This window comes from Mesorhizobium sp. LNHC221B00, assembly GCF_000502935.1.
Taxonomy (GTDB): Bacteria; Pseudomonadota; Alphaproteobacteria; order Rhizobiales; family Rhizobiaceae; genus Mesorhizobium; species Mesorhizobium opportunistum.
On sequence record NZ_AYWR01000011.1, the window covers coordinates 57,672 to 173,014 of the forward strand.

The 115,343-nt window shown below is 60.5% G+C and carries 82 protein-coding genes and 25 pseudogenes (2 of these 107 cut by a window edge); 54 read left to right on the plus strand and 53 right to left on the minus strand.

What is annotated here, in order from left to right; translation table 11 throughout:
• The 15 genes from X741_RS151635 to X741_RS151565 all read right to left on the minus strand — a co-directional run.
• Positions 1-267, minus strand: partial view of an ABC transporter ATP-binding protein gene (locus X741_RS151635; protein WP_023778140.1) — the 5' portion only. It extends 1,602 nt beyond the left edge of the window; only the first 267 of its 1,869 coding nucleotides appear in the window; the start codon lies at positions 265-267; the stop codon falls past the left edge of the window.
• Between the two features lie 85 nt (positions 268-352).
• Complete coding sequence (locus tag X741_RS151630) at positions 353-1,246, minus strand: SIR2 family protein (protein ID WP_023778141.1); 894 nt, start codon at positions 1,244-1,246, stop codon at positions 353-355.
• A 33-nt stretch (positions 1,247-1,279) separates the two neighbouring features.
• The gene (gene nifT, locus X741_RS151625) at positions 1,280-1,492 is read right to left on the minus strand and encodes a putative nitrogen fixation protein NifT (RefSeq protein WP_023678250.1); all 213 of its coding nucleotides are present in this window, start codon (positions 1,490-1,492) and stop codon (positions 1,280-1,282) included.
• Complete coding sequence (locus tag X741_RS151620; protein ID WP_023778142.1) at positions 1,489-1,809, minus strand: nitrogen fixation protein NifZ; 321 nt, start codon at positions 1,807-1,809, stop codon at positions 1,489-1,491. The genes nifT and X741_RS151620 overlap by 4 nt, the downstream gene beginning before the upstream one ends.
• 96 nt (positions 1,810-1,905) lie before the next feature.
• Positions 1,906-2,100: a 4Fe-4S dicluster domain-containing protein gene (locus X741_RS151615; RefSeq protein ID WP_023672218.1), complete on the minus strand. Its 195-nt coding sequence runs from the start codon at positions 2,098-2,100 to the stop codon at positions 1,906-1,908.
• 31 nt (positions 2,101-2,131) lie between these two features.
• Complete coding sequence (nifB, locus tag X741_RS151610; RefSeq protein ID WP_023778143.1) at positions 2,132-3,610, minus strand: nitrogenase cofactor biosynthesis protein NifB; 1,479 nt, start codon at positions 3,608-3,610, stop codon at positions 2,132-2,134.
• Positions 3,611-3,849: 239 nt separating this feature from the next.
• Positions 3,850-5,538: a nif-specific transcriptional activator NifA gene (gene nifA / locus X741_RS0134705; RefSeq protein WP_245272730.1), complete on the minus strand. Its 1,689-nt coding sequence runs from the start codon at positions 5,536-5,538 to the stop codon at positions 3,850-3,852.
• Positions 5,539-5,792: 254 nt separating this feature from the next.
• A complete protein-coding gene (locus X741_RS151605; RefSeq protein ID WP_023678245.1) occupies positions 5,793-6,092 on the minus strand; it encodes a ferredoxin family protein in 300 nt (99 codons plus the stop codon).
• Positions 6,093-6,103: 11 nt separating this feature from the next.
• The gene (locus X741_RS151600) at positions 6,104-7,411 is read right to left on the minus strand and encodes an FAD-binding protein (RefSeq protein WP_023766901.1); all 1,308 of its coding nucleotides are present in this window, start codon (positions 7,409-7,411) and stop codon (positions 6,104-6,106) included.
• 9 nt (positions 7,412-7,420) lie between these two features.
• Positions 7,421-8,530, minus strand: coding sequence for an electron transfer flavoprotein subunit alpha/FixB family protein (locus X741_RS151595; protein ID WP_023778146.1), 1,110 nt, complete (start codon positions 8,528-8,530; stop codon positions 7,421-7,423).
• Between the two features lie 17 nt (positions 8,531-8,547).
• Positions 8,548-9,399 carry an electron transfer flavoprotein subunit beta/FixA family protein gene (locus X741_RS151590; protein WP_023778147.1) on the minus strand — a complete coding sequence of 284 codons (852 nt, stop codon included), beginning with the start codon at positions 9,397-9,399 and terminating at the stop codon, positions 8,548-8,550.
• A 188-nt stretch (positions 9,400-9,587) separates the two neighbouring features.
• Positions 9,588-9,968 carry a nitrogenase stabilizing/protective protein NifW gene (gene nifW / locus X741_RS151585; RefSeq protein WP_023778148.1) on the minus strand — a complete coding sequence of 127 codons (381 nt, stop codon included), beginning with the start codon at positions 9,966-9,968 and terminating at the stop codon, positions 9,588-9,590.
• On the minus strand, positions 9,965-11,173 hold the full coding sequence (gene nifV / locus X741_RS151580) for a homocitrate synthase (RefSeq protein ID WP_023778149.1): 1,209 nt from the start codon (positions 11,171-11,173) through the stop codon (positions 9,965-9,967). The genes nifW and nifV overlap by 4 nt, the downstream gene beginning before the upstream one ends.
• 25 nt (positions 11,174-11,198) lie before the next feature.
• Positions 11,199-12,365, minus strand: coding sequence for a cysteine desulfurase NifS (gene nifS, locus X741_RS151575; RefSeq protein ID WP_023778150.1), 1,167 nt, complete (start codon positions 12,363-12,365; stop codon positions 11,199-11,201).
• A 443-nt stretch (positions 12,366-12,808) separates the two neighbouring features.
• Positions 12,809-13,129, minus strand: a complete 321-nt coding sequence (locus X741_RS151565; protein ID WP_023778152.1) for an iron-sulfur cluster assembly accessory protein — start codon at positions 13,127-13,129, stop codon at positions 12,809-12,811.
• Between the two features lie 685 nt (positions 13,130-13,814).
• Between X741_RS151565 and X741_RS151560 the strand changes: the two genes are divergently transcribed.
• Positions 13,815-14,882, plus strand: coding sequence for a hemin-degrading factor (locus X741_RS151560; protein WP_023778153.1), 1,068 nt, complete (start codon positions 13,815-13,817; stop codon positions 14,880-14,882).
• 99 nt (positions 14,883-14,981) lie between these two features.
• Here X741_RS151560 and X741_RS1000000170890 read toward each other — a convergent pair.
• Positions 14,982-15,315 (minus strand): annotated as a pseudogene (locus X741_RS1000000170890) (hypothetical protein); the annotation flags it as partial.
• 427 nt (positions 15,316-15,742) lie between these two features.
• On the opposite strand from X741_RS1000000170890, the gene X741_RS151555 reads away from it, so the two are divergent.
• From X741_RS151555 to X741_RS151550, 3 genes are all read left to right on the plus strand, one after another.
• The gene (locus tag X741_RS151555) at positions 15,743-16,960 is read left to right on the plus strand and encodes a cytochrome P450 (RefSeq protein WP_023778155.1); all 1,218 of its coding nucleotides are present in this window, start codon (positions 15,743-15,745) and stop codon (positions 16,958-16,960) included.
• Between the two features lie 39 nt (positions 16,961-16,999).
• Positions 17,000-17,200, plus strand: coding sequence for a ferredoxin (locus X741_RS0134710; RefSeq protein WP_023770879.1), 201 nt, complete (start codon positions 17,000-17,002; stop codon positions 17,198-17,200).
• A 331-nt stretch (positions 17,201-17,531) separates the two neighbouring features.
• Positions 17,532-18,152: a nitrogen fixation protein NifQ gene (locus X741_RS151550; protein WP_023778156.1), complete on the plus strand. Its 621-nt coding sequence runs from the start codon at positions 17,532-17,534 to the stop codon at positions 18,150-18,152.
• A gap of 169 nt (positions 18,153-18,321) precedes the next feature.
• Here the strand turns inward: X741_RS151550 and X741_RS1000000168360 are convergent.
• Positions 18,322-18,616: pseudogene (locus X741_RS1000000168360) on the minus strand (IS481 family transposase); the annotation flags it as partial.
• Between X741_RS1000000168360 and X741_RS151545 the strand changes: the two are divergent.
• Positions 18,586-19,599 carry a hypothetical protein gene (locus X741_RS151545; protein ID WP_023778157.1) on the plus strand — a complete coding sequence of 338 codons (1,014 nt, stop codon included), beginning with the start codon at positions 18,586-18,588 and terminating at the stop codon, positions 19,597-19,599. The pseudogene X741_RS1000000168360 and the gene X741_RS151545 overlap by 31 nt on opposite strands.
• A gap of 103 nt (positions 19,600-19,702) precedes the next feature.
• Here X741_RS151545 and dpdD read toward each other — a convergent pair whose 3' ends face one another.
• The 16 genes from dpdD to X741_RS1000000167505 form a co-directional block, all read right to left on the minus strand.
• Positions 19,703-21,973: a protein DpdD gene (dpdD, locus tag X741_RS151540; RefSeq protein WP_023778158.1), complete on the minus strand. Its 2,271-nt coding sequence runs from the start codon at positions 21,971-21,973 to the stop codon at positions 19,703-19,705.
• On the minus strand, positions 21,970-22,509 hold the full coding sequence (gene dpdK / locus X741_RS151535) for a phospholipase D-like domain-containing protein DpdK (RefSeq protein WP_023778159.1): 540 nt from the start codon (positions 22,507-22,509) through the stop codon (positions 21,970-21,972). Before dpdK ends, dpdD begins: the two co-directional genes overlap by 4 nt.
• Positions 22,506-27,065 carry a protein DpdJ gene (gene dpdJ / locus X741_RS151530; RefSeq protein ID WP_023778160.1) on the minus strand — a complete coding sequence of 1,520 codons (4,560 nt, stop codon included), beginning with the start codon at positions 27,063-27,065 and terminating at the stop codon, positions 22,506-22,508. The genes dpdK and dpdJ overlap by 4 nt, the downstream gene beginning before the upstream one ends.
• Positions 27,062-27,787, minus strand: coding sequence for a hypothetical protein (locus X741_RS151525; RefSeq protein WP_023778161.1), 726 nt, complete (start codon positions 27,785-27,787; stop codon positions 27,062-27,064). Before X741_RS151525 ends, dpdJ begins: the two co-directional genes overlap by 4 nt.
• Positions 27,784-30,888: a protein DpdH gene (dpdH, locus tag X741_RS151520; protein WP_023778162.1), complete on the minus strand. Its 3,105-nt coding sequence runs from the start codon at positions 30,886-30,888 to the stop codon at positions 27,784-27,786. The genes X741_RS151525 and dpdH overlap by 4 nt, the downstream gene beginning before the upstream one ends.
• Positions 30,888-31,793, minus strand: coding sequence for a protein DpdG (gene dpdG, locus X741_RS151515; RefSeq protein WP_023778163.1), 906 nt, complete (start codon positions 31,791-31,793; stop codon positions 30,888-30,890). The genes dpdH and dpdG overlap by 1 nt, the downstream gene beginning before the upstream one ends.
• A complete protein-coding gene (dpdF, locus tag X741_RS151510) occupies positions 31,790-34,375 on the minus strand; it encodes a protein DpdF (RefSeq protein ID WP_023778164.1) in 2,586 nt (861 codons plus the stop codon). Before dpdF ends, dpdG begins: the two co-directional genes overlap by 4 nt.
• A complete protein-coding gene (dpdE, locus tag X741_RS151505; protein WP_023778165.1) occupies positions 34,372-37,605 on the minus strand; it encodes a protein DpdE in 3,234 nt (1,077 codons plus the stop codon). The genes dpdF and dpdE overlap by 4 nt, the downstream gene beginning before the upstream one ends.
• A gap of 250 nt (positions 37,606-37,855) precedes the next feature.
• Positions 37,856-38,422, minus strand: a complete 567-nt coding sequence (locus tag X741_RS151500) for a VUT family protein (protein ID WP_031250082.1) — start codon at positions 38,420-38,422, stop codon at positions 37,856-37,858.
• Complete coding sequence (queC, locus tag X741_RS151495; protein WP_031250083.1) at positions 38,415-39,134, minus strand: 7-cyano-7-deazaguanine synthase QueC; 720 nt, start codon at positions 39,132-39,134, stop codon at positions 38,415-38,417. Before queC ends, X741_RS151500 begins: the two co-directional genes overlap by 8 nt.
• Positions 39,134-39,505: a 6-carboxytetrahydropterin synthase gene (locus X741_RS151490; protein WP_023778168.1), complete on the minus strand. Its 372-nt coding sequence runs from the start codon at positions 39,503-39,505 to the stop codon at positions 39,134-39,136. The genes queC and X741_RS151490 overlap by 1 nt, the downstream gene beginning before the upstream one ends.
• The gene (gene queE, locus X741_RS151485; RefSeq protein ID WP_023778169.1) at positions 39,505-40,137 is read right to left on the minus strand and encodes a 7-carboxy-7-deazaguanine synthase; all 633 of its coding nucleotides are present in this window, start codon (positions 40,135-40,137) and stop codon (positions 39,505-39,507) included. Before queE ends, X741_RS151490 begins: the two co-directional genes overlap by 1 nt.
• 5 nt (positions 40,138-40,142) lie before the next feature.
• Positions 40,143-41,231 carry a DGQHR domain-containing protein DpdB gene (dbpB, locus tag X741_RS151480; RefSeq protein WP_023778170.1) on the minus strand — a complete coding sequence of 363 codons (1,089 nt, stop codon included), beginning with the start codon at positions 41,229-41,231 and terminating at the stop codon, positions 40,143-40,145.
• Positions 41,228-42,517 (minus strand): tRNA-guanine transglycosylase DpdA, encoded by a 1,290-nt coding sequence (dpdA, locus tag X741_RS151475; protein WP_023778171.1) that lies wholly within the window; start codon positions 42,515-42,517, stop codon positions 41,228-41,230. Before dpdA ends, dbpB (X741_RS151480) begins: the two co-directional genes overlap by 4 nt.
• Complete coding sequence (gene dbpB, locus X741_RS151470; protein WP_031250085.1) at positions 42,517-43,656, minus strand: DGQHR domain-containing protein DpdB; 1,140 nt, start codon at positions 43,654-43,656, stop codon at positions 42,517-42,519. Before dbpB (X741_RS151470) ends, dpdA begins: the two co-directional genes overlap by 1 nt.
• Entirely contained in the window at positions 43,653-44,618 is a 966-nt protein-coding gene (locus X741_RS1000000167505) for a hypothetical protein (RefSeq protein WP_156937886.1), read from the minus strand. The genes dbpB (X741_RS151470) and X741_RS1000000167505 overlap by 4 nt, the downstream gene beginning before the upstream one ends.
• A gap of 538 nt (positions 44,619-45,156) precedes the next feature.
• On the opposite strand from X741_RS1000000167505, the gene X741_RS1000000169745 reads away from it, so the two are divergent.
• On the plus strand, positions 45,157-45,468 hold the full coding sequence (locus X741_RS1000000169745; protein WP_023778174.1) for a hypothetical protein: 312 nt from the start codon (positions 45,157-45,159) through the stop codon (positions 45,466-45,468).
• Between the two features lie 644 nt (positions 45,469-46,112).
• On the opposite strand, the gene X741_RS151460 is transcribed toward X741_RS1000000169745, so the two are convergent.
• The 3 genes from X741_RS151460 to X741_RS151450 form a co-directional block, all read right to left on the minus strand.
• Positions 46,113-47,336, minus strand: coding sequence for an MFS transporter (locus X741_RS151460; RefSeq protein WP_023778176.1), 1,224 nt, complete (start codon positions 47,334-47,336; stop codon positions 46,113-46,115).
• 57 nt (positions 47,337-47,393) lie between these two features.
• On the minus strand, positions 47,394-48,830 hold the full coding sequence (gene rpoN / locus X741_RS151455) for an RNA polymerase factor sigma-54 (RefSeq protein ID WP_023778177.1): 1,437 nt from the start codon (positions 48,828-48,830) through the stop codon (positions 47,394-47,396).
• A gap of 69 nt (positions 48,831-48,899) precedes the next feature.
• Positions 48,900-49,433, minus strand: coding sequence for a peroxiredoxin (locus X741_RS151450; protein ID WP_023778178.1), 534 nt, complete (start codon positions 49,431-49,433; stop codon positions 48,900-48,902).
• A 1,631-nt stretch (positions 49,434-51,064) separates the two neighbouring features.
• On the opposite strand from X741_RS151450, the gene X741_RS151445 reads away from it, so the two are divergent.
• The 16 genes and pseudogenes from X741_RS151445 (at position 51,065) to X741_RS1000000167525 (ending at position 68,750) form a co-directional block, all read left to right on the plus strand.
• Positions 51,065-52,267, plus strand: coding sequence for a cytochrome P450 (locus tag X741_RS151445; RefSeq protein WP_023778179.1), 1,203 nt, complete (start codon positions 51,065-51,067; stop codon positions 52,265-52,267).
• 91 nt (positions 52,268-52,358) lie between these two features.
• Positions 52,359-53,648 (plus strand): cytochrome P450, encoded by a 1,290-nt coding sequence (locus X741_RS151440; RefSeq protein WP_023778180.1) that lies wholly within the window; start codon positions 52,359-52,361, stop codon positions 53,646-53,648.
• Position 53,649: 1 nt separating this feature from the next.
• A pseudogene (locus X741_RS1000000171650) lies at positions 53,650-53,775 on the plus strand (ferredoxin); the annotation flags it as partial.
• A 168-nt stretch (positions 53,776-53,943) separates the two neighbouring features.
• Positions 53,944-54,786 (plus strand): SDR family oxidoreductase, encoded by an 843-nt coding sequence (locus X741_RS151435; protein ID WP_023778181.1) that lies wholly within the window; start codon positions 53,944-53,946, stop codon positions 54,784-54,786.
• On the plus strand, positions 54,786-56,129 hold the full coding sequence (locus X741_RS151430; protein ID WP_023778182.1) for a cytochrome P450: 1,344 nt from the start codon (positions 54,786-54,788) through the stop codon (positions 56,127-56,129). The genes X741_RS151435 and X741_RS151430 overlap by 1 nt, the downstream gene beginning before the upstream one ends.
• 147 nt (positions 56,130-56,276) lie before the next feature.
• The gene (locus tag X741_RS151425; RefSeq protein ID WP_023778183.1) at positions 56,277-57,266 is read left to right on the plus strand and encodes a polyprenyl synthetase family protein; all 990 of its coding nucleotides are present in this window, start codon (positions 56,277-56,279) and stop codon (positions 57,264-57,266) included.
• 146 nt (positions 57,267-57,412) lie between these two features.
• Complete coding sequence (locus X741_RS151420) at positions 57,413-58,963, plus strand: hypothetical protein (protein WP_023778184.1); 1,551 nt, start codon at positions 57,413-57,415, stop codon at positions 58,961-58,963.
• Complete coding sequence (locus tag X741_RS151415) at positions 58,960-59,862, plus strand: hypothetical protein (RefSeq protein WP_023778185.1); 903 nt, start codon at positions 58,960-58,962, stop codon at positions 59,860-59,862. The genes X741_RS151420 and X741_RS151415 overlap by 4 nt, the downstream gene beginning before the upstream one ends.
• A gap of 100 nt (positions 59,863-59,962) precedes the next feature.
• On the plus strand, positions 59,963-60,994 hold the full coding sequence (gene fni / locus X741_RS151410; protein ID WP_198023970.1) for a type 2 isopentenyl-diphosphate Delta-isomerase: 1,032 nt from the start codon (positions 59,963-59,965) through the stop codon (positions 60,992-60,994).
• Positions 60,995-61,046: 52 nt separating this feature from the next.
• Positions 61,047-62,211 (plus strand): annotated as a pseudogene (locus tag X741_RS01000000166590) (FAD-binding oxidoreductase).
• Between the two features lie 131 nt (positions 62,212-62,342).
• Positions 62,343-62,742, plus strand: a pseudogene (locus tag X741_RS1000000170895) (IS5/IS1182 family transposase); the annotation flags it as partial.
• A 306-nt stretch (positions 62,743-63,048) separates the two neighbouring features.
• Positions 63,049-63,378, plus strand: coding sequence for a helix-turn-helix transcriptional regulator (locus X741_RS1000000168375; RefSeq protein WP_245272711.1), 330 nt, complete (start codon positions 63,049-63,051; stop codon positions 63,376-63,378).
• Positions 63,353-64,601, plus strand: a pseudogene (locus tag X741_RS01000000166600) (HipA domain-containing protein). The gene X741_RS1000000168375 and the pseudogene X741_RS01000000166600 overlap by 26 nt, the downstream one beginning before the upstream one ends.
• 324 nt (positions 64,602-64,925) lie before the next feature.
• The gene (locus X741_RS1000000170900) at positions 64,926-65,231 is read left to right on the plus strand and encodes a hypothetical protein (protein WP_245272736.1); all 306 of its coding nucleotides are present in this window, start codon (positions 64,926-64,928) and stop codon (positions 65,229-65,231) included.
• A gap of 865 nt (positions 65,232-66,096) precedes the next feature.
• Positions 66,097-67,047, plus strand: coding sequence for a methyltransferase domain-containing protein (locus X741_RS1000000167520; RefSeq protein WP_051410457.1), 951 nt, complete (start codon positions 66,097-66,099; stop codon positions 67,045-67,047).
• Positions 67,048-67,265: 218 nt separating this feature from the next.
• The gene (locus X741_RS1000000167525; protein WP_051410458.1) at positions 67,266-68,750 is read left to right on the plus strand and encodes an aminotransferase class V-fold PLP-dependent enzyme; all 1,485 of its coding nucleotides are present in this window, start codon (positions 67,266-67,268) and stop codon (positions 68,748-68,750) included.
• Between the two features lie 290 nt (positions 68,751-69,040).
• Here the strand turns inward: X741_RS1000000167525 and X741_RS1000000169755 are convergent.
• Positions 69,041-69,178: pseudogene (locus tag X741_RS1000000169755) on the minus strand (IS110 family transposase); the annotation flags it as partial.
• A gap of 108 nt (positions 69,179-69,286) precedes the next feature.
• Between X741_RS1000000169755 and X741_RS01000000166610 the strand changes: the two are divergent.
• Positions 69,287-70,371, plus strand: a pseudogene (locus tag X741_RS01000000166610) (integrase core domain-containing protein).
• Here the strand turns inward: X741_RS01000000166610 and X741_RS151400 are convergent.
• Both X741_RS151400 and X741_RS1000000168380 read right to left on the minus strand, forming a co-directional pair.
• Complete coding sequence (locus X741_RS151400) at positions 70,368-71,537, minus strand: hypothetical protein (protein WP_031250092.1); 1,170 nt, start codon at positions 71,535-71,537, stop codon at positions 70,368-70,370. The pseudogene X741_RS01000000166610 and the gene X741_RS151400 sit on opposite strands and share 4 nt — an antisense overlap.
• An 808-nt stretch (positions 71,538-72,345) precedes the next feature.
• Positions 72,346-72,700, minus strand: a pseudogene (locus tag X741_RS1000000168380) (helix-turn-helix domain-containing protein); the annotation flags it as partial.
• 292 nt (positions 72,701-72,992) lie between these two features.
• On the opposite strand from X741_RS1000000168380, the gene X741_RS151390 reads away from it, so the two are divergent.
• Entirely contained in the window at positions 72,993-74,210 is a 1,218-nt protein-coding gene (locus X741_RS151390) for an acetyl-CoA carboxylase biotin carboxylase subunit family protein (protein WP_023778198.1), read from the plus strand.
• 9 nt (positions 74,211-74,219) lie between these two features.
• Here X741_RS151390 and X741_RS1000000170910 read toward each other — a convergent pair.
• Positions 74,220-74,395, minus strand: a pseudogene (locus X741_RS1000000170910) (IS5/IS1182 family transposase); the annotation flags it as partial.
• Between the two features lie 87 nt (positions 74,396-74,482).
• Here X741_RS1000000170910 and X741_RS1000000170915 point away from each other — a divergent pair.
• Positions 74,483-74,705, plus strand: a pseudogene (locus tag X741_RS1000000170915) (transposase); the annotation flags it as partial.
• Between the two features lie 103 nt (positions 74,706-74,808).
• On the opposite strand, the pseudogene X741_RS1000000171655 reads toward X741_RS1000000170915, so the two are convergent.
• Positions 74,809-74,880, minus strand: a pseudogene (locus tag X741_RS1000000171655) (transposase); the annotation flags it as partial.
• Between the two features lie 178 nt (positions 74,881-75,058).
• On the opposite strand from X741_RS1000000171655, the gene X741_RS151385 reads away from it, so the two are divergent.
• The 17 genes and pseudogenes from X741_RS151385 (at position 75,059) to X741_RS01000000166625 (ending at position 93,016) form a co-directional block, all read left to right on the plus strand.
• Positions 75,059-76,219 carry an IS110 family transposase gene (locus X741_RS151385; protein WP_023778199.1) on the plus strand — a complete coding sequence of 387 codons (1,161 nt, stop codon included), beginning with the start codon at positions 75,059-75,061 and terminating at the stop codon, positions 76,217-76,219.
• A gap of 300 nt (positions 76,220-76,519) precedes the next feature.
• A pseudogene (locus X741_RS1000000168390) lies at positions 76,520-76,612 on the plus strand (transposase); the annotation flags it as partial.
• Positions 76,613-77,601: 989 nt separating this feature from the next.
• Positions 77,602-78,495: a nitrogenase iron protein gene (gene nifH, locus X741_RS151380; RefSeq protein WP_023763052.1), complete on the plus strand. Its 894-nt coding sequence runs from the start codon at positions 77,602-77,604 to the stop codon at positions 78,493-78,495.
• A 98-nt stretch (positions 78,496-78,593) separates the two neighbouring features.
• A complete protein-coding gene (nifD, locus tag X741_RS151375; protein WP_023778201.1) occupies positions 78,594-80,096 on the plus strand; it encodes a nitrogenase molybdenum-iron protein alpha chain in 1,503 nt (500 codons plus the stop codon).
• A gap of 124 nt (positions 80,097-80,220) precedes the next feature.
• Positions 80,221-81,762, plus strand: a complete 1,542-nt coding sequence (gene nifK, locus X741_RS151370) for a nitrogenase molybdenum-iron protein subunit beta (protein ID WP_023778202.1) — start codon at positions 80,221-80,223, stop codon at positions 81,760-81,762.
• Positions 81,763-81,825: 63 nt separating this feature from the next.
• Entirely contained in the window at positions 81,826-83,316 is a 1,491-nt protein-coding gene (gene nifE / locus X741_RS151365; RefSeq protein ID WP_023778203.1) for a nitrogenase iron-molybdenum cofactor biosynthesis protein NifE, read from the plus strand.
• A 9-nt stretch (positions 83,317-83,325) separates the two neighbouring features.
• Entirely contained in the window at positions 83,326-84,708 is a 1,383-nt protein-coding gene (nifN, locus tag X741_RS151360) for a nitrogenase iron-molybdenum cofactor biosynthesis protein NifN (protein WP_023778204.1), read from the plus strand.
• Entirely contained in the window at positions 84,674-85,171 is a 498-nt protein-coding gene (gene nifX / locus X741_RS151355; protein WP_023778205.1) for a nitrogen fixation protein NifX, read from the plus strand. Before nifN ends, nifX begins: the two co-directional genes overlap by 35 nt.
• A gap of 17 nt (positions 85,172-85,188) precedes the next feature.
• Positions 85,189-85,668, plus strand: a complete 480-nt coding sequence (locus tag X741_RS151350; protein WP_023778206.1) for a NifX-associated nitrogen fixation protein — start codon at positions 85,189-85,191, stop codon at positions 85,666-85,668.
• Positions 85,669-85,695: 27 nt separating this feature from the next.
• Positions 85,696-86,481 carry a response regulator transcription factor gene (locus X741_RS151345; protein ID WP_031250093.1) on the plus strand — a complete coding sequence of 262 codons (786 nt, stop codon included), beginning with the start codon at positions 85,696-85,698 and terminating at the stop codon, positions 86,479-86,481.
• Between the two features lie 105 nt (positions 86,482-86,586).
• On the plus strand, positions 86,587-87,474 hold the full coding sequence (locus X741_RS151340) for a universal stress protein (protein WP_023778208.1): 888 nt from the start codon (positions 86,587-86,589) through the stop codon (positions 87,472-87,474).
• A 1,341-nt stretch (positions 87,475-88,815) separates the two neighbouring features.
• Positions 88,816-89,976, plus strand: a complete 1,161-nt coding sequence (locus X741_RS151330) for a TlpA disulfide reductase family protein (RefSeq protein WP_023778210.1) — start codon at positions 88,816-88,818, stop codon at positions 89,974-89,976.
• Positions 89,977-90,320: 344 nt separating this feature from the next.
• Entirely contained in the window at positions 90,321-90,776 is a 456-nt protein-coding gene (locus tag X741_RS01000000166620; RefSeq protein ID WP_032927909.1) for a NifX-associated nitrogen fixation protein, read from the plus strand.
• A gap of 25 nt (positions 90,777-90,801) precedes the next feature.
• Entirely contained in the window at positions 90,802-91,005 is a 204-nt protein-coding gene (locus tag X741_RS151325; RefSeq protein ID WP_023778211.1) for a CCE_0567 family metalloprotein, read from the plus strand.
• Positions 91,002-91,319: a ferredoxin III, nif-specific gene (fdxB, locus tag X741_RS151320; protein WP_023778212.1), complete on the plus strand. Its 318-nt coding sequence runs from the start codon at positions 91,002-91,004 to the stop codon at positions 91,317-91,319. Before X741_RS151325 ends, fdxB begins: the two co-directional genes overlap by 4 nt.
• Before the next feature lie 27 nt (positions 91,320-91,346).
• Positions 91,347-91,667 (plus strand): exopolysaccharide production repressor protein, encoded by a 321-nt coding sequence (locus X741_RS151315; RefSeq protein ID WP_023778213.1) that lies wholly within the window; start codon positions 91,347-91,349, stop codon positions 91,665-91,667.
• Between the two features lie 289 nt (positions 91,668-91,956).
• Positions 91,957-93,016, plus strand: a pseudogene (locus X741_RS01000000166625) (1-aminocyclopropane-1-carboxylate deaminase).
• A 535-nt stretch (positions 93,017-93,551) separates the two neighbouring features.
• Here X741_RS01000000166625 and X741_RS1000000170920 read toward each other — a convergent pair.
• Positions 93,552-93,944 (minus strand): annotated as a pseudogene (locus tag X741_RS1000000170920) (leucine zipper domain-containing protein); the annotation flags it as partial.
• Between the two features lie 1,032 nt (positions 93,945-94,976).
• Here X741_RS1000000170920 and X741_RS1000000170925 point away from each other — a divergent pair.
• A pseudogene (locus tag X741_RS1000000170925) lies at positions 94,977-95,126 on the plus strand (IS3 family transposase); the annotation flags it as partial.
• A gap of 164 nt (positions 95,127-95,290) precedes the next feature.
• Here X741_RS1000000170925 and X741_RS1000000171470 read toward each other — a convergent pair.
• Genes X741_RS1000000171470 through X741_RS1000000170385 form a run of 3 tightly spaced genes read right to left on the minus strand, consistent with a single transcriptional unit; the run spans position 95,291 to position 95,945 of the window.
• Complete coding sequence (locus X741_RS1000000171470) at positions 95,291-95,419, minus strand: hypothetical protein (RefSeq protein WP_023778216.1); 129 nt, start codon at positions 95,417-95,419, stop codon at positions 95,291-95,293.
• 60 nt (positions 95,420-95,479) lie between these two features.
• Positions 95,480-95,749: a hypothetical protein gene (locus X741_RS1000000169780; protein ID WP_156937893.1), complete on the minus strand. Its 270-nt coding sequence runs from the start codon at positions 95,747-95,749 to the stop codon at positions 95,480-95,482.
• On the minus strand, positions 95,709-95,945 hold the full coding sequence (locus tag X741_RS1000000170385; RefSeq protein ID WP_023778218.1) for a zinc ribbon domain-containing protein: 237 nt from the start codon (positions 95,943-95,945) through the stop codon (positions 95,709-95,711). Before X741_RS1000000170385 ends, X741_RS1000000169780 begins: the two co-directional genes overlap by 41 nt.
• A 1,218-nt stretch (positions 95,946-97,163) precedes the next feature.
• On the opposite strand from X741_RS1000000170385, the gene X741_RS1000000168410 reads away from it, so the two are divergent.
• Entirely contained in the window at positions 97,164-98,486 is a 1,323-nt protein-coding gene (locus X741_RS1000000168410; protein WP_084018601.1) for an acetyl-CoA carboxylase biotin carboxylase subunit family protein, read from the plus strand.
• Between the two features lie 382 nt (positions 98,487-98,868).
• Here the strand turns inward: X741_RS1000000168410 and X741_RS1000000169785 are convergent.
• From X741_RS1000000169785 to X741_RS151305, 3 pseudogenes are all read right to left on the minus strand, one after another.
• A pseudogene (locus X741_RS1000000169785) lies at positions 98,869-99,025 on the minus strand (ISNCY family transposase); the annotation flags it as partial.
• 594 nt (positions 99,026-99,619) lie between these two features.
• Positions 99,620-100,638: pseudogene (locus X741_RS0134810) on the minus strand (transposase); the annotation flags it as partial.
• Positions 100,639-100,751: 113 nt separating this feature from the next.
• Positions 100,752-101,090 (minus strand): annotated as a pseudogene (locus tag X741_RS151305) (transposase); the annotation flags it as partial.
• Between X741_RS151305 and X741_RS1000000169790 the strand changes: the two are divergent.
• The 4 genes and pseudogenes from X741_RS1000000169790 to X741_RS151300 form a co-directional block, all read left to right on the plus strand.
• Positions 101,091-101,209 (plus strand): annotated as a pseudogene (locus tag X741_RS1000000169790) (transposase); the annotation flags it as partial.
• A gap of 367 nt (positions 101,210-101,576) precedes the next feature.
• The gene (locus X741_RS1000000168420; RefSeq protein WP_084018604.1) at positions 101,577-104,255 is read left to right on the plus strand and encodes a condensation domain-containing protein; all 2,679 of its coding nucleotides are present in this window, start codon (positions 101,577-101,579) and stop codon (positions 104,253-104,255) included.
• A gap of 847 nt (positions 104,256-105,102) precedes the next feature.
• A complete protein-coding gene (locus tag X741_RS0134830; RefSeq protein ID WP_051410459.1) occupies positions 105,103-105,675 on the plus strand; it encodes an N-acetyltransferase in 573 nt (190 codons plus the stop codon).
• 102 nt (positions 105,676-105,777) lie between these two features.
• Positions 105,778-106,092 (plus strand): hypothetical protein, encoded by a 315-nt coding sequence (locus tag X741_RS151300; protein WP_023778227.1) that lies wholly within the window; start codon positions 105,778-105,780, stop codon positions 106,090-106,092.
• Here X741_RS151300 and X741_RS151295 read toward each other — a convergent pair.
• Positions 106,053-106,943, minus strand: coding sequence for a MurR/RpiR family transcriptional regulator (locus X741_RS151295; RefSeq protein ID WP_023778228.1), 891 nt, complete (start codon positions 106,941-106,943; stop codon positions 106,053-106,055). The two genes, X741_RS151300 and X741_RS151295, sit on opposite strands and share 40 nt — an antisense overlap.
• A 53-nt stretch (positions 106,944-106,996) precedes the next feature.
• Between X741_RS151295 and X741_RS151290 the strand changes: the two genes are divergently transcribed.
• Positions 106,997-107,221 carry a hypothetical protein gene (locus tag X741_RS151290; protein ID WP_023778229.1) on the plus strand — a complete coding sequence of 75 codons (225 nt, stop codon included), beginning with the start codon at positions 106,997-106,999 and terminating at the stop codon, positions 107,219-107,221.
• A 572-nt stretch (positions 107,222-107,793) separates the two neighbouring features.
• Here X741_RS151290 and X741_RS1000000169800 read toward each other — a convergent pair.
• Positions 107,794-107,991 (minus strand): annotated as a pseudogene (locus tag X741_RS1000000169800) (transposase); the annotation flags it as partial.
• A gap of 110 nt (positions 107,992-108,101) precedes the next feature.
• Here X741_RS1000000169800 and X741_RS01000000166650 point away from each other — a divergent pair.
• Together X741_RS01000000166650 and istA are read left to right on the plus strand one after the other, a co-directional pair.
• Positions 108,102-108,899, plus strand: a pseudogene (locus X741_RS01000000166650) (IS110 family transposase); the annotation flags it as partial.
• Between the two features lie 181 nt (positions 108,900-109,080).
• Positions 109,081-110,226: pseudogene (gene istA / locus X741_RS01000000166660) on the plus strand (IS21 family transposase); the annotation flags it as partial.
• A 65-nt stretch (positions 110,227-110,291) separates the two neighbouring features.
• On the opposite strand, the gene X741_RS151285 reads toward istA, so the two are convergent.
• Positions 110,292-111,326 carry an IS481 family transposase gene (locus X741_RS151285; protein WP_023778233.1) on the minus strand — a complete coding sequence of 345 codons (1,035 nt, stop codon included), beginning with the start codon at positions 111,324-111,326 and terminating at the stop codon, positions 110,292-110,294.
• A gap of 94 nt (positions 111,327-111,420) precedes the next feature.
• A complete protein-coding gene (locus X741_RS1000000170940) occupies positions 111,421-111,762 on the minus strand; it encodes a hypothetical protein (protein ID WP_245272713.1) in 342 nt (113 codons plus the stop codon).
• On the opposite strand from X741_RS1000000170940, the gene X741_RS1000000170945 reads away from it, so the two are divergent.
• Both X741_RS1000000170945 and X741_RS1000000168425 read left to right on the plus strand, forming a co-directional pair.
• Positions 111,742-112,041, plus strand: coding sequence for a hypothetical protein (locus tag X741_RS1000000170945; protein WP_245272714.1), 300 nt, complete (start codon positions 111,742-111,744; stop codon positions 112,039-112,041). The two genes, X741_RS1000000170940 and X741_RS1000000170945, sit on opposite strands and share 21 nt — an antisense overlap.
• A 1,256-nt stretch (positions 112,042-113,297) precedes the next feature.
• Positions 113,298-113,554 (plus strand): annotated as a pseudogene (locus X741_RS1000000168425) (acetoacetate decarboxylase family protein); the annotation flags it as partial.
• 60 nt (positions 113,555-113,614) lie between these two features.
• Here X741_RS1000000168425 and X741_RS151280 read toward each other — a convergent pair.
• On the minus strand, positions 113,615-114,745 hold the full coding sequence (locus X741_RS151280) for an IS481 family transposase (protein WP_023778236.1): 1,131 nt from the start codon (positions 114,743-114,745) through the stop codon (positions 113,615-113,617).
• Positions 114,746-114,832: 87 nt separating this feature from the next.
• Between X741_RS151280 and X741_RS01000000166665 the strand changes: the two are divergent.
• A pseudogene (locus X741_RS01000000166665) lies at positions 114,833-115,343 on the plus strand (acetoacetate decarboxylase); its annotated part runs 88 nt beyond the window's last position; the annotation flags it as partial.

Here is a 115,343-nt window from a genome sequence, read left to right on the forward strand (position 1 = left end):
CGCTTGTCCTGCCGCGCTCCCGGCGACACCGCCCCCGATGGCTGTCTGGGCCTGGTCGACAGCCCGGCCGAGAAGCTGGGGAATGAGCAACTGGAGGATTGCCGCCATGATCGTCGAGCCCATAGCGAAGGCGACCTGCCAGGGATGCCGAAAATTCATACGCGTTATGCGCAACAGCGTACTCAAATCCCGGCCCCAGCGCGCCGCTTCAACATGGGTCAACGAATTCAGAGCGTTCGTTGCGCTGCCGACAGCATCACTGTTCACGGGTGTATTCCCGACTGCATTTTGCGCCTTCGTGGAAAGCCGAAGGACGCATCATCAAAGGCATCCGCCATTGTTAATCCCGTCCTCAACCTGCAGCCGTGCCCGTTCCCAGAAGCCGAGCCGCCGCTTCACCTACTGGCATGTCGATCACAGTGATTCCGCTCGCCGCAAGGAAACGCGCTTCGTTTCTGGTCAGGGTTTCCGCGTCCATTACGGTGCAATAGGGACCGCGGGAGCGCTTCATGATCTGTCTGGCGTAGGTGCGCAGCATCTGATCGTTGAAGCGGCAGCCAACGAAGAAAAATCCACGGGTGATGCGCCGTTCCTTCACCACGTCAGGGATCGGTGTCTGGATATCAATTTCGGTCAGGACTTCGACATAGTCGGAATCTGCGACGAGAAAGTTTTGCGCGGGCCTACTACTCCCGTGAGGTGCATAGAGGACCGTCTTTGCCCCCGATCGGGCGTCGAGCTCCCTCCCGGACAAATCGTAGGTTTTTGTCCAAATGTTGCCGATTTCGTTCGCCCGCGTGACGCCTTGTATCTCAACGACGTCCGTTCGGCCGGTCTCCACGAGAGCCGTGCGCATCGCGCTGTCATACCAGCTGTCGATGATGAGGGAGAGCGGCAGCCTTGCGAGCCAGGCGTGGAGGAGGGTTGGCCTCACCGGCGCTGCGAATATCTCGGTCATCCAAGCTTGAAGCGTCCGGCGATGCCGGCGCTGTTCGATGAACTGCGCAACCGACCACATATTGGTGCGGATCCTGGAAGGGGCGGGCGCCCGTGCATTGAGTGCCGCGGCAACGACCTCCGGAGTATGCGGCACAGGCGGTTCCGCACAGTTCAACCCAAGAAGACCCGGACCGAGATAAGGGATCACCTCATCGGCGGCGAGCGCTTCCTTCGCCAAGTCAAGCAGCTTATCGGCAAAACTGTCCCGCACTATGACGAGGTGGTCCGATGTCAGGATCGTATTCATGCTAGTTTCCTCGCGACGCACCTAGGGGCAGCATCAGTCCTCTTCGGAAACCTTCCTTGCCTCGACAGTGATCGGCAGACGCGTATCCCGTGGAAGATCGGGTAGGAGGAGCCGCCACCCGTTCCTGAGCGTGACCGTTCCGCCCCACAACTCTTCCTTCTCGAGCTTGATGATCGGCTCTTCGAGGTCTTTTTTGGGGACATACGCCGACAAGCCAGCATCGGTCCTGCGGATCATGACTTTCATCTGGCCGTCCCTTCATTGGAATTGCTTTCAGCACTGCAGGACGCCTCGGCTTTGTCGAGGCTCATCAGTTCACGCGCTCGCATGCCGACGACGGTGCCACGGTCGATCCACTCGACCGCATAGATGAAGAACTGCTGGAGAAAGGTGCCAATGTCGCGCACATATCCCTCGTCGCCCTTCCGCACGAGATTTTCCCCGATTTCCCTGCCGGGATACGTGCCGTCATTCTTTATGTGGCGAGTGGCACGTACCCGCTCTCCCGGCATGAATCCTGGAGGCCTGCGGATTTCGATCTCCTCTTCGCGTCCGAGCGACATGTCCGTTCCCTGATTTCTCTTGCGGCTGCAGATTGTGAACAAGGCGTTCCAGGCGTCCTGCGTAGGCAGCCCCAACCATGTCGGCAGCCCATGTGGTCACGCAGGAACGCAGGTCTTCGGCACCGGACATACCGAGGCACATTGCTGCGCATCGAAGACCCCCTCGCATTCGGTGCACTTCTGTGACTCGATCACGTAGCTCTCGCCTTTGAACTTGATCGCGCCGGAAGGACATTCGAATTCGCAGGCGCCGCATTGGGTGCATTGGGATGCGATGATCTTGAAAGCCATTTTAACTCCTGGTCCGAATGAATGAGACAGCTCAGGCCGTCGCCGCGAGTGCGGGGGCCCCTGACGCGGCGGTGTAAATCGCGCTGATTGCCGTCTCGATATAATCATGGGCGCAAGCGTCGGTGGCTCTGATTCCAGCCTCCGCGAGCTGATCCTGCGGGCAATTTCCAATCCTGGCGCACAGCACGATATCTATGCCTTCCAGCGCTGCGATGACGCCATCGAGGGTGGCCTCTGCGCTCCAGCCGCCGAGACAATACTGCTCGACCTTGCGATGGCCGACAAAGCTGATGCCTCTCGGCGAGGCTTCGTAAACCTGGAATTCCTTCGCATGGCCGAAATGTTCGTTGACGCGGCCGCCGCCCTTGGTCGCCACCGCGAAGAGGACGGATTTGCCGGGCCTCGCTGCCTTGACCAATCCGATCGCTTCACTTCTGGCCGCCACGTGATCACGGCGCTCCTGCGCGACCAGCGCCCGATAGGCGTTACGCTTGCTGGCATCGTAGGTGACCTCGCCGGGAATCCGGTCGGCCGTGAATTCCTGGCCACGATCCTCGCCAAGCATGCCGACGGCATCTGCCCGGCACTGCCGGCAGTGGCGCATCAACTGGGCGCCGCCTTCGAGACGATCCTGAAGAGCCTTCAGCTCCTTTGCGTTTGGGCCGCGCTGCCCACTCAGTCCGTAGTGCGTGCCGTGCGCCGGGTCCGAAATCAGCGGCATGAGGTTGTGCAGGAACGCGCCTCGCTCCTTGACCCATCTATTCACCTCGATCAGATGCTCATCGTTCACGCCAGGAACCATCACCGAGTTGATTTTGGTGAGGATGCCGCGCGCGGTCAGCATCTCCAGGCCCAACATCTGCCGCTCGTGCAGGATCCGGGCGGCTTCGATGCCGACGTAGCGGCGATGGTCGTAAAAGATCCAAGGATAGATCTTTGCACCAATCTCAGGGTCGACCATGTTGATGGTGATCGTCACGTGATCGACATTCATGTCGGCAAGCTCATCGACACGGTCCGGCAGCGCCAGCCCATTCGTGGAGATGCAAAACTTGATGTCTGGGATTTCCCTGGCGACCCGCGCGAAGGTTGCCTTCGTCTTCTTCCAGTCGTAACAGGCATCGCCCGGTCCGGCGATGCCGAGCACGGAAAGCTGCGGCACCTCGTTGGCGACCGCGATCGCCTTGCGTAGCGCCTGGTCGGGCGTCAGCTTTTCAGAGGCCACCCCAGGCCGGCTTTCGTTGGCGCAGTCATATTTGCGATTGCAGTAGTTGCACTGGATGTTGCAGCCCGGCGCGACCGCGACGTGCATGCGCGCGAAATAGTGATGCGCCTCTTCTGAAAAGCAGGGGTGATCCTTGATCTTCTCCCAGACAGCCGGATCCGTGTCGTCGGGCTTTGTCGACGAGCCGCAGGACGAAGACGCGCAGCCACCGGGTTTCATGGTGCCAAGCAACTGGTCACCGAATGTCGTGCTGAGGCTCTCAAGCGAAATTGCCGGTGCAGACATGAACGGCTCCGTTGCTGCGTGATGTCGCAGTCCAAAGCGCAAGAGCTATGCCAGCTCAAAGAGCTGTTTCGGTTCACGAATAGGCTTGTCGTGTCAGATTCCTTCGGATTGCTCCGACAAACCTTTGTCGGGCTTACGACAGTGGACAAGCAAATAGGGTCGCGAGGCTAGCAGCCTCGGGCGCGCAGAGTGTGAGCGAGACCACTCCGGGCTGCTTACGGTTGACGTCATCACGACGTCTAGAATTTCTTCACCACGATACCATGCCGGCGCAGGGCGTAGCCGACTTGCCGCGGCGTGAGGCCGAGGATACGAGCCGCCCTGGCCTGAACCCAACCGGCCTTGTCCATCGCGTCGATCACCCGGTCGCGTTCCGCCAGACGCGGGGGACAAGCGGGATCGTTCGGATCGCCGGCCGTAAGGGGAGATATCTTGCCTGCGGAGGCACCGATGCAACTGGCCGGCAGCCGCAATCCGACCGGCACTGCGTTGACCCGTGCGAGATCGTCGATGGCATTGCCGCCATTCGAGCGGTCGGCTCGCTTCCAGAGGAGCCAGGAAAGGCACTGGCCCTTCTTACAGGCGAAATCGGATGGAGTGATCGTCCTTGAGCGCGCAAGTGTGGCCGTCCTTTGGACGCAGTTCTCCAGCTCGCGGACGTTACCAGGGAAGTAACATTGCGAGATCAGGTCAAGCGCCGGCGCCGCGAAGGCGAGTGCGCGATCGTTCTCCTTGTTGAACCGGTTGAGGAAGGCGTTCGCAAGGCGTGGAATATCGCCGGGTCGCTCTCTGAGCGGCGGCAGGATAATTGGCACGACATTGATGCGGTAATAAAGGTCGGCCCTGAACTCCCCTTTTATGACGGCCGTCTCGAGGTCCTTGTTGGTGGCGCATATGAGGCGCACGTCGACCTGTAGCGTTTTGGTGCCGCCGACTCGCTCCAACTCGCCTTCCTGCAAGACACGCAACAGCTTGGCTTGAAAGGCCGGCGAAATCTCGCCGATTTCATCAAGTAGCAGCGTTCCCTCATTTGCCAATTCAAAACGACCGGCGCGCTGGGAGATAGCACCCGTGAAAGCGCCCTTCTCATGCCCAAACAGTTCTGACTCCAGAACGCTTTCAGACAGTGCGGCGCAGTTCAATTTGACGAAAGACTTCTTCCTCCGACGTGAGAGCTTATGGATGGCCTGCGCAAAGAATTCCTTGCCGGTGCCGCTTTCACCCCGCAGAAGCACGGTGGAATTGGTCCCTGCTACGACCGAGACGGTTTCGAGCACCTGCTTGAGTGCGGGGCTTTCCCCGATGATCCCGTCGATTTTGGCATCCGCATGCCGGGCAGGGCCGTAGGTCCTCCCCTCGTTGGGCGATTTCTCCGGTCCCGATTGCTCATGGCCACACCGCTGACGATCTGTACTCAGGGCGCGATGGAGGCGGATGGTCCGGCCGACAAGGTTGGCGACCATCGTCAGGAAATAAATGTCCTCGTCGTCGCGAAAGTCGGTGGCGCCGTCTCCGGCGCGGTCGATCGACAATGTCCCAAGGATATCATGATCAGCCTTTAGCGGGATACCGATAAAGGCAATTGGGATGGTTCCGATGCTCGAAGACGTTTGAAGGTCAGCCTGAAATAGTTGGGACTTGCGCACGTCCGGTATGAAGAGCAGCGTCCCCGTAGCGACGATTTGATCTGTTACGGCCTGTGGTATGACGCGGCGAGTGCCTGATTGACGTACGTGGGTATTGCCGGCAGTCGCGGCAATCTCCAGCTCTCCTTCAGCGTCCAGGACGACGATTGCTCCGTGACGCATCTGCAGAAATGAAGGCAGGACGTTCACGACATTGGCGAGCGTAATCTCCAGCTCGCTGGGGGCGGTCAGCACCTTCGATATCTCGTAGAGTCCTCTGAGCGCGATATCTGATTGGGGCATGCTTTTGATGGGCGGTTCAGGGCGGGTCTCCCGAGGTCCAACCTCGTCGACCCGATCTTGCGGTCCGTGGGTCATGGAAACACCTCAAGGGTTGTGGTCCAGAGTGCTCCTCCTTTTTTATCTGAATTCTGAAAGCACAGTATTCACGAGCTTCTCTTCGTCAAAGCGACGATCGAAGCAACGAAGATAGACTTGGCGTTGGGCGAGACCTAAACTGTATCAAGATCAACCCTCTTAATACGTGCGTGCGTCGGTCATCCGAATTTGAAGAGGACTCCGAAACCGCCGCGTGGATAGTTCCACTCGATCTCGCCACTGGTCTCACACAAAATCCGGCAGGTGCCGCACTCCATGCAGCCGTCAGCAGTGATCTCCACTTGACCTTTGTCGTTCAACTCATAACATTTCGCCGGGCAGACGTGGGTAAGCGCGAGCAAGTTCGCGCTTGGCCTCTCGTGCGGTCGCACTTTGATATGCGGGCGGCCGGAATCCACCAAGTAGCGGTTCTGGTAAAGCTTGTCCTCGACACGTGACTTTGTCACTGCGATCGTCATTTCGTCTCCCTTCAGCGCCACGCCAATGCAAGGCGGACCGCGTCGCTGAGCAGCCCCCAACGCGAGCGCGCCTTGATGAAGGCCGCCGTGGTCGCCTTTTCCTTCTCGATCTTCGGGGTGCCGTCGACACGCATGAAGTTCTGCGCGGCTTGCGACATCAACCGCGGATAAGTTGTGAAGTAATTGCAGGAATTGGTGTGGAGCAAGGCCGGCATATCTTTGTATTTCTTTAGGTCCTTGACCACGAAGGACTTGTCCAGCATGGCTTTGTAAAGAGCGAGATTTCGTTTGGTCATAGGAGCGTTGCGGCTGTTGACCTCGATGATTGCCTCAGCCGCGATGCGGCCGGAGGTCATGGCGAGGTTCGAACCCTCGCGGTGAATGGCGTTGTTCAGTTGCGCGGCATCGCCGACCACGACCCAACCATCGCCAAAGAGCTGCGGAATAGCCTTGTAGCCGCCTTCGGGAATGAGGTGTGCGGAATATTCTTTCACTTCCGAGCCGGCGATCAGCGGCCGGATCGAAGGATGGCTCTTTAAGGCGTCGAGGAGAACGTAGGGGCTCTCGACCATCGCGGCGAAATCGGAGACGAGGCAGCCAATGCCCAGTGAGATCGACTCCTTGTTGGTGTAGAGGAAGCCGAGCCCGGCCATGCTGCGGGAGGTCGTGCCCACCGCCTCGATCACGCAGCCTTCATCGCCCTTGACGCCGAACCGCTGCTCAATGACCTCTTCGGGCAGGAAATGCATTTCCTTAACGGCGAGCGCCACGGTTTGTGGCTTCGGCATCTGCCGCAGGCCGGCTCGCGTGCCAAGCAGTCCGCAGACACCTTCTGCGAGAACGACCACGTCCGCGTAGATGGCTCCGCCGGCCCGGTCTGTGCGCACGCCAATCACCCTGTCCTTGGCGTCACGGATGAGCTCCGTCACGGTCGTCTCGCACAGAACCGTCGCGCCGGCCTCGCGCACCTTACGCGAAAACCATTTGTCGAACTGGGCACGGATGATTGTGTATCGGTTGGGCTTGGCCTCATTGAAGTCGTCCGACCGATAGTGAATCCCGGTATGGGATGTGTCGTCCATCACCCAAAGCCGCTGTTCAACCAAATGCCGCTCGAGAGGCGCATCGTCCCTGAAATCCGGGATGATCTTCTCCAGCATGTTCGCGTACATGATGGCACCTTGGACATTCTTGGAGCCCGGATATTCACCGCGCTCCAACTGCAGCACCTTTAGGCCATGGCTGGCCATGGTGTAAGCAGCTGCGTTTCCGGACATGCCTGCCCCAACAACAATGGCGTCGAAGTTTTCCTCGATCATGTCCGTCCCTTAGCTCGCAAGCTTATCGCGACTGTGGGGCGACAGCCGCCGGGTGAAGGCTTCCGTCAGTGCGGGCAGGAAGCGGATCGCGTCGGTGACGATTCCGAGGTGAGCGAAATCGAAAATCGGCGCGTTCGGGTCGGTATTGATGGCCACGATGAGATCCGCCCCCTCGACGCCAACCCGATGCTGGACGGCGCCGGAAATCCCGGCCGCTATGTAAAGCTTCGGCCGGATGGTCTTGCCAGTTTGGCCGATCTGCCGATCAGCTGGCATCCAGCTCTTCTGGACCAACGGGCGCGAACAGCCATGCTCGGCGCCGATTGCTCGCGCGAGGTTCTTCACAAGCTGCAGGTTCTCCGCCGCGCCAAGACCAAGGCCTCCCGCAACCACGACGTCGGCATAGGCAAGGTTTGCCTTTTCCGACTGATTGTCCGGCAGGAAGCCGAGGACTTTGGTAGCGATCTCGTCCTCGGCAAGCGAGAGCTTGTGCCGGATGACACGCCCGACCGGTTTATCCGTCCGCTGCGGCATGGGCATGACCCTTGGCCGCACTGTCGCCATCTGAGGGCGGAAATTGAGCGTATAGATCGTGCACAACAAGGAACCGCCGAAAGTCGGACGCGTGGCGGCGAGCGAACTGTCGGTATCCACATCGAGTTCGGTGCAGTCGGCCGTGAGCCCTGTCTGCAAGGTCGTCGCCACGGAGCCGGCAAGATCCCTGCCGAGTGTGGTGGCACCGAGAAGAAGGATTTCGGGTTTGTGGGTATCGACCAGATCCGTCATCGCCTTGGTGAAAGGCTCGTTCCGATAGTCGGCGAGCAGGGGCGCCTCGGCGATGTAGACAAGGTCAGCACCATAGGCGAATGCTTCGGCAACGGCGTTCCCGACGGCCTCTCCCGGCGGTCCGAGCACGACGCCTGCAAGCTGGACCTGAAGCTTGTCTGCTAATTTGCGGCCTTCGCCGAGCAACTCGAATGATACGGGGTGGACCTGGCCGCGTTCGAGCTCGATGAAGACCCAGACGTGCCGGTAGTCCTTGAAATGGGCGGGCAGCTCCTTCTTTATGCCGGCGCGGCCGGCGGCAGGGCGAGGGGTTTCTCGGTTCGCGGTCGACATCGTTTTGCTCCTTGCCGTCACGCGCCGCCGTTGAAGGCGAGCTCATGTTCCAGCGCCGGCTGGCGGGTGAAGATTGCGGTGATGAGTTCGTCAGCGACATCGCGCAAGGGCATCTCGGCGGTGTCGATTAGTGCCGCCTTTTCAGACCGCGCGGGGGGGGCGAAAACACGCTTGACGACGGTCGGTGAGCCGCGCAGGCCGCATTTGGTGAGATCCTCAATGCCGGCGTCGGCCGCACTCCATTTCAAGACCTGGCTGCGCGCGGCGCACAAGGCGTCGTGGATCGAGCCCCGGCGGATCTCGTTTGTGCCTTCCAGCATGGTGATGAGGCAAGGCAGCCTGCTCTTCAGCATCTGTGTGCCGCCTTCGGAGCGGCGCTCGACCTTGATCTCGCCTGCAGCAAGGTCAATAGAGGGGATCTTCGCAACATAGGTCAGTTGCAGGAGTCCGAGGCGCTTGGCGATGCCGGGCCCGACCTGGGCGGTGTCGCCATCGATCGTCTGCTTGCCGGTGAAGACGAGGTCTGGCGTGCCGAACGTTTCGCCGACCTTCGCGATTGCCTGTGAAAGGGCGAACGAGGTCGCCAGCGTGTCGGAGCCGGCAAAATAGCGGTCGGTCAAGAGCACCGCTCGGTCGGCGCCGTAGCCGAGCGCCTTGCGCAGCGCGTCCTCTGCCATGGGCGGACCCATGGTGAGCACAGTGACTTCGCCGCCATACGCATCGCGCAGTCTGAGCGCTTCTTCGAGGGCGAACAGGTCGTAAGGGTTGATGATGGTCGGAACACCCTGGCGCATGATTGTGTTCGTCACCGGATGGACCCTTATCTGTGCCGAGTCCGGCACCTGCTTGATGCAGATTACGATGTGCATTGGCGGTTTCTCTAGGCTCCTGTCCGGGTGCGGGCATTGCGGTTATCTCCTTGATCCGCATAATTCGTGCCAAGTCTCTTGCGCTGCCCCCTTTCCTACAACTTGGGCTGGTTGCTTCTGACGGCGCTGTGGTGATGACCGGATTTGTCGGCTGCTCGACATTGTCGCGTCGCAACCCTTGTCGCCGCTCATTCCCGTCCGAACCGCTTCAGTACCGAGTCGAACGGGACAAAGGTGTGACCCGGCGCGGCAGGTTTGTTCGGATCGTGGTCTTTGAGCACCTTGAAGACCCGATGCGTGAGCGGCGAGGAAATCGCAAAGTCCTCGTAAGCGCGTTCGAGCGTCGCGCGCACCCTCGCGGCAATCACCTGGTCGGGCAGACCGGAGAAATCTTCGTCGGCAAGGTATTGGCCCACGCGTTTCATTATATGGAGCCGCGAGACATTCAGCACCTTCGGGTCATAGGAGACGCCAAGGACTGAGAAGAACTCCTCCGCGGCCGACAGGCGCTTCAGTCGTGCGAGGATGTCTGTGACATCGATGGGGCGGCTGTCAGCGGAACAATTCATTGCATTCTCCCTGGTCGCAAAACTGTGGCCTTTGCGCGCGCGCGCACGGCTGACCTGGACCCGCACAGCTCGAAGAGGGACGCCTCGCTGCACATTTTATCGTAGAGCTCGACCAGTTGAGTTGCAGTGAGCGTCGATTTGGTCTCGGCCGCCTCGCGCCGGACGCGGGCCACCATCGCGGCTGCCAGATCCGGGTCGAGATCGCGACCGCTTTCGCTCAGCACATGGGCAATCGCAGTGGCGCCGGAATGCTTGCCGATGACGATCCGCCGGCAGCGGCCCACGAGAGCCGGATCAAGCCCCTGATAAGTACGCGAATCCTTCAGCAGCCCTGCGACGTGAATGCCGGATTCGTGGGTGAAAACATCGGCGCCGACGACCGGCTTAGTGGCCGCGGTCTGCCGGCGGGCGGCCCAGGCCACCTCGGCGGCGAGGCCGGGCAATGCGGTCAGCTCGATGCCGGTATCCGCGCCGCCGAAGACCGCCATCGCGGCGGCCACCTCTTCCAGCGCGGCATTGCCCGCACGCTCGCCGAGCCCCAGGACGGTGACGGAGGCATGGCGCGCGCCTGCGCGGATCGCGGCTAGCGTGTTGGCGCCAGCAAGTCCGAGATCGTTGTGCGCATGAAATTCAAGGTCGATTGGAGACTGCGCGACGAGCTGGGCGACAAGTTCAAAGGTCGAAAACGGGTCGAGAACACCGACCGTGTCGGCTAGCCTGACGCGGCTTGCGCCAGCGCGTGCAGCCGTCTCGATGACGCGGGCGAGATGATCCCGATTGGCCCGCGAGGCATCCTCGCAGCCCACCGCGACAAAGAAGCCGGCGGCGGCGGCGCGCCTGACCATATGATCGATGACCTGGAGCGCTCCCGCCTTGTCGAGGCCGAGCTTGGCGGCAAGTTGGATGTCCGACGCTGGCAGCGATAGATTGACGGCGTGGACACCGCTCTCGATCGCTGCATCGAGATCCAGCGACGTCATCCGGCACCAAGCCATGAGCCGAACCGGGAGACGCCGCGCGACCACGGCGCGAATTGTTTCGATCTCGTCGGCGCCCATGACCGGCGTGCCGATCTCGATCTCTGTGACGCCGGCCGCCGCAAGAGACTCAGCGATCTCCAGCTTTTCCGTCGTGGTAAAGGCTACGCCCGGCGCCTGCTCGCCATCGCGCAAGGTCGTATCGTTGAGAGAGACATGACGGGTCATGACCGGTAGCCTGTTCTTCTGCCGCTCACGCATAGACCGGATTACCCGGCCCAGAACCGAAAAAGCTGCGCAGCTTCCCCACGATTGCCGGCATGGCCTCGAGCACCCGGTCGATGTCCTCTTCGCTGTTGTCCCGCGCCAAGGAGAAGCGGACTGCCGCGTGCGGCGTTTTCATCGCGCTTAGGACATGGCTTGGTTCCAGAGAGCCGGAGGTGCAGGCTGAGCCAGAAGAACACGCGATGCCAATGCGGCTGAGGAGAAGTGGAATTCCATCACTGTCGACATGTTCGAAGGAGATGTTTGCGGTGTTGGGCAACCGTTGCAGGGGATCACCAGTGACACAGGTGCTTGGGATGCGCTGGAGGATCCCGCCCTCCAGGCGATCGCGGAGCGACTTTACCCGTGTGGTCTCGTCGTCCATGAATTTCAAGGCGAGTTCGGCCGCCGTGCCGAGCCCGGCTATGCCGGGCGTATTCTCGGTGCCAGCACGCCGGTTGTGTTCTTGGTGACCCCCCTTGATCAGCGAATGGAAATTGACGCCACGTTTTACGAAAAGCGCGCCGATCCCTTTCGGCCCGTGCAGCTTGTGGCCGGAGAGCGACAGCATGTCGATTGCGGTCGACTTCAGGTCCATCGGAAGCTTTCCGACCGCCTGCACAGCATCCGTATGGAAAAGGGCGCCCACTTGCTTGGCCAACTCGGCAAGCCTGGCCACGGGGAAGATCACACCAGTCTCGTTGTTCGCCCACATTATGGAAACGATTGCCACCCTTGGGGTCAGGGCGGCCATATAGGCGTCGAGGTCGAGCCGGCCACGGCAATCCACCGGGATCCTATGCACCTTGACGCGGCGGGTCTTCTCAAGATGCGCGCAAAGCGTCAGCACGGCGGGATGCTCGACCGCGGACGTAACGATCTCGGTTCGGTTGGGCGCCGCCTCGAGCGCTGAAAGAAGCGCTGCATTGTCGCTTTCTGTCCCACCCGAGGTGAAGGTGATCTCATCGTCGAACTCCGCGCCGATCAGCGCTTGCAACTGCCTCCGCGCCTTTCTCACCGCCGCACTGACTGAGGCGCCAAGAGCGTGCGCCGACGAAGGGTTGGCGAATTGATCCCTAAAGAACGGCAACATCGCTTGCAGGACCGCAGGATCGACCCGTGTGGTTGCGTTGTTGTCGAGATAGACAGGCTTCATAGGTGCGATCCTCAGTTAACCAGAATGACGCGAGCGCGGACCGACTCGTTGAGCCTCTGGCGCATGCCGTTGATGATCATGGGGCTGAACTGGCAGCCCGCGCAGACGCCCGGAGTGTTTGACGCAGACCGGATCTCCGTCGAGATGGACATGTTCGCAGTGGCCGCCGTCAGCCCGCAGGTAAGGACGCCCGAACGCGACAACGTTATCGATGAGCCGAATTTGGCACAGCAGCGCGATTTGTCCGCAAGCAGCTCGGGTGACACCAGGACCCGAGCTGTTTCGGGAGGCAACGTTCTTTGCATCCTAGGGAAGCGAATGGCTGTCCCGAAATCGGCTTTGACCTTACCTTGTTCTTTAGGACGGGGACATCTGTCGTGCCGGCCATATAAGTCTCCTCTGCCGCAAAATGAGTCCGACGGCCGCATAGGCGCTTCGGGCGTTTAACTGAAGGACTTGCCGCAACCGCACTTCTCGCGCGCATTGGGGTTATGGAAGACAAAGCCGGAAGATTCGAGCCCGGTGAGGAAGTCGACGGTCATGCCGGCTACATGGGGTTGGGAGCCCGCGTCCACGAACAGCTTGATCCCATCTGTGTCAGTGATCGCGTCGCCCTCGCGCGGCACGCTCTCCAGGCCCATTAAGTATTTGAAGCCGGCGCAGCCGCCGGCCTCGACCACAATGCGAAAGCCTTCCGCCGGCTCGCTGGCGCGGGAAAGAGCAGTCTTGAAGGCGGCAACAGCGTTGTCGGTGAGCGTAATCATGGCTCCATTCTCCTCAGTCCGGGACCTGCTTGCGCATCACGTCGCATGCACCGTGCCAAAGCGAAAAAAAACGTTTCAACACAGCGCGGCATCTCTGACACTGCCGTGCTTCTTGTGAGTGCATTGCTGCGAAGCTGTCGGCCAACCGACACGTACTGTCGGGTTTGTCGGGATCGCCACGAGGGATGTTGGGCCTGAGTTCTTGGTTGAACTCACATCAGCAAATACAGAACGTCTTCTGAGCTTGCTTCGGCGCAATTGGCACGGTTTTTGAAGCTCCGTTTAGGCGAGGCGGCAAGAGTATGCCGATCCACAATCATGCCGTGGGTGCCCTCGCGATGGATGGGGCGAAGCAAGGGGGCAACATGTCAGGACCGGGTCAGATACGCCTTGTTTGGCAAAGCAGCGCCGCCCGTGGCATCCGAATGCCCGCCTGGCCGATTGCGACAACACCCATACTCGCTCACCACCGCCCAGTAGCGGCCGACCGGCTCGATGGGATGCCATCGGCATGTGCCTGCTCGCCGGTTTTCGCGCGGGTGCGACGCCGTGTGCACGCTGTCCAGCGACACTTTGTTCATGGGCCAGCAGCAGATCAGGGGCGAGCATTACGGCCGCCCTATCGGCTGAAGATTCCCCGGCAGGGCAGCTGATCCTTACACGTAGGTAGAATCAGGGGTAAGACATGGACCAGCGCGAGAAACCGTCGCCGGACGAAATACGGTGGGCGTGCGAAGACAATCCGAAAATCCGGGAGCATGATCTCGCCGCTCGATTGGGCATTTCGGAAGCCGAATTGGTCGCGGCGCATTGTGGTCACGGCGCGGTGCGCATCGAGCCGCGCGTCGATGATCTGCTGACTGGCCTCGAAGCGGTCGGCGAGGTGATGGCGCTCACCCGCAACGAAAGTGCCGTGCACCAAAAGATCGGCGTCTACGACAAAGTGGTCACCGGCAACCAGCATGCCATGGTGCTCGGCGACGACATCGACCTGCGCATCTTCCCGAAAGCGTGGGCGTATGGCTTCGCCGTCGAGAAGCGCGAGGGAGCCGAGATCCGCCGCAGCCTGCAATTCTTTGATGCCGCCGGCGAGGCGATGCACAAAGTACATCTCAGGCCCGCCTCGAACCTGCAGGCCTATCAGAATCTGGCGGCACAGCTCGTATCCTCCGACCAGGAGCCGATCATATCGGTCGAAGCGGGCCGTGCGCGCGATAACGCAGTGAGTCCAGACCAAGCCGCCACGGCCGACGACCTACGCGAGCACTGGAGCCGGCTGAGCGACGTGCATCAGTTCTACCATATGTTGAAGACACTGAAGCTCAGCCGCTGCCAGGCAATGCGTATGGCCGACGAAGATTACGCTTGGCTGCTCGACAATGATGCCGTTGGCGCCCTGTTCCAACAGGCGGCCGAAGACGAGATGCCTATCATGTGCTTTGTCGGCAATCGTGGTTGCATCCAGATCCATTCCGGCCCGATCAAGTCGGTCAAGCAGATCGGGCCGCGGATCAATGTGCTCGACGAAACCTTCCATCTGCATCTGAGGACCCATCACATCCGCGAGGTCTGGGCCGTGCGCAAGCCGACGAGGGACGGTCACGTCACGTCCATTGAAGCCTATGGCGCCGACGGCAAGATGATCATCCAGTTCTTCGGCACGCGCAAGGAAGGCGAACGCGAGCGCAGCGACTGGCGGTTTCTGGCCGAGAGTCTGCCACGCATTCCCGGTCCGAGCGACAGGGATGTATAGAGTGCCGACAGGCCCTCGGATTGAACCGGCCGCCATAGGACTCGGCACCACGTTCCGACAGCGGCTCGCGAGGTCGTAGCGCATACGCGCGGTCAGGTGATGCACGCCGGAACGGACCGCATCGATACAGTCAAGGTCGTCGCCGGCCGGACTGCTGCGCACGAGTGCATCGCCGTCTGACCGGAAATCCTTGCAGCGGCTGCGAGCGATACCACGCATAAGTTATCAGCGCCGAACCGAAGCGCGGCTCGACCTTGTTGATATTCCGATCATCGCGCGCAAGCGCCGTCGGGTCTTGTCGGACCGCAGCCGATCCTTGCGCTGGATCGCGTCGTTGCTCAATCCGGGCCGTGCGAGCGATCTCCTCGCTTGTCGACCGGAACGCTGTGCAGCAGCAGCCAGGCCGAACAGCTTGATGTCGCGGACTCGACAAAACCGATCACGGATGTCGGTTGTCGGACGTTGTCCTAAGAATGATGGACAGGTGATCCCAGCGGCGGGCCCAGTGCAGGCTGGCATCGCTTGGTGCAGCGCCATCGGTACGCCTATCCGGCACGCGACTTGCTTCGACAATTTGGTCAGCGGGGCGTCAGCAGTGCGTCACGGAGCTCAGCGGTGATTGACCACCTCTCAACCCTATCGGGGATAAGCGGCGGCTTTGCTTCATGACCGCAGAGCGGCGGAGATGCCCCTTCTGATCGACTTCGCAACCGATCTCATCCGCGCTGGTGCAGGTGGGCTGTATCAGGCGACAGAATCTAGAAGGCGCCCGACAAGAGACGTGCCCATGCTGGAAATCGACTTTATGAACAGCCGTGCAATCTCAATCGAGCCATGAACGCCAATGTAGAGAAAACAAAATGGCGACCAACCCCGTTCCAGATCATGTCCCACCCGAAATGGTGAGGGATTTCAGCCTGTTTACATCGCCAGGGATGCCACCAACACTCAACGGGGATCCACACGCAGCTGTCGCTCGCGTACATGACGGGCCTCCGATCTTTTACTCCCGCTACAACACGCAAGATGGCCGGGGTACCTGGGTCGTCACCCGTGCCGCGGACCAGCGGAAGGTGCTGCAGGACGCAGAGACTTTTTCCAGCCATCGCAGCATCTTCTCCTCCATACTGGGTGAAAACTGGCCGACGATCCCGCTTGAGCTCGATCCACCGGCCCATGGCGTTTTTCGCTCACTGCTCAGTCCGCTGCTTTCGCCAAAGCGGGTGAGGGTGTTGGAGCCGGCTGTCCGCGAACGGGCGGTCGAGCTGATCGAAAGGATCGCCGCATCGGGCATAAGCTGCGACGCGATGAAGGATTTTGCCTTTCCTTTCGCGGTGAGCACCTTTCTTCGCTTTCTGGGGTTGCCCGATGACCGGCTCGATACATTCGTCGGCTGGGGAAAAGATCTGCTCCACGGCGACGATAAGGAACGACCTATGGCTGCCCGGACGATCGTGGCATTCATCGACGAACTTGCAGCCATGCGCCGCCAGGAGGCGGTTGACGATTTCATGACCTTCATCGTGCAGGCACAGGTCGAGGGCCGCCGGCTGACGGACACCCAAGTCCGCGGCATCGGCGTGCTTGTCTTCGTCGCTGGGCTCGACACGGTCGCAGCAGCTATAGGCTTTGACTTGGCGTACCTCGCGCGCAACCTCAAAGATCAGCAATTGCTGCGGAGCGAACCGGACCGCATCCCGCTCGCAACCGAAGAATTGCTGCGGGCCTATTCGCCCATTCAGTTGATCCGCGTGGCTACGAAAGATATCGACTTCGAAGGCGCGCCGATCCGGAAGGGGGACTATGTTTCCTGCGCCACCATGATTGCCAATCGTGACCCGGCGGAATTCGAATGCCCCAACGCTATCGATTTGGAGCGGGAGGACAACCGCCACGCAGCGTTTGGCTATGGTCCCCACCGTTGCCTTGGCTCACACCTTGCCCGGCGGGAGATTGTTATTGGCCTGGAGGAGTGGCTGGCGCGCATCCCGGCTTTCAGGATCAAGCAGGGTACGGCGCCGATAACTTCTGGCGGCCATGTGTTCGGGATCGAAAATTTGATCCTGGACTGGTCTTAGGCCCGCCCCGAGCCGGGCACAAACAATGGAGGCAGTGCCATGCGCATCATCGTCCAAAAGGCCAAATGCCAGGGCCACGCGCGATGCGCGGCGCAAGCGCCTGACATCTTCAAACTCGATGATGACGGTTACATCCTGCTTGGTGACATTGAAGTTGCGGAAGGGGAGGAACTGCCTGCATCACGAGGCGTGCGATCCTGTCCTGAACGTGCGCTGGAACTCACCCGCTGCGCGCTTTGAGGACTCATTCAACCGAGAGTCTGGCGGGCTTGAACCATGTGGCCGCACTCAGCACGCGACCTCTGTCCCGCACGGTTCACGTCCAAACTCTGCAGGGGCATTTCCGGCGCCTGTGTTCCCCGTGAGGCGCAAACGGCAGGGCCGCGGTTCGCGAAACGCCTCCTTCCAATCACAGAATTTGCGACAGAGCCGAGTGGACCAGACGAGAATTGCCGAACTACTCGACCGCGAGGCGATTCGCGACTGCGTACACCCGAAGAACTGCCCGACCCATGTTGCGGCAGGCCGGGTCTCTGCATGAATTGATAGGACGAAACCAGGAGAACGCACCATATTTGCCCAACATTATGCCCGGCTCAGCACCGGCCAATGGCCGCACATTGAGCTGGAGAGGAGGTTCGACCAGCATGTGCTTGCCTGTGTGCTTTCACGTGCGCTCGAGGAGATCGAGGCCGGCGAGGCAACGGCGACGGAGGCAACCGGACTTTCGCGCGCCGAGCTGCGCGATGTCCTGGTCCGCTGTTTCCCTGCTTTTCCTATCAACGCGTTTGCCTTGAAAGAGGTGAGCGAGCCCGAGCCGGATCTGGAAGAAGAACTTCTGCATGGACTGCTGCTGGCGCATGCCCGACATGGCGACCCGGCGAGCGCCCGCTTCGCCAAGATCATCGCCCGGCGTGCCATGCGCAATGACCACCTCTGGCAGGACCTTGGCCTTTTCAATCGAACCGACCTCGGCCGCCTGCTCGCCTGGCATTTTCCGACGCTGGCGGCCGGCAACACCCAAAACATGAAATGGAAAAAATACTTTTATCGAAAGCTCTGCGAGGCCGAAGGCTTTTCGCTGTGCAGCTCCCCCAGTTGCCGGGACTGCGATGATTTCGAAAGCTGCTTCGGCCCGGAGGAAGGCGAAAGCCGCCTCACACGGATCAAGGACGGCATCGCCTCGGATTGAGAGCCGCTTCGTAGATTGTACAGCGCCAGCGCTCGCGCCGCGCCATGTGTCTCTTGTCGAATGTCGACGGACACCTTCGGGGATTGAATGCTGTGCCTGCTGTCCGAACTCGCCATGCTCGCTTCGGCGGGCGCCGTCATGATGGCGGTGCAGGACCCGACCCGCACCATGCCGCGATCAGATCCCGAAGGAACTGGACCATCGTCATCTTGTGCGCGGTCGCGTGCAACTGCGCATAAGCGAACTTGGACGTCCGATCGATGGCAACGAACAGGCGCAGCTTGCCCTCGGCGGTCTGCCTGGGCGATATCGACGTGGAAATAGCCGATCAGATAGGCCTTGAACTTCTGCTTGGCCGGCTAGTCGGCGCCCGATCTGCGGCAACCGCGAAATGCCATGGCGCTGAAGGCAGAGCGCGTCAGATGCGGGATCGTTGGCTGAAGGGCATAGAGACAACCATCGAGCAGCGCGCGCTTCGGACATCGTCCAAACAGACAATGAAGGTCGGGACTGTCGGGAAGCGACCGCCCGCGGCAAGAAGCTCGGCTTCCGCAGCCGATCGATTGTCAAAGGCGGGACGGGTGCCATCACCCGCACTCTCGGTCTGCTTGGGGCGATTTTCGCCTGGGGCATCGAGAATGACCGCGTCACTGCGAACCCGGTACGGGCGTACGCGCTTTGCCGATGCTCAGAAGAAGGCGCTGCTGACTGCAACCAGTATCGCCTCCTCGCAGATAGCCTGAGGGTGCTCGAGTGCAAGCGCGACCGCAACGACCAGCCACTTCACAGGCTGATTGGTATCGCCGGCATCCGCTTCATCGCCATGAGCGGCGTGAGGAAGGGAGAGTGCGAGCATCTCCCGTGGGACGAGGTTGATGCGAACGGAACCTGCATCGCTCTCGAAGAGACAAAGACAGGTTTCTCGCTCCGTCCGCTTGGTCGCGCTGCGTTCGCCACCATCGATGAGCTGGATGCGATTTCCGATTTCGTTTTCGCCGCCGAGGCAGATGGCGCCGGGTACAAGGGATTGCCCGGTCTGTGGCGCACGGTCCAGAAGACAGCGCGGCAACTGGCGGCGGTCGCCGCGGCAGACCCGGGGGAAGTTTCTCAGCAGCCTGCAGCGCTTGATGGAATCACCTTGCACAGCCTGCACAGTTTCGCTGGCATTGCCGAAGAGCTGGGCGCTTCAATGCCCACGATTGCGGCGCTGCTTGGTCATCGGCTTGGCGGCGTTACTGGTGGCTACATCCTCAAGCGTGTCGACGTGCTTCTCGTCGATGCCGCCAATCGCGTCGGTGATCACATCGCCATGCTCATGCGCGGCGAGGTGCCGACCGCCCATATCGTACAGTTTCAGCCGCGCAGACGAGCTACAGAGATGCGGGTCGCGACGAAGCGACGCAAGGACGCGGGAACCTCTAGTGAATTCAAGTCGCGAGCCGCATAACTGTCACGCACGATGTCCTGCCGAAGGGTCACCGACTTGCTCAATCCCGCGGGGCGGCACACGGCAAACACGCGTGGACGTCGGGACGAACCCGTCGCGCAGATTACCTAATAGCATCGCGCACCGCGTTCACCAGGCTCGCCGTTCCCTTGCCTGCCGCGTAGATGGGATCGCGACCGCCTAGAGCATCCTTGACGCAGAAGAAGGCCTGGTGACTGCTACTTCGCCACGCGAACACGAAGATGTCCGCTGTCCTCGCGAGGTTCTTAAGGCTCGAGGTGCACACCGTGTCAGAGTTCACCTCGACGGCGCAGGATGGGAAGAGCTCCCTTAGCGCTGACTTGGCGCGCGCGCCTGCCGCCTCCGTTAGGGTGTAAATTCCGATCGTCTTGCCCGCGAGCATCTCGCCTGTTTCGGCATCGTCGGCCGCCATAAGGGCCGGGCGGAGGTCCGCAATGGCGGAAGGATCCACGCCGTAGTCACGGGCCAAAAGCTCGATCGGCAAGAAGTCGTGGGAGCCGAGCCGATGCGCAAAGCCATGCGATTGACTGACGACTTTGAGAAAAAATCGCAATCTCGCTTCGTTCGCTTCACTAGAGGGCGCTGGCGAAATCGCCAGAGCTTCGCATACGTCCAAGGACCACGCCAAATTGGCATATGACGCCACTCGATCTTGGATAGCCTCAAGGTCGGCGACTGTCGTCACATAGTCTTGGGTGCTGAGCCCAAACTCGAGCAGCGCGGCGAGGATCGTGCTCAGGATCTCAAGATCTCCGCGGGCCACGGCTTCGTCCATTGCGATCAGGAGCAGGATCACAGTCGCCAAAGGCTTAGTTGATTGCGTGGCAGACTCACCCTCCGGGAAAAAGGCGGGCACGATAAGTGATAGGGAACGGCGCGCGACGTCGGCCGCGCCGTCGCTCAGATTCCCGATCAGGTCGGAAAATTCTCTGCAGAGCTGGACGTTGGACCGCAACGGAACGGCGTCCCACATTGCCCGGTCGTTAAGGACCTCGGCTTCTGCGGTCTCGGGAAGATATCCGGCAGCTAGACGCCGGGCCCAGCGCATCCAACCCGCAGGTTCAATAGGCCCCTCAGTCTCCGACTCTTCCGAAGGATCCCCATCACGCAGGCTCTGTAGGCGCAGAACCAGGGCGCTGGGCAGATCCGCATGAACTGATGGTTGGGCGTCGAATGTGTCCAGCAGCCGGCGTCGGGCTTCCGCCGTGCCGATGAATTGGACGCATGACAGGAGCACGCTGAGCGATTTCCGGTGAAGCGGCTTGGCTAAGTAGAGTTCATATGCCCGATCGTACTGGCCGTCTTCGAATGCGGCTTCGGCCTCGTCCGGCAACTGAGCGACTGGCCCACCCTGCGCCTTGTCCACGGCATCGGACTCGAGTTTGTTCGACGCGCCGATGAATGCATCCGCCCAGGTTGCGTCCTCCGCGGGAAGTAGACTTAGCAGCCCTTCTAGAATGTTGTGGTCCGGCCTTGTCTGGACGCTTTCATAGAGAAGGAAGGCCTTTACCACGCGGCGTGTTCGGACGCCGTGGCGCGACGCGAACAGCCTCGGAAAGGGCTTGGCGACCCGCTCTTCGAACGCAAGGCGAACCGCTCGGGCGTCGCCGGCCACCTCAGCTTCATCGACATAGATTCGATAAAGAGCCTCGATGAGGTCCGACAGGGTCTGTGGCGGGAGTGGAAGGTCAGCGAGAGTTTTGATCGTCCAGTAGTCGCGGGCGATCTGCTCCCATTGGCCGAGCCCGGCCATCAGCCGGATATCGAGAAATCTGAGATTCTCCTCGTTCAATCTGCCAGAGCCACGCAGCTCAGCGATGAGTGCTAGTGCGCTCACTTCATCCCGAGAGAGCAACGCACGTTCCAGATCGGATCGCACCCGGCCTACGGGTCGCGGTTCGGTTCGGTCTAGATGAGGGCGTTGGGCGTCCAACTTTGCCAGCAGCGCGAGGCGCTCGCCTATTTTGGACCTGTCGGACCCCTTGAAAGCCAGGACTTGCTTGCCGAAGCGGGTCCGCATTGCCTCGGCACTGGGGTTGGCGGGATCGGCGACCTGCAGGTGGGAAAGGTATGATGGTCCGAACCAAGCGCGGAGAGTTGCTCGAAGTCGCTGCTCGCCTTCGTTTGTTGGGGCCGTGGCATACCAGCCGGCCACGGTCCCATTGCGGTACAACGGTAGGATAATCGGCGCGTCGGACGCCCCATCCTTCAGCCTCAACAACCACGGCAGGACGGCGTCGAGCCTATCCGCGGGGGCAGCGCTTGTTTCGATGTCGGCCCAGATCAATTCGTTCGGCGCTCCGAAGAACCGCTCCAGCCACGGGCGCTCGGTTTCGGGAAGGCCGGCGATCATCCCTCTGACCTTCCATAGGATTCGAAATTCAGTCGTGCCTCAGCGATCCTCTGGAGGGCCGTGTCGTAGACGACGGTCTCATCGTTCAACTCAAGGCCGCGATACGTGAGGTTCATTGATCCCGTCAGGAGCCCACGTTTCAGCAGAATGCCTTTGACGTGCAGATGTTTGCGCCTAACGATTTTCAACTTTTCTGATAGCCCACCCTCCTCAGCGCCAACCGTTAGCGCGTCCAAGAACACGTCATTGTGATCGTCGAAATTGGTGGCGATGCCAACGCTCGTCCCGCGTGACATAAGATAGAGCGCAATCTCAATAAGACGCACCTCGCGCGCGCCCCACTCCGGATTGACGGCACTAAAGCCCCCGGCGCGGTTGTCGAATAACACCACATTGCTGATCCAAGGGCTGACCAGCCACGCGCGTTGTCCTCCAGGAGAAATCAGTTCGCCCAAAAACATCATCTGAAGCAGTTCGCGAACCACGTTCTGGCTGGTGGCGACGCTCTTGAAGATGCGTCGACTTTCAAACCTCATTGCACCGCCTCCGCGATATCGAGGTCGATCTCGAAGGCGTCCTGTACACGCCGCACCGCCTGAACACGGGCGTAAACAGAGAGATAGTCGGCTTGTACGGGGTTCGTGGCTAGAAAGCTGAGGGCGTCCGCTAGATCGGATGCCGCGTTCATAGGGCAGACTAGGGTCGCGGCACCTTCGGTTGCCAATCGTGCGAGGCACCGTTCTTCCCAGCCCTCAGTGTGGATGGCGATGACTTCAAGCCCGCGACCCAGGTGGGGTTTCAGCAACAGTGGCTCTGCGGCCGGCAAATCGCGGAAAGCTGAATACAGAGCGAGGCCAGATCGGCGGATGTAGGCGCCGCGAGGCCAGAGAAGGCTGTAGATGACGGAAAAGCGCCACTGATCGGGGTTGATAGTAGGCACCTCAATGCCAGCGTCGACGAGCGCTGTGTCAATGTCAGCGCGGCGTGCGAGGCGATAGGCGATGACGCGCGCATCCAACTCTAGGCCGAGCCGTACCTCCTCCAAAGACCATCGAGTCAGTGCCTCGAGCAGGAAGCTATCGCTCGCGGGCCCGGACCCGGGGCGCAGTATCCTATTTGCGATGGCGACAATAAACGCGTGGAAGGTGACATACCCTTCTGCCGCCAAGGTGTGCCGCAGTTCGGTGAAGCGAACATGGCTCTGCTTAGCGCCATATGCTGACCGATATCGGGCCGTCGCGTCAGCAATATCGCCACCCGGATGCGTCTCCAACTCCTCAAGAAAGCGAACCATTTGGAAATCGCTAAGCAGAAAATCATTGTCCCGCAGAGCAGCGGTCATGAGGCTGAAGAACCGGCGAGGATCATCAGCATACTGCTTCAGAACATCTTCGATCAGGCCATTGCCTCCTGGCGAAAGTTCACTGATCCAGACTTCGCGCGACGATGATTCGAAGACATCATCTGGCTCGCGCGGCCCGGGGTCGATGTCGGCGACCAGGCTGTCGACGTCAATATCCGGGCATAGGCTCGCGATGGCGTTCATCGCCGCCGCCGCGACCGTGACCGACAAGCGTTCTTGCAGCCATGGCTCCCAGGATTGACTGACCGGGGTCCAGAGGATCGCCGCCAGACTGTGGAGGTCGGCGACGACGGCGGGGTTTGCCAGGTGGATCGAAAGGGACTGACGCAGCTTGTCTTGCGTGTTGCCATGGGCTTCGGCGTCGTCGACGACGGCCGACTGGAAAAGGATTGTCAGCGTCGCACCGAGCGAAAGGTCGGCGACGCCGGTTGCGAGATTTTCCGCCGCCTCTCGCAGCGAGATCGACTTGGCGATGGCTTCGTTCGACAGGGCGGCGAGCAGAAGGTGAGCCAGCCATTCCCGCGCGAAGACGTTATCAACGCTCGCCAAGTACGGCCCGCGGGTCGCCTGGTGATGGAAGCGAGCCGTGCGCATCGCGCGATAGAGGGCACTGCCTTCACCCCCAAGCGATGACCAAAGCGCCTCGGGGTGAGCGAGCTTCAGGCACAGCGCATCGGTGTTGATGCTGTATCCGATGGCCGCTGGATTGCCGTCGGCCTCGAAAGTAAAAGTCTTTTGAGCAGTGCTACCGTTTTTGTACTTTATCTCGGCGGCGCTAGCGACCGCAAAACGCCGAACCTCCACTGGCGCGAGGTTTTGGTGCGTGAAGAATCGGACCTCAGAGACCAGGCTCGACCAAGGGTCCCGTTGAGGCATCTCAAGGACGAGACCGCTCGCTCGCGCAACGATCTGAGTGCGCCACTCCAGTCGAGCCTGGGAGGTGTCGAGGATGTTATGCGGCGTTTGCTCCGTGATGATCCGCAGAGGTCGATGGACGGGGTAGCGGAATATGCCTGTGTCCGTCGTCACCGCCCACTCGCCGAGCGGATCTGCCTCCAAGATCGACGCCAGGACAACGCTTTGGCGAGTACTAGTGTCCAAGTTGGGACACACCCAATGCCGCTCTGCAGCGTGGTTCAAGGCGAACCGGCGAGAGACCCGGCCCGGCGCGAAATCGCGCATCGCCTGCAAGATCGGCATCACCTGAGGAGCGGGGGTCTGTCCGCCCCTGGCAGGCAGAGCGATGAGGACTTCCGGCAAGTTCAGATCGCTGAACAGATTCGCGGGCGCGAACTCCGGCAACGGGGAGTTATTGATCACGGTCTCGGGGCTGGAGCCCTCGGTCCGCCACGCGGTTTCTAGCCGCCGGAGGGCTGTCGGCAGGACCTCTGTCAGAAGGGGTCGGGGATAGTCCCAAAGGAGAAGCGCGACCTCCTTGTCGTCAAGCCGGAGTGCGCGGCCGAGAAAGGCTGCGTAACGATCACGCTCAGAGGGTTCACTAAGGATGCGTGTGATGGCGCGTGCCATCCGGGCTTGGCGGTCGGTATCGGCTCGCCAAGTGGTCGGACCGCTGAGGTTTCGCCACACGCTACCGTCTGACGCCGCGTCGAGTTGTTGGCCTAAATAGTCGAGCGTCGCGTAAACCGACTGGATCCGCCGGACGTAGCGGTTCCCCGTCGGCAGAGTTCGCACCGCCAACTCGGGATCGAAAAGAAGATCGTAGCCCTGGTAGGCGATGCGATCGCGCCCGTAATCCGACAGGACCACAATTGTCCAAGGCCGCATCCGGCGGGGCCGGCCGGCCCGGCCTTTCCTTTGCAGAAACTGAGCGACATCCCGCGGAGCCTTGTGCTGAATGACGGCGCCAACGAGGGGGTCGTTGTATCCAACTTCCAGGGCGGCGGTGGCCACGACAATGTCAAGGTTCTGACCGACGCCCGGATCCAACGACATGACACGTCCGACGGCCTTACGGTCGCCGCCATTCAATTCGTGCCCGATATCGAGCGGCGCCTGCCAATCCTGGCCGTGGCGCTTGCGCAACAGACTTGCCGCCGGGCGTCTCAAAATGGCCAAGCCGCCCTGAGGGTGGTTCTGGGTGTCGAAGTTCCCCCATGAGTTTCGGCCCTCTGCATCCAGCATTGCATAATACATGCGGTTCGTGACATCGAGGTCGTCGGTGAACAAGAACAGGCGCTCGCCGAAGATACCGTGGCTCTTTCGCTCGCGAGGGTTATCCAGAATCCTCGAGATAAGCATCGCGGCCTGGATTGTGGTCGACATAAGGGCGGCCTGAGACACGGGGTCGCCTCTAAGCGCGAGCATGTACTCGGCGCCCTCGTCGGTCATGTCCGATGCGATCGTCGTAATCTCGACCGACGCCTGCTCTGGAAGGCCCGTCAACTGGGCCAGGAACTTGGCACCATCACGCAGCGTCGCCGACAACCCGACAAAGCTCACGGGCTTTCGTAGCAGCGTACGCCAGCGGCGCAAAAGGAACGCGACCTGCGCGCCGGAGCGGCCCGAGTAGGTGTGGACCTCATCCAGCAGCATCATTTCGACGGGGCGCTCTGCTTTAGCACCCAGCCCAAAAAGGTGATGTGTCTCGGAGTCCGCCATCCGTTGGTTCAGCATTTCCGTTGTGGTGAAGAGGATGTCCGGGCTCTCTGAATTCAGACGCTCGCGGGTCAGGATGATCTCGTCCTCCCGGATGCGATGGCCACACGCATCGCAACGGAGGTTCTCCAAATTCCGGTTCCGGTCCTCGTTGAGCCAAACCAAGTTGCCCTGACAGCCTTCTGTTGGGCACCGCATCGATTCACAGATAATGCCATCCCGATGATCGGGCCACTTCCCGCGTTTCTCATCGCCGTACCCGTGCTCGGCTGCCTTCATATTCGCCGGCGTAGGGCCAAAGAAGGTAGCGATCAGGACCTTTCGCTTTCCCTGAGCGGCCAAAGTAGCGTCGAGAGCGCGTGCTTGGGAGTAGACCTCGGCGAATTGGTCTTTCAGCAGCTCGTTGCGGGGGTATAGAGCGAGAACCTTAACCCAGCGAGTGCCCGACCTATCACGCCGAATATGTGCGGCGATCTGCGCCATGGCTGGCAGGTAAAAGGCCAGCGTCTTGCCACTACCGGTTCCCGCACTCACCAGGGTGGCCTGCGACGATGGGCTGTCGAGGCCAGAGAGAATGCGTTTGGTGGCAGCCACCTGGAACTTCGACAGCGTAAAATCAGAACCGTAGCCCCGTACGAGGGCGTCGAGTGCGCTGCGGGCCTCGTGATCACCAACTGCTTCGGCTATCTCGGCAATCGCGGCGTCGGCCGAGATTTTTCGCTTGGGATATCGCCGGCGTCTCCAAATGAAACGGAAGTCGGCGACCAGCGTCGGCGCCTCCTGCCAACCGATCGGGCCGGAGTGCTTCGGAAAGAGCTGTCGTAGCCGAAACATTAGCCTGACGCCCTCGGCCATCCTCGATCGAAAGCGCTCTCCGGGTTCCTCCCCGACGTCGAAAACCAGAGTCCGCTGGAGGAGCTTCTCAAGCACATCCGAGGCGTGGAGAATTGTTAGACCATCAAACGAGGGAAGCGCGTTCAACACATCATCGATGATCTCTCGAAGCTCTTGGCCGGTTAGGAACGCGTCGACTAAGCCCCATGAAAGCAAACGAGCCTCTTGCTGCTCCATCTGGTCCAGGACGGCGATCAGCAGTGCATCGTCGGAGGTCATGGCTGGCGCGAGGCCCGGATCAGATAACCTTCCGTAGCTTTGTTGTCGGCGAGCCACTTCAACACTTCGGCGGTCAACAGGGCTAGCGGAGCTCCGCCGCTCTGAACCGCAGCCAGAAATCGCTTCACTTCGGTGCCAACCGCGAAATCAAAATTCTCTGAGATTCGTACCAGGTCGCTCGCAAGTTTCTTGGAGGTCTCAACGGTCGCGGCGCTCGTAGGCACTATCTGGAAAAGAGCCGAGAACCGGCTGTAAACCTGCTCGTACTCGTTAAGAGCCTGCACATTTTGCGGCGTGCGGGCGATCCGTTTGTCGATGACGCTTGGCATGTCGCCAGAGTAGACAGCCGTGCGAAAATCTCTCCAACCGTCCAGGAGAGCTCGCTCAATGTCGCTGATCGCCGTGTCTCCGTCGCTCAATAGCGACGTCCATCCCGTTCCCTTCTTTAGGGTTGCGGACTTTTTCTCGGTCCGAAACTTTTCCCTGACTGTGGCGGCTCTCTTTCGAACATTGCCAAGACTTGTCGGCGGCTGGATCTTGACGCCCAAACCAGAGAGCATTGTCTGCTGCCTGACTAAGTTCGCAACGGCCTGCGCTGACGTCGCCAGCTCTTTTCGCAATACCGCCAGATCGCTGGCCTCCTTCGCGTTCGCCGTGAGACCTTGAAGGCGAGTCAGCTTCTGCCGAAGCGCTGAAACGCGAAATGGGAGTGCGTCTTTCATTGGAATTCACTTGCGCTGTCGTTGGCGAGTAGGGTCAAGAGCGCGTCAATCTCGTCTGCGATTTTGGCTGGATTGGCCTGTTCGTGAGTGGAATAAACACGGTCGACGGTCTGCTCGGCGCCGGTGACGATGACATCCACGATGTTTAAGAACGAGACGGTGCGGTCTACCGATGAGATATCCAGTGAACCGAGAGCGTTGAGCACCTTGGGCAATTGCTCGGCGTTGGCTTCATCAACGAGCGTCGCCTTGTTGACGAGGTCCACGATTGGGGTGCTTCGGAACTCTATAAGGCGCCGCTCGAAGTCCTTCAGACTAATGTCGTTGCGGGTCCAGTTCGACGTCGACATCAGCAAAGACGCCACCTGTTCAAGCTCTTCGATGAAGGCGCTCTTGTCGAAATCGACATCGATGTACCCGCTCAATTGTGCTCGGAAGTCGCGTAACTTCCGAATGACGCTCTGCAACTGAGCCCACAATCGCTTCGCGTTTAACGGGCTCAGATAGGCTCGCGTCTCCGGGTTCAGGTCCTCTGGCAAAGCGGTTTCCGCCTCGATATCCTTTTCGCCGGCCGCCAAGCTGTCTAGAAGACGCACGCCATCTAGACCAAAGAGCACCGAGCCAGTTCCCTGGAATGTGCCCAGGAGATCAAGCAAGTCCTTCTGAAGAGTTTTTCGGGCCGGTGCGCCGTTCACGTCGCCCCAAACGGAAGTTCGAACCTTCTCCCAGCCGTCGTCGAAGGCCTGGGGCACCATGGGTGGCAGCTGTTCGAATGTTGCGGCGAGGAGGGCCGGCACGTTGTTCAGCTTCACTGGCGGCGTGAGCCCGGCAACGCGAGCCTGCATGATGAGGCCCCTCGTGATCGCGTTGATTTGGCGACTTGCCTCATCCAAGAGCATGGGCCCAAGTTGCGCGGCTAGCTTGTCAACGAGGTTGCACGTTGCAACGTAATCATCGTCTGCACCCTCGTAAGACCATCGCTGTTGGTTTCGCGTGTACCTCAATGCTCCGAGCATAGCGGCGCGGATCCGGCCGTCTTCATCCTCGAAACGCTGACAGACATGAAGGACCCGCTTGGCAGGAGCGTTGCCCTTGGCATTGGCGATGTGGATTGAGCCTGGACGGATCGACTGCGGTCGTAAACGCAGAGCCGGCCAATTGATCGCGTCCTTGATCATTCCTGCCAACGCCGATCGGATAGCGTTGGCCTCGGCCTGCCCCAATGGGGTTCCGGCCGACCAAGCATCGACTTTGGCTTGGAGGTCGCTGAACCAAGGGTCAGGACCTGTTGCGGCGCGGGAGGGGGCAGGTGTACTGCGCGCTGGCGTTGATGTGACGGCAGTCGGAGTGGCTTCAACGGGTTCTTCCGGCGCCAAAAAAGTGATGCCGTCCAACTCCGCCGGCGTAGGAAGCCCAAACCCCTTAAAGATGCCAGGCGGCACGCCTGCGATGCCTTCAGACGTCGTCGGGTTTCCACCCCAAATGGCCAACAATGGGCCAAGGCGTTTGCGGTTCGCCTCCGTCTGGCCCGCCCGTCTGACCCAGCCGACGAGCCAGGAGTTCGGGAGGACGGCCTTCTGGTCTGCGGAAGGAAAGGCCTTTGCCTTGAACTCGCTGCGTAACAGCAGCGTGTTGCGCAGGATGAAGTTGATAACCTTGCGGGGGTTAAGGACCAGCTGCCCGTTTTTGACCAAGTGTGCGTCAACTAAGGCTGTGATGGCCTGTCGATTGAAAGGGAATAAGGGATGGCCAGCACGCGATGCCCCGAAGGCGCCAAGAAGGTCCTGGGCGGCATCGTCATCTTCGTCGCGCCACGTGCCAAGCCAAGAGCCTGCGGTCTGCCCATCAGAGTCGGCGAACTTCCGCCGAAGAGAGTCCTCGCCCCATCGCGCAGCGTTCAGATAGGCGCCAACGAGTTCCACAGCGGATGCTCTGATCTCCTCGTCGGACAGATCGCGACCGCCAACCACCCATTCGCGCTGGGCTCGCGTGTAAATTGTCTCGCGAAATGCGAGCACGCCGTCGGTCAGGGCGATTGCAGTCCGCATCGTCGCGCGTACTGTTTTCCCGTCCCGTTCGCCTTCCTGGATAGAAACTTTCAAAAGAACGTCTTGGATGCCTGAAAGGGCTGCGAAATCCTCCACGAGCAGAACGAGTTCCTTTCCCTCATCGAGAAGGGTCTTCCGAACTGCAAGAATGATATCTTGTAACGTGATTCCGCCCATAGACTGTTGGAGTTGAAACACGTTCCCGATTGCAGGGTCGATAGCCTCGTTCAGCAGATCTACCGCAACACCTGCACGGGCCGGGTCGGCGCTGGCCACGATCGTCTTGTAGTACTGACGAACTGGAAAAGAGGCATCACCCAGGTTGACACTATTCGGCAGGACGAGATCTGCAGGAGTGAACTGCGTCTGATCGACTGCCTCGTCGTCGGCTTCGTTGCGGCCCCGAAGGGAACGGGAGACCACTCGCGACAACACGTTTTCTACGAAATGCTGCGAGAGGGCCGGATCGGAAAAGAGCTTCGGCAGGTCCCTCGCGTGACCGATCTTGGGTCGAAGGTCTGTCCGTTCTGGATGTCGCTGGGCCTCGGCCTCCAGCTTCCTTCGAATATCGGCCAGCGCGTTCTCTAGATGCGCCCGAAAAGTGACGGCAGCGGTCGCGACGTCGACCTCGGCGACTGCCCGCTTGAGGTCCTCACTAGCGTCCTTGTACCGGGCGTTGTCCTTGAGGGGCTCGAGGATCAATTCCACAACGTTCCGAAGGCTCGCGCTCTTTGGGATACGGATTACATGAAGCTTGTCGCGCTTCGGTGATCGCTGGAGCTGCGCGTCAAGCCAACGAATGATATGAGATTTCCCCGCACCCGAGGCGCCGGTGATGGGAAACAAGAGAGTCCCGCCCGGCACGTTATCCGTCAGAAAGGCGTCGAGCAGATCCTGCTCGCTGACAACTGTGTGCGTGCCGTTGCCAACGTCGATCGTCACCAACGATGAGGGCTGGTGGACTGCCAAAAGAACGGCGACATCCGCGGTCTCGGCCTCGTTCTTGATGCAGGCGTTGACCTGGGATTCCAGTGGCCAGTAGTTGTCCAGCATTACGCAACTCCGGTACGGGCGGGGCCGCGACGAATGTATGGGAAGGCGCGCCAGCGGCGGCCTCCGAAACCTGTCATCTGAAGGCCTTCTTCGTTGTCGTCTCGTTGTTCGAATTCGAGTTCGCCCGCATCTACGAGGCGTTCGATTGCCCTGGACAGCGAAGTCGACAACACGCCCTCGGCGGCAGGCTCCCAGGAGGAGTCCTTGAGGGTTTCCTCGACCCGGGCGCGGTACAGGCCGGTATCGAGCACCGGCAGAACGTCCGCTATTTTGGCAAGGAAGGCGCGGGCGGGCAGCGGCGCATTGCTGTCAAACACGTCGTCGAGGACCCCTCTGAGGGCCTCAGTAGGATCGACAACGAAGAGCGGGCCTTCGCGGCCGAAGCCAAGATATGTCATCCAGGACTTCAGCGTGTTGTAGCGGGTGTCGTTCTGGAGCATCCGCTTTTGCGGGTCCTTCACCTGAACCGCTTCCAAGGCCTGGATTGCGGCATGGTTCGAGGTGTCGAGCGTGTAAACGTCCTGCGCCAGCATCCAAGACAGACCACGGCTCAAGTCTGCGCTTCTAGAGCCCTCTTGCTCCCAGAATCGAGCATTGTTTTCGGTGAGCAACGCGATCTCGCGCGCGACGGCTGGCAGCAGCGTCTCCACTTTAGACATATTACTTCCGAGGCGAGATCGATAGGGTTCCCTCAGCGCCGTGAGATCGTCGACCGTCTCGAACAGACCCAGTTCTAACCATCGCAGAAATGACCCGTTCAGCTTCGACTTTTCAACAATCTCGAGATCACTCCCGCACATCGCGAGGAGATCTCCGCGCGACCGGGGTCCGAAGCGAACCGACGCTCTGACGAGAGTGATCAGCGTGTTCACCTGGCCGTCACTGGCTTGGTTCAGCACCGTCATTGGCGTGCTCCCGAACGGAACTGCTCTAAGGTCAGCGTATTGGCTCCGACCTCACCCAGACGCCGACCGGGATGATATGGATCGGCAAGTGACGCCGAGGCAACGATAAGGTGCAGCGCCCGCGATATCTCAAAAACATGGTGTGGCGGCGGACTCTGCTCCGAAAGAATGCTCACTCGGATCAGTGGGGCCGTGGACGGGCTTCTGACCTCGTCCTCAAGCGTTTCCAGCAGCACCATTCCGCTGGGGGATCGTCTGTGCAGCGTCTTGAGCGCCTGAGCCGCCGACCTAAAGCGGCGCGACACTGCAACCTCGCGTGCGTTGAAAACGGCGACCGCATCCGACGCAATGGATACTGCAGTTGCGTCGTCCCAAGGGTCGGGAAGGGTCAAAATGATCGGGGCGGCAGCTGAAAGATGCGGAAATTTAGTCATCCACGCCGAGATGTCCTGCCTTACTATCCGCTCGATGCCTGAGACTGCCGGTTCAGCGTAATCCATATTGGTGAAGTCATCGCGCCGGTGGCTGGGACAGCCGCCACACGCGCTTGAGACAATAACGGCTCGGCCGGGCGCGTAACTCTGGTAGAGGCCGTGCAACAGTTCCCCGATCTCGTAGTTGCCGCTGATCAACGAGCTGAGCAGTCGGCCATTATCCTCCGCGGCGACAAACGCGCGGGACCGCTCTGAAGCGATCAGCGAGGAGAAACCTGCCTTGTCAAGGTGGTTGCCGAAGTTCACCTCGATGATACAGCGCGTGTAGTAGGACGCCCAATGATCCTCAGTGCGACGATCAAAGTCAGCGTCAGTCTCTTCAGTGCTCTGCTCTAGGACTTCTGGGGCCATCGCGTCCAGGTCCAACAGACCCGCTCGAGCCATCATGATTAGGGTTCGCATGTTCCAGGCCTGATTGTAGTCGGTCTGGCGGCGAAGTTTGGGTGGCACGGTCGAGATATCGAGCAAGAACCGGCGCCCCACATTGTTCAATTTCTTGGCGTTTCGATACATTGCTTCCCAGCGATCGAACGCGAGTTCGTCACTGATCAGCGATGGCGAGGCGATTCGTTCTGCGACTTCGACGTCCGCCTTGCCGTATATCATCAACGATCCTGCGGGGGCACCGTCACGACCACCTCGACCGACCTCCTGGTAGAACCGATCGACCATTTCGGGCACGGCGGCATGTATCACGGCCCTTACATCGCTCTTGTCGATGCCCACACCGAACGCCGAGGTTGCGACGATGATGTCTATCAGATTTTGAGACCAATCTTCGATGATCTTCAGCCGTTCGGAGTCCGGTGTCTTGCCGTGGAACGTGGCGACGCGGCCGAATCCTTCCGCCTGAAGGCGCCGGCGCCAAGATCCAGCGTCAGCGCGCTTTGTGACGTAGAGGATGAGTGGGCGAGGAGCGTGGCGGACCGCCTCGAGTATTTTCGCTTCTTTGGCGGCGGAGTCGTCCTCTCGGTGTATCCAGTATTGCGGCTCGGGGCGAAGGTGGACGGACGCGACCATCTGCACGAACTCCGCCGGTCCAAACAGCGCGTCGATTGTCCCGATGGCATCCGGCGTGAGGGTGGCGGACATCAAAATCGTCCGGAACGGTTCGTTCCGGCACTCTCGTAGCAGGCCGCGACGAATGCCCGCGATCATCTGGAATGCGGGTCGAAAGCCATCGCCCCACTGACTGAGCAAATGTGCTTCATCAACGATGAAGTAGTCGAGCAGACCGGCCTTTGCAGCGTCGTATAAGGCCGGGAGCAAGGCACCCGTCACGGCTTCCGGCGAACAGTAGAGCACCCCCTGGCGTCCTTGCCGAATAGCCGCTTTGATAAGATTCTTCCTCTCGACAGAGAGGCCCGCATGCCAGGCGAGGTGGAGCTCCCCTGCGCCGGTACGAGCCCTTGCTGCCAGCCTTTCTGACATCTGCCGAGCTTGATCTAGGGCGAGCGCTGTCGTCGGCACGACGCAGAGCGTCAGACCGCCCTCGAGGCCTCTTACCAAGACCGGCGCTTGCGCGACGAGGCTTTTCCCTGAACCGGTGGGCAGGCAGACGATGAGAGTGTCGCCGGGGCGCATCAAAAATACGCTTCGCACTGCCTCGCGTTGGCCCGGCGAAACGTAGGAAGCAAAACCGCTGGGCTCCGCCAGGAAGGGGTCTATTGGGGTGGTCCAATCCTTGCGCACGATCGCTTGCCGAAAGACATCCTCGAACACGGGGACGTCTGATCTCGACAGCCAGGTCGGCGCCCATGGCAGAGCTTCGATCAGCAGGTCGCGATCTGTCTGGCTATGGGCACTGACCCCGAACCGGGCCCATTCCGATTCGCTGGGCCAAGGATTCGTCAGTGGCACTCTAAATTGCGCATTCGCGCCGGCCTGCAGCGACTCCCGCCGCAAGATGTGCTTGAGGATCGGAACAAGGTCAGCAATCGGCAACGAGCCACAGCTAACGCTCGCTGCCAGAAGGATGTGCCGCGCCCTTTCGAAGAGGCCGTCTCGCGCGCTCGCTGGAATAGGGACAGCAGGCCAGCCTGCGAGGACTTCGTAGAGGTGTTCGAAATCAAGAACTGGCCCAGTCATGCACGTGCCAACGCTGCAGCGACCGCCAAGTTCTTGCCGATGAACGATGCGGTGACCGCGTCGAGCGAGACCCGTGGCGACCGGATCCCGACGATCAATTGCTCAGACAAGCCTCGCTCAAGTTCGAGATCACGCAGGTCACCGACTTCCGAAAGATGCGCGCGAGCTTGCAGCAGACCGAGGCGCGCTGCATCGGCCATTTCAGCGCGCCGGGCCGCCTGATCTAACCCCTCGTTCAAGAGTGGAAGGGCCCTCAGGCATTCCTCCGCTCGCACTCGGGCTCGACGACAAACTTCCGGCCATTCCTCTATATGGGGAAGCCCCATTTCCCTTAGGATGCGCCAACGCCTGGGATTCAAGTTGAAGTCCCGCCCGCCTTGGTCGCCGGCCTCGACCGCATAAGGTTTTGACAAAGCGGCGATCAATGCCGCATCGCTCACTTCTAGCAAATCGGCGTCAAGCCAGACGGTATGGAAGAAGGGTGCCAAGGCCATGTCGCCCCTGCGGCCGACGGATGAGAGCGCCGACGACGTGAGATGACCAGCCAGGTCTAGCACCTCCACTGCAGGCCTAACATCCGTTTCGACGACGAAGTCAAATCGAAAAAAGAGAGGGCCGGCCCCATCCGGGGTTCCTAACGCGTGCCGCCACATCCCTGTTGAACGACCTCGTTCGTCCCGCTGAGTGATATCGGTGAGACCCGTGAGGAGCGGATCACCATACCTCAGGACCCGAGCGCGAGCGGAACGCCCCTGCCGCGAAAGAGCCGAAAGGCGTCGATAGGTATACGGGGTGGTCCAAACATCGCCACCGACGACCCTCAGCTCAGTGTCGATCGCCGGTCGGCACCGTTGCACGAACGCTTCGAGCGGAATGAGCGTGTGGCGATCGCCCGTCAAATACCGGTATCGGAAAACGCCTCCAGGCGCTGATGAAGCTCCCCTCTCGTCCCGCGCATAAGTATCCTGTCCACGGTCAAACTGCAGCGTTGTTTGCACCCACCCGCTAATGTCAGCTTCGATTTGACGCCATTGATCGTCGAGGTCCGAGAGTGCGTCGAGAGTTTCGGCCCGCGGGGCACCAAGCGCGTCCAATGCGTCCTGTTCGTCGATGCTCTGGATCTCACGCTCGATACGTCCGTCGTCACCGCCGTCTCGTCGGAGAAGTTCCTCGACTCCCTCTATGCCCTCCGCGAGCAACAGCTTGGGCAGGTCTTTGACCACTTCCTCAGTCAGATACTGAAGGCTCGCGATCGATCGATCGAAGACCTTGAGCCCGTCATCCAGATAGCGTGTCCAAGCGACCTCGAGAGGATCACTGTCGCAGCAAAGCGCGAGTGATTTGACGGCGCGACCGGATCCATAGCGGTCTACTCGCCCCAGACGTTGCTCGACGCGGTTGGGATTCAAGGGCAGATCGAAATGGACGACGACCTTTTCGCCGCCCTGGAGGTTGAGCCCTTCCTCGGCGCGATAGTCGCAGACGAGTACCGGTCGGCTCGGGTCGTCGCAAAACGCCCGCCAAGCCTCGCCCTTGGGATCGTGTCGATCTACAACGACCCCAAGGCTCGTAGAAAGGCTAGCCGCCAGCGCGTCAGCGGTCTCCGGATCAGAACAGAAAACGATAAACTGCACCTTCGGCAATGATCGCGCGTCAATCGCCCGCGCAAGCGCCTCAAATCTGTCAGCTGACCGTAGGGAATCCGTCAGCGCGGTCGCGGCTCGCTGATGTATCTCGGAGGCTCCCAGGTCTGACGGCGACCATCGTTGGCGGACGCCATCGCTGGCGGACAACTTATATCCCAATCTTTGTTCAGCGAGGTCGAGCGCTGCCGTGAGGCGAACTGACCCTGGATCGCTGAGATTTTGTTCCGACATCTCTGCAAGACGCCAGTCTTCGGCGAGATCGGCCGCCCGCGATGTGGCGACAGAGGTGTAGTGGACCTCCTCCAGGCCCGCCCGATCGGGCGTCACACCGCTGACGCTCCGCCGTCGATGACGCAGGATCCGTCGATGCAGTCGATAGACCTCGCTCAGGTGGTCTCGAACCTTGGCGATAGCTTCGACGAGTTTGGGGTCGTCCTCAGCGGGCATTTTCGTGAGAAGCTCCCGCAACCGACCGGTCTCCTGCCCTAGACGCAGGTCGTCCGGGAACAATTCCGAGAGCTGGTCCAAAGTATAGTCGAGGTAGAGGGCGTTCTCAGGAGTGAGGGTGGCGACCATCTCGGCCAAGGCCTTCCGGCTTTCAATGCGGCGCCGGAACGCTTCCTCGCTATCGAGCGGATAGCCCTGGGGGTCCAACAGATGCAGCATGCGGAGAAAGCCACGTTCGTTGTGCAGGGCAGGCGTCGCGGAGAGGAGCAGGACGCGTTCGATTCGCGGGGCCGCTTTCACTAGAAGGTCGTAGACCGACACCGATTCCTTAGCTCCGTCAGCAGCGACGTGATGCGCTTCATCAATTACCAGCATCGTCGCTTTCGCGACGTGCGAGGCGATGCGTTCACGGCCAGAGAACGGCTTCACAAAGATCGCCTTATCAAGCAGATCCCCGAGGAAAAACTTCGCCGACAGCTCCATCCGCCATTGGGAGACCAACGCGTCCGGTACAATCACAACGATGTAAGCCGTCTCGCGATCGTCGAGAATGCATTGGCGGATCAATACGCCCGCTTCAATCGTCTTACCCAGCCCAACCTCGTCCGCGAGTAGGTACCGCTGGACCGGATCCTGCAATACCTTCCGCACCACCTCGATTTGATGAGCCTCCAGATCGATTGCCGATGAAGGGAGCGCGGACATACCTAGCGCGGCCGAACGCTGTTGCAAGAGCGTGCGCACGAAAGGGCCCCGTCCATCAGCGAAGCGCGGCGTCTCGCTGATTCCAGCACCCAAAAATGACGTTGGATCCTTGATCGAGCGATCCCAGCGGACAAAGACCTTAGAGATCGGTAGGTAGAGCGTCTTGCCGTTCGGGAATCTGACCAACTGGCTGTCGCCGTGGTCATCAAGAACCCGGCCTACTTCCCAAGAGCCGACAGTAGCGTCGGCGGCATAAACTCGAGTTTGAGCGGCTATCGAGACGGAGCGGAGTTCCGACGACGAGCACTGCCTAAGTACGGGCTCCAACATCGGCGCATCAAAATATTCAACCGTGCATGTCGGTCCGTCCTGCGACAGCAGCTTGCCGATCCCCCAACCGGCTAATTCACCAGAGATCGCTTTTACGAACACGCAAGATCGCTCGCCGGTGCGCGTAGGGTGATCGAGCCTGCTCGCCTTGCGAAATCAACCCGCTTTAGAATCATTGTGGTCCACCCCCTAAGTGGACTAAATCATTCACGGTCCAGCTAAGCAACTTTCATTATCGCCCTCCAACGTTACTTGGAGGCGTTATGGCGTTCGGAACATCCTGTCGAACGTCGACGCTTGGCCGCAGGCGGCCATAGACGCGTTGTCCAGACGCGTTGATCAACGCTCTCGACTAAGGCGTCAATATGCCAAGCCGGCGATCCCGCGACCTAATCCAGACCAATACCGGTAGTGCCGCAGCGACCATCCATAACTTACCAAGGATCTGCCCTGGGAGAAGATCGAGACTTCCGAACGCGAGGGTGAGAAACACGATGCTGTCGATGATCAGGCCCACAACACTGCTGGCAGTCGCTGCTAGCACCAAGCCGCGACGCTGAAGCGGCGTGTACACTAGAAGATCCGCCGTTTCCGACAGGGCGAAGGCGACCGTTGAGGCGATGACCAATGCAGGAGGCGCAAAGAAGGCCGAAAGAACCGCACCCACAGCAATGGCGGCAAAGGACCAGATGAGGCCGAGCCGTCGCTGGACAAGATCGCGGAGAACCAATGCTGCGCCGATCGCGAGAACGCCGCTGGGTGCGACAATGCCCGGCGCGACCGGGATGAGGCACGGTCCATCTGGTACACAGACAGTGCCCACATTTCCGATGAGCCAGTTGGCAAGTGGGATTGTGCAGGCGAAGGCGACGAGGAATACCGCGCCTTCGATCCTGCGTCTGGTATCCAGATCAGACATCGGCTGTCTCCTGAACCACTGAGCGGAACTTTTGATATCCTCCGGCGCGCAGTTCACAAGCCGGGCACCCGCCACAGCCACGACCCCATTCGTGGGTATGCTCGATGTCGCCGTTGTAGCAGGTCAACGTGCGGTCCCGGATTAGATCTAACAGGGGAATCCCCCCTAGACGCTCCGCAAGGGACCAAGTCTGCGCCTTGTCGACCCACATCAGTGGCGTCTCTAGAACGAAGCGGCTCTGCATGCCGAGATTGAGGGCAACTTGAAGCGCCTTGATCGTGTCGTCTCGACAGTCCGGATATCCTGAGAAATCGGTTTCGCAGACGCCTGTCACCACACGCTTCAGACCTCGGCGGTAGGCCACTGCGGCGGCGAAGGTGAGGAAAACGATATTACGACCGGGCACGAAAGTGTTCGGTAGACCGGAAGACGTTGTGGCAATTTCAACTTCCCGCGTCAGCGCAGTGTCGCTGATTTCGCCCAGTACCGACAGGTCGAGCACACGATCCTCACCGAGCTTTGCGGCCCAGGCCGGAAAGGCTGTCGTCAAGCCAGCACGGAACTCGATGCGCGCATCGAGTTCTACGCGATGCCGCTGACCGTAGTCGAAGCCGATCGTCTCTACTCGCTCAAACCGATCGAGAGCCCACGCCAAACATGTAGCGGAATCTTGACCGCCGGAAAAAAGTACGAGCGCGGTTGCATCTGACATTATTGAGTGTCCGTGCCGTAAAAACTACAAACTCCCGTGTCGCTATCGCGTCTTACGGTCACTCGCCATAAGTTCGGACAGATCGGCGCGACTTTGCGCCAGATCCACGACGAAAGGTTTTCCATTGTCGCGGGTCCAAGGTCATTAATCTCGTCCAGAAAGCGGTGGTCGAGACCATCGCGAGCCTCTTCGAGGGCCTGATCGAGCAGTCCTAGATCGATGACCATGCCACTCTCCGGATCAGGACGGCCGCGAACGACTACTTCTGCGCGGTAGGAATGGCCATGAATCCTGCGGCTCGGCTCGACTTCAACCTGACGTTGGAGCGTGTGCGCCGCGTCGAAGCGAAACTCCTTGCTCAGTTCGTACATTATCGGATCCCCATGAATTTGTGAGTTTGGAGAGATAGGTGCCAGTGCGGATGCTGCAGGCAATAGGCTATCGCCGCCGCGGTATTTGTTTCGACCATAGGACCATCGAGAGGCTGCAGAAGGAAATGGTCAAATGCGAGATTCTCAAAGATAGCAGGATCCAGGCCGACTTGCGGAAACACCAGTTTCAGTTCATTTCCCGTTGTTTGCGCCAAGGTTGTCGCACCCTTGGGGCTAACGGTTATCCAATCAATCTTATTTGGTGCCGCGAGCGTTCCATTGGTCTCTAAGGCAATTTCGAACCCGCGACCGTGGAGTGCCGACACAACCTCATCCCCAACCTGTAGAAGCGGTTCGCCGCCCGTGAGAACGACAAATCGCTCGGACGTCCCGGCGCCCCACATGTTCTCGATGGCGACTGCCAAACAAGACGCATCGTTGAACCGCCTACCACCAATGCCGTTGACGCCGACAAAATCGGTGTCACAAAAATTGCAGACAGCCTTTGCTCGGTCGCGCTCCCGGCCACTCCATAGATTACAACCCGCAAACCGGCAGAAAACGGCCGGCCGCCCGGTGTGACGACCTTCGCCCTGCAGCGAATAGAACATTTCTTTTACTGCGTAACTCATGGCTTTCAGGCTGCCTTTGCGGATTCGGCCAGGCGTCGCTTGAGGACTTGGACGAGGTAAAGTGATAATTGGCGGACATCAGACGGAACGTTCTGAAGCCCGTTCCAACGTCGGCGCTCGGCGCCGAACTCCCACTCGCCCTCGCTCCAAGCAGTCTTTCCGTTTAGCAGCCGCAAGCCACTCGCGAATTCGTCGCGTGTGGCAGCACCGGTGACGCTGTTGAGAAAGTCCATGACATATCCAAGCGCGACAATGCCCGTGCCATGGATCAACCGAGAGGTCTTGGGTGTCTTGTCGGCCCAATCGTCTGCAAAGACGTGTTGCACAGCATGATAGAACTCGCTCATCATCGTGACGCCTTGATCTAGCAGAAGCTCATCCTCGCCGGCATAAAGGCGCAGGGCTCCATCACTTAGAGAATTCATGATTACGCGCTGCAGAACCGTGTCTCGGATGACTCCCTTTGGATTGGTTTGCTGCTTGATCAAACCTCTCAGCGACGACCCCTTGCGATAATTGAGCGCCTCAGTAGCAAGTGCCGCTTGTGATCGACTCGACATGCGGTGCGGCAGGTCTCCCACTTTGGGGAGGAGTTCGTAAACCAGGGCCTTTGGTAGCGGGCGGGTGTTGTTCACTAGGATGAACTGCTTTTGCAACTCCTCCTCGGTCTCACAGATAAAGCCCGACACGAGCACTTCAAAATCACGGCTTCGAAGTTCAGACAGGGCTGTAAAGCGCTGTTGCCCATCAACGATCCAACCGGGTGGGCCGTCGGATGTGTCGATCACCAGTTGGCAGAGTCGGCTTTCTGGACTCGCTGCCGGCTCGAGCCGAGCATGACCCATGAAAGCTACGACGATAGCGTTGGGCAAGATCGCGTTCGGCTTTTCGAGATAGTCACGGATTTCGCGAATGTGCCCCGCGATCTGCGGTCGCTGAAAACCTTGGAGGGCGCCGCCATCATCGCGACCCGCCCGCTCGATTCGAGCAATGCGTGCAACCTGCGCAGCATTCGCAATGAAGGTGAAGACCGTGAGTTTCTCGCTCTGAACCGGCGCCAGTGCATCAAACCGAAGAAAATGTTCCTTGTTCATAGGCTCTCCCGTCGAAATTCGCTCAAATGGGTGTGAAAGACGTGGAGGTTGTGGATGCCGCGTCGCTTGTTGCGATTTGAGGTGCGGAAGATCACGGCCTCGACGCCGCTCTCCCTACAAACTCGGCAGCTACATCGCTCCCAGGGACGATCGCCAAGGGTGTGGGCGTAGACCTTGCGCTGTCGAGTTGCGGCAATGGCACGACGGCTTGGCGACGCCTCATCGTGCCAGTTAAGGGCGGCCCAATAGTCCATCACGGCATCAAGGCTTTGGTCCAGGGTCGCGCCACCGTCGGCGTAAGCGCGTACGCCGCGAAGCGCGGCGTCTTCAAGACGCCTCGCGTCTTCTTGGTTGAGGCTGCCTTCCAGCGCCTTATGCTTGAGCTTGTTGTTCTGGGTGGCCTGCGGAATACGAATTGCGGTGTAGTACGAGAGGTCGCCGTTGGGCGTCCGCACCCAGTAATTTTTTCGGGCATCCTTGAAGGCGCGCAAGAGCGGTGACGTCGTATCGAAACTGGTTACGCGGTACTGCTCAAGTACGGCCAACTCCTCGATTTTCCCGAAACCGAGAAGATGCAGTCGAACCCGGTCGGGGAGAGCATCACGCAGAGCTTGTAAGACTCGGCGAATCTGATCGATCCTCAACGGCACGGTGCCGCCGATCGCTAAATAGTCGTATCCCATGCTGGCCAGGTTGCGGGCAGCTTGCGCCATACTCTCAGCCGACCAACCCTGTATGACCCCCATCGGCGTGAAGCCTGGGCCTATGCTCTTGGCAGATTTGTAGAACTCAGTAGCGTTCTGCAGCGTGATCTCGTAGCGACGGCGCACATCATCTGGCACGTCGTCCAGGGTTCGCGTCACCCCAAGGTCGTCAAAGTCGAAGATAAGGTGGTCGGGCGAACATCCATGCGTGAAACCGGCATCAGCATAGAATTCCGCGGTGTCGTCGGCCTTGTAGGGCGGTTCCGGCAGGTTCCGATAGGTGAAGGCGCCGCAGTCGCCTATCAACAAGCTTCCCGGAAATCGATCGATCGGATAGCGCAGAAAGCGTCGAGCGCCCTCGCGACGAAAGCGCATCAACTGGGCTTCTGAATATTTTCCTGGCTGGCGAGCATCGCCGACGATGCCGCGGGAAACCAGGATACCGTCATACGGTGCTTGTTCTAGGAACTCGTGTGGGTACTGGTCATCGCGGTGAACCGATCGACCCGTGCCGTTGCGATCAGCAACAAAGTCGTACTCTGGATCGATCGTATCAACGCTGTCAGCGAAAACGAATTGCATTACGCGACCTTTGCAAAGGCATGCATGTGGTCAAGGCGCGCTAGATGCCCAGACAACAATTTAATGTCGCGCCCGACGTTCTGAATCTCGTTCCAGTCGCGCTGCAACTCCGCCCATCTGCCGCTCGTCCAGCGACAGTATGGAGCGATGCGCGCCAACGACGCGGTCGCATGGAGCAGCAGGTCGGTACCAGGAGCCGCACGAGACATCATGCGGTCCATCAATAGGCTCATCGCTTCGATGCCGGCTGAATGCATAAGCCGGCTTTCGGTCGGTGGACGACCCCACGCCTCAGGAAAGACGCGGCGCACAGCAGTCCAGTAAGCGACAAGTGTGCGGTACATTGCATCGACATCGGCGGGATATTCGAGTGTCGCCTTGTACGGAGCGAGAGCGCCAAGAGCGCTGTTGATGCTATTACGAATTGCCTTGATCAATGCTGAGTCCGTGATCACGGCGATCCCAGAATCTTCAGAAAGCCTTTTGATCAGGCCTTGGAAGGGAGAATCGGGAGAAGTCTGAAGGAGATTGACGAGTTCGCTCGGGATCTTCCGAGACGACAAGTCACGCGGAAAGGCGGTGTCCACTTCTGGGAGCAATTCGTTGATTAGCCGAGGATCGAGCGGTTTGGCTTTGTTGACCAAGATGAACTGTTCGCGATGAACGGACAGTTCCTCCGACACAAAGGCGACGACGGGAACCGGAAAGCTCTTGTTCTGAGCTTGCGATAGTGCAATCGAACGCTGCTGGCCGTCGACGATCCAAGCCGCTTTTGGTCCGTCGTTTGGAAGCGGGATTCTGAGTGTTCCGGCCTCGCATGACTTTACGTCGCCGCCCGGCTTTTCGCCCCGCGTCTGGGTAAAACGCGCGCGCGGCGAAAGCGCTAGAATGATCGCGTTTGGGAATAGAACAGGCCCCTGATCAAGGAACTCCGTGATCGCTTGAACGTGGCTCTTAATCCCTTTGCGCTGAAATCCCTGCAAGGAGCCTTCGCTGTCGCGGTGGACGCGGCTGATCTCCGCAAACTTGAGAAGATCGGCACCGGCTACGAAGAATGCATAGACAGCCTTGTCTGCCTGTTCGGTACGAACGGCACGAACAGCCAGCATTGCTTCGGGGGTCCTTCGCGGACGGGTCATGCTGCTTCCCTTAGCTCCATAGCAGTCCGGTAAAGACGACTGAATCGCGATTGCTCGCACGCGACCCCATCTTCATCTCGGAGCGCACGGAGGATTCGTGCAATACCTGATTGTGTGTGAAGCCGTGCCAAAATTAGCTGGAGAATCTCCGCGTCATTGCGGCGCGGCCGCAGCACGCGTTCGGGGGCCCTCACCGAGTTCATAGCCGCCTCCACGGCTGCATAGTCGGTATCCCGGTCATATGAGCCGCCGTTGAAGGTCACCAACCGAGCAAAGTGGAGCAAGGCTCGTTGAGGAAAGTCGGATCGAGTACCCGGTAGGATCGTATCCAACCGCTCATCATACGGCACAAGCGATGGGCGGAGTGCGGCCGGCAAGGCAGATGCAAGGGACGCGCCGAAGATTCGCAATCGCGCTATGGCTTGAGGTTCCAGTTCGCTGAGGCTATTGCCCACCATCTCGGCATAAGGACGGGTCAGTGCTATCAGCACCCGTCCTGAACTTTGGCCTAACACATCGGTCCACTGATCCGAATGCGGACCTGACAGCAGGTTGGAAAACCAAGCGCCGACATCGAATTCATTTGATATCCGGGAGGCGACAGACTCTGCGTATCCGTTGGACACGGTGAGCCCATAGACGGGGACTTGCCGGTCGGCGGCCACCAGGCCCAATCCGGCAGAAATAATGTAGAGTCTGCCCTCAGCGATCTCTGCTGCCTGGGTCGCCAGTCCAAACCCGCGACCAGCATAGAGTGCTCCAGCAAGGAGTTCGGGTCGAAGGGCGCGTAGCTTTTCCATCCAAGCAGTTTGGACGGCATGCTGCGGACCAATTGGCAAAGAAATCGGCGTTGCAGCGAAAGGTGGTCGCTTCTTCTTTCGAAGGGTGCAGGTGGTGATGACCACGGCGTCGGGTGCGCTCCCGACATAGCTAGCCGACGCGATATTCGTTGTCGATTTCATCGATAACTGCGCCTCAAATGCCCTTGGTTGATTTCGCGCAATGGATATTGTTGCTGCATCTAGCGTATCGTGGCATGGCAAGACACAACATACAGACAGTATCACAATTGTGGAAAAACAGCTACAGGAAATTGCACGGTTTTCAATTTGAAGGACGAACAACTGCTGGCCTCAAGACGGGTGGTGTTTGAGGGCTGCAGTTATTGGGGCATTTGTGCGCTACTTCGATGGCGGAAATGTCAGCCAACGATCTGTGCGGTCAGCCGTCTTGGCGCCTCTACCAAATCAAGGGATATTCGATGACGGCCTGTTCCGCGATAAGGGTGAGCGCCGCTCGTAGACATTTTCCCGAGGCAAAGACAGCTTTTGAGGACACGGTGTCGCTTGGCGCTTCTAGGGGGTTCCGCCATCAAAATCGTGACCTTTGCCGCCACCTCTTCAAGGGTGGCGGTAAGGCGGCCCATTTGCGAGGCAGTTGCCGCCAGTTCAGGGCCGTAACGGTAACGAGATACTCCCGTTTTTGGCTTAAAGACTGAAGATGCGTAGCGGTTTTCGTGCGAAGGCGCAGCCCGGCTTCCAGCGCGTGTTCTGTTCGCGCCGACAGGTCATGCTGCCTTTTGCGGATCTGATTGGGATTCTGCCCGCGCTGGAGCAAAAGCGCGGTCAGATAAAGTTCGATCGCATGGATCGCCGACAATCTGAACGGCGCGCGTGTCAACGGCTTGCCGGGTCGGCCTTGTTGAAGGAGCAAGTTTGCCGCCTTGCGGTATTCTTCCGCCAGTTCGTGAGGCTGCTGCGGGGATGCAAGCCGGGCTACTTTCGTTCTTCGATCGTCATTTGCGCCATGTGACGAATCTAAGAGAAGCAATTCGTTGAGCAGAAATCATGGCGCTGTCGTATATCGCTTCCAGCGACGTTCGCTGCAGCCAGGCTGTCGGTCAGAAAGCCGTCGGCCGACTTAGTATAGCGACGGCTCGTTGAGATGCGTTAATCGGACCGGACCGCACTGGATCGAGTCGGTCAGCCTCTGCGAGTGCCCAACATTGCCATGCTTCCAGTGCGAGGCATCGATATCAGCCGAACCTTCATTGATCGCGCGACGGACGCGCTCAAGAAGCGCGCGAATGTCTGCAGCTTGACGTAGTAGTTCGCCACTGGTCCGCAGGTTTTGGAGGCGCTGTTAGTTGAGTTGTGCCAACCGTTCTTGGCGCTGTTTTTCGCTATCCGCTCTTGCTCTGCACGCTCCTCAGCTTCTCGCAGGCTAAGACCGAACTTTTTCTCTCCCGCCACGATGCTGAAGTAGGCGGGACGGACATCGCTGCGCGAAGGCGCTCCGGCAGATCCGTTCAAGGCGGGTCCGTCTGGCAAGTCCCGGCAATCTGCTCGACCGCCTGCTCAAATCCGGCAAGGTCGAAATCCGCTTGTCGCGCCTGAAAGTAATCCGAACCGCCAGGAAAGTGAGCTGCGCTGCTGAGGCCTCTTCTGTCAGGCGGTCTAGGTTTCGCGCTTCGGGCCGAGCAGGAACACTATCAGGGCGGCGACGAACGTGGCAACAGCACTGTAGGCAATGGCGCTGGTAATCCCCGCATTCTCCACCAATAGTCCGCCGAAAATCGCGCCGGCTGCGATTGCCACTTGGAATACTGTGACCAGCAGCACACCGGCGCTTTGGGCCTGCTCGGGAACAGCCCTCCGTACCATCCACGTCTGCAATCCCACTGGCACCGCGCCGAAGGCAAACCCCCACGCGGCAACAGCAATCGCCGAGGCCAAGGCCGATGCCCCAGCCGTCAGCAGCGAAACAGCGGCTATCGCTATGAGCAGCGGTGCAAGGGCCGCGACTGCCTTGAGATTGTACTCGGCCAGAAGCCCGCCGGCCAAATTGCCGAAGAATCCACCGATGCCAAAAGCCAGCAACACAAGCGAGATCGTCTCGACATCCAGCGCGGGAATCTTCTCGAGGAAGGCGCGGATATAGGTGATTCCGGCGAAGTGGCCGGAAGCGACCAGCAGGACGACCAAAAGCGCAATTTTGACCATCGGAATCTTGGCTACATCCAGCAGGTTGCGGAAGCTAGCCACTCCAATCGGAGGCAGTCTCGGAATGGTTAGGAGCTGCACGAGCAGTGTAGCGACGCCGCCGGCTGCGGCGAGCATGAAGGCGCTTCGCCATCCCCAGACATCGCCGACATAAGCGCCGATTGGAGCTGCGCAGACGGTAGCCACGGAAACGCCGGTGAGGATGATCGACATGGCGCGCGGAAGGAGGTGGCTTGGAACGAGCCGCATCGCCAGTGCTGCCGACATCGACCAGAAGCCTCCGAGCGCTATGCCGAGCACGACGCGTGCAGTCAGGAGAACCGCCAGCGACCACGCGCCGGCCGCCAGAACGTCCGACAGGATCAGCAGCAGCGTCATGGTCCACATGACGGTCCTGCGGTCCAGGCGCTTTGTGATGATGGCCACCGTCGGCGCCGAGATCGCCCCGACGATAGCTGTCGCCGTCATCGCCTGTCCAGCCGCTCCCTCNCCCTCGCTGATACCGAGATCATGCGCGAGGGGCGTGAGCAGGCTGACAGGCAGAAACTCTGCCGTGACCAGCCCGAAGGTGCCCAAGGAAAGCGAAATGACGGCACCCCATGCCGGACCAGACGGTGGGACCGGCTTTTCTGGGTCGTGCAGAACAGCGTCCATGACGCCTGCTGCGGATCGGGTCATGAACGAAGTCTCCACTTTGATGCAATGCAACACGATTTTGGCTGCCTTGACCCAAATCTAAAAACACAAGCGCATTTCCCGGCGGCGTTGAACGGAGGAGGGGATGTTCATTGCTTCGCGATATTTTGTGACGGTGCGGCGCGCAACATCGATGCCGGTTTCCTTCAGCCGGACAGCGATGTCCTCATCGGAAAGCACGTCGCCGGGAGATTCTGCGGCAATGATCGCTTTGATCCGATGCCGGACAGCTTCGGCGGAGTGCGCATCGCCGCCTTGGCAGGACGCGATCGCGACGGTGAAAAAATACTTCAGTTCAAAAACTCCGCGCGGGGTAAGCATGTACTTGTTCGAGGTCACCCGGCTTACCGTCGACTCGTGCACGCCGATCGCGTCAGCGACGGTTCTAAGATTGAGAGGCCGCAGGTGGGCGACGCCGTGTTCCAAAAAGGCATCCTGCTGACGCACGATTTCAGCCGCAACCTTAACAATCGTCTTGGCGCGCTGATCGAGGCTGCGGATTAGCCAGTTCGCGTTTTGCAAGCATTCGTCGAGAAATGCTTGATCTTTCGAATTTTGGGCAGTTTGACGCGTGACTTCGGCATAATAGGTTTGGTTGATCAGCAGCTTTGGCAGCGTGGCGGGATCAAGTTCGATCTGCCACCCGCCTTGCGGCGAGGGCGTGACCCAGACGTCGGGTATGATTGATTCAGACGCACCGGATTGGAATCTGTTCCCAGGCTTGGGATCGAGCGCCCGAATCTCATGCATCATGTCGAGAAGGTCTTCTTCATCGACGCCGCAATGCTGCTTCAGTGCCTCAAAATCCCGTCGCGCAAGCTTTTCAAGATGGGCAACCAAAGCTGCCATTGCCGGGTCGAGCCGATTTCGCTGGCGCAACTGAATCTCGAGGCATTCTCTGAGACTTCGCGCAAAAACTCCCGGTGGATCAAATTGCTGCAAGGTTCCGAGAACCCGTTCCACAACAGCCTCATGGACATTCAGGCTCTCGGCCAGCTCCAAAAGGTTTGCCCGAAGATAGCCAGTGTCTTCCAGATCGGCGGCAAGCTGGCCAGCGATCAGCCGCTCCTGTGGTGTGAACGCAGTGAGGGCGATCTGACGAGCGACATGGTCGTGCAATGTTTCGGCGAGGGTGGCATACTCGTCGAGGGAAGGGCCATTGCCGGGCGGGTTGTTGGTCGTGTTGCGAAGTGATTTCCATTGCCCGAGCCGTTCAGGCGAACCTGCCCCGGTCGGTCCTTCAACGGCGTTTGCCCCAGGGCCGACAGGCTGATCCGCTCCCGAAATCGAAACGTCGTCAAAAGGCCCGCCATCGCTTGATGCAGATTCCAAGAGCGGGTTCTTCTCAATTTCCCGCTCCACGAACTGATGCAGTTCAGTATGCGCCAGTTGCAGCAAGCGAATCGACTCAATGAGTTGAGGCGATGCCACCATGGATTGCTTCTGGCGTTGAAGCAGGCTTGCTGAGGATTGCATGGTGAGCGCGATAATCCTGTCGAGGAGCCTCTTGGGGCCGGCACTGGCACCAGTGAGACGTTTTCTAGGTCAAGCGGCGGCTTTCAGCGTTTCGAGAACGTTTTGCGGGGATGAGACGCCATAGGGGTCGGCCTCGCAGTTGTCGGAGAAACCTTCCTCCTCGAACCAGTGCTCCACCACGCCATTGTTGATCAGGGCGGCGTAGCGCCAAGAGCGCATCCCGAAGCCGAGATTGTCCTTGGCGACCAGCATGCCCATTTTGCGTGTGAACTCGCCTGAGCCATCGGGGATGAGCTCGACCTGCTTCAGGCCCAAGGACTTCCCCCACGCATTCATGACGAAGGCGTCGTTGACAGAGAGGCAGTAAATCGCGTCAATTCCCTCCTTCTCAAACTCATCATAGAGCTCTTCGAACTGGGGCAATTGGTAGGTCGAGCAGGTTGGTGTGAAGGCGCCAGGCAGCGAGAACAGGATGACCCGCTTGCCGGCAAAGTAGTCGTCAGATGTCTTTTCTTCCCAGCGATATGGATTTGGCCCCTGGACTGACTTATCGTGAACGCGCGTGAGAAAGGTGACGAAGGGAACTTTCTTTTCAACTGTCATCAAGTTGCTCCTAAAGAAGAAAACTGCCGTTGAATTCTGGCATAGGCTGGCGCAATTCCGAGCAAAGGCTCGTATGCTCGGGCACGGAATGAGGGCCTCGGCGCCTCGCAACTTCCTTTTCCATCCCGACGTATGGGAACGTCTTGGCGGCTGGTCTTGGCCACGCGAACGCAATCGATCTGAGCGAGCTGGAGACCGTCGTGCCGCTTGCTTTCCACGGCTATGGCGCCGGAAGCGGGATCGGTCACCCGCGATCGTGCCCGGGGAAAAGGGATAGCGGCCGGAAGTAGCCAATATCGCAAGCATGTGGCGACCTGAAATGTCACTTCACGCAGACTCGGGTCACTGGACTGGTTCAGCGTGTTGTCGATATGTGGCAGTGACCCGCCGGCCTTGGCTTGGGTGACCCTTTGACGGGGTCCTTGGGCACTCCCATGCTGAACAGAACCGGTAAACGGCATTTGCGCGAGCGGCCCGTGTTGGCGTGCCGGCATCGGACCAGCCATGCGCAAAGCGGCCACCGAGAACGGCCTTCCGGAGGAGACGATGTCCCGATGTTCAGCGGGAACGGGCACCGTCTCCTCAGGCCACTGTCTAGAGCTTCGCGCGTCGGGCATGGTGCAAGTCGCTTTCATCGTAATTTGATGGTGCTCTAACCAGGAGCAGCAAGCGGCGTGCCATTTCAAATAGAGGTGCTGTTGCACCGCCCCCTTCTTCTCGGAGGCCGTGTCTTAGAAGACCGGGAGCGCGCTATGCCGCCTCGTCACATAGCCAACAACGATGCTGTATGGTGCGGATATTCGGCGCTTCAGCCCCGGCTGGGCAAAGAAGAACCGGAAGCCGAGCCGATGCACTACCTGAGGCTGGCGGGCACTCCAGTCGTAGCGTGTGCCGCTAGCGTTCATGGGTGCGCAGCACGGCTATCGCGAACACGCGCCTCTCGCAGCAACATGAGCGCGCGCTCTTGGGCAAGCGCCTTGGCGCCGTGAGGATCGAATTTCCCAATCGTGTCTGTTTGCCGCCCTCTTATGTTCGAAACTGGACCAGAATGTCGCAGGCCCGACCTAAAGGTCGCCCGAGGCGTTCTGTCCGACACTGTTCCGTCGCCTTTGTTGGCCCGCGACACCGGCTTATTTCGCCTAGTTCTTCTCTGGCCTCAGGCTAAGCCGCTGAGAAGCTGCCACGATTTTTTCTGCTGCGGCCAAATTGGCACGAGATTTGAAGCACCTTCGTTGCGGGCCGGGAGCCGCCGACCGACTTTCATTTCGTGGATGACACGAATGGAACGAAGAAAGAAAAGCAAAATGTCAAATCCGCGTCGGATAGCGTCTATGGGCAGGGGGGCCTCGGCGAAAGCCCTTACCCAACAGCTCGCCGCCCTTGTCGACGCTTGCGCAGGAAATCTTGGCCGGCGGCGAGTCAAAGGCCCACCACACGGACTTTATCCTGACCTCGAAGGTACAGGATAATGTTCTGCATATCGCCGCGCGATGTGCCTAGACAGTTACGCGTTAGCCGATCTTGATAATCGGTCTGCCTCCGGACGACGTCGTCTACATGCCGTCTTTTCGCTGCCGCAGCGTCCGCCGGTCACCTTCCGCCCTTCCATCGCTACCGAGTGAAGTGCCATCATGCCCGAACAACCTTTGCCGACGCTGCCGATGTGGCGCGTCGATCACATTGAGCCCTCGACCGAGATGTTGGCGCTGCGGGCCAACGGCCCGATCCACCGCGTGCGCTTCCCGTCCGGGCACGAAGGCTGGTGGGTCACAGGCTATGAAGAGGCCAAGGCGGTGTTGTCCGACGCGGCGTTCCGGCCCGCGGGAATGCCGCCGGCCGCATTCACCCCGGATTCGGTGATTCTCGGTTCGCCAGGATGGCTGGTCTCGCACGAGGGGGGCGAGCATACGCGGCTACGCACGATCGTGGCGCCGGCCTTCAGCAACGGCAGGGTGAAGCAGCTCGCGCAGCAGGTCGAGGCGATCGCCGCGCAGTTGTTTGAGACGCTGGCGGCCCAGCCCCAGCCCGCCGATCTGCGGCGCCACCTCTCCTTTCCGCTTCCAGCCATGGTCATTGGCGCGCTGATGGGCGTGCTCTACGAGGACCACGCCTTTTTCGCCGGGCTGTCCGACGAGGTGATGACGCACCAGCATGAAAGCGGCCCGCGAAGCGCGTCGCGCTTGGCCTGGGAAGAACTCCGCGCCTACATTCGCGGCAAGATGCGGGACAAGCGCCAGGATCCGGGCGACAACGTGCTGACGGATCTGCTCGCGGCGGTCGACCAGGGCAAGGCGACCGAGGAAGAGGCGATCGGCCTGGCGGCGGGCATGCTGGTGGCGGGGCACGAGAGCACCGTCGCGCAGATCGAATTCGGCCTGCTGGCCATGTTCCGCCATCCGCAACAGCGCGAACGCCTAATCGGCGATCCATCCCTGGTGGATAAGGCGGTAGAGGAAATCCTGCGCATGTACCCGCCGGGCGCCGGCTGGGACGGCATCATGCGCTATCCGAGGACCGACGTGACCATCGCGGGCGTGCATGTTCCCGCGGAGAGCAAGGTGCTGGTCGGCCTGCCGGCGACGTCGTTCGATCCGCGCCATTTCGACGACCCGGAAACCTTCGACATCGGACGTGACGAAAACCCGCACCTGGCGTTCTCCTACGGGCCGCACAACTGCGTCGGCTTGGCGCTGGCCAGGCTGGAACTCAAGGCGGTGTTCGGTTCGATCTTCCAGCGCTTTCCCGCGCTGCGCCTGGCCGTGGCGCCCGAAGAACTGAAGTTGCGCAAGGAGATCATCACTGGTGGGTTCGAGGAGTTACCGGTGCTCTGGTGATGCTCGGATGCCACCAGGAATCGCGATGTTCTCGAGTTGCCGGCGCGCCTGCCGCGCGCCGATCAGATCAGCCAGCCAAGAGGTGACCAAGATGGACGCGCAAGAAACCATGGCATCATGCCGGGACGCCTTCGCCGAACTGGCGTCGCCAGCCTGCATTCAGGATCCGTACCCATTCATGCGGTGGTTGCGCGAGCACGATCCGGTGCATCGCGCGGCGTCGGGCCTCTTTCTGTTGAGCCGCCACGTCGACATCTACTGGGCGCTCAAGGCAACGGGCGATGCTTTTCGGGGGCCGGCACCAGGCGAACTGGCGCGCTATTTCCCGCGGGCGGCGACCAGCCTGTCGCTAAGTTTGCTGGCGTCCACTTTAGCGATGAAGGAACCTCCAACGCATACGCGTCTGCGCCGGCTGATCTCGCGCGATTTCACCATCGGCCAGATCGACAAGCTGAGGCCGACCATCGCTCGCATTGTCGCAGCGCGCCTGGACGGCATGGCGCCCGCGCTGGAGCGCGGGGAGGCGGTGGACCTGCATCGGGAATTCGCGCTGGCATTGCCCATGCTGGTTTTCGGCGAACTGTTCGGCATGCCCCCGGACGACATTCTCGCGCTCGTCACCGGCATCAGCGCCATTCTGGAAGGCCTGAGCCCGCACGCCAGCGATCCGCAGCTCGCCGCGGGGGACGCGGCCAGCGCCAGGGTGCAGACCTACTTCGGCGACCTCATACAGCGCAAGCGCACCGATTCCCGCCACGACATCGTGTCAATGCTGGTCGGCGCACACGACAACGATGCCGAGACGCTGTCGGATGCGGAATTGATCAGCATGCTTTGGGGCATGCTGCTGGGCGGCTTCGCCACCACTGCCGCGGCCATCGGCAATGCGGTCCTGGCGATGCTGGCGTATCCCGAACAGCGGCACTGGCTGAAGGGAGATGCCGTGGGGGTGAAGGCTTTCGTCGAAGAAGCCCTGCGCTATGACGCGCCCGCCATGTTCAGCTCCATTCCGCGTATCGCCCAGCGCGACATCGAACTGGGCGGCGTGGTGATCCCGAAGAACGCGGACGTGCGCGTGCTGATCGCGGCCGGCAATCGCGACCCGGACGCCTTCGCCGATCCCGATCGCTTCGATCCCGTGCGGTTCTACGGCACCAGTCCTGGCATGTCGATCGACGGGAAGATCATGCTGACCTTCGGCCACGGCATCCACTTCTGCCTTGGTGCGCAACTGGCCCGGGTGCAGTTGGCCGAGAGCGTGCCGCGGATCCATGCGCGCTTCCCCGCGCTGGCATTGGCCGAGCAGCCGACCCGGGAGCCCTCCGCGTTCCTTAGGACATTCCGCGCGCTGCCGGTACGGCTGCATGGGCAGGAGGGCTGAGATGCGCGTCGTAGTCGATCAGGATCTGTGCGGAACGACCGGGCAGTGCGTGCTGACGCTGCCGGGCGCCTTTCGCCAGCGCGAACCGGACGGGGTGGCCGAAGTGTGCATGGCGACGGTCCCGCAGGCGCTGCACGCCGCCGTGCGGCTTGCGGCCAACCAGTGCCCGGTCGCCGCCATTCGTGTCATCGAAAGCGACGCTGGCCATGACGAGCGCGCCAGCGCCGACCCTGCGCCTTCTCCGCTGGAGGCCGAGCGGCATGCTGCGAAAGACCAATGCAATTCAGGAGACACGATGGGACGGTTTGGAGGCAAGGTGGCCGTGGTGACCGGCGCCGGCGCCGGCATCGGCAAGGCATGCGCTCTCGCCATCGCGCGCGGGGGCGGCAGAGTGGTGGTGGCCGACATTGATGGCTCGGCGGCCATCGCCTGCACCGCGCAGATCGCGGCCGAAGCAAGCCACGCGCTGCCCATAGCCATGGATATCGCTGATGAGCAGGCGGTGGCAGCGCTGTTCGAGACGGCGGAGCGGCACTTCGGGGGGGTCGACCTGCTGGTGAACAATGCGAGCGCCATGCATCTGACCCCGCGCGACCGCGCCATCCTCGACCTGGACCTGGCGGTATGGGATCAGACCATGGCGACCAATCTGCGCGGCACGCTGCTCTGCTGCCGGCAGGCCATCCCACGGATGATCGCCCGCGGCGGTGGCGCGATCGTCAACATGTCGTCGTGCCAAGGGCTCAGCGGTGACACGGCGCAGACGTCCTACGCCGCGTCGAAGGCGGCGATGAACATGCTGTCGGCCTCGCTCGCCACCCAGTACGGTCACTCTCAGATCCGCTGCAACGCGGTTGCGCCGGGTCTTATCATGACCGAGCGTCTCCTCGCCAAGCTGGACGAGTGCATGCAACGGCATCTGCGCCGGCACCAGCTCCTGCCGCGCGTCGGCCGTCCCGAGGACGTTGCCGCACTCGTGGCGTTCCTGCTCTCCGACGATGCTGCGTTCATCACCGGCCAGGTCGTGTGCATCGATGGCGGCATGCTGGCGCATGTGCCGACCTATGCCGACGGTGGCAACAGCTGCGCCGCGCGCCCTGCAGGCGATAGCGAATCGGGGGCGGCGGCGCGCTGCTGATGGACATGCTGCTCAACCCACTCAACCGTCGGCACCGGCTGCGATGCGACATCCCGGTCATGCCTGGCGCTTTCCCCCTGGTCGGGCATCTTCCCGCCATTGTCTGCGACCTGCCGCGCCTGCTGCAGCGCGCAGAACGGACGCTGGGCAGCCACTTCTGGCTGGATTTCGGCCCTGCCGGACATCTGATGACCTGCGTGGATCCGGACGCATTCGCACTGCTCAGGCACAAGGACGTGTCCTCGGCGCTGATCGAAGAGATCGCGCCCGAATTGCTTGGCGGGACGTTGGTTGCCCTGGACGGCGGCGCGCACCGACAGGCGCGCGATGCCATCAAGGCAGCGTTCTTGCCCAAGGGGCTGACCCAGGCCGGGATCGGCGACCTGTTCGCGCCCGTCATCCAGGCGCGGGTGCAGGCGTGGCGCGCCCGCGGCGAGGTAACCATCCTGCGCGAAACCGGCGACCTGATGCTGAAGCTCATCTTCAGCCTCATGGGAATCCCCGCGCAGGACCTGCCGGGATGGCATCGCAAGTACCGGCAATTGCTGCAGTTGATCGTCGCGCCACCGGTCGACCTGCCCGGACTGCCTTTGCGGCGCGGCCGCGCCGCCCGCGACTGGATCGACGCGCAGTTGCGCCAGTTCGTCCGCGACGCGCGCGCGCATGCCGCGCGCACCGGGTTGATCAACGACATGGTGAGCGCCTTCGACCGCAGCGACGGTCCGCTCTCCGATGACGTCCTGGTCGCGAATATTCGCTTGCTGCTGCTTGCCGGTCACGACACCACTGCCTCGACGATGGCCTGGATTGTGATCGAGCTGGCGCGGCAGCCTGTGCTGTGGGACGCCCTGGTTGAGGAGGCGCAACGCGTGGGCGCGGTGCCGACCCGGCACGCGGACCTGGCGCAGTGTCCGGTCGCCGAGGCGCTGTTCCGCGAGACACTGCGCCTGCATCCGGCGACCACGCTCCTGCCGCGTCGCGCGCTGCAGGAATTGCAACTCGGTCAGCGGCGCATTCCCGCGGGCACCCATCTATGCATCCCGCTGCTGCATTTCTCGACCTCGGCGCTGCTGCACGACGCGCCTGATCAGTTCCGCCTGGCGCGGTGGCTGCAACGCACGGAGCCGATCCGGCCGGTTGACATGCTGCAGTTCGGTACCGGACCACACGTCTGCATCGGCTACCATCTGGTATGGCTGGAAATGGTGCAGTTCTGCATCGCCTTGGCGCTGACCATGCACAAGGCCGGGGTGCGGCCGCAGTTGCTGAGCGACGTCGCAAAAGGCCGGCGCTATTACCCGACCGCACATCCGTCCATGGCAATCCGCATAGGCTTCTCATGAGCTGGCATCGCATGCCCTGTGTGGCAAGGCAGCGGCGCCGGCGGGGTGCGGCATTGCTGCACTCAGCGCACGCATTGGTGTGACGCCGGCAACACCGTGACGGCTTGCGCTCGCCGTGGCCGTCTCAGCTACAAGGACATCAACAACATGCAGACCGGTTCCACTCCACGCGACCGAATCGGCGTTTCCGCATCCGGCGGATTGGGCGCGCAGGCGCGCGGCGCATCTGGCGGGCTGCTCCCCGAGATCTGGATGCAGGACGGCGCAAAGGCGGTCGAACAGGCTCTGGGGCGTCTGCTCTGCGCCAAAGACGACGGTAAGACAGAGCTGATGGCGGCCATGCGCTACGCCACCTTGCATGGCGGGAAGCGCACCCGCGCCTTGCTCTGTCTGGCTGCCGGCGCACTGGCGGGCACGCCGGCGCACATGCTCGACGACGTCGGCGCCGCCATCGAGATGATGCACGCCTGTACCCTGGTCCACGACGACCTGCCCGCGATGGATGACGACGTGCTTCGCCGCGGCCTTCCGACCGTGCACGTAAAGTTCGGCGAAGCCACTGCGATCCTGGTCGGCGATGCGCTGCAGGCCCACGCCTTCCTGACCCTGGCGAGCCTGGATGCGCCGGGCGACAACCGTATCGCGCTCGTGCGCGAACTGGCGCAGGCGGTGTCCGCCGAGGGTGCCGCAGGCGGGCAGGCCATGGATCTGTCGTTGGTCGGAAAGCACGCCGGGCTGGACAGGATCCTGGCGATGCACGGGATGAAAACCGGAGCGCTAGTGCGCGCGTCGGTTCGCATGGGCGCGCTATACTCCATCGCGGAGGATGCCGCGCACGTTGCGCTGTATGCAGCGCTCGATCGCTACACCGCCTGTTTCGGCCTGGCGTTGCAGGTGGCCGACGACATTCTCGACGCGACGGCGGATACCGCGACTCTTGGCAAGACTCCCGGTAAGGACGCGGCGGCGCAGAAGCCGACCTGCGCGTCGATCATGGGGCTGCAGGCTGCGCGCCAGTTCGCGCTGTACTTGTTGCACGACGCCGGGGAGGCCATCGCCCCTCTGGGGCCGCGTGCGGAAGGGTTGGCGCAGATGCTGCAGCGGGCCAAGGTCTATCTGTCCGCGCCACACGCATGAGCGCGCCCATCCGTAAGGACTCGCCCCTGTGCTGGTGCGATCGGCCGGCGGGCGCTGCATGCTGCACTGTGTCCGTGTCGGCGGCGACGTGCGCGGCGTCTGCACGTTTCTGTTCTCGTTAGCCCTCTGCAGAAGGAACATACCGCGTGAACGCGCTGTCCGAACAGATCCTTTCCGAATTGCGTCATCTGCTGAGCGAGATGAGCGACGGCGGTAGCGTCGGTCCGTCCGTATACGACACGGCGCGAGCTCTGCAGTTCGACGGCAACGTCACCGGTCGGCACGACGCATACGCGTGGCTCATCGCGCAGCAACAGGCCGATGGCGGATGGGGAAGTGCGGACTTCCCGCTGTTTCGCCATGCGCCTACCTGGGCGGCGTTGCTGGCATTGCAGCGTGCCGATCCTCTTCCCGGCGTTGCCGACGCAGCCCAGGCTGCAATCCGGTTCCTCGAGCGCCAGCCCGATCCCTACGCGCATGCCGTGCCGGAAGACGCGCCCATCGGCGCGGAGCTGATCCTGCCGCAGTTGTGCGACGAGGCCGCATCCTTGCTGGGCGGCTTGGCGTTTTCGCGCCACCCGGCGCTGTTGCCGTTGCGGCAAGCACGCCTGGTCAAGCTGGGGGCTGTGGCGACGTTGCCGAGCGGCCATCCGTTGCTGCACTCCTGGGAAGCCTGGGGGACGTGGCCGGCCACCGCATGCCCGGACGACGACGGCAGCATCGGCATCAGTCCGGCGGCCACCGCCGCGTGGCGTGCGCACGCCGTGATACAGAGAAGAACGCCGCAGGTCGGGCGCACCGACGGGTATCTGCAGGCGGCATCGCGGGCGACGCGCACCGGCATCGAAGGTGTCGTTCCCAACGTCTGGCCAATCAATGTGTTCGAGCCATGCTGGTCGCTGTACACCCTGCATCTGGCCGGTCTGTTCGCGCATCCCGCGCTCGCCGAGGCGGTGCAAGTGATCATCGCGCAGCTCGACGCTCGCCTGGGCGTGCGCGGTCTGGGCCCGGCCTTGCACTTCGCGGCCGATGCGGACGACACCGCCGTTGCGTTGTGCGTCCTTCGCCTTGCAGGCCACGACCCGGCGGTCGATGCATTGCGCCATTTCGAAACCGGCGAGCTGTTCGTCACCTTCCCCGGCGAGCGCAATGCCTCGGTGTCGACCAACATCCATGCCCTGCATGCGTTGCGAATGTTGGGAAAGCCCGCCGCCGGCACCAGCGCCTACGTCGAGGCCAATCGCAACCCGCACGGTCTATGGGACAACGAAAAATGGCACGTTTCGTGGCTGTATCCCACCGCGCATGCGATTGCTGCGCTCGCGCAAGGCAAGCCCCAGTGGCGCGACGAGCGCGCGCTGGCGGGGCTGCTGCGGACGCAGCGCGACGACGGCGGCTGGGGCGCCGGTCGCGCGTCCACATTCGAGGAAACCGCCTATGCGCTGTTCGCGTTGCACGTGATAGACGGGACCGAAGAACCGGCAGGGCGCCGGCGCATCGCGCAGGCGGTGGGGCGTGCGCTGAAGTGGATGCTCGCCCGCCACGCAGCCCATGCATCGCCCCAGACGCCGCTGTGGATCGGCAAGGAACTGTATTGCCCCACCCGGGTGGTGCGGGTGGCCGAACTCGCCGGGTTGTGGCTGGCGGTTCGTTGGGGGCGGCACGTCTCGGCCGAGGGAGCAGGAGCGGGGTCATGATCCCGACCGATCGCGCCCTGCAGCACGTGCTGGAGTGGGGGCGTTCCCTGACCGGGTTCGCCGACGAGCATGCTGTGGAAGCAGTCAGGGGCGGCCAGTACATCCTGCAGCGCATCCACCCGAGCCTGCGCGACACCAGCGCCCGCACCGGCCGCGATCCGCTGGACGAAACGCTGATCGTGGCGTTCTATCGCGAACTGGCCCTGCTGTTCTGGCTCGACGATTGCAACGACCTCGACCTGATCGCGCCGGAGCAGCTCGCCGCGGTGGAGCAGGCGCTGGGGCAGGGCGTGCCGTGCGTGCTTCCCGGATTCGAGGGCTGTGCTGTGCTGCGCACTTCGCTCGCCGCGCTCGCCTACGATCCTCGCGACTATGCTCAGCTTCTCTACCATACCCGGTGCTACTGCGCGGCGCTGCGCGCCGGACACGCGCAGGCGGCAGGGGCGGAACGCTGGTCCTACGCCGAGTACCTGCACAACGGCATCGATTCGATCGCCTACACGAACGTGTTCTGTTGCCTGTCGTTGCTGTGGGGGCTGGACATGGCGACCTTGCGCGCGCGTCCGGCGTTTCGCCAGGCCCTGCGGCTCATCTCCGCGATAGGGCGCTTGCAGAACGATCTGCATGGACGCGAAAAGGATAGGTCGGCCGGCGAGGGCGACAACGCGGCGATCCTGCTGCTGCAGCGCTATCCGGCTATGCCTGTGGTGGAGTTCCTCAAGGATGAGCTGGCCGGCCATACGCGCATGCTGCACCGGGTGATGGCGCAAGAACGCTTTCCCCCGCCGTGGGGACCGCTGATCGAGGCCATGGCGGCCATGCACGCTCAGTACTACCAGACCTCAAACAGTCGCTACCGCAGCGACGCTGCAGGCGGAGGCCAGCGTGCGCCGGCCTGAACGCGGGGGAAACGGCGGCGTGCGCGCGCTGCCGTCGGTCCGACCCGACGCAACGCCGTCGCCCGATGCGGCGGAAGAAGCGAGCATCAGCGACACCAACATGAGCCGGCGCAAGGACGACCACCTGGACATCGTGCTGGATCGGCGAACGGCACGGGCCAAGGCCGCCGGCTGGGAGTACATCCGTTTCGAACACTGCGCATTGCCCGAGTTGGACCTGACGCAGGTCGACCTCAGCGCCTCGCTGCTGGGCAAGACCATGCGCGCGCCTCTGCTGATCAGCTCCATGACCGGCGGCATGCCACGCGCCGAGGCCATTAACCGGCATCTGAGCGAGGCAGCGCAAGCCTTGGGGATCGCCATGTGCGTCGGTTCGCAGCGCGTGAGCCTGCAATCCCGCAACTCCCAGGGGCTGACGCGCGCGCTGCGCAGCCTCGCCCCAGACGTTCCCTTGCTGGCCAATATCGGCGCCGCGCAACTGCGCCAGCCCGACGGCCTGGACCTTGCCCGCCGGGCGGTGGATGCACTGGAGGCCGATGGACTCATCGTCCATCTCAATCCGCTGCAGGAAGCAGTACAGCCGGAGGGCGACCGCGACTGGCGCGGCGTCCTGGCGCAGATCGCTCGCGCCGCGCGCAGCGTCGGCGTGCCGATCGTGGCCAAGGAAGTGGGGTCGGGCCTGTCCGCCTCGGTGGCCTGTGCGCTCGTCGAGGCGGGCGTGGCGGTGATCGATGTCGCCGGCGCCGGCGGCACCAGCTGGGCCGCGGTGGAGGGCGAGCGCGCCCGCGATGCCGCCGACCGCGCAGTGGCAATGGCATTCGCGGATTGGGGGATTGCGACCCCGGCCAGCGTGCAGGCGGTACGTCGGGCGCTGCCAGCGGTGAAGCTGATCGCGTCGGGCGGGATCAGCGACGGCGTCGACGTGGCCAAGGCTATCCGCCTGGGCGCGGACATCGCCGGGCAGGCAGCCGGCGTGCTGCGCGCGGCCACCGTATCCACCGAGGCGGTTGTCGCGCATTTCGAGATCGTCATCCGCCAGTTGGCCGTCGCCTGCTTCTGCACCGGCTCGGCTGATCTGGCGGCGTTGCGTCAGGCGCGCTTGTTGCCCTCGGCACATCTGCCCGCCGGTTGATGCCGGCATCGCCCGCACGTGGCGGCGGTGCCTAAACTGGAGAAGCGAAAAGGTGCATTACGACATCGTCATCATCGGTGGAGCCATCGTCGGCTCCTCGGTTGCCTATTATCTGCGCGAGGAAGGGTTTTCGGGCTCGATTGCAGTTGTCGAGCGCGACCCGCAATTTTCCCATGCGGCGACAACGCTGTCCTGCGCCTCCATCCGCCAGCAGTTTTCGATCCCGGAAAACATCCGTCTGTCGCAATTCATGCTGAAACTGTTCCGGCGGCTTGGGGAAGAGTTTGGCGCGGACGCCGATATCGGCTTTCGCGAAGGCGGCTACCTCATCCTTGCCGGCGAAAACGGGCTGCCTATCCTGCGGGCCAACCACGAAGCGCAGATGGCCGAGGGCGCCGACATCCTGCTCGAGGATGCGGAGGCGCTCGTCCGCCGCTTTCCGTGGCTGTCGGTCGAGGGCATTTCCGCCGGCGCCTATGGCCGCAGCGGCGAAGGCTGGTTCGACGCGCATGCGATGCTGATGCTGTTCCGCAAGGCACTGCGGACGAAGAACGTCGACTTTATCACGGCGTCGGTGACGGGTATCGAGCGGCTAGGCGGCCGCGTCACTGGTGTATTTCTGGACAATGGCGAGCGGCTCGAGGCCGGCACCGTCGTCAACGCCGCCGGGCCGAATGCCGGCAAGGTGGCGGCAATGGCCGGGCTGGCGCTGCCGGTGGAGCCGCGCAAGCGCAACGTCTTCGTCTTCGAGGCGCGCGAAAAATATGACGACATGCCGCTGCTGGTCGACCCGAGCGGCATCTATGTCCGGCCGGAGGGCTCGGTCTACATCACCGGCGGCGCCGAGCCGGAAGAGGGCGAAGGACCGGCCGACCCCGCCGACTTCGACCCCGACTGGCCGCTGTTCGAAGAGGTGATCTGGCCGGTGCTGGCGACCCGCATTCCGGCCTTCGAGGCGATCAAGCCGACGCGCCTGGGTCGGCCATTACGACTACAATACGCTCGACCAGAACGCGGTGATCGGCCCGCACCCGGAGGTCGGCAATTTCCTCTTCGCCAACGGTTTTTCCGGCCACGGCTTGCAGCAGGGGCCGGCGGTCGGCAAGGCGCTAGCCGAACTGATCGTGCATGGCCGCTATCGCAAGGTGGATTGCTCGGCGTTCGGGTACAGCCGTGTCGCTGAGGAGCGGGCTTTCAGGGAATTGAATGTGATTTGAGCAGGAAGGGCGGGTGCGCCGCGACGGCCCTTTTGATGCAGGGACAGAGGGGCGCGAAGGAACGCGACGGGCGGTCGATGGCCCAAAGCTGGCGAAAACAGCCGGCCAGGGCCTGCCGCGAACGGAATGATTTTGTGATGATCGTGGCGCTCGATCCGCCGCATTTCCGGTCGATCAGCGACTTCCGCAAGCGGCATTTGAAGGCGCTCGTGGCGCTGTTCGTGCAGGTTCTGAAGCTGTGTGAGACGGCAGGATTGGTCAAACTCGGCCATGTCGCGCTGGGTGAAGATCAAGGCGAACGCGTCGAAACACAAGGCGATGAGTTATGAGCGCATGAAGAAGCGCGAGCTGGAATTGAAAGCCGAGGTCGCTCGCATGCTGACGGCGGCCGAGGCCGCGGATGCCGAGGAGGACGTGACTTTCGGCAAGGACAAGCGCGGCGACGAGATGCCGGATTGGGCCGGCGACAAGCAGAACCGGCTGGCCAAGATCCAGCAGGCGATGGCGTCGCTGGAAGCCGAGGCCAAGCTGGCGGCGCTCGAAGAGCGCCGGATCGAGGCCGAAAAAGAAGAGCAGCGCCAGGCCGCAGGCCGCAAGAAGCCTGGCAAACCGGCGGCGGCCCCATCAGAGGAGCCCGGTGGCCATAGCAGCTGTTCTCGGAGGAACGCCGTTCGCTGTGCGGGGCTAAAGCATGAGAGATCCTCGAAGAAGGATGATCTCTTTGCATATCATTATCTTCATATATGATACGCGAACAGATCATAAAAGTTTTGACTTGCTCGCTGGATGAGATACCTTTGCGTATCATCGCGCATTGGAATGGATCGTATAGGTCTCATGATCGACTCTGAATCGGAAATTCTACGTGAAATCGGGAGGGTTCTCAGACATGCGAGGCTCGCCGCAACCATGACACAGGAGCAGGTCGCTGATTTGGCGGGCATATCCCGTCCCCGCTATCGCGATATCGAAAAGGGAGCTGCAGCGGCGCGTGCGACGACGCTCATGAATGTCGCTCGCGCGCTCGGTCTGGAAATGATGCTGGTTCCGCAAGTCATGGTGCCGGCTGTCCAGGCTCTGTTGCGCCCGCATGATGATGACGACCTGCCCGCCTTTGTTCCTCAATCTGACGATGACGATCATGGCTCCAGTCTTTCACGCACCTAAGACGATCCCGTCGCTGGACGTGCTCCTGGACACCCTGAAGGTCGGCACACCGTCAGGACGCCGGTCGATTTCAATGCGTTCAACTTCGATGAGGCCTACCGCGCGACGGGCGGCTTGCCGGTTCTCAGCCTGTCGTTCCGGGCAGCGATGGGAGGATTGCGGAAAAATCCGAAGCCTCTGGCGGGCGCCTTGCCGGCTTTTTTCGCGAACCTCCTACCGGAGGAGAAGCTACGCGAGGCGATGGAAAAGCACCACGAAGGCAATGTGCGGCCAGGCAATGATTTCGATCTGCTTGCAGCACTCGGCACCGATCTGCCAGGGGCCGTGCAGGCATTGCCTAGTGATGGCTCGATAGCGGTTTCGCAGGATGCTTTGAAGGATAAGCCCAAGGCACGCTTCTCACTTGCCGGCGTGCAGACGAAGCTGTCGGTCATGAAGAACACTGGAAAAGGCGGCGGCCTGACCTTGCTGATGGACGACGAGCAAGGCCGATACATCGCCAAGTTCCCTTCGACGGCGTTTCCAGGCGTTTCCGAAAATGAATTCGCCAACCTCGCGCTGGCCGCAGCGATTGGCATGGAGGTGCCTGAACGCGAACTTGTCGAGAAGTCCGATTTCGAGGATATTCCCGAGGAATTCAACACGCTGTCAGAGGGCAAGGTCCTTCTCGTCAAACGCTTCGATCGCGGCGCTGAGGGCGAGAGGATTCACATCGAGGATTTCGCTCAGGTCTTCGGCGTCTATCCCTCGCGCAAATATGAGGGCGCCGCTTATCACGACATAGCCTCGGCCCTTGGCGCGGCCGTCTCGCCTACGGCGGCTCTCGAATTCGTCCGCCGCCTGGTGCTGACGGTGGCAATGGCGACATGCACCTGAAGAACTGGTCTTTGATTTATCCCGGTAACGGCGACAAGCCGGCGCTTGCACCAATCTACGACGTCCTGTCCACCGTGCCATATATTCCCGCCGACGCCATGGTGCTTTCGCTTGGAGGGGAGCGCTCGTTCAAGGCGCTAGCAGCACTGCGATGGAAAGCATTTGCGAACCGTGCAAGGCTTCCGGAGCCGGCAGTCCTGAAGGCAGTGGTCGAGACCGTCGAACTCGTCAACGAGCAGTGGTGGCATCTGCCTGAGCGCGACGTTGTCGCAGCGAAAGTGCTTGAGCGGATCGACGAACATGTGAAGGCGATGACGCCGATACTGAACTCCTGCGCCGATAAGTGAGCCGAGTCCCCTTGGGTTGGTGATATGGCGGAATTATCCGCCCATGGCCCCGGATGGATGGCCGTGGATCGATGGTATGCCAGCGATCCGCTCTGGTGCGTCTATGCCGGTCCGATAGGTAAGCGCGACCACCATCCCGACACCCGGGATCGCATCAGCCGCCGACGGATCGGATCTTTCCGAGGCAAGGCTCGGGCTAAGCGGTCGAGTCGGCAAAACTCCTCGAGAAGTGTCCTTCGAACCCGTAGCATCGGCTCCGTAATTGCAAGCGGGCTCGGCGTGTCCCCGACGAGTTCCAGGACCCGCGCTTCGAACGAGTGTTTGGTGACATGGCCGATCCGATATCCGAAGACCTTCAGTGACCGAATTCTCGATGTCCTGAAGCTTGTTCATCAGCTGCTGGCGATTGACGAGCAGCATTCCTACTTGCTGTGCTTCTTCGCTTTTGACGAAGACCTGTCGGAACCAGCCGAGCCGGACGAGGTGCGCAATTCCCCGTGCGTCATTGCGGTCTGTTTTGTTGCGCACGGCGCACAAACCGGCCTTGAGGTGTCGGCATTCGAGCAAAATCGCAGGAAACCTGCCGAACGCAGCTCGCTGTCCGGTTGCCCGGGAAGTCCTTGGCTCTGAGCTCGCCAGACATGCTTCTGCGGCGCGTTGCGATCCTTCAAAATCGCCTTCAACCGCTTGCGGTCCGAAGGCTTCACGCTGATGGATATTCCCGTTCGCTTGCTGCATATTCGCATAGATTGGGAATCCTCAGAGGGATTCAAATGTCAGGCGCCATCCACTAGTCACATTCATCAAAATCGCTTCGTAAATGTTTTATATGTGTATACCTTAATTTATAATATTTTCTCAGATGCGTGACGATGATTAGTGTACATTCCTGTCGAATAGTTCGCGTTCAGGAGAATTATATGTCATCTGACTTCGGCGTGCTCTGCGAGTTCGATGGGCGCCTTTGCCCGGAAGGTGTTCGGCCACGCTCGTTTGCCACTGTTAGTGGAACGGTGCTGCGGTATTTCAAGCGTCATCCAGGAAGCGAGAAAGGCCCTTCAATGCAACCGTGCCTGGCGCCTTAGCCGTAATTGCCAAAATAAAAAACCGACATGCTTACGGATAAGCATGATGTCCGACGATCGCGAGTCTGTGCTCGCTGGTGCAACCAATAGTTTATTTGATCGAATACTGCTGCATCTACCGAGCGCGCAACGACAAAGTTCTCAAGTTCCGCAGTTGGCCCACTTCAGGAGGTGGCTCGTTGGTTCTTCGGAGATTTCTATAACAGTACTCGGAGTAAGATGCATACACAGTCTGAAAAGAAGGAGTAACGCCACACTGAATGCCGACAGTCACAAGATGTTCCACGGCCGCTACAGTCCCTCCAGAGCCGGTCTGTAAACTAAATGATTCACCCTCTCATCGCTGAGTCCGGCAGGGGACAATTTCTGTCGCTCTTCTCGCTGGCAACTGATCATCACGGAGAACTGCGGTGTTTCCAAATATTTTAGATTCGTACTTTGTCCAGTTGAAACAGATAAACCCGGTGGCCTTCAAGGCGATCGAGCCCCGAATAATTAGAGAATCATCCGCCTGCCTTACCAATCTGGCCAATCTCTCGCGCAATGAGTTCACCTCGGAAGGGCGTGGGTCGGATTACCTCGATAGCATCCAACTGTCGCTGCTGGCGCGATCGGAGGGTGTTATGGATCTTTTGGGCAAGATGCACCCCAATGGTTGCGACGGACTTTGTTCGTCTATGATCATCTGTGATCTTCTCGCCGGTGACGGATACGTGAACAAGGTAGCCCGCCAGATCTTTGGTGCGGCGCGCTGCCCGACGTTCATCAACTCTGACATCTCTCAGTTCATGGTGGACCGTTGCATCCGCGACGGCCTTTTTGCGATTTGGCAAAGCGCGACTGATCCGTTCTGGATTAAAGACGGATCGGTGGACGGTGTGCTGATGGCTTACGGCACGCACCACATCCAGCGCGCTCAACGCCCCGTCGCTGTGCAGGCGGCTGCGCGAATTCTCCGGCCCGGCGGCATCTTTGTTCTCCATGACTTCGAAGAGGGCTCACCCACCGCCCGCTGGTTCGCTGACGTGGTGTCAACTCATTCCGTGACGCCGCATGACTATCCTCATTTCACCGCGGGCGAGGTGCTCGACCTGTTCGCTGCTGCGCAGTTCGATGAGGTAACTGTGCAGCGAATCACAGACCCGTTCGTCTTCCACGCAGGAGACGAGGAGAGCGTTCTCCAATTGCTGGCCGAATACGTCGTGAAGATGTACGGGCTAGAGAAGCTCCGGGCCCATACGCAGCGTGTGCTCGCGCTTCTTGATGAGTATTTCGGGCTCGCCGTGACACGAACCTCTCGCGGTGACTTCGAAGCGCGAATAGCGCGCAATGCCTTGGTCGGCAGCGGGCGACGGGTGTGAAATACAGTATCACAGGCCCCATCAAAGGCCGACTTCTGCTTACTCTACCGTGTCGTAGTCGTCTGCCTTGAATTCTCGAATTGGATGAAAAAGAAGGTGATACCGCTCAATTTGTCAATTCTCCGTCGCCTACTTTGACCTAGACCGCGGGGCATACGCCTCTCGCTATCCGGACTTGGCGCCACGCGCACTGAATTCCGAACAAGGAATTGCATGACATGCCCTCACATCTCGCTCGGCTTGGTGTCTTTCCAATCATCAACTGCGGTAGCATGCGGTCATTCTACGGCAACACGGTCGCACTGCCGGAAGTCGTCGAAGCCATGGCGGAAGCGGCACAAACCCACGTCATAATGGAAGAGTTGAAAGAAGCTGTGAGCCTACGCCTTGCAGAGCTCACGGGATTCGAAGCCGGGCTTGTGACCTGTGGCAGTGCCGCAGCGTTGTTCCTAGCAGCGGTGGCTTGCACAGCGGGAAACGATCCCGAAAAGATGCTGGGTCTGCCCAAGACTTTTGGAACCAAGAATGCAGTCCTTATGCCGGCTGCCCACCGGTTCATCTATGATCACGCTTTCCGGCTTGCCGGCCTGCGAATCGTCGAAGTGCACTCCCTGGCGGACGCCGCGGGCGTCCTGAAAACAGATTCAGTTGCGATGATTTGCTACCTTGGTATGCGCGAGAAAGCTGGAGCCATGCCGTTCAATGAGTTAGCACGTCTTGGTAGGGCTAATGGCACCCCAGTGGTTGTCGACGTGGCCTCGGAATTCTTGCATCGCCCCAACAAATGGCAGCAACATGGGGCCGACATCGTTATCTATAGCTGCGGAAAGTTCATGAGGGGGCCACAAGCGTCCGGCCTGTTGCTTGGCCGGCAAGATCTGATTGAAGCCGCCTGGCGCAATTCCGCCCCCCAGCAAGCGGCGGGCCGCTGCATGAAGGTAGGCAAGGATCAGATGTTGGGTGCGGTCATTGCTGTAGAGCAATGGTTCGCAGAGGATAGGTTTAACTTGGAGCTGGATCGGTGCTTTGATTATCTTGGCACCATAGAGAAGGAACTCAAGGAAGAGCCTCTGCTGAAGACTGCATTCCACCAAACGACGGAGTGGTCGGTTCCGAGGCTCCGAGTAAGCTGGGATGACATGCCGGCCAGCCCTCATGCCAATCTCTTAAGGGCGTCACTTCTCAAAAGTTACCCCCGCGTTCTGATTTGTGATTTTGGTATGACTTCGTCCAGCTTCCTCATTGATGCCTTCAGTCTGAGGCGGGACGACTGCCATATCGTGGCGAAGAAGATTGTGGAGTTTTTCCGTTCAGGCGCCTACAATGATCGGCCGGGTGACCAACTTCTGATGCTGAACGATCTCGCAGGTACCTGGGCCGTTGCCATCGATTTCTCAGCTGGTCGGGAGATGCACAAGTTCATCATAGAGAACTCTGCCAATGGACTTGACGCAGTTCATTCCGGCCTTTTGTTCGACGCTCCGCTGGTAGTTAAGGGAATGCTGGATCGGTTGGAGTTCACAAGCAAGGTGCCCTTCGAAGGCGTGCATCTCTACTATCGCTTCACTGGAAGGCCTGTGTCACACGGCCTTGAGGGAGATGTCGTGATGGGAGCGGCCTCTGCCACTAACAGCGGTCCTGTCGCTGCTGCACAGTTCGGGACCGCTCATTGGCGAGCAAAGCGCGTCGACTTGAGCGGCTAAATTGGGGTTTCGGGGAGGCTGGTTTGTGATTCAATGTGTGGACGGCCCCATTGAGCAAGAAGATTCTGACAGTGGCAATACTGAAGTGGTACGTTCATTCATGTGTTCGGCCTTTTTTGTGCGGCCTCGGGCGGCTGGCCATTATGGTGTCGGTGGATCGGGCCCTCATCAAGCTGCCGCGCTGCGATGGCGCGTTGAATCACTCAGGTTCTCCCGATCCCTGGCTTGACCGGATCTGCATCACTGATATCGTTCTCTTCTGCCCAAACTGGATGTCGCGCGACCGTCGGTTACCCTCGAGCCATTGACGGCGTCGCGCGGTAGTTTTCCTCACGCGCCATCACCACCCAGGCGATCGGCGCTATCTTATTGGCGACAGCGACTGTGACCAGCCGTGCCGGCTTACGTTCGAGCAACTGGTTCGCCCAGGTATTGACGGTCATCGCTTTTCGCCGCGTGTATCGGACGACCACCGTGGCGCCGTAGTTGTTTGATCATGATAGCGCATCATTGTCGTCCGAATCAAAGGATGCGCTATAGGCCAGGTTCTGCATGGGAGCGCCACGACGACAGAGGCGGTCCGTCGAGCGAAACAGCATAATCAAGAGAGGCTGAGGGCGCTGACGAAGCGATATGGCATCGATCAGAAGGTAAGCGCCCAGCCGCGGCCGTTCAGCCGGCGTGATGATTGAATGGCAGGAGTTGATATCAGAAGACGGATAGGAAGTGGAGGAACCGAACGTCGACTGCCGATCTTCCGACCGGGCCAAGAGAAGCGCGCTCAACAGTGCAGTCAGTCAAGGAGGAGGCGGTCATCGTCGCCTTTCGGCGCTATACGCTGCTGCCGCTGGACGATTGCCTGCGCTTCAGCCGACGATCCCGCATGTGTCGTTCTTCGTTACCTGCAGCGTCACGGGATAGGCAGATTGCCGGATGTCGAGGGTGACAGGTCGGCAGGGAAGAAGTGCAAGGCCTATCCGATCGGCTACTTCCACATCGATATCGCCGAGGTCCGCACCGAACCGAGCAGGGCAAGCTGCATATGTTCGTGGCCATCGACCGGAGCTCGAAGTTGCCTTCGTCGAACTGCATGAGAAGGCCACGACAGCGGTTTCGGCCGACTTCCTGCGCCACCTTCTTGATGCCATGCCTTACAAGATCCACACGGTGCTCACCGACAACGGCATCCAGTTCACGATCCCAGGCGCCGGCGGCTCGGCCGTCCCATTGATCAAGGAAGCCATGGTGGCGGGGCTCATGACTTCGAACACGCCTGTTCAAGGGCCGTTATCGATCACCGAACGACAAAGCCAAAGCACCCGTGGACCAACGGCCAGGTCGAACGCATGAACCGCACGATCAAGGACGCGACCGTCAAGCGCTTCTACTACGAAAGCCATGACCACCTGCGCCAGCATCTCGCCGACTTTGTCTCAGCCTACAATTTCGGTCGCCGACTGAAGACCCTCAAGGAGTACTCTGCACAACCTGGACAAAGAGACCGAACGATTCAGGCTCGATCCGACCATCAAACCTTGGAACTAATCATCTGGTCGGGGGCCAAAGCAATCCTTTAGCCGTATGTTTATCAGCCTTCATCCACACTGGTTTCATGCATTAGACTGCTACGCCGGCAGATTCAGCGGAGTTAGGATGGCTCAGTGTCGCGATCTCCCGGCTATAGCGGATACGCTGAAAGTCGGCCGACGCCGCCTGCAGGGTTTCACCGGCCAATCGGTCAATGACTTTATCCAAAGCTCCTTGCGCCTGGGAAAAATCAAGTAACTGGCGCCAATCGTCAGCGTTAGCCCAAGCCGCGCCAGCCACCCAGCCATGAAGAGTGGGATCATGCAGCACACGCAGGACAGCTCGTTCATCTGCATCCCTCGCGGACAGAACTTCACTGAACGATCTGGTAAGACCGTTCATATATAAAGCTTGTCTGACTCCGCCAAGGAGACGCGAGCCCGTTAGGATCGCCGAGGCAAAGAAGATGATGTAGGTGTTTGGGTAGAGCTTTCGCTGTCGCAGCATCTCTAGAATGACCGGCAGGTGCATCGGGACGGAATCGCATCCACTATCCATCCCGTCCTCAACTAGTCGGTTGTCAACCAGACGCAACTTTCGGGTTCTTCCGTTACGAACAAGCCAAAACATGTCGGTAGGGTAGCGAACTAAAGCAGCGGGCAATTCCGATTGCAGTCGACGGATAACGTCGTGCAGCCGCTGACAGCGATCGCGATCGAATAAGCAACGAGTGAGAATGCTGTCGCGATCTTGCAGATGCTCAATTACAAGTTCGACGGCGAAATCGTCATCCAGCACGATTTGCCGCGTATCTTTTTTGCGCATCCAGAGCTTGAGGAGCTGTCGATTTGCCTCGTGAAAGGCGACGCTGGCGCTCTCATATGTTTTGCCACCCAGCCATTGGCGCAAGCTCGTTGCACCGCTGGGCGCTCGGTCGGCGGGCGGTTCCAGTCGAAACTCCAGGGGGCCGCCTAAAGCACAAACACTGCTTCTCGCCAGGCACCGCCGGGACAGGCCGAAGACGTTGATTGGGACAGTTTCGATGGTCAGCCATCCCGGACCCTGGAATCGACCGGATTCCATGGTGACGGTGGAACACGGCAGTAACCACGCGAACCGCTGTCCAGAGTGAAGTGCCGCGATGTGCGCAAAGGCGACCATCGTGAACGTAAGTTCCTCGGCATAAAGCTGGACGTGTGGCCCTGAGTGCAACACTGGCGCAGTCCAGAACTCCTGCAAGGCGTTTTGCAAGACGCTCATACCGAGGCGTTCCCCATGAACGCGAGCAACTGCCGTCTCGAAGTGACGACGCCCGATCCGTCTCAACATCGGCGATCCAGGCACCCCTTCTACCATACTACGTGCATAGTCACCCAGCCGGCGGTGTGCGTTGTCGCGCAACTGCTGTGCGACTGCCGGAGAATAGGTGTCTAAAACGGATATCCAATCCACTACTGCCTCCAATCCGTCGCAGTCGACTGTGCAAGCGAAACAACTGTAAACAGCCAATATGTACGCGCTGTACCCAATCGCTGCAGGTGATTCGGTACAGCGGAGGGCGATAAAGCAGGCAAAGTAACTTGCACCCAAAACCGCAAACACCAAGGGCGAGACAGAACTATATCATAGATATGGGAAACAAAATTTAAAGTCTTTGTAAAGATTTATGGCGTCACCGGCAGATGGCATTTAGCTTGGGATTCATTGATTAATCCAGAAGATGACGGTGGCGGCGATGCAGATGGCAGACATGAAGGTGCGCACACAGCGGTCATAGCGAGTGTGGATGTGCCGCCAATCCTTGAGCCTGCCGAACATGTTCTCGATCCGAAGCGCAGGCGATAGAGTGCGGCGTCGTGCGGGATCGGCACCTTTCGATTGACCTTTGACGGGATGCAGGGGGTCATCCTGCGCTATGCGAGGGCTCGCGGAACCAGTCGGCGTCATAGCACCTGTCGCCGTAAGGTTTGGGCCCGGGCAAAGCGTCGATCATGATGGCAGCGCCTTTGTACTCGCTCATCTGCCTCTGGCTCTCAGCAGCATCACCAGCGGTCTGCCTTTGCCGTCGTGAGTGGATCGACCAGTGGGTGGCGTCCGCCGGGGTCGATCGCGGGTGCGCTCGATCACGGCAGCGACCTGATCGTCATCGATTGTGCGCGGACTGCCAAGGCGCGCTTCATCCAGCAGGGCGTCAACGCGCTGCTTCAAAAAGCGCCGCCGCCACTTGCCGACGGTATGCTCATGAACGCCGAGCTCGGCTGCCACGGACTTGCTGGGAAGGCCATCTGCGCACCGCAGAATGATCCGGCATCGTTCAGCATGGACCCGCCACACGACGCCGGCGAACCTGACGCGCTCAAGATAGGCCCCTCATCCGCACTCAACACCAGCGGCGAAATCGGCCGTCCCGTCGCATTGGCCATCCCCTCGCTCCTTCTTCAGTCGCGAGTCCCTATAATGAAATGAACTTCAGTTCCAGATGACTAGCGTCCCCTGAACATCGCAACCCTCCGAAATCGTCGAGACGCTCCGTGCCACACAGCCGGCAACCAAAGTGTGCAACAGATCCTTAAACTAAACTTACAGAATCTTTGCGGCCGCAGGGCCGCTGACAATGGTACGTTCATCGGGCTAAGCCTGGGCAGGTACGGATAACGACCTGACGCCATTTGCGCTCAGACCGCCGCACAGGCCGCAACGTCGGAGACAACTGCCATGGCAAGAAGAGCGCTCATCCTGGTTGAATATACAAAGTATAATGGTCCGCTATACGTCCAAGCGTCCCAGTGTCTTGGTCTTCATCCAATCATCCTGTCGGCTGATCCAGCTCAGTACGACTATCTTGCGGCCGAAAGCGTTGAGGCAATCCGGGTTGATACAGACAATCTCGATGCGCTGATCCGCGAATGTTCCCGGCTACGTGCGACTTATGATATTGCTGGCATTACGAGCGCCAGGGAGGCGGTCTATGCGACAGTTGGCAAGCTCTGCCGGCATTTCGATCTACCGGGACCGAACCCCGAATCCATTGAACGATGCTGCAACAAATTCACTCAACGTCAGCTCCTTGCGGACGCCGGTGTTCCAATACCTGCTTATCGCTTGGCGGCGAATGCGATGGATGTAGAATTCGCTGCCGCGGAGATCGGCCTGCCGGTCGTTCTGAAGCCAGCCGTAGGCATCGGCAGCATCGGTGTCCGATTGTGCCGAAACGCCGATGAGCTAGCCGAACATACTACCTATCTGTTGGGCGGCAGGCACATATGGCGGTCTACGCCGAGGATACTGGTCGAAGAATTCGCACAAGGCCCACACTACTGCGCTGACATAATGGGAAATGAGGTCATTGCGATTGCAGCCGCTGAGTTTGGCCCCCCACCGCATTTCGTCGTTCGTGAATACACCTTTCCGGCCCCGCTGAATGATGACGAGTATAAACGCATCGCCGATGTTTCGTTGAGATGTTTGCGAGCTCTCGACCTTGGCTGGGGGCCAACCTGCATTGAACTCCGGTGGACGGATCGTGGCCCAGTCGTCATTGAAGTAAATCCGCGCATGCCGGGTGGCGATCCTGAACTGATTCGGATTGCTTACGGCGTCGATCTCATCACCGAGCACCTCAAGCTTGTCATCGGCGAGGAATGGGATTTGCGCAAAAGGCATTCGCAGACTGTGGCCTTGCGGTCCTTAGTTCCTGATCGCGATGGCATCCTCAATTGGATCGATGGCGGCAGCCGGGCGGCTGCCGTACCAGGTGTCGTCGAGGTCAAATTTATTGTTCAACCCAAGACGCCGATCGTCAGGAAAGGCGATTACCGAGACTCTATGGGATCAGTCGTCGCCCTTTCACCCAGCCTTGCTCAGACCAAGGCGATCGTTCAGCGTGCCGTCGACTTAATCAGTTGGTCGATCACACCATTTCCGACCGAATAGGAACCAACAGCGCCCCCGGATGATCTCAATGACGAAGTCGACATGGGCGGCCTTGCCCATGAGCTTGAGCCGATCGTAGGCCGCGTCGACGAACAGATGCTTGACCCGAGCGCTTGCGGCTGACGATCTTCTTGCCCGCGCCATAGCCCCTTTGCCCCAGGGGCCGGAGCCTTCACCGATTGGCTTCTCTATTCGGCGGTTTGAAGTCAAGCGCCTTCTAGGTCCAGGACGTATTAAATCGCTTGTGGGGATAGCAATCGCCTGATTCAATGATGGCGCAGGGAGACGCTGTCAAGAGTGATTTGATCTGGCTGTCGGAAGCGCAGATGCGCCGCATTAAGCCAGATTTTCCGCTGTCCCAGGGGGTGTCTCGTGTCGATGATCGTTGGATCATCAGCGGCATCACCTTCGTGATTAGGAAGCCTGCGGTGGCGCGACGCGCCTGCGGAATACGGTTCACACAAGACGATCTACAATCGCTTCATTCGCTGGAGCAGGGAGCAGGCTGGGCGTGTTCAACAAGATTTTCGCCGCGCTCGCGGTGAAGGGCGGGAAGCCCACCAACTGATGATCGACGCGACCCATCTGAAAGCCCACCGCTGTTGGCGATGGCGACGCGATGGGTGTAGCGACCAGGGTAGGCGAGGACCTGTTCGGGACCGCCGAACGGGCTTGGCGAAGACGACCCACTCGATCCAGGGAAAGGTCGGCTTCCGCTGGAAGGATTATCGCCACCACGACAGCCCAAGCTCATGACCTTGAGCGCCCACGAGATCCCATGGGGAGTGAATAGCGACCACCGCTTCGGCAGAGTGTGATGTCGCCCACCAACCCTCAGGAGGTCCGCAATGCCAGTTGCAGCCAGCCGTAAAGAAGCTCCAGCCGCTATTCGAGTCGATCTTGCCGCAATCTTCGTGTCGTTGGAACTCTCGAGATCGAAATGGCTAATCACGTCACTTTCGCCCGGGGCGGGCGAGAAGATGTCGAAGCATATCGTGGCGGGCAGCGATGTTCCGGCATTGCTGGCGCGTTTCGCTGAGCTGCAGCGCAAAGCCAAGGCGCGCACCGGTCGAAGCTTTCGGATGGTATCAGTTCAGGAGGCTGGTCTCGATGGGTTCTGGATTCACAGAATCCTCGAACGTGAAGGGATCGAGAGTTATGTCGTCGATCCCGCGTCGATTGCTACGTCTCGCCGCCGCCGGCGGGCGAAGACTGACAAGATCGACGGTGAGGCCCTGGTCCGAGCACTGTTGGCTTACAAACGCGGCGAGCCGCGGGTTTGTGCAATGCTTCGGGTCCCAACCCCGGAAGAAGAAGACCGCCGCCGCTTGGTGCGTGAGCGTAAAGCGCTGACAAACGAGCGTGTCCGCCACGTCAACAGGGTAAAGGGCCTGTTGTTCGGTCAAGGTATCTCGGGATACGAACCGTTGCGGCGCGACCGGCGGAAGCGCTTGGACGACCTTGCGACCGGGGATGGTCGACCGCTGCCAGCGGCGCTGAAAGCCCAAATCAGCCGTGAACTCGATCGCATCGAACTGCTGATTGAGCAAATCAAACAGGTCGAGGCTGAGCGCGACCTTATGCTTGCCGCCGCGTCGGCATCGTCACCTGCCCCAGCGTTGTTACTTAACCTCCGAGGTGTTGGCCCGGAGTTCGGCGCCATTTTATGGTCCGAAGGGCTATCACGACAGTTCGATAACCGACGGCAGGTGGCCGCGTATGCTGGTCTCGCACCGACGCCATGGCAGAGCGGTCAGGTTGATCGCGATCAAGGCGTATCCAAGGCGGGCAACCCTCGACTGCGAACGACGCTTGTCCAACTGGCGTGGCTTTGGGTGCGCCATCAGCCAGATTCAGAGCTTAGCCGCTGGTTCAAGGCGAGGGTAACGAAGAACGAAGGGCGCTACAAAAAATCGACGATTGTCGCTCTCGCCCGCAAGCTGTTTGTCGCCCTTTGGAAGTACATCAATGCCGGGGTTGTCATCGAAGGCGCAGTGATGTCGGCATGACCCAATTACATCACTGTAAATAATCTACCGAAGGACAAGTGTCCTGGTAGATCCGGGAGGCGAACCGAGGATGAATATGGCTCTCAAGCCGTCCGACGAGAATGGTGTCGCTGCCTTGAGCTCAAATCCGCCGCACGCGGGATGTTGGTCTAGCCGCTTCGGCCGCTAACCGTATATAAGTTGGATCGGGTTCGTTCGCGAACCGCGTCATGAAGCTGAGCTCATACCGGATCTGCAAAAATTGTATCAGGAGGTCGAAATGCAGCCATACTGACCGATCCCCTTGACTATCCCCATATAGAGTTCATCCCGCGCTTCCTGCTGCACGCTCTTCCTGACGGATTCCATCGCATCCGCCACTACGGGCTCTTGGCCAACGGCCATCGTGTCGCTCGGTCCGTTGCCACGTAAAGCCCCAACATGGCCGACACCTCATGACACGCTGCGCATCGCCATGCTCTCACCATCCTTATCGGCGTCTGCCGCAGTCGCCGCCGGACCTTCGCGCGCCGCCAGCCAAAGTCATCCGCTTGGTCATCGCCAGCAACGCGACCGCCCCAGCTGCTGCGCCCAAATAAAACAGTCCCCAGAGCCCAAAAGCGTCTCCCAACCCCACTCTGAACGCATGCCAGACCAACTGGCGAACCCAGTCCCCCGCGCCTCGGACACACCGTCGAGCCTAAATCGCCACGGCCTTCCCCGCCATCCCGCGGAAGATGGAAGTGACCTGACGAAGCTCGGTTTCTGCCGTGAGACCGACCGCGGCTTCCAAATGCACTATCCGCGGCAACTCCCCGGAAAGATGATGTCCCGATCAACGAGGACGTTGGACTTGTAATCCGGCCGAATTTGAAGGTTGGGCTGAATGTCCATCTTGTCGCTGTATTGTTTTGGCGAGCGACCACAATTCCGTCTGCCCGAGCGCACGTCGCGCGACAATTTGAGTTCGGGACAAATCTGCTGATCACCTTCCCCTGGACTAACGCAATGCGGCGGATCTTTGCAATCGTCCCACGGCACGCTAGGAGGCACTTTAATTCCCCCTCGCTAGGGGTCCCGTTTCGCGCAAAAACAGGGGTCCCGGTGCGGTGATCATCTAAGGGCGGGAAGATGGGCCGGCGAGGTCAACAGCGGTCGCCAGTTACGGAATCCCACGCGTCCTGTCGCCTTTGTCGGGTCCGCTACACAGGGGCTTGTTAGCCCATCTCTTGTTTTTGCCTCACGCTAAGCAGCTGAAAAGCAAAAATAAAATTGTTTCGTCGGTTGGATCAGCCAAATTGGCACGAGTCTTGAGATCCTTAGGTGTGAGGCGGCTACAGCTGCCCGACCGGCATTCATGTCGCGGCAGCCGCGATGAATGGGAACGAAGGAAGGAAAGCTACATGTCAGGTTTGCGTCAGATCGCCTTTTACGGCAAGGGCGGCATCGGCAAGTCCACCACCTCCCAAAATACGCTCGCCGCCCTGGTCGACCTCGGGCAGAGAATCCTCATCGTCGGCTGCGACCCCAAAGCCGACTCCACCCGCCTGATCCTGAACGCGAAGGCGCAGGATACGGTCCTGCATCTCGCGGCAGAGGAAGGTTCGGTGGAAGACCTGGAACTCGCGGACGTGCTCAAGGTCGGGTACAAAGGCATCAAATGCGTGGAGTCGGGCGGACCCGAGCCGGGTGTCGGCTGCGCCGGCCGCGGCGTGATCACCTCGATCAACTTCCTCGAGGAGAACGGCGCCTACGACGACGTCGACTATGTCTCCTACGACGTGCTCGGGGATGTGGTGTGTGGCGGTTTCGCGATGCCGATTCGCGAGAACAAGGCCCAGGAAATCTATATCGTCATGTCCGGCGAGATGATGGCGCTCTATGCCGCCAACAACATCGCCAAGGGTATCCTGAAATACGCCCATTCGGGCGGCGTGCGGCTCGGCGGCCTGATCTGCAACGAGCGCCAAACCGACCGCGAGCTCGACCTCGCCGAAGCGCTGGCCTCCAGGCTCAATTCCAAGCTCATCCACTTCGTGCCGCGCGACAACATCGTCCAGCACGCCGAGCTCAGGAAGATGTCTGTGATCCAGTATGCGCCGGACTCCAAGCAGGCCGGGGAATACAGGGCGCTGGCCGAGAAGATCCACGGGAATTCGGGCCAGGGCACCATCCCGACCCCGATCACCATGGAGGAGCTCGAGGACATGCTGCTCGACTTCGGCATCATGAAGACCGACGAGCAGATGCTTGCCGAGCTTCAGGTCAAGGAAGCGGCCAAGACTGCCGCACAGTAGCGACTGCTGCCGACATGAGGCGCCGCCTGACCTGGTGCGCCTTTCAAAGAACGGCGCCTCGTCGGTGAGGCGTCACCCTGAACCTTGAAAGGGGTCCCATGAGCCTGCAATACGAGAATGACGGCGCCCTCCATGCGAAGCTTATCGAGGAGGTGCTGTCGCAATATCCTGATAAGTCGGCGAAGCGCCGCAGAAAGCACCTCAGCGTCGCAAAGAGCGGCGACGAGGCTGGCGAGGAAAGCGAGGTCCTTTCCGAATGCGAGGTCAAATCGAACATCAAGTCCATCCCCGGCGTGATGACGATTCGCGGCTGCGCCTATGCCGGCTCGAAAGGCGTGGTGTGGGGTCCAGTCAAGGATATGGTCCATATCTCGCACGGCCCGGTCGGCTGCGGGCAATATTCCTGGTCTCAACGCCGCAACTACTACGTCGGCACGACCGGCATCGACACGTTCGTCACGATGCAGTTCACCTCCGATTTCCAGGAGAAGGACATTGTTTTCGGCGGCGACAAGAAGCTGGAACGGATCATCGACGAGATCGAGGAACTGTTTCCGCTGAACAAGGGCATGACTGTGCAATCCGAATGCCCGATCGGGCTGATTGGCGACGACACCGAAGCTGTGTCCCGCAACAAGGCCAAGGAGCACGAGAAGACAATCGTGCCGGTGCGCTGCGAGGGCTTCCGCGGCGTCTCGCAATCCCTCGGCCACCACATCGCCAACGACGCGATCCGAGACTGGGTGTTCGAGAAGAAGGAAGTGGAGTTCGAGGCCGGCCCGTACGATGTCAATGTGGTCGGCGACTACAATATCGGCGGCGACGCTTGGGCTTCGCGCATCCTGCTTCAGGAGATGGGCCTGCGCGTGGTCGGCAACTGGTCGGGCGACGCTACGCTGGCCGAAATAGAGCGGGCGCCAAAGGCGAAGCTAAATCTCATCCATTGCTACAGGTCGATGAACTACATCTGCCGGCACATGGAGGAAAAGTATGGCATCGCCTGGATGGAATACAATTTCTTCGGCCCCTCCCAGACTGAAGCCTCTCTACGCAAGATAGCCAAGCACTTCGGGCCGGAAATTGAGGCCAAGGCCGAGGTGGTCATCGCCAAATACCGGCCGTTGGTCGATGCCGTCATCGCGAGGTACCGGCCGCGCCTCGAAGGCAGGACGGTGATGCTCTATGTCGGCGGGCTGCGCCCCCGTCACGTCGTCACGGCATATGAGGACCTGGGCATGGTGATCGTCGGCACTGGCTACGAATTTGGCCATAACGACGACTATCAGCGCACCGGCCACTACGTGAAGAAGGGCACACTGATCTATGACGACGTGACTGGTTACGAGCTGGAGAAGTTCATCGAAGGGATCCGTCCTGATCTCGTGGGCTCCGGCATCAAAGAAAAGTACCCGGTCCAGAAGATGGGCATACCGTTCCGTCAAATGCATTCCTGGGATTATTCCGGCCCGTACCATGGCTACGACGGGTTCGCCATCTTCGCCCGCGATATGGATCTGGCCATCAACAACCCGGTCTGGAACCTCTACGACGCCCCCTGGAAGAAAAAAGCCGAGCCGTCGGCGGCGATCGCAGCCGAATGAAAACCTGGCCTCCCGGAAGCCGGGAGGCCGCGAACGCCTGTGGCCGCTTGTCCGCGGGAGACCTGAAACTTTCGACGTCCCTGTGCCGCCGTATGGCGGGCCAGATGCAAAGAGGTAACCACCCATGCCGCAGTCGGCTGAAAAAGTTCTCGACCACGCGCCCCTGTTCCGCGAGCCGGAATACAGGCAGATGCTCGCCGAGAAGAGGCTGAATTTCGAATGTCCGCACCCGGACCAGATCGTTGCCGACCAACGCGAATTCACCAAGACGTGGGAATACCGCGAAAAGAACCTTGCTCGCGAAGCGCTTGTCGTGAACCCCGCCAAGGCCTGCCAGCCGCTCGGCGCGGTGTTCGCGGCCGCGGGGTTCGAGCGAACCATGTCCTTCGTCCACGGCAGCCAGGGCTGCGTGGCCTATTACCGCTCGCACCTATCGCGCCATTTCAAGGAGCCTGCTTCGGCAGTTTCCTCCTCGATGACCGAGGACGCGGCAGTGTTCGGTGGTCTGAAGAACATGGTCGATGGGCTCGCCAACACGTACCAACTCTACAACCCGAAGATGATCGCCGTCTCGACCACTTGTATGGCGGAAGTCATTGGCGACGACCTGCACAGCTTCATCGAGAACGCCAAGGACGAAGGCTCGGTCCCGCGCGACTTCGACGTCCCCTTCGCCCATACGCCGGCCTTCGTCGGCAGTCACGTCGATGGCTACGACGTCACGCTCAAGGGGATTTTGGAGCATTTCTGGAAGGGCGAGGAGCGAACGGAAGCCGAGGGAACCATCAACATCATTCCGGGCTTCGACGGCTTCTGTGTCGGCAACAACCGGGAACTCAAGCGCCTGCTCGATCTGATAGGCGTGTCCTATACTTTCATCCAAGATGCCTCTGACCAGTTCGACACGCCGTCCGACGGCGAATACCGCATGTATGACGGCGGCACGAAGATCGAAGACGTGAGGAAGGCACTCAACGCCGAGGCGACACTTTCGCTACAGCATTACAACACCCGAAAAACACTGGAGTATTGCGAGGAGGTCGGGCAGGCGATGGCCTCGTTCCATTACCCTCTCGGCGTCCAGGCGACCGACGACTTCCTGATGGAGGTCTCCGCGATTTCCGGCAAGCAAATCCCCGAGACAATCCGCCTGGAGCGCGGCCGACTTGTTGACGCCATGGCGGACAGCCAATCGTGGCTGCACGGTAAGAAATACGCCATCTACGGTGATCCGGACTTTGTCTACGCCATGGCCCGCTTCATCATGGAGACGGGCGGCGAGCCGACCCATTGCCTCGCCACCAATGGCACCTCGGCATGGGAAGCGGAGTTGAAGGAACTGCTTGCATCCTCGCCCTTCGGCAAGGATGCTCAAGTCTGGGCGGGCAAGGACCTCTGGGCGATGCGCTCGCTGCTCTTCACCGAGCCGGTGGACCTGCTGATCGGCAACTCCTATGGCAAGTATCTGGAGCGCGACACCGGCACGCCGCTGATCCGGCTGACGTTTCCGATCTTCGACCGCCACCATCACCATCGGTTTGCGCTTATGGGCTACCAAGGCGGGTTGCGCGTCCTGACGACGATCCTCGACAAGATCTTCGACAAGCTCGATCGCGAGACAAGCGAGACGGGCGTGACGGACTATTCGTATGACCTCACCCGCTAAGCGTGGCGGCCGGCTCTTCGCTGAGGCCGGTCGTCTTCCCGAGGGACTTTGGAGACCGACGCAATGTCCTCGCTCAGAGCCAAAATCCAGGATGTCTTCAACGAGCCCGCCTGCGAGCAGAACCGCGGCAAGGATGCCAAGGCGCGCAAAAAGGGCTGTTCGAAGCCACTGGCCCCCGGGGCGGCGGCCGGCGGCTGTGCCTTCGATGGCGCCAAGATCCTGCTGCAGCCGATCACCGACGTCGCGCAGCTGATCCATGCGCCGCTCGCCTGCGAGGGCAATTCCTGGGACAACCGCGGTGCGGCTTCGTCCGGGCCAACGCTGTGGCGCACGAGCTTCACGACCGACCTCACCGAACTCGACGTGGTGATGGGGCAGGGCGAGCGGAAGCTTTTCAAAGCGATCCGCGAGATCAAGGAAGCGTATGGGCCCCCGGCGATCTTCGTCTATCCGACCTGCGTGACGGCGCTGATCGGCGACGACATCGAGGCCGTCTGCAAGCGCGCGGCGGAAAAGTTCGGCCTGCCGGTGGTGCCGATCAATGCGCCGGGCTTCGTCGGCTCCAAGAATCTCGGCAACAAGCTTGCCGGCGAGGCGTTGCTCGATCATGTCATCGGCGCGGCGGAGCCCGACGATGCCGGCCCTTACGACATCAATATCCTTGGCGAATTCAACCTCTCGGGCGAATTCTGGCTGGTGAAGCCGCTCCTTGATCGGCTGGGCATCCGGGTGCGCGCCTGCATTCCGGGCGACGCGCGCTACCTCGACATTGCTTGCGCGCACCGGGCCCGGGCGGCTATGATGGTGTGCTCGACCGCGCTCATCAATCTCGCCCGCAAGATGGAGCAGCGCTGGGACATCCCGTTTTTCGAGGGCTCCTTCTACGGCATCACCGACACCTCGGAAGCGCTCCGACAAATCTCTCAGCTGCTGGTGAAGAAGGGTGCCGATCCGGAGATCCTCGGCCGCACCGAGGCGTTGATTGCAGAGGAGGAGGCGATCGCTTGGAAGAAGCTCGCGGCCTACCGGCCGAGGCTCGAAGGCAAGCGCGTGCTGCTCAACACCGGCGGTGTGAAGTCCTGGTCGGTCGTCCATGCGCTGATGGAGATCGGCATCGAGATCGTCGGCACCTCTGTCAAGAAGTCGACCGTCGAAGACAAGGAACGCATCAAGCAGATCCTCAAGGACGACAACCACATGTTCGAGCAGATGGCGGCGCGCGAGCTTTATGCCATGCTCTCAGAATGCAAGGCCGATATCATGCTGTCGGGCGGGCGCACGCAGTTCATCGCCCTGAAGGCCAAGACACCCTGGCTCGATATCAACCAGGAGCGCCAACATCCTTACGCCGGCTATGACGGCATGGTGGAACTCGTACGCCAGATCGACCTCGCTATTCATAACCCGATCTGGCGCCAGGTGCGGGAACCGGCACCATGGGATTGCCAGCCTGCGGTGAGGCAGGAACTGCCGCGCACGAAAAGCGAGACCGCGACCTTGCATGTTGTCCAGGAACTCGCAGGCACGACGGCCGGCAATTTCGGCGAGTGTTGAGGAGAGTCGATGGTCCGCATCCTTCCCCAGACCAAAGCGGCGGCGGTCAATCCGCTGAAGTCATCGCAGCCATTGGGTGCCGCCTTGGCCTTTCTTGGCGTCGACGGCGCGATGCCATTGTTCCACGGCAGCCAGGGGTGCACCAGCTTCGCCCTCGTGCTCTTCGTGCGACATTTCAAGGAAGCCATCCCCTTGCAGACGACGGCGATGGACGAGGTGGCGACGATCCTCGGCGGGGCAGACCATCTGGAAGAGGCGATCCTCAATCTCAAGGCCCGCACAAAGCCAACGCTGATCGGGGTCTGCACCACGGCGCTGGTGGAAACCCGGGGTGAAGACTGCGCAGGCGATATTGCCAATATCAGGCTGAAGCGCAGGGAAGAACTCGCGGGTACGGAGGTGGTGCTAGCCAACACACCGGATTTCGACGGCGCGATCGAAGAGGGCTGGGCCAAGGCTGTCACCGCGATGATCGAAAGGATTACGCGGCCCGGCGAGCAGGCGCGGCAATCGAAGAAGATCGTGATCCTGCCTGGTTGGAACCTCACTGTGGCTGATATCGAGCATTTGCGTGAGATGATTGAAAGCTTTGGACTGAAGCCGGTGATTCTGCCGGACATCTCCGGCTCGCTCGACGGTACGGTGCCCGACCGCTGGGTCACGACCACCTATGGCGGCACCAGCGTCGAGGATATCCGCGAGCTTGGCACGGCCGAGCGATGCATTGTCATCGGTGAGCATATGCGCCGCCCGGCCGAGCTGCTGCACAGGTTAACCGGCGTGCCTTACGTGCTGTTTCGGTCGCTGACTGGATTGAAGGACGCAGACCGGTTCGTCTCGCACCTATCGGCGGTTTCGGGCGCGGCGGCGCCGGCTGGGGTACGCCGTCGCCGGGCGCAGTTGCAGGACGCGTTGCTCGACGGACATTTCCACTTTGGAGGTAAGAAAATTGCGATCGCTGCTGAACCAGACCAACTCTACCAACTCGCGAGCTTCTTCATCGGCATGGGCTCCGAAATCGCGGCGGCGGTCACAACGGCCGCTATGTCGAAAATTCTGGAGGAAGTGCCGGCGCAGTCGGTTCAAATCGGCGATCTCGGCGATTTGGAAGCGCTTGGCGCCGGCGCTGATCTTCTCGTTACTCATTCCCACGGCCGCCAGGCGGCGCAGCGCCTCGGCATTCCGCTCATGCGGGTCGGCTTCCCGATCTTCGACCGGCTCGGGGCCCAGCACAAGCTCACAATCCTCTACCAAGGGACCCGCGACCTGATCTTCGAGGTTGCCAACATTTTCGAAGCCAACGGGCACGCGCCGACGCCTGAGGCGCTTGATCCACTCCGTAAGCGAGAAATGCCAGATGAGCTCCGTCCGTCGCCTCTCGCTCGTCACTGACCAGGTTCACGCACCGACGCCGGAACGCCAGGCCGGCGCATTGCGCGTGGCGATCGCCACGCAGGACATGAAGAACCTCAACGCCCATTTCGGGTCGGCCAGGCGCTTTGCTGTCTACGACGTGATGCGGGAGGAGTGGAATCTCGTCGAAGCCGTGGCCTTCGATGACGTTTCCGACGAGAGCGGGAAACACCGAACTGAGGGCGATGACCGCATCACCCCGAAGGTGGAGGCGCTGAAGGGCTGTCATCTGCTGTTTTGTCTGGCGATCGGCGGACCTTCGGCAGCCAAACTTGTTTCCGCAAAGATCCATCCGATCAAAGTGCCGCAGCCCCAGACCATCCAAGAGGTGCTGTTGCGCACGCAGATGATGCTCAGGACGTGTCCTCCCCCTTGGCTGCGCAAGGTGCTGGCGAAGGCAGGTGTCGCTGAACAGAAACCCTCCTTCGAGGACGAGGACTGAAATGAGGAGGAGGCGAAATGTCTGAAGCCGCTGCTACCCCTGCTGTCGCCGAGGACGAGGCGGCCCTTGCCACCCCGTTCGTCAAATGCCTCGTGCGGCTAGTCCGGGCTCATGATTCCCACGGGTCTTGGGAAGGCAAATCGAACACCGAGCTGCTGGGCGACTTCATCATCACCAGGGAAAAGCGCCGTGCGATCCCGATCATCGGCGATCCCGATCCGGACGTGCTGTGGAGGCTCGAGATGTTTTACACTGCCGTCGGGCTTGCGATCGAGGAGCGCTCCGGCCTGATCGCATCGCCGATGATGGAGATGAGCCATGAGGGCTTCGGGCGCGTGCTTCTCACGGCCGGGCGGTTGGTCGTTCTGTCGAAGACCCTGCGCGATGTCCACCGGTTTGGTTTCGAGACGTTCTGGAAGCTCGCCGCGGCCGGTACCAAACTGGCCGGCGATGCCACCGCAGCCATTGAGGCTCATCCCGAGGTGGCGCGGGCGTGATGGAACCGATTTTCGGTCAAGGGGATCATGTCAGGCCTTGAGGACATGCGATGGCCAGCCCTCTCAATCGAGGCGGTCGAGGCCGATGTGGTTCTTGGGGTAGCGCTGATGAAGCCACTGGTCCTGATTTGTTCGCAAGATGCGGAGTTGTATCTGTTCCTCAGCCACATTCTGGGGGTGGACGGCTTCACGAGTGAGCCGGCGGGTGGCGTGGACGAAGCTCTCGAATTGGCCGATGAACGGGAGATCCAGGCGGTCGTGCTGGACTGCGGGCCGGCAACCGCGACAGGCTCCGCAATCTGCGCCCGGCTCAAGGGAGAGCCACGGACCGGCGGCCTGCCCGTTATTGCCATGATCGCGCCGGGCGCCGAGAACCAGCACCTCGATCTCTTGAAGGCAGGCATTGACGAGAGCTTTGTGCGGCCCTTCGCGCCGGCCAAGCTGCTTGACTGTCTACGCACGAAGCTGGCGCTGCCACAGCCGGGTTCAAACGGGATCGAAAACGGCAGCTGGCTCTGCTGCGGCAGCCTTGAGATGAAGCTCGATGCTCACCGGGTTCGCGGTAATGGCCACGACATCCATCTCGGACCTCTCGAGTTCAACCTGCTGCGGCATTTTCTTCAGGCTCCCGGCAAGGTCTTCAGTCGAGACGAACTGATCGACGCGGCCTGGCCGGACAATATCCATATCGGTGCACGCACCGTCGACGTCCATATCAGCCGGATTAGAAAGGCGCTGAAGGCGGCCTCGCCAGGTAGCGTCATCCGCACCGTCAGGTCGGCCGGCTACTCGCTCGAGAAGCCGGACGAGTAGATTGGGCAGGGGTGGTGCCACGCCCCATCTGTCGTCTTGGTCCGGGCAGGTCTTGCAGCTTCGAAACGCGCTACGGGCGCGACATACTTAGAAAGAAGCAGTCAGATGGCCTTCAAAAGCCTGCTCAGTGTAGCGGGAGCTGACCAGTCCGACCAGGACGTCAGAACAGCTGCGAGCTTGTGCGCCGAGGTCGGCGCATATTTGTCCGTACTGATTATCTCGCCTCCGCGGCTCGTTATGTCGCCTCCGCCGCTGGGCGATGGCATCCCCGAGTGGCCTAGAAATCGCGCACACGCCATTGCCGCACTGGAAAAACGGTACAGGCAAATCGAGAGATTTTCACAGGACATAGCCAGTCTGGAACAAACATCCAGAGAAATTCACAAGCTGCTGAGAGCCACGTGGCGGTGCTATGATGTCGATATCGCCAACTGCGATCAGGCCAGCGTCGGTGACGCGGTGCGACAGCGGGCGCTCTGCAACGACCTGACAATCCTCGGCCCCGCACTTCTCAACGACATTAACGTCGGACCCCTTGTTATCAATGGCAGCCTGTTCGATACCGGAAAGCCGGTGCTTGTCGTGCCGGAGGGCGCTGAGGCGACTCTGTCTCCACGGCGCGTGCTGGTCGGCTGGGATTCGCGAGTCGAGGCGTCCCGTTCGGTTCGGGAAGCGCTGGATCTGCTATCCGGTGCTGAGGAAGTTCGTGTCGCACTAGTCGATCCGGAGGCGACCTGCACCGGAAACGGTACCGAGCCGGGAGCCGACATCGCTGCCTATCTCACTCGGCACGGTGCTCGGGTGTCGGTTGACCGGCTGGCGAGCGCCGGCAAACCGGTGGCTATGGTGCTCGCGCAGCACGCAATCGACACGTGTGCCGATATGATAGTCATGGGGGCTTATGGCAGCCGCCGGCTGCGCGAGCGGCTCTTCGGTGGCGTGACGAGATGGATAGTTGGGAAGCCGCCATTGCCGCTGTTTTTGGCTCGCTGACGGATTCCGAAGCAGCACCGACGCTGTTCGAAACTCTACTCACTGGGTCACTATCCTGATGCCAAGTCGGAGAAAGATCGCGGCGAACGTGCAAGCTTCGCGAAGCTTCTCGGAGCCAATCTGCACGCGCCGCCCGAGAACATCCGCGCACGCCTCTAACGCGCGCGCGGGGTGGTTCTGCTTCTGCTCCCCCGAGTTGGTCCGTGATGCTGAGACCAACGTCCGGGCAGAGGTATGGGCAGTCCTCAATGCAGCCACGATCACGGCGCAGGTCGGCGTCAGGTCAAAGAGAGTCGTTCAGCGCGGCAGGGCGAGTTCGGACCCGTAGCGGCATCGTATGCGCGCTATCACGATCTCCTCATTACTGGCCGGGAGCTTAACAACGCAACGACCGTGCCGTGGCCGACCCCCAACTTCGAGTCGGAACGGCTGGGCTCCTGCCGCGGTCGGCGGGAATCGATCGCATAAATCACGTTGGCATGGTCTAGAATGGCAGGCGGTTAGGGGTGAGGACGGCCGCATCTTCAGCGTTTTCAGTCGGTCCGGCTCAACGCGCGTGGCGACCGAGCGGTCTTTGGCCGGTCAATTCCGACAACGCTCACATTCGCTCCAGGCGGTCCCTGTAGGGCTTGTGCACAGGGACACAGAACGACAAAAGCAGGTTCACCGGGCCGGCGCATGCCGGCACTCATCCTGGCCCTCTTCGCCACGATCATCATCGTCAATCTGGTGATGACGGTACTCGCGACCCGCAGCCGGACATGACCGGCTTCGTCGCGAAGAACTCCGGGTCGCGAGCCAGGAATTCAATCGCAAAGCGGGAGAGGTAGGGCAGAGGCGATGCTCGGATGGAGCGGCCCCTGCAATCGCAATGGCGTTCCGCTACCACCTGAGCGACCGAAACGGCAAGAAGCTCAAGCAAGGCTTGAGGCGGACGATGATCACGAGCGGGCGGTAGCCAACGCAGTCATGATGTCATCTGCTCGTCCCTCAGCCAGAATATATGTCGAGTCATCCGTGGCCACGCATCTCTGGCGACGCGAAGCGCCTGATGCGTGTCCAAGACCTGACAGTGGCAGAAAACATGTCGCATTCAATACAACCGGCTATCTTGGGCACCCCGGAAGTTTTTTAAAGTGTAATCAAGCGTTTACTGCGCGCTGAGCGCGTTGGCACGGCCTTTGCGAATTGAGACTCAGCAACACTGAGAAGGCTGACTGCACGCAGATGCGCAAGACGAGCGATGCTCTCCCTTCCTTGAACCCTCGTTCCCCGTCTCAAAGGGGGAACAAGCTTGCGCACAAGGTCACGCAACCTTTGGCAACAGCTTTGGAGAGCAAAATGGTGTTGCGGATGGGGTCACCGGCTCCTTCGATCAAAGTCGAGGACTGGCTGCGTGGCGAGCCTCTTGCGAACTTCCAGCCCGGCAAAGTCTATATCGTCGAATTTTGGGCAACTTGGTGCCGGCCAGGTGTGGCGGAGATGCTCCATTTGATGCGGCTGCAGGAGAAATACAGGGACAGCGGAGTTGAGGTCGTTGCAGTCGCGGATAATGAAGACGCTCCAACGGCCGTTGAGGCTCGCACCAAGTTAAACGCTCGGTTGACCGAAAGGTGCTCGAATCTGAACTATCGGATCGCGTTCGACTACACAGGCGAAATGAACAAGCTTTGGATGAAACCCAGCTTTTCCGCCAGGCTTCCGACCTCGTTCGTGGTCGACCGAGACGGCCAGATCGCCTTTATCGGTCATCCAAGTCAACTCGATGAGATTTTGCCGGAAGTGCTCAACGGCAGCTGGCGCACCAGCGACAAAGCGAAAGCCGCTGATACGGAGCGGATCGCCAAAAGCGAACCCATGGCGCGCGAACAAACGTTGGAGAAGCCGATCGATGACAGATTCTGGGCGGCGGTGAAGTTAGAAGATTGGAAGACGGCGCTCTGGGCGATCGAAGAGGGCATCGCTTTGATGCCGGACGACATCAATTTCCGCCTGGCTCATGCGCATCTGCTGCTTCACAAAATTCAAGACATGTGGACCGGCTTGCCCGTCATGCGCCAATTGGTTCGCGACGCGATCGACAAAAACTCCGAGGACTGGATGGTTTCGGCGATAGACCAACTTTTCCACCCGGCTAATGACCATTCGCGCCTTCCCCCTGCCGAGCGCTTCGCGATGGGCAAGGAACTGTCCGAACACATCCTGGCACTGAATCCCCCGCAAGGCGACAGCCCTAAGTACCGGTCTTATCCGGCTGCCGCCCGGTACTATCACGATAACGGCAACAACGATCGCGCGATCGAGTTGGTCGAATTGACGCTGAAGTCGCTGGACGGTCCGGAGCCTATCCCGGACGAACTGAAAGAGCACCTTCTACCAGATTTGCTGCAGGCCCTGGCCAACTACAGAGGCGGGAAGGTTTGTTACGGCGCTCTATGTGCGGCTCCGCAAAACAAGCTTCCCGGAGGTGCCAAAGCGCGGCCGGGCGAGAAGAATACTTAAGAAGGGGGGTGGTCGGAATGTTTACTGGCCGGTTCATCCATTGCCCTGGCCTGGCCGCAGCAAGCAGGCACCATGCAGCACTGGGCGGATCGTTTGCAGCAGGTTCGAGGTTCGTATCTTGCGATGACCTGCGGCCGCATCGCGGCGGCAGTGATGTTCGACGTGAATTCTGGCCGTGGTGGAAGACCTCGCAGGACGTGTTCAAGGTCGGCCACTGGGACGTCCATTGCGTGGAATCGGCCGCCCCGAGCCGGGCGCCGGCTGCGCAAGTCTGCCCGAAGTAGGCGTCCCCGAAAACAGACATCGTGCTTCGAGGGAGAGGACTGAAATGAGGAGAAGGCGAAATGTATGATGCCGCGGTCAGCCGGGCTATCAACGAGGACGAGGCGGCCCTTGCCATGCCTTTTGTCAGACGCCTCGTGCGGCTGATCCGTGCTCAGGAGTCCTACGGCTCATGGGAAGGCAAATCGGACGCCGAGCTGCTGGCCGACTTCATCGTCACCAGAAAACAGCGCCGTGCGATCCCTGTCATCGGAGATCCCGATCCGGACGTGCTCTGGAGGCTCGAGAGGTTTTACACCGCCGTCGGGCTTGCGATCGAGGAGCGCTCCGGCCTGATTGAGATGAAACCCATGGGGGCTTCGGACGATTGCTTTTCACGGCCGGGCGTTTGGTCGCTCTGTCGAGACATCCACCGGTTCGGCTTCGAGACGTTCAGGAAGCTCGCGGAGGCCGGTACGAAACTGGTCGACGATGCGACTGCAGCCATTGAAGCCTATCCCGACGAGGTAGGGGCGTGAAGACACCGATTTCAAGGAAGGATCTATGTCAAAGCTACATGAGATGGGGAAGAAAGTCCGAAAGCTTCAGCTGCGCGCGGCAGTTGCCAAGATGAAATTGCGCGACCTTGCAGAGAATCTCCCGGGAAAATGGACGGAGATAGAGGAAGTTGCCGAGGAAACGTCGGCCGTTTTTGCCGAGTTGGATGGTGCCAAGAGAGAGCTCGCTGCAATGAAGAAGTTACGATGACGAGCACATTTACCACCCGCGACGGCTCCGGATGGGTGCCGGAATATCTCACCGCTATAGACGGCACGACCTGCATCGGCTGCGGCCGCTGTTTCAAAGTCTGCTCGCGCGAGGTCATGCATCTTTACGGCGTCGATGACGCGGGTGAAATTCTGGGCGTCTGCGACGGCGAAGACGACGATTTCGATGGCGAGCTCAATCGCATGATCATGGTCGTCGATCATGCCGGCCGCTGCATTGGCTGCGGAGCCTGCGCCCGCGTCTGCCCGAAGAACTGCCAGACCCATGTTGCGGCCGACCAGGTCGCAGCATGATCTGAGGAGACAACCAGGAGAACGGCGTTGCCCTTTAGAATCTTTTGTCGCGTCCTGGGAATGGTCCTGTGCAGCACCGCCCTGACCGTCTACTTCGCTTCTCATTCCGTCGGCACAGTAGTCGTCACGACGCTGGCTTGTTCGCTGCTCCTTCAGGTAGCCTATTTCGCAGGCGTGCTCTTTCTGATCTGGCGGTCTGGCTGCGCTAACAGAGCTGGCGAAATGGCTGAGCATTTCGGCAGTTCCAAGGACCTTGGATTCCAGCCGCCAGACCATGATGAGTTGACGAGTGAATCTGCAGATTTGCTCCAAAATCAAATGCTCGCCATATCGCTGCTGCTCCCTTGAGGCCGGCCGTGACAATATAAGAGCTCGGATTCCCGCCACTTTCCATGAACCATGGACATTGGGCTGATCGTTCAAGAACAGGTGTGCTTGACTTGGGCGGAGGTGACCGCATCCCGGGACGTCTAATGGCGCGAGATGCAGCTCTTGGGTTCCGCAGGCATAATAGCCGTCGCAGCAGGCCCGGATGCTGGCTGCTTCGTCTCGAGGACAACCGAGGCGCTGGAAATACTGTGGGGTCCTGCTGCAACGTCCGACAACGCAGCTGGCTTCAAATCAGAAAAGCCATGCAATGACGGTGCGTAGCTGGTCAGCTTCGATCACCTGTTGCTGGAGAAAACATGCTGGAAAGTTCGAACGCTATCCGCTCACCTTTGGACCCACGTCCATCGAGAAGCTCGACCGCCTGGGCAAGCACCTGGGGGCAAGGTGGAATCTACGCCAAACGCGAGGACTGCAACTCCGGTCTCGCGTTCGGCGGAAAAAAGCTGCGCAAGCTCGAATACATCATCCCCGACGCGATCGCGTCAAATGCCGATACGCTTGTCACTGTCGGCGGCGTCCAGTCCAACCACACGCGGATGGTCGCCGCGGTCGCCGCCAAGATCGGCATGAAATGTCTCCTGGTTCAGGAGAGCTGGGTTCCACATGAGGATGCCGTCTACGACCGGGTCGGCAACATTCTCTTGAGCCGCATCATGGGCGCAGAGGTGCGCCTGGTCGACGGGGGCTTTGACATCGGCATCCGCCGCAGTTGGGAAAAGGCCCTTTATGAGGTCAAGGCAAGGGGCGGCAGACCCTATGCGATACCAGCCGGGGCGTCTGTTCACCAGAATGGCGGCCTCGGCTATGTAGGGTTCGCGGAGGAGGTGCGCGCCCAGGAGAAACAGCTCAGGCTTGCCTTCGACTACATCGTCGTTTGCACGGTCACGGGTTCAACGCATGCCGGCATGCTTGTCGGATTCGCCAAGGACGGTCGACAGCGCAAAGTGGTTGGTATCGATGCCTCTGCCACCCCCGCCCAAACCAAGGCGCAGGTGCTAAACATTGCCCAACATACAGCGAAGCTCATCGATCTCGGAACGGACCTCGTTGAGGATGACGTGGTGTTGCTCGAGGAGTACGCACACCCGTGTTATGGCATTCCGTCCGAGGAAACCAAGGAGGCCATCCGCCTGTGTGCGCGGCTCGAGGGTATGATTACCGATCCCGTCTACGAGGGCAAATCGATGCAAGGGATGATCGACCTCGTCCAGAAAGGCTTCTTTCCGGAGGGGGCGAAGGTCCTTTACGCGCATCTCGGGGGCGCGCCGGCGATCAACGGTTACGGCTACACCTTCCCCAACGGCTGACGCTCGACAGATTGCGTTGCGCCGTCCTGCCGTGCCGGCGATGCGCTCAAAGTTCGTTTGATAGTCCGCTCGGCAAATTGAGGAAGCCAGCTGTCGACTGCTGTCAAGGCGAAGATGGCCGAGTTTATTCGAAACGTCTTAACCGGCGGTGTCAAGAAAGCCAAAGGACACCATTCTGGACGTTATGCAGGACCAGAGAAGTGGGAGTCATAACAGATGATTTTACCGGAACTGCGCTCTGCTATCCCAGCAGGCAGAGTTTTGGAGATAACGACGGCCACAGGATGCATCGTCGGATGTTCATCCGCAAGACAAGTTCGCGGACCAGCAAAGAAAAGTATCTCATTCGAAGCATCTTAGTCTTGAAGATTACAAGCGCTGTCTGGGGCGCGTACCAACTTCCGTCGACATTAGTTTTGCCGGGTACTCCGAGCCTTGGCTCCATCCGGACTGCACCGAAATGGTCGAGCACGCTTCCGCCAGAGGCCACGCCATCAGAATTTTCACGACGTTTGTGGGAATGAAGAGCCGGGATCTACAACGCTTGCAAGCGTTGCGCTTGAGAGTATTCGTTGTCCATGTTTTCGATGATGGCGCCTATATGAATAGCCGCCTCGTGAAAGACAAATATCTCGATTTGATTCGTCAACTGGTCTACGCAGACATCTCCTCGATTCGCTTCGTAGTTTGGGCGAGGTCCATCCCGATATCGTTGACATAATCCCTGCCGAAGCGATAGTTCGCACGCGGCCGTTGAGTAGCAGGGGTGGAAGCGGCTGGCGCGCAGCCGTTCGATCATCTCGACAGTCGCTGCAGACGTCGGCTGGCGCAGTCGATGCGGCCTGGATGAGCGATCCTGCAATCCCGCCGATCCTTCCCGGCGATACTGATCAACCCATTTTCGAACCGTCCGCGGGCAGACGCCTGCGGCTTCGGCAACGGCCTAAGGCGTCTGCCCGCCCTCGACCTGCCCTACAATTCGCTCTCGACCACGCGGCTTTAGCCGGTGATTCTTATCGACGTTCATCCGGTCCTCCGAGAATCACTGAAGCTTCGACAACCTCAGCTTTCCGGTCTGGACCGGATGGACAACCTGCTAGACAGCGATGACGGAGCAAGCACGGGGGCCTTGGCGCAGCATTGTTCAGCCACCTGGCCAGCGGTTGAGTTCCAGCAGGATACCGTTGGCCTTGAAACTCTAAAGAGGTGAATCTATGCCAAAGGGTGGCAAGATCACATCTGATACGACGGTCGGCATCTTAGGTTCGAGCGGCCACTGGTCGAATGCCGTCGGCCACTTGGGCATTTAATCGCCAACCAGTGTTCCTGAAGCAGCATCAGCAGTCGCTTCATTCCGGTATGAGACGACCATCGTCGTCGGCAAGTTCGCCGCAAGCTTCCGAACAGGGACGGCGGGGCTTAGCGGGATGGTGATGCCGCGGTCCTGCAGCAACGATCGGACCTGAGTTGATCCCCCGTTCTGCGACTGATGAGTCCGCTTCTGATCCGATGGATCGCTTGAAGATCGAGCTGCTCCGCCGTCTTTGCTGGTACAAATCTCATTGTGGTCGCTGGACAGCTTCTGCAAATCGCCTCAGCGTCAACATAGTCGTTCTTGTTGCCCTTCAGGAATGGCCGCACGAACTTCGCCGAGATAAGGCGCGCATCGCGACTAAGTGCGATCAAATCGCGAGCGAGACGGGCTTCCAAAAGACGCTTCCATTGCCGACGAGAGCGGAACTCACGCGTGACATGTACCGAAGCCGTTGGCTTCGATTGAAGCGCTCCGCGCGACAACGGCTCCTCGGCGGTCGAGGCCGATGAGACGGAACCAGGTTTGCCGACATCGATGCCAAACGTAGCGATGTTCATAATCTCCTCCTATCTCCTCCATCTTGCTGCGACGGATACATTAGCGCGACGCTGGTGGGGCGAACCATTCCACTAAATACGCACGGTTCTGATGCCTTCGGAGATGAAGCGGCTGAAACAGCTCGAGGAGGAGAACATGCACCTGAAGAAGATCGTGGCCGATGCCGGATCGCGAGATGCTGCAGAATGTCGTCAAGCGAAAGCTTTGAGGCCTGCTCGGAAGCGGGAACTGGTCGACGGAAAATCTGTAGCCATGGTTCGTTCCCGTCCGGTCCCGGCCGAAAACCGGGATCTTGTGATGTGACCTGTGTGCGGTGACCCGCTCCCGTGTCCAGCGATTGCCATGCCCAGTCACCAGGCCGTTGCGGTTGAGAATACCAGCGATCAGATCATCGTTGGCGATCAACACCAGGAGGTGCTGTTGCGCTGCCCGCGCCGCCGGCTCGGCAGGCGCAGCTCGGTATAGGCGCGGCCAATCCAATGGATCAGCAGGACGATTTCGGAGGCTTCATCATCGATATTGGCGATCACCCTCCTGGATGACGGTGTGCACCATGCGCTTTTTCAGCCTGGCATCCGTAGTCGGCGCCGTCAGACGGTGCGAAGGTCGAACGCAGCGATATCCTTTCCCATCACTGGTGACGGTTCCAGCGCCGCGGGATCAAGCGCGGAGATCTTGCTCTCGATCTCACTGACACGGATGAGTGCCTGGTTCCAATGCGCTTCCATTTCCGCCGCGAACGGCTGGTTCTCGGGATTGGCCCGGTTGGGGGCGCAGCGGGCAGCTTTCAGATCCCGACTGAGGGCGGCCCGGCCCTGGTCACGACGATTTGGCAGCTCGCACCTCAGCCTCGGCAGCAATCGCTCCCAGCTCCGAGAAACTCAGGAGCGCTTCCTCAACCGCATCATCGACGCGCAGTCCGCCAAAGGCGGTGCATCGCGCCCCGCCATTATCGAGCAGAGCCCGCCAGCAGGAATAGCGCGGATGATATTTGGTGCCCGTGTACCGCACCGTGAGCTTGCGGCCGCAGCGCCGCCAGCGGAAAAGCCGGGCCAACAGAGCGTCGCCATGCCTGGGAGTCCCGTGATGCCGGCTCGTGGCACGTTGTCGCTCACCATCTTGCGAATCGCCTCTGTCCTTTCTTTAACTGCCATAGCCTTCATGGCTGTCCAGGTCAGCGCCAGCCATTCCTCACGCGTTCTGCGTCGATATCTGCTCGAATGGCGGATGCCAAATCCCGGCGCGACACGACTCTTACCATAGGCGTAGGCGCCGCCGTAGATCGGATTCTCGATCATCCGGTTGATGTCGCATAAGAATCCTTCTCAAGGCGATCACCGACGTTCACGAAGCCACAGGGGCTGCGACGACAAGTTCGCCGCGGCGGGCCTTCTCGTAGCGGGCAGACAGCGAATGCTGGCGCAAAAGATCGAGTTCAACTCGTTGAGACTGCCCTTCAATCCCAGCAGCAGCCGATCATTGCCTGACGCGGCGCATAGACCGCCTCCTGGTCGACCAGCACGGTATCGACGACACGGCACAGCTCTATTAGCTGCCTGCCGGTCACGCTGTTGCAGGCAAATCGCCACACCTCCGTGCCGCAACCGCCCAACCTTGCAGAGACAGACCTCGGCGACCATCCGATCGAAGCCGGCCCGCGTGCCTAGCGCGGTAAAGTCGACGTGCGGAGCAGTTGTGATGCACGAACTCTTACTGAGGATCCGATCGAACATCGACCAGGAAAGCTCCAGCCAGCGATCCGATACCCGGCCAGAAAGACTTCAGCGGAAAACCTCTGCAATATTCTTGTCAATCACTTCATGAATATGGACCTGGCGACCCGCACAAGGATGCCATGCATAGAGAAGCTCGCGCTCCGGGCCGGTCCCGTGGGTGTTCCGTCGCTGAGTCGTACAACGAGCAACGTCCTCATGGCGCGATCGGCAATTAGGTCCCGCTCGCGCTTATGAAAACGGGTGACGCAGCCAGCCCGTCACCCTGATCTGGAAAACTCCAAAGCCCCGCGGTCCAAACATTGGGATCGGACCAGCGCAGGTCGAGGCTGTAATCGCCGCCGGTTGAAAGTCCTAGCAGGTCCACCGGTACCAAAACGTTGCAACAGATCCTTCAACTAAATTCACTGAATCTTTGCGACCGCAGATCGCTGACAATGATACATTCACCATAAGGTCTGAGGTCAGGCACGGCTGAAAAAGCTGATGCCGATTTACGCTCGAACCGCCGCATAGTACGCAATGTCGGGATCAACAACCAATGGCAACAAGGGCGCTCATTCTGGTCGAAGGCGATCCAACAGGTAATGGCCTGCTATATGTCCAAGCGGCCCAGCGTCTTGGCCTTCATCCAATTACCCTGTCGGCTGATCCGGCTCAGCAAGACTATCTTGCGGCGGAAGGGCTTGAGGCAATCCGTCTCGATACAGACAATCTCGATGCGCTGATCCGCGAATGTTCCCATCTAGGGGCCACTTATGACATTGCTGGTATCACGTCCTCCCTGGAGGCGTTCTATGCGACAATTGGCAAGCTCTGCCGGTATTTCGATCTACCGGGACCGAATCCCGCATCCATTGAACGATGCTGCGACAAATTCGTTCAACGTCAACTCCTCGCGGATGCCGGCGTTCCAGTACCTGCTTATCGTTTGGCAGCCAATGCGACCGACGTAAAAAGCTGTGCCGCGGAAATCGGCCTGCCGGTGGTTCTTAAGCCGGCGGTGGGCGCAGGGAGCAGCGGTGTCCGATTATGCCGCAACGCCGATGAGGTGGCCGAACATACAACCTATCTGTTGGGCGGGCAGCACATCTGGCGGTCTTCGCCGAGGATATTGGTGGAAGAATTCGCACAAGGTCTATATTATAGCGCTGACATAATGGGAAATGAAGTCATTGGGATTGAGGCTGCTGAGTTCGGCCCTCCACCGCATTTCGTATTCCGTCAGTTGACCTTTCCGGCTCCCCTAACTGACGACGAGTATAAATGTATCGCTGATGTTTCGCTGATCTGTTTGCGAGCTCTCGGCCTTGGCTGGGGGCCAACGAATATTGAATTCCGGTGGACGAAGCATGGCCCAGTCGTCATTGAAGTCAATCCGCGTATGCCGGGTGGGCCCAATCCTAAACTGGTTCGGCTGGCTTACGGTGTCGATCTCGTTACCGAGCACGTCAAGCTTGTCGTCGGCGAGGAATGGGATTTGCGCAGAAGGCATTCGCAGACTGCGGCCGCGCGGAACCTACTTCCTGATCGCGATGGCACGCTCGATTGGATCGGTGGCGACAGTCAGGCAACTGCTGTACCAGGTGTCGCCGAGGTCAAATTGTTTGTTAAACCCAAGACGCCGATCGTCAGGAAAGGCGATTACCGAGACTGTATCGGACATGTCATCGCCAGTTCACCCACCCTTGCTCAGTCCGAGGCGATTCTTCAGCGTGCTGCCACCTTAATCAGCTGGTCGATCACACCATTTTCGACCCTCGGGAAACAGGAACAATCTCCGGCCCCTCATCTCGCCCCTTCAGCGCAGGTGGCTCCAAGTAAGGGTGTTAATCGAGAACAGGAGACGGACGCAGATGGATGACGACCGAGCGTAAGGAATTCCGATCAAGCTGATTTTGGCTGAGGCATGATGCTGTTGCGGCGAGCAGGATTTGACGCACCAACAACCTCAGCCAGTTGAGCTGGAGGCGGAAGTGTGGCCTGGATGCGCCACCGGGTGCGGGCGATCCAGCTCAAGTACCGGAAGAGCGGCAAGACCATCCACGGGAGCTACGGACCCCCACGAAACGACATGTATGGTGGGCCAACGGCCGACGCTGGTGGCGCAACAGTGGGATGGCCGTCAACTCGGTCTTGACGCTCGAGTGGATAGACGCTCTCGGCATCCCCGTCTCGCCTGACCTCAACCCTTCGAACCGCCGGGTGCGGACCCGCATGCCGTGGATGTGGCAGGGGCGCGGTCAATAGTGACCGCCCCCATGCCGCCAGGTGCAACGCGCCAAGCCATAAGCGCGCTTGAGGCATGATATTACGGGCGCGGAAGTTGCGTAGCTTGCGATAGACCCAATTGCTTCGGACGATGTCCTCGATCCTGAGGCCGGCTTTCTTGTGGACGGAAACTAACTCTTATGACCGTGGTCAAGAATGATGGATGACCTTTTCGCCCTATGCCTTTTGCCACAGGTTTTGTTTGCCATTGATGAGGGCAACACGGAGACGGGATGGGCCTTGAGACGACGGTTGATCTAGCTCTTATCCGCGGGTTGGTTACCGCACTTCCGTAATCCGTCCTGGGGCTATCCCTGTCTAGTATCGGGCGTTGGGCTGATGCCCGGGCACATAGTTAGCACGGGAGTTCCCCACCGTGGCCACATCCCGTCGCCGTGCCGCCCGGTTTTTTCCGCCGGGAGATCCGGCGCGGGCAGAGCCTCAATCCGGCGGCGCCCGCGCCGCGGGCGCGCTTGTCGGGATCCTGATCTTCGATGAAGAAGCGCACTGCATCTCAACGCACCGGTTCGACCTGGTGGCCGATGGCCCACAGGAACGCCGCCATCTCGCGCGCGATCGCCCCAACGACGATGGGTTTGCCCGCAGCCATCAGGCGCCGGTAGCGGGCGCAAAGCCGCGTCTGCACCCTCCAGGCGATCTCGCGCACCGCCTTCGGCAGACCCTCGAGTGCCTGACGCGAATGGGCTCCGTCACCCTGGCGGGATAGCGGTAGGCCAAGGCGCCTTCGATCAGGACGCGGCGGGCGCGGCGATTGCCGGCCAACGTCAGGCCGCCGCGCTTTACCGTGTTGCCGGTCGAGCGCTCCGAGGGCACCAGGCCCAGAAAGGCCATCAGCTGCCGCGGAGTGTCGAACCGGCGGACATCGCCGACTTCGCTGACGAAAGTGACGGCGACGATGAAGGACACACCACGCAGCGCCTGATAGGCCGCGACCACCGGCGCCATCGACCAGCTCGGCACCAGCTCGGCCAGTTGCGCATCCAGCCGCTCCAGCCGGTCCTGCGGATCGGTGATCACGTCGACCTGGTCTTGGAACACGATCTGCTTGGCCGGATGGTCGAACTTTTGCGCCGCCAGCCAGCGGGCATCGGTCCGGGTCCAGTTCTTGCGTCCGGTAAAGACCCGGCCATGGCGCAGCAGGAACGACAGAAGCTGCTGGTGCTTCTTGCGCAGATCCTCGCTCGCCGCGGACCGCACCCGCACTAGATCGCGCACCGCTTCATGCACCGCGTCTGGAACCCAGATTCCCTTCAATTCTCCGGCCCGCAGCAGCCGCGCCAGACTGACCGCATCGCGCCGGTTCNGCTAGATCGCGCACCGCTTCATGCACCGCGTCTGGAACCCAGATTCCCTTCAATTCTCCGGCCCGCAGCAGCCGCGCCAGACTGACCGCATCGCGCTGGTTCGTCTTGACACGCTCGCCCGGGCGCTTGGGGATCAGCGAGGGCGCACACGACATCGCAGCGCTGACCGAGCTCGACGATCTGCGGGTAGAGCCCGTAGCCGGTCGGGCCGGCTTCGTAACAGAAATGCAGGCGAGGATGCTTTTTCTCCAGCTTGCGCACGAAGCGCTCGACCGCCGCCGGCCTCGCCTCGATCTCGCCGAAATACCGGACCTCCCCATTGCGGCCACCCTCGGCAACCGCAATGGCGTGCTTCGCCTTCGACACATCGACACCGACGTNCCGGACCTCCCCATTGCGGCCACCCTCGGCAACCGCAATGGCGTGCTTCGCCTTCGACACATCGACACCGACGTCAAAAACGCTATCTTGCTTCATGGCCCGTCCTTTCTTCGCTTGGGGCTCGGCTCGGGCACTCCCACAGCGGACCGGCGTCAGGTCGGCTTGAGGGGTGTGAAGAGGACGCGGTTGTAAGCCACGATTGAGGACCACACGTAGGTCTTGAAGTGGTCAAAGCCCCGCCAGGTGCAACGCGCCAAGCCACAAGCGCGCTTGAGGCATGATATTCCGGCTTCGATGCCGGCGCGGAAGTTGCGTAGCTTGCGGTAGACCCAATTGCCTCGGACGATGTCCTCGATCCTGAGGCCGGCTTTCTTGTGGAATGCCATATCGCGAACGCCCCAGGCTTTCGCTTTGGCCAGGTTGTCGCGACTGGCGAAGCCGCCATCGGCCGCCGCCTGCAGCGGTGCTTGACCATAGAAGGCGATGTGGCGGCCGATCGACCGCTTCAAGACCTTTTGCCTACCTCATCCTTGATGCCCGCTACGAGAAGGTGCGCGAAGCCGGCATCGTCATGGGCCAGGCGGTGCTGATCGCAGTCGGCATCGACTGGGCCTGGGCCTACCCTGGTTCCGGATGTGTCTCCGAGCCCGGCGCTAGCTGATACTCCGATGCCGCGCGGCCTCGTTAGAGATTGCCAAAGGAAATATCATCGTCGAGCAGACTTTCGAGTTTGGCACGAGAGGCGAGCGTTGTCATTCGACGTCCGGTGTCGCCGTATTGAGCTGTATCTGGTTGAAGACGTCTATGTTCGGAACCTGACACACCGAGGTGCACGTATTCCGCCGTTGCTGCGCGAAACTCATGGTTTTGCCCCTCTTGCTCGCACATATTCTTCGGTGGCACGTCGGTTGCATGGGACACGGCGAAGGATCCGTTACGACATAACGGTCTCGCAGTCTCCGGCCTAGGAGTTCTACATGAAACTTGCTGGAACGATCCAAATCAATGCGATGAACACTGCCCTGTTGAGTGCGCTTCCGCCAATTGCACCTTTGCCGCGTCCGGCACGGGTGCCGCTGTCATTCCCCCAGCAGCGGGTGTGGTTCCTTTCGCGTCTGGGGGAAGGCAGCGAGGCCTGTCACATCCAGATGGGGCTGCGGTTTCGCGGCGAGCTGGACGAGGCGGCCCTGCAGTCGGCCTTGGACGGGTTGGTGGCGCGTCATGAGGTGCTGCGCACCACCTTCGGGGTGGAGGCAGGCGAGCCGTTCCAGCGGATCGGGCCGGCGGATGTCAGCCTGCCACTGAAACGGGACGATTTGACGGCGGCTGCGGATGTGGAGGCGACGCTCGCGGAGCTAATGCGCCATGAAGCGCAGGCGGCGTTTGATCTGGAAGCCGGGCTGTTAATCCGCGGAGGGTTGGTGCGCCTGGCGGAGGACGATCATGTGCTGCTGATCACTATGCACCACTTGGTCTCGGACGCTTGGTCGCGGAAGATCCTGGCTCGCGAGCTCAGCGAACTCTACGCCGCGGCCCGCGAGGGCCGCGCGGATCGGCTGGCGCCGTTGCCGGTGCAATATGCGGATTACGCCCTTTGGCAGCGCCGTTGTCTGGCGGGCGAGGTCCTTGAGCGTCGGTCGGAATACTGGCCCTGGATGCTGGCCGGCGCGCCAGTGGTGACGGAGCTGCCGGCAGACGGCCCGAGTCCGGCGCAGCAGGACTACAGGGGCAGCTACGTCGAGTTCGTGTTGGACGAGTCGTTGACCGCGCAGTTGAAGGCGCTGAGCCGGCATTGCGGGACGACGCTGTTCGTGACCCTGCTGGCGGGCTGGGCATTGATGTTGGCGCGATTGTTGGATCAGGACGAGCTGGTGATCGGCCCGCGTAGCACCAACCGCACGCGTTCCGAGATCGAGGGGCTGATCGGCTTGTTCGTCAACACCGTGGCGTTGCGGATCGATTTATCGGGCGATCCGACGCTCGAAATGTTGCTGGAGCGGGTAAATGCCGCCGCGCTTAGGGCGCAGGCGTACCAGGAGCTGTCGATTGAGCAGGTAGTGGACCTCGTCGACCCGCCCCGCAATCTGGCCTCCATCCCGATCTTCCAAGTCATACTTGCTTGGCAAAACCATCCTGGGGAGCCGACGGAGGTGCCGGGGCTCGAAACTGAGCACGTCGACATTCGCGACGGTACCCCGCAACATGATCTTGCGCTTGAGCTAGGTGAGATCGGTGAGGCGATTCGTGGGAGGCTGATCTACTCAACATCGGTGCTTGAGCGGAGCACCGTCGAGCGGTTTGCGAGCTATTTGCACCAGGCGCTGGGCCAGATGGCGGCCGACGGCGGGCAGCGAGTCTGGCCGGCTCCGCTTCCCTCTTCGGAGAACCGTCTTCTGGTGAAGTCGAACTCGACGGAAGCGGCACATCCGCAGGACCGCTGCATTGACGAGCTGTTTGGGGCTCAGGTGCAGCGGGACCCGGAGGCGGTCGCGGTCGGCTACGAGGATCAGAGCCTGAGCTATCGTGAGCTGAACGCGCGGGCTACCTCTGCAGCGCCTCATTCATCGCCCACCAACTCGAACCCGCGGCCCCATACTGCGGTCATGAACTTCATTGAGGGGACGCGCGTCGTTACAGAGGGTGAGCTGCTAGCCAACAGCATCACGCGTTATCATGTCACAAAATTCTATCGTGAGCAGATCACCAACAGTGGTTACTACGACCAGCTTAAATACATTGTGGAGCCCTCATTCAACGAGTTCGAGAGCCCCGGCAACCTGGATACGAGCGGCGAGCACGACAACACGGTCGTGCCGGGATTTCAGCACAAGTACGCCCAGACCGGCTTGATGCTGGTAACGGACCGTTGCGCTTCATATTGCCGCTATTGCTTTCGCAAACGCATCGTTGGCAAGGACTCCGATGAAATCACGGCTGATTTTGCCCAGATTGCGCAATATATCGGCGATCATCCTGAGATGACGAACGTGCTGCTATCGGGAGGCGACCCGTTCGTTCTCAGCACCGCCAAGCTCGACAAAATTCTTGACCATCTGCTACCGATCCCACACTTGGATTCAATTCGATTCGGCACAAAAATGGTCGCCTATGAGCCCAAGCGGTTCAAGGATCCCGCCCTACCGGCTTTGTTCGAACGGATCCATGAAGCGGGTAAGACCGCAGTAATTGTCACACATTTCGACCACATCGGTGAAATCTCGGTCGATGCGGAGCGCAACATTCTCTCCTTGCGTGCGCACGGCGTGCAGTTCCTTAACCAGTCCGTGCTTCTCGCGAAAGTCAACGATGATGCCGAGGTGTTGGCTGCGACCTTCGCCAAGTGTCACCAAATGGGTGTCCGCCCTTATTATCTCTTTCAGGGTAGGCCGGTGAAAGGCGCATCGCATTTTCAGGTTTCATTGCGTCGCGGACTAGAGATCGCGCACGGCATCAACCAACGTCTCAGCGGCATCCAAAAGACATTCAAATACATCATGTCCCATTACACAGGAAAGATCGAGATCCTTGACCTTGGAGCCGATGGCCGCCTGTCTATGCGATATCACCAAAACAAGGATCCGGAAAAGATCGGAAAGATCTTTTCCAGGCCGCACATCGAGGGCGCCTGCTGGTTGGACGATTTGCCCGAAGGATGAGATCGAAAGGCGCGCAATGCTGATTACCGACCCCGTGCAGGTGGAGCGCAAAGACCCCGCCGCTTCCATCCGGCAGCGTCGTGAGGCGGTTGTGCCGGTTTCCCGCTCGCCGCCGGAGCGGGGCTGGAAATCCTGCGTGTCGGCGGGACTGCGATTGACGCGGCGGTGGCCGAAGCCTGGAAACCTTGCGTGTGCGAGCCCAGTGCATCGGGGCTGTGCCGGCGAACCGTGTTGCTCATCTATGTCGCCGACTGTCGAACGCAGTCCATCCGGCGCGGCGCCGCAGAGGATTTGCCCGGCGCAAATCGGGAAGCAAGCTTGCAACGGTGCTGCGGGACATTTTTGGTTGCGAGCTTCCGTGCCTGCCGGTGCCGGGAATATGCCCGAGTCGACCTCCGGATCGATCGTTCCGGGCAGTCTTTGTCCTGGAGATCAACTCCCATGGCGGGGCTCGGTATGTCCAGCGCTTATGTCTCGGACGCGACGACGTCGGACACAGCTTCTCGAGCTTGGTCAATCGCATCCTCGATGTCGCTTACACGCTTCGGAATTGGCATCCCCAAGGCCGAACACGCGTCGAATGGAACCGGATTTTTCCGCGCTAACGACCGCTGAGCTGTCACTCCGCCGCTCGAATGGATTCGGCGAGGCGATGATGGCGAGGTCGGCATAGGCGATACAGTGGAATGCTTTCCTGCTGCTCTCGAAACGTGTGACGCACATACGATCGCCGATGCTTTGACAGACGCCCGACCTCGTGCAGCGGGCGACGGCAAGTGGAATGGACCGCACCTCAAACGAGGTCGAAGTTGGGTAAAGAGCAGAAATTCGGCGAGGAGCCAATGGAATGAGTCCGATGATCAACATCCGAGAAGCGAACAGCGCCGATGTTGAGGCCATCTCGCAGTTGCACATCGCGAGTGCGCAGCAGACCTATGCCCATATCCTCCCAAGAAGCTATCTTTTCGAAAGAATGCCGACTGAACGACGTCTACTTTGGCAGGAGCGATTGATGAATCCCAGCAGATCCGAGCAGCATCTCGTATTTGTTGCGGAAAACGCAAGCCGAGAGGTGTGTGGTTTCCTTGCCGTGGTTTTCGATGATACGGACCCATGGGGTGCCTTTATCCACAATCTCCACATCGCGGCGACCCATCAACGGCGAGGGATAGCGCGAAGGCTGCTGACGGAGGCGGTAGCCCAGGTCCCCGCAGCGATGCTGAAAAAGGGGGTTCATCTCCTAGTCTACGAACAGAACCTCAATGCCCGTGCCCTTTATGATCGGCTTGGCGGTGTGGTGAAGGAACAAGTGGAAGAATCTGTTGACGGTGAGGTGCCAGTATATCTGCTAAGATATGTATGGTCATCCCTGAGCGCATTTCGTTGCCAGGTCACTCAAATCGAGCGGTCGGCGACTTGAGATAGCTTTCCGCGCCCGTACATCTGATGGGGTGGACAGCCTCTGCTCCCCAGCCTCGGTGGCTTATGATGGCTGTCTTTCTCAAAGAGGAGCTGCGTCGCGTTGATCGTGCGGCGAGCCCAGGCCGGGTCACTCGGCAGCGCGAAGTTGGCGGTCACGGCGCTGCGTTCGTTTCTGCGCTTCCTGCAACAACGCGGGTTGCTCGCGACCGATCTCCCTGTCGCGATGTCTGTGGTCGTCGCCTCGCGCTTGGCACACCGGCCGAAGGCGCTGCCTGCCGAACAGATCGAACGGCTACTTGTGTCTAGCGAAGTCTCGGCTCTGACCCTGGACGATCTCGACTGGGATTGCGGCGAGATCGTCATGCAGGGCAAGGGTCAACGGCGGGCGCGGCTGCGCGGTATCTGCAGTACATAAGTATTGAATCCTGCGAGATGTGCTTCGTTCTCCGCCAAGGATTCAAGCGCGCGGCTTCCGCGCTTGACCGCGATCAGTTCCACGAGACACTCTACCGCCGCGAATGCGGGAGTCATGGTGCGAAAAAGCGAAGGCATTTCGGTCCGAACGCGGATCACAATTTGAGAAAGTTTAGCGATCGGAGATATCTCGCTGTCGGTCAAAGCGACCAGCCTCGCACCGCGCGAGACCGCGAACTCGGCGACCTGCATTGTATAGCGACTGTACGGGCTAACTGTAACCGCTAGCAAAACGTCTCGTGGACCGATAGACCGGAGCGTATCATTGGCCGTGCCGCCTATTCCGTCGATCAATATCGTGGGCGAGCCGAGCAATGACCCGACATAGTGCATCAGATGGGCTGCAGGAAAACTTGAGCGGAGGCCGATGCAGAAAATCTGTCGTGACTCCACCATGAGATCGGCGGCTGCTGCCAGCGCGGCAATCGCGGCGGGCTGTGCGAGCTCGCTTAGATGGCCATGCAAGGCTTTGATTGTATCGCCGATGAGAACGCCATCGCCCTCGATCTCCCGAGGTGGCAGTGGTTCCTCTGCACGCCCCGCCAAGCTTTCCGGCCGTCCTCTGATGCTGTCCGCGAATATCTCCTTTAATTTGGCGAAACCGTCGAAGCCGAGGCGCTTTGCAAGCCGCGTTAGCGTCGCCGGAGGCAATCCTGCTCGGCGCGCCTGTTCCCTCATCGTCAGCAGTGCAACCTCTGTTGGATGGTCGAGCAACCAACGTGCGGCGACCTGCATTTGCCGCGGAAGCAGCTCGTAGCCGTCCTTGATTGCACTTACGACGGGCAAATCCATTCCGATATTTCTTTCACTAGTAATTATAAGCGCACAGAGGGACGTGCGACAGTATGCGCCGCTTCGACGGCATCGGTTGGATCGGGTCTGCAGGCGCTGCGCCGCTGCCGAGAGGTAACTGGATTGAGATCGCACAGGTCGATTACCAGCATGTGGCGCGGTCGCGTCTCAGGCGCCTTGAGATTCCGTTGCTGGATGCAGCCGACCTGCACACAGGCGCGGATGAGATCGGTCGCGAGCTCAAGCAGAGGGTATCCATGTCGTTCTCCAAACCATAAGGACCACCAATGTACATGCGTTAAAGTAGAGAGGCTGGTCCATCTCTACTGAACTCCGTGGGGCATTCCTGACATCCCGCGTGACAAAATCAGTCCATGCAAGTTGCGTGCCGGATCGGCGTAGCATCTGCACTACATCACTTCTCGATACCGACCGCCAGGCCCAGGCAACCCCTTTGGTCGAGGTTCCGACATTCTTGTCCGGCATCGGACAAAAGAAAGTTTGCGGATAGACACGCGCGGGAGCAAATGAGAGGAACCTCAACGAGGCAAGCATTCGCGATCTGTGCCGAACTAATCCGGACATTATGACCGTGGTGTGATTGTCGGCCCGTCCTTAGTGTTTTTGCGGCTGTTTAGCAAACGGAGGTTGCTTCGGGAGTGCCGAGCCGAGCCCCAAAAAAGGAAGGGCGGGCCATGGATGAAGTAACGTCTTCTACGTCGGTGTCGATGTGTCGAAGGCGAAGCACGCCATTGCGGTTGCCGAGGGTGGCCGCAATGGGGAGGTCCGGNTCTACCCGCAGATCGTCGAGCTCGGTCAGCGCTGCGATGTCGTGTGCGCCCTCGCTGATCCCCAAGCGCAGCAGGAACGACAGAAGCTGCTGGCGCTTCTTGCGCAGATCCTCGCTGGCCGCGGACCGCACCCGCGCTAGATCGCGCACCGCTTCATGCACCGCGTCTGGAACCCAGATTCCCTTCAATTCTCCGGCCCGCAGCAGCCGCGCCAGACTGACCGCATCGCGCCGGTTCGTCTTGACACGCTCCCCGGGCGGCGCGCAGGTCACTGACACGCGTTCCACGGAAAGGGTTCGGACCGAGATCCGAAAATATATTGGAGAAACGTATGACCTGAAAAAACTTGATCCAGTCCTCCTCGTGTGAACCGTACGTCAAGCGCGGTAAGAACGATGCGGCGGACGCAGAAGCGCTGTGTGAGGCGATGAGCCGGCCGACGATGCGGTTTGTGCCGGTCAAGACCGCTGAACAACAGGCGGCATTGATGTTGATCGGCCTGCGCGACCGGTTGATCCGCAATCGCACACAGCTGGCCAATGCGATCCGCGGCTATGCCGCCGAATTCGGGCTGACTGCTGCCAGGGGGATGTGCAAGATCGAACCGCTGCTCGAGCGTATCGCGGCAGATAAGATGCTTCCGGATTGGCGCGGGAGCTGTTCGCGCTCCATGCCAAGGAATATGCGCAGTTGCAAACACATCTGAAAGACGTCGACGCCAAATTGATGGCTTGGCATCGGGCCGAGGCGTGCAGCCGGCGGCTGGCGCAAATCCCCGGTGTCGGGCCGATCGGTGCGTCGCGGCTGGTGATGAAGACGCCGGCGCCTGAGACCTTTCGATCGGCCCGACACTTTGCCGTCTGGCTCGGCCTAACGCCGAAGGATCACTCAACCGCCAGCAGGGTCAGGCTCGGTGTGATCACGCGCGCCGGCGACGAAGCCTTGCGCAGCGTGCTGGTGGCCGGGGCTACTGCTGTTATCCGGCATGTCCGACGCGGCCGAGGCGCCGTCTCACCCTGGCTCGTGGCCTACTCAAGCGCAAGCCGCCGAAACTCGCTGCCGTGGCGCTAGCGAACAAGATCCGCGCATCGCTTGGAAGCTAATGGTGAGCGGCGAGACCTACAGAGCGAAGCCCATGCCGCCAGCCTTGGCGCGCGCCGCATAGAGATCGGCCAGACACGGGGAACATCTCTACTGTTATCGTGCTGAGCTGGTGCCGGAACTTGCGAGAGAATGAGCAGTTGGTCTGATCGATCGATCCGAGTGTGATTTTTCGTGGAATAAGGGACCCCTTAACGGCGGGGTTGTCAAAGTGCCTCCGGTTTCATCGGAGGCATTTGTTTTGGATGTTGGTTGTGGAGACGATTGCGAAGATACGCCGGCTGTCGCTGGTTCAGGGAAAGTCGATCAAGGCGATCTGCCGGGAGCTGAAGATCTCCCGGAAGGTGGTGCGCAAGGTTTTGCGTTCCGGGGAGACGGAGTTCCGCTACGAACGCAAGCATCAACCCTAGCCCCGGATGGGCGCCTGGCACGAGGAACTGGATCGCCTGTTGTCGGCGAATGCGGTGAAGCCTCAACGGGAGCGTCTGACGCTGATCCGGGTCTACGAGGAGCTTCGCGGCCTCGGCTATGACGGCAGCTACAGTTCGGTGTGGCGGCACGCGCAGAACTGGGAGACGGATCGCGGTAGCGCTGCGGCTGAAGCCTACATTCCACTGAGCTTTGCGCCGGGTGAAGCCTACCAGTTCGACTGGAGCCACGAGATCGTCCTGCTGGGCGGCGTGACGGTCACGGTGAAGGTCGCGCATATGCGCCTTTGCCACAGCCGCATGTTCTTTGTGCGAGCCTATCCGCGCGAGACGCAGGAGATGGTGCTTGACGCGCATGACCGGGCGTTCGCCTTCTTCAAGGGAACCTGCACGCGCGGCATCTACGACAACATGAAGACGGCGGTGGACGCGGTCTTCATCGGCAGGGATCGCCGCTACAATCGACGCTTTCCTGCAAATGTGCGGCCACTACCTCGTCGAGCCGGAGGCCTGCACGCCGGCGGCGGGCTGGGAGAAGGGTCAGGTCGAGAACCAGGTTGGGCTGGTGAGCGAGCGCTTCTTCACGCCGAGGCTGCGCTTCAAGACGCTGGAGGACCTGAACGGCTGGCTGACCGACAAATGCGTCGCCTAGGCAAAGGCGCACCGGCATCCCGAGCGGGCGAGCGCACGGTGTGGGAGGTGTTCGAGGAAGAGCGCGCCAGCTTTATCCCCTATGCCGGGCGCTTTGACGGCTTCCACTGCATTCCCGCGTCGGTGTCGAAGACGTGCACGGTGCGCTTCGACAACAACAAATATTCGGTTCTGTCGAGCGCTGTCGGTCGGCCCGTCGAAATCCATGCCTACGCCGACCGGATCATCATCCGTCAGGACGGTGCGGTCGTGGGCGAGCATGCCCGCTCGTTTGGCCGTGGCGAAGTCATGTACGACCCCTGGCACTACGTATAGAAGTTTGTACTTGATCGGACAGTTGGCGTCTGAGAGTGGTCCGTTTTGCCTGTCCGATGGGATCAGGCAGCGATCATTTTCTCCTTCGCCAGCGGGGCGGTGTCAACGAAGGTCTGCATCGGCGTCTTGCCGAAGCACCAGCGGCCCTGATGTGGGCGCTCCTCATTGTAACTTCTGACCCATTCATCCAGATCAGCCTGCAGCTCCTCGATCGAGCCGTAGATCTTCTTCCTGAAGGCGACCCGGTAGAACTCGTCCAGCACCGTCTTGTGGAACCGTTCTACGATGCCATTGGTCTGCGGGTTCTTGGTCTTGGTGCGGGAATGATCGACGTCCTCGACCGCCAGATAGAGCTCGTACTCGTGGTGTTCGGGATTGCCGCAATATTCGGTGCCGCGGTCGGTCAGCACCCGGCTTAGCTTCACCTCGTGGGTGTCGAAGAACGGCACCACGCGGTCGTTGAGGAGATCGGCGGCGGTGATCGGCGTCTTGCGGTCATAGAGCTTGGCGAAGGCGACCTTCGAATAGGTGTCAAGGAAGGTCTGCTGGTAGATGCGTCCGACCCCCTTCATGTTGCCGACATAGAAGGTGTCCTGGCCGCCGCAATAGCCCGGGCATTCACTCTCGAACTCACCATGCGCCTCCTTGTCCAGCTTGGCCTTTTCCAGCGCCGCCAATTGGCTCTCGGTGAGCACGATGCCGTCCTGGGCGACCTTCGCCTCCAGCGCCTTCAACCGCTTCTTCATCGTCTCCAGATCGTGACGCTGCCACACCCCGCGTACGCCCGACGGCGAGACCGAGTGGCCGAGCTTGCGCATTTCGTTGGCGATGCGGGTCTGTCCATAGGCGGGATATTCCAGCGTCAGCTCGAGCATGATCGCCTCGATCTCCGGTGGCGTGCGGTTGGCCAGCAGCGGCTTCCTGCGCGTCAGCTCCTGCAGCGCCAATTCGCCGCCGGTCTCGTAAAGCTCCTTAAAGCGGTAGAAGCTGTCGCGTGAATAGCCCATCATCTTGCAGGCCTGGCTGACATTGCCGAGCTGTTTGGCCAGCTCCAGCAGCCCCACCTTGGCGCGGATGATCTTTTGGTCCTTGGTCATGTCAGTGTCCTTTCTGTCGCCGAGGCCGGGCGCTGCGAACCCTGACCACTCCGCGCCCGGCCCCGGCTCAAGCTTCAGCCCAGGACACCGTCTGTCAGATAAAGTTTAAACTTTTACAGATGTCGAGATCCGCGATGGCACCCTCACTTGGCAGCGACGGATCGGGCAAATCGAGCAAGAGGCTCGCCTCGACGGCATTTACGTCATCCGTACCAGCGTGCCCGCCGAGCATCTCGACGCCGCAGAAACGGTCCAGGCCTATAAGGATTTGTCGCGTGTCGAGCGGGCCTTCCGATCCTTGAAGACCGTCGATCTCGAAATCCGGCCGATCCGCCACTGGACGGCGCCACGCGTACGCGCTCATATCTTTCTGTGCATGCTCGCCTATCACGTCGAATGGCATCTGCGGCAGGCCTTGGCGCCGCTGCTGTTCCACGACACCAATCTTGAAGCCGCCAGGGCAGAACGGAGCTCGCCCGTCGCCGCCACCGAACCGTCCGCGGCGGTAAAATCCAAGAAAGCCACCAAGCGCTCGGCCGACGGCCATCGGGTCATGAGCTTCGCCGACCTCATCGTTCACCTCGGCACGCTGGTCCGCAACACCATGCGCGTGCCAGCCCGCCCCAAGCACCGCTTCACCCTCTATTCCACACCAACCGCACTCCAGGAGGCCGCTTTCCGGCTGCTCGCCCTCGACCCGTCACGTGTCCAGTAACCGAAAAACCCGACCGCAAGATTGCCGAGTCGGATCAAGCACTTGCCAAACTCACAAATGAAAACTTCGGACTAGCGGACCGCGAGAGACCTCTAATTCTCTTCTAACGCCTCGTGCAGATAGAACCACCAAAGCAGTCAGAAATACCTCGAATCTACATGGGCGGCTACAATGAATACTTCGAAAAATTACTGTTTATGGACGGACACTAGCTTAGCTAGTCCATGCCGTTCCGTTGAGGCGCGGACCACTCGATCGCGATCGAGCGCGCGGCGTCGCGAATACGGAGACCGGGCTGAGCAGATGGCCCGAACGGGGCGAGTTGAGCATGTGCGCACGCTGGAAACGATCCAGCGTGTTGGACGGGCATTGCTGCCCACTCCAGGCCGCAGACCACAACGAGGAAGAGGATTTGGAGGAAAAGAAGCACGGACGCTGCGCCAGTCCTCCTCTCCGCCAAAAGTCTGGGCTCGTGCTTCAATCATGTCGATGCGGCTCTAACGCTCCGGTCCGAGAGATGCGCCTCTCAGCTCTTCGACCGAAAATGGTGGGACTCTCGCTCTTTTGCCAGACATTCGCCTAACAGCGCTGTCCCTTGTTGACGCCGGCGCGCATTTCGCCCGCGCTCCTCCGCTGATAGAGCTGATACAGCCCCGGGCCGATGGTGACCGGGTGGAGCATAGCGCGCCCGTCGGAGCCATTTGCCTGAGTGGCGGAGACCTTCGAGGCGCAACCTCTTCCGCACGAGCGAGATATCCTCCCACCCGCAAGCGTTTCGCGTTCGCGCTGTCCGATGTCCGACAATGTCGGATACGCAACGTAGCTGAGCCAGATCTATCACTTTGCCTCGAAACGATTTCTCATTTGGCATGGTACATGCGTGCTCATCCGCAAACCAAGTCGGACTGAGGAGAAATCGTCCCATGATCACCTCCCGAAATATACCGCCGCCGCGGGTTTCCCGGACCCACCCAAGATGACGCTCGACCAAGGGCCTGGCAACATGCAGACGGCTCATCTGGCTCGGCGCTGCCCGCCGATCAACCTTCTCCCACAAGGGCAGACGGGGAGAGCGCCTTTGTCCGGCATCATCGCCAATGAGTGCGACCCCAAGGCAATCGCCCAGCGCAAATGGCTGAGCGCGATCTACGGCACGCATCCTTATTCGAGGCCGGACGAAGATACCAAAAGTAGGCCTCGCCAGCATCACACAGGCCGATCTAAGCGGCGCTTGATCCCACAAAGGAATTTCAGACATGCACCAAGACACCGTCGGGCGAGAGCTTTCGCCATGCCCCTGACCAGCCCGGCCTACCCGGCCGGCCCATATCGCTTCCGAAACCGGGAGTATCTGATCATCACATATCGCACCGATCCGCAGAAACTGCGCGACCTGGTGCCGGAGCCGCTTCAGGTGTTCGAGCCTCTCGTCAAATTCGTCTTCATTCGCATGCCGGACTCGACCGGCTTCGGCGACTACACGGAAGGCGGACAGGTCATCCCCGTCTCCTTCCTGTTTGGACCGGAGACATCGCGAACAGGTGTGCGAGGACATCGCGAACAGTGCTCCATGCTATCTCTCGACGAGGTTGAGGTCGATGGTTTGGATTTTCTGATGGCGGAAGAAGACGTTGAAGACGCCGTCCTTGTCGGTCGCACGGAAGGCGACGGCGCGCCCGGCGAAGGCATTGGAGATCTTGAAGTGGCGGCCGAACAGCGAGGTCGCGCCCTTCTGCTGGATCTTGCGGATATGGTCGCCGGGCGCATAGTCGAAGGGCTGCGGGGTCTCCCTGAAGTCGCGCGGGGAAGACCGGTAGCGGTCGAGCGGCACGGCGCCGGCGATCGCCTCGTGCGGGCGCTCTGCATTGTAGATGTGGCGCCAGCGGTCGAAGGCCCGCTGGGCCGCCGCCAGGTTCTCGAACGGCGGTCCCTGCAGCGCCTCGGCCTTGAGCGTGCGGTGAAAGCGCTCCTCCTTGCCCAGCGTCTGGGGATGATACGGCCTGGAATGCCCGATGGCGATGCCGATTTCGATCAGCCAGACGCCGAGCAGGGTAAAGTCGTTGCGGCCGCCATCGCCCCAAGGCGGGCCGTTGTCGGTGGCGATACAAAAGGGCAGGCCATAGCGGCGGAAGGCCGTGATCAGGCGCGTTTTCACGGTTTCGGTGGTCTGGTCGGAGCAGGCCGACAGCACGATCGAGAACCGCGAATGGTCGTCGAGCACGGTCAGCGGATGCAGGCGCCCGGCGCGCAACGGCACATGACCCTTGAAGTCCATCTGCCACAGATCGTTGGGCGCTTCGTGCTCGAAGCGGATGAAGGGCTTTGCCCCGCCGCCCAGCGCCCCGAGCTCGACGCCGTTGCGACGCAAGATGCCGGTCACCGTCGAGGGCGACGGACAGCCAATCCCCTGGCGCGCCAGGACCCGGGCGATCTTGCGCCCGCCCCAGGCCGGATGTGCCGCCCGCACCGAAAGCGCCGCTGCTTCGACCTCCCAGGCGCTGCGCCTGGGACTCGAGAGCGGTTGGCGCGAACGCTCCAAAAGCCCGGCCTCGCCCTCCGTCCGATAGCGCGCGATCAACTTGTGAGCCACCGTCCGACCGATCCCAAAGCGCCGGCACAACGCGCTCACATTCGCCCCCGGCGCGCTCGCCAACCTGACAAATTCCAGCTTCTGTTTCATCGCGCTCGTGTCCTCGAATGGCATCCCGAACCTCCCGGCGCAAAGCGCGCCAAACTGTTCGCGATGTCCTCGCACACCTGTTCGCGATGTCTCCGGTCCAAACACTTCCGTGGCCGCAGGGGCAGCTACACCCACTGCATGTTTCTCGATAACCATCCGCCGATAGCCGGCGGACGCGATTTGTGGGGCTTTCCCAAGAAGCTCGCCAGCCCAACGCTCCGAACGGAGACGGATGCCCTTATTGGCACGCTGGACTACGGCCCGTCCGCGTCGTGACGGGAACCATGGGGTACAAGCACCGAGCCGCCGACCTTGCGAGCGTGAGGGCCTTGCTCGCCGAACCGAACTTCCTCCTCAAAATCATCTCGCATGTCGACGGCACGCCGCGCATCTGTGAGCTCGTGGAATATCACCCGGAGGACATCGATCTGAGGGGCGCCTGGACCGGCCCGGCAGCCCTGCACCTCTGGTCGCATGCGCTTGCCCCCGTCGCCGAACTGCCGGTGCCGGAAGTGGTGTCGGCCGTACACATCGTCGCAGATCNGTCGCATGCGCTTGCCCCCGTCGCCGAACTGCCGGTGCCGGAAGTGGTGTCGGCCGTACACATCGTCGCAGATCTCAC

Bases quoted from the DNA above. Each gene is read 5' to 3' on its own strand.
- X741_RS151525 (WP_023778161.1), bottom strand. From the start codon at position 27,787: ATGAAAGACGCACTCCCATTTCGCGTTTCAGCGCTTCGGCAGAAGCTG.
- X741_RS151500 (WP_031250082.1), bottom strand. From the start codon at position 38,422: ATGTCTGATCTGGATACCAGACGCAGGATCGAAGGCGCGGTATTCCTC.
- X741_RS151450 (WP_023778178.1), bottom strand. From the start codon at position 49,433: ATGACAGTTGAAAAGAAAGTTCCCTTCGTCACCTTTCTCACGCGCGTT.
- nifE (WP_023778203.1), top strand. From the start codon at position 81,826: ATGTCCTCGCTCAGAGCCAAAATCCAGGATGTCTTCAACGAGCCCGCC.
- X741_RS151325 (WP_023778211.1), top strand. From the start codon at position 90,802: ATGTCAAAGCTACATGAGATGGGGAAGAAAGTCCGAAAGCTTCAGCTG.
- queC (WP_031250083.1), bottom strand. From the start codon at position 39,134: ATGTCAGATGCAACCGCGCTCGTACTTTTTTCCGGCGGTCAAGATTCC.
- fni (WP_198023970.1), top strand. From the start codon at position 59,963: ATGAGCCGGCGCAAGGACGACCACCTGGACATCGTGCTGGATCGGCGA.
- dpdD (WP_023778158.1), bottom strand. From the start codon at position 21,973: ATGATCGCCGGCCTTCCCGAAACCGAGCGCCCGTGGCTGGAGCGGTTC.
- X741_RS1000000169745 (WP_023778174.1), top strand. From the start codon at position 45,157: ATGCGTAGCGGTTTTCGTGCGAAGGCGCAGCCCGGCTTCCAGCGCGTG.
- nifB (WP_023778143.1), bottom strand. From the start codon at position 3,610: ATGTCTGCACCGGCAATTTCGCTTGAGAGCCTCAGCACGACATTCGGT.
- X741_RS0134710 (WP_023770879.1), top strand. From the start codon at position 17,000: ATGCGCATCATCGTCCAAAAGGCCAAATGCCAGGGCCACGCGCGATGC.
- X741_RS151560 (WP_023778153.1), top strand. From the start codon at position 13,815: ATGGACCAGCGCGAGAAACCGTCGCCGGACGAAATACGGTGGGCGTGC.
- X741_RS151555 (WP_023778155.1), top strand. From the start codon at position 15,743: ATGGCGACCAACCCCGTTCCAGATCATGTCCCACCCGAAATGGTGAGG.
- X741_RS151590 (WP_023778147.1), bottom strand. From the start codon at position 9,399: ATGCACATCGTAATCTGCATCAAGCAGGTGCCGGACTCGGCACAGATA.
- dpdA (WP_023778171.1), bottom strand. From the start codon at position 42,517: ATGCAATTCGTTTTCGCTGACAGCGTTGATACGATCGATCCAGAGTAC.
- dbpB (WP_023778170.1), bottom strand. From the start codon at position 41,231: ATGAACAAGGAACATTTTCTTCGGTTTGATGCACTGGCGCCGGTTCAG.
- X741_RS151630 (WP_023778141.1), bottom strand. From the start codon at position 1,246: ATGAATACGATCCTGACATCGGACCACCTCGTCATAGTGCGGGACAGT.
- X741_RS151415 (WP_023778185.1), top strand. From the start codon at position 58,960: ATGATCCCGACCGATCGCGCCCTGCAGCACGTGCTGGAGTGGGGGCGT.
- X741_RS1000000168420 (WP_084018604.1), top strand. From the start codon at position 101,577: ATGAAACTTGCTGGAACGATCCAAATCAATGCGATGAACACTGCCCTG.
- X741_RS151440 (WP_023778180.1), top strand. From the start codon at position 52,359: ATGGACGCGCAAGAAACCATGGCATCATGCCGGGACGCCTTCGCCGAA.
- X741_RS151565 (WP_023778152.1), bottom strand. From the start codon at position 13,129: ATGATTACGCTCACCGACAACGCTGTTGCCGCCTTCAAGACTGCTCTT.
- X741_RS151290 (WP_023778229.1), top strand. From the start codon at position 106,997: ATGCGCCGCTTCGACGGCATCGGTTGGATCGGGTCTGCAGGCGCTGCG.
- X741_RS151330 (WP_023778210.1), top strand. From the start codon at position 88,816: ATGGTGTTGCGGATGGGGTCACCGGCTCCTTCGATCAAAGTCGAGGAC.
- X741_RS151280 (WP_023778236.1), bottom strand. From the start codon at position 114,745: ATGCCATTCGAGGACACGAGCGCGATGAAACAGAAGCTGGAATTTGTC.
- X741_RS1000000168410 (WP_084018601.1), top strand. From the start codon at position 97,164: ATGGCAACAAGGGCGCTCATTCTGGTCGAAGGCGATCCAACAGGTAAT.
- X741_RS151350 (WP_023778206.1), top strand. From the start codon at position 85,189: ATGTCTGAAGCCGCTGCTACCCCTGCTGTCGCCGAGGACGAGGCGGCC.
- X741_RS1000000168375 (WP_245272711.1), top strand. From the start codon at position 63,049: ATGATCGACTCTGAATCGGAAATTCTACGTGAAATCGGGAGGGTTCTC.
- X741_RS1000000167525 (WP_051410458.1), top strand. From the start codon at position 67,266: ATGCCCTCACATCTCGCTCGGCTTGGTGTCTTTCCAATCATCAACTGC.
- nifV (WP_023778149.1), bottom strand. From the start codon at position 11,173: ATGACCCGTCATGTCTCTCTCAACGATACGACCTTGCGCGATGGCGAG.
- X741_RS151445 (WP_023778179.1), top strand. From the start codon at position 51,065: ATGCCCGAACAACCTTTGCCGACGCTGCCGATGTGGCGCGTCGATCAC.
- X741_RS151435 (WP_023778181.1), top strand. From the start codon at position 53,944: ATGGGACGGTTTGGAGGCAAGGTGGCCGTGGTGACCGGCGCCGGCGCC.
- X741_RS01000000166620 (WP_032927909.1), top strand. From the start codon at position 90,321: ATGTATGATGCCGCGGTCAGCCGGGCTATCAACGAGGACGAGGCGGCC.
- X741_RS151295 (WP_023778228.1), bottom strand. From the start codon at position 106,943: ATGGATTTGCCCGTCGTAAGTGCAATCAAGGACGGCTACGAGCTGCTT.
- X741_RS151600 (WP_023766901.1), bottom strand. From the start codon at position 7,411: ATGATCGAGGAAAACTTCGACGCCATTGTTGTTGGGGCAGGCATGTCC.
- nifK (WP_023778202.1), top strand. From the start codon at position 80,221: ATGCCGCAGTCGGCTGAAAAAGTTCTCGACCACGCGCCCCTGTTCCGC.
- X741_RS151400 (WP_031250092.1), bottom strand. From the start codon at position 71,537: ATGAGCGTCTTGCAAAACGCCTTGCAGGAGTTCTGGACTGCGCCAGTG.
- nifN (WP_023778204.1), top strand. From the start codon at position 83,326: ATGGTCCGCATCCTTCCCCAGACCAAAGCGGCGGCGGTCAATCCGCTG.
- X741_RS151425 (WP_023778183.1), top strand. From the start codon at position 56,277: ATGCAGACCGGTTCCACTCCACGCGACCGAATCGGCGTTTCCGCATCC.
- nifT (WP_023678250.1), bottom strand. From the start codon at position 1,492: ATGAAAGTCATGATCCGCAGGACCGATGCTGGCTTGTCGGCGTATGTC.
- nifA (WP_245272730.1), bottom strand. From the start codon at position 5,538: ATGCCCCAATCAGATATCGCGCTCAGAGGACTCTACGAGATATCGAAG.
- X741_RS151390 (WP_023778198.1), top strand. From the start codon at position 72,993: ATGGCAAGAAGAGCGCTCATCCTGGTTGAATATACAAAGTATAATGGT.
- X741_RS151430 (WP_023778182.1), top strand. From the start codon at position 54,786: ATGGACATGCTGCTCAACCCACTCAACCGTCGGCACCGGCTGCGATGC.
- nifD (WP_023778201.1), top strand. From the start codon at position 78,594: ATGAGCCTGCAATACGAGAATGACGGCGCCCTCCATGCGAAGCTTATC.
- X741_RS151595 (WP_023778146.1), bottom strand. From the start codon at position 8,530: ATGTCGACCGCGAACCGAGAAACCCCTCGCCCTGCCGCCGGCCGCGCC.
- X741_RS151490 (WP_023778168.1), bottom strand. From the start codon at position 39,505: ATGTACGAACTGAGCAAGGAGTTTCGCTTCGACGCGGCGCACACGCTC.
- X741_RS0134830 (WP_051410459.1), top strand. From the start codon at position 105,103: ATGAGTCCGATGATCAACATCCGAGAAGCGAACAGCGCCGATGTTGAG.
- nifW (WP_023778148.1), bottom strand. From the start codon at position 9,968: ATGAATTGTTCCGCTGACAGCCGCCCCATCGATGTCACAGACATCCTC.
- dpdH (WP_023778162.1), bottom strand. From the start codon at position 30,888: ATGCTGGACAACTACTGGCCACTGGAATCCCAGGTCAACGCCTGCATC.
- nifH (WP_023763052.1), top strand. From the start codon at position 77,602: ATGTCAGGTTTGCGTCAGATCGCCTTTTACGGCAAGGGCGGCATCGGC.
- X741_RS151385 (WP_023778199.1), top strand. From the start codon at position 75,059: ATGCCAGTTGCAGCCAGCCGTAAAGAAGCTCCAGCCGCTATTCGAGTC.
- nifX (WP_023778205.1), top strand. From the start codon at position 84,674: ATGAGCTCCGTCCGTCGCCTCTCGCTCGTCACTGACCAGGTTCACGCA.
- fdxB (WP_023778212.1), top strand. From the start codon at position 91,002: ATGACGAGCACATTTACCACCCGCGACGGCTCCGGATGGGTGCCGGAA.
- nifS (WP_023778150.1), bottom strand. From the start codon at position 12,365: ATGAAGCCTGTCTATCTCGACAACAACGCAACCACACGGGTCGATCCT.
- dpdG (WP_023778163.1), bottom strand. From the start codon at position 31,793: ATGACGGTGCTGAACCAAGCCAGTGACGGCCAGGTGAACACGCTGATC.
- X741_RS151340 (WP_023778208.1), top strand. From the start codon at position 86,587: ATGGCCTTCAAAAGCCTGCTCAGTGTAGCGGGAGCTGACCAGTCCGAC.
- queE (WP_023778169.1), bottom strand. From the start codon at position 40,137: ATGAGTTACGCAGTAAAAGAAATGTTCTATTCGCTGCAGGGCGAAGGT.
- X741_RS151285 (WP_023778233.1), bottom strand. From the start codon at position 111,326: ATGACCAAGGACCAAAAGATCATCCGCGCCAAGGTGGGGCTGCTGGAG.
- X741_RS1000000167505 (WP_156937886.1), bottom strand. From the start codon at position 44,618: ATGAAATCGACAACGAATATCGCGTCGGCTAGCTATGTCGGGAGCGCA.
- X741_RS151605 (WP_023678245.1), bottom strand. From the start codon at position 6,092: ATGACGATCGCAGTGACAAAGTCACGTGTCGAGGACAAGCTTTACCAG.
- dpdF (WP_023778164.1), bottom strand. From the start codon at position 34,375: ATGACTGGGCCAGTTCTTGATTTCGAACACCTCTACGAAGTCCTCGCA.
- dpdJ (WP_023778160.1), bottom strand. From the start codon at position 27,065: ATGACCTCCGACGATGCACTGCTGATCGCCGTCCTGGACCAGATGGAG.
- X741_RS151345 (WP_031250093.1), top strand. From the start codon at position 85,696: ATGTCAGGCCTTGAGGACATGCGATGGCCAGCCCTCTCAATCGAGGCG.
- dpdK (WP_023778159.1), bottom strand. From the start codon at position 22,509: ATGAGGTTTGAAAGTCGACGCATCTTCAAGAGCGTCGCCACCAGCCAG.
- X741_RS151620 (WP_023778142.1), bottom strand. From the start codon at position 1,809: ATGTCGCTCGGACGCGAAGAGGAGATCGAAATCCGCAGGCCTCCAGGA.
- X741_RS151615 (WP_023672218.1), bottom strand. From the start codon at position 2,100: ATGGCTTTCAAGATCATCGCATCCCAATGCACCCAATGCGGCGCCTGC.
- rpoN (WP_023778177.1), bottom strand. From the start codon at position 48,830: ATGCAATCCTCAGCAAGCCTGCTTCAACGCCAGAAGCAATCCATGGTG.
- dbpB (WP_031250085.1), bottom strand. From the start codon at position 43,656: ATGACCCGTCCGCGAAGGACCCCCGAAGCAATGCTGGCTGTTCGTGCC.